Below are 112,249 nucleotides of genomic sequence, written 5' to 3'. Positions count from 1 at the left end.
CCTCCAGAAAGCGTCGCGCATGCATCTCGCTCGGCATCCGCTTCCAGATGTCTGGGATCGACTTCAGTTCGGTGATCATCAGGGCTCTCCGCTCGTTCCGCCAACCGAACGATGTTGGCCCGGCGCGTGTTCGGCGAAGAAGAAACTTGAAAAACCGCGCAAAATGAGGCGATATGGCGGAAAAGTTAAGTCAGGTCAGAGTCTTGCGCTAAGGGTTGCTTTTTCTCGTGGATAAGCGGGAAGCGCTCACATATGGCCTACGAATCCCTGCGTTCATGTCTTGTCCCGGCTTTTTGGAACCGGGACAAGACATGCATCTCCGGAATTCCACTCAAATTTCAAACTTTCTTCTTCGTCTCCAAGAACAACGGCCAATATTCATTTCAGCGACAGGAGAATTGCTTCTCGAGCCGGGACAAGAACCAATGAGAGGGTAGTCAACGAATTATTGCGGACAGGCTTGAAGCTGCCACGACCGGCAGACGCGCAACCAAGAGGATCATCATGCTGCGCCCATTCATTCCCACGACTCTGTCCGCCGACCCCCAACTCGCCGCCGTTCGCGCTCATTTCAAGGAGCATGGAGCCGCACTTCAAAATGCCGCCACGCTGGTCAACGGCGATGCCGGTGCCGCAAGCGTTTTGCGCCTTATGTCCGAGTTGCGCGCAGCATCACACCTCAATCGTCCAATGCGGCGGAGGCTTGTCGCGTTGCACCGGCTTTTGTCCCTCGACACTGTGGTTGAAGAGTTCGAACCAGACCTGTCGTCTTGGGTTCTTCTCGACCCCGCGAGTCCCGAGGTCGAGCAAATCTGTTTGCTAACGGATGGTCTCTTCGATCTGCTGACCCTTATCAACGAGTTGGACAACCAGCGAGACAGCGGGTCAGTTACCCTTACAGCACAAAACGTGGCCTGAGGTGGTTCGCCGATCCAGCCTGCGTGGTTGGGTCGGCCAATTCTTTCTCACAGCGAGAAAAGAGGATATCGAAATGAAATACCTTACTAATCTGCCGACAAACGAGATTTGGGTTGAAACGTTGCTCGAGCTCGGCCATCTGTATGATGCCGTCCAACGCAATGACGCAGGACTGTCTGCGACGAGTCTGATTAGCCTGTCACGCGCGCTTGTTTCCCTGGGCGAGGAGGGTCCACTTTCAGCAACCGCTACTGAGGACTTCGATTGTATTCAAGAGGTTCTCGACGACGTAATCACTCAAGAGACCCTTGGCTTCCGGAACGTCTTTGACGGAATATTCGATCCTGAACTCGGTGATATCGGTGAAATCAGACAGATCCCGATTCTGTCGGACAAAGGTAGTCTGGCCGACTTGCTTATGCGGGATGTGAAGAAGATCATGGCAATGCGAGACCTATTGAAAGCCCGTATCGAGACCGACCGCCAGATCTCTGGATTAAAAGCAGCCTGATCGCTTAGCGGAAACCGACAAATCGTGCCAAACGCAATAGAATACGTTGGAAGTCCGGAGCCTCCTTCAAATCGGAAGGTGTAACATCAGTCCCGCTATGACAGTTGGGCCGCAGGATTCCCTGCGGCCTTTTTGTTTGATCAAGTTGCTAACATCTGCGGTCAGGTCTCAGTAAACGATCCATGTTTCTGAAGATTCTCGACAGTCCCAAGATCTTCAACTGCGACTTCCGTGACAACTTGGCTTGGCTCAGCAAAAGATCAGGCAGGGCATCAAGCGCATCAACCAGATGCTCAAGCGGCAACGCAATCAGTTGCCCGTTAACCAAAATGGCCATCGTTAGCGTGTAAAATGGCCGTTTTCAGCCGAAAATGGCCAGAATTAGCTTGTTATCACACTCACCTCTTCGCCCTCCTCGGTCAGCCGCACTTGGAATGGCCGCAACTCGCGCAGGTCATGCAGCCTTCGACCATCCGCATCTCGTATTGCCCGCAGGAGGGGCATGCTTTGCCGCGTGGGGTGTCAAAGCCCACCACATTGGCCTGCGGGTCGGTTTTCAGTCCCATCCCCTCACCCTCGATGAAACCGATCGAGATCATGTGACGCTCGATCACACCGCCGATGGCCGCAAGGATCGACGGGATGTATTTCCCCCCCATCCAGGCCCCGCCGCGCGGATCGAAGACGGCTTTCAACTCTTCGACCACAAAGGACACATCCCCGCCACGCCGGAACACCGCCGAAATCATCCGCGTCAACGCCACGGTCCAGGCGAAATGCTCCATATTTTTCGAGTTTATGAACACCTCAAAGGGGCGACGATGCCCATTGATGATGATGTCGTTCACGGTCAGGTAAATCGCATGCTCGCTGTCGGGCCATTTCAGCTTGTAGGTATTGCCCTCCAGAGCCTGCGGACGGTCCAGCGGTTCCGACATGTAGATCACATCCGCACCCTGATCGGCTTCGGGTGTCTTTTCGGTCGTCTCGGACACGCTGAGGACGGACCCCGTGACATCATTGGGGCGGTAGGTGGTGCAGCCCTTGCAGCCCGATTCATAGGCCGCCAAGTAAACCTCCTTGAAATCATCAAAGCTGATGTCTTCGGGGCAGTTGATTGTTTTCGAGATCGAACTGTCCACCCATTTCTGTGCTGCCGCCTGCATGCGCACGTGATCCAGCGGGGCCAGGGTCTGGGCGTTGACAAAGTAGTCCGGCAAGGGCGCATCACCGAACGTCTCGCGCCACATCTGCACGGCGTAATCGACGACCTCTTCCTCGGTCCGGCTGCCATCCTTTTGCAGAACCTTGCGCTTATAGGCATAGGCGAAGACCGGTTCGATCCCGGATGACACATTGCCCGCATAGAGGCTGATCGTGCCCGTGGGCGCGATCGAGGTCAGAAGCGCGTTGCGGATGCCGTGTGTGCGGATCGCCTCGCGCACGTCATCGTCCATCATCTGCATGTTGCCGGAGGCCAGATACCTGTCGGCATCAAACAGCGGGAAAGCACCCTTTTCCTTGGCCAAGTCCACCGAAGCCAGATAGGCGGCGCGGGCGATCGCGTGCAGCCATTCCTCGGTCTGACGCGCCGCCTCCTCGGACCCATAGCGCAGCCCCACCATCAACAGGGCATCGGCAAGACCCGTGACACCCAGACCGATGCGGCGCTTGGCCTGCGCCTCCTGCGCTTGGGCATCCAGCGGGAACCGGCTGGCATCCACCACATTGTCCATCATCCGCACGGCCACGGCGACCAGATCGGTCAACGCCTTGGGGTCCAACCGGGCCTTTTTCCCAAAGGGATCCGCCACCAGCCGCGCCATGTTGATCGAGCCCAGCAGGCAGGCACCATAGGGCGGCAAGGGTTGCTCGCCGCAGGGGTTGGTGGCCGCAATGGTCTCCACGTAGTTCAGGTTATTGGCCGCGTTGATCCGGTCGATGAAGATCACGCCGGGTTCTGCGAAATCATAGGTGCTTTTCATGATCTTGTTCCACAGATCGCGCGCCTGGACCGTGTGATAGACCTTTCCGTCGAATTGCAGATCCCAAGCCGCGTCTGCCTTGACCGCTTCCATGAAAGGATCGGTGATCAGCACCGACAGGTTGAACATGCGCAACCGCGCCGCATCCGATTTGGCGGTGATGAAGGCCTCGATATCGGGATGATCGCAGCGCATGGTGGCCATCATCGCCCCGCGGCGCGAGCCTGCAGACATGATCGTGCGGCACATCGCATCCCAGACATCCATAAAGGACAACGGGCCCGACGCATCCGCCGCCACGCCCAGAACATCCGCCCCGCGCGGCCGGATGGTCGAGAAATCATAGCCGATCCCGCCCCCTTGCTGCATGGTGAGGGCCGCTTCCTTCAACATGTCGAAGATACCTGCCATGCTGTCGGGGATCGTGCCCATCACGAAGCAATTGAACAGCGTCACCCGCCGCCCGGTGCCCGCCCCTGCGGTGATGCGGCCGGCGGGCAGGTATTTGAAATCCTCCAAAGCCGCGTAAAACTCGTCCTCCCACAGGGCGCTGTCCTGTTCGACCTGCGCCAGCGATCGCGCGATGCGGCGCCAGGTATCCTCGACCGAGCGGTCGATGGGCGTGCCATCCGCCTGCTTGAACCGGTACTTCATGTCCCAGATCTGTTCGGAAATGGGGGCTGCAAAACGGGTCATGGCGGCGTCCTCGGATCATCGGAATGGGGTATTGCAGGGCGGTCGCGCCGAAGGCGTTGCGTCCCGTGACAGGACGTCGAGAATAGGCCGGGGGTGGGTCCGGGTCAACGGCAGAGAGAACGGAATGAGGCCAACCGATCCCCTTGATCTCGGGGTCAGTCCCGCTATGCTCCACAACCACTGGGGAAAACACATGCCGGAACCGTTACATCTGATCAAGCTGTCTGTCGGCACCGAAGGGGTCGAGGATCTGGCCGAATGGCAGGCCTCTGCACGGGCTAAGGGGCCGGATGGCCTGCCCCGTCACATCACCCGCATGTGGCCCAAGCGCGAGGCGGAAATCCTTGACGGCGGCTCGATCTATTGGGTCATCAAGGGTGTTCTGCAATGCCGCCAGCGCATCTTGCGGCTGGATGAGGTGACAGGCGGCGACGGCATCCGCCGCTGCGCCATCGTGCTGGACCCTGAACTGGTCCGCACGACACAGGCCCTGAAGAAACCGTTTCAGGGATGGCGCTATCTGGCGGCCAAGGATGCCCCTGCCGATCTGGCCAAGGGTCGCGCCCATGAGGATGCGCTGCCCAGCAGCCTGAGCGCGGCATTGGCCGATCTGGGTGTGCTTTAGATCAGCGCCGCAGCCCGGCTTGAACATCCCGGCATAAACCTCTGAAATCCAGCTTGAATGCATCCGGTTGCGGACGCATGCTGCACTCATCCTTTTCAGGACAGGTGCCATGCTTCGCCCCCAATTGTTGACCAGTCTTTCCGCCTACTCCTCCGCAACCTTCCGCGCCGATCTTTTCGCAGGCATCACCGTTGCGATGGTCGCCCTGCCGCTGTCGCTGGCCATCGCCATCGCCTCGGGAGCAACCCCGGCGCAGGGGCTCATCACGGCGATTATCGCGGGCTTCATCATCTCGGCGCTTGGTGGCAGCACGGTGCAGATCGGCGGGCCCACGGGCGCGTTCATCGTGGTCGTGGCAGGCGTGATCACGCAACATGGCTATGACGGGCTGCTGCTGGCCACGGCCATGGCGGGGGTGATCCTTCTGGTGGCAGGATGGCTGCGGGCAGGCAGTCTGATCGCCCATGTGCCCGAAGCCGTGGTGAATGGCTTTACCATCGGAATCGCGGTGCTGATCGCGTCAAGCCAGCTCAAGGATCTGATGGGGCTGTCGCTGCTGAACGAGCCTGCGGAACTGCTTCACAAGATCCCCGCACTATGGGCGGCCCGCGAGACCTTCAGCATGGCAGCCTTTGGCGTCGGGGTTGCGACGATGGTCCTGATCATCGTCTTTCGCCGTGCGGCGCCCCGCCTTCCTGGCCTCATCGTGGCGCTGGCGCTGACCTCGGGGGCGGCTGTGCTGCTGTCGCTGCCGGTCGAGACGATCGAGGCACGTTTCGGAGCTTTGCCCAACACGCTGCCCATGCCCAGCCTGCCCGAGATCACAGTGGCCCGGATGATCGAGGTGCTGCCCTCGGCGCTGGTGATCGCATTTCTGGCGGGCATCGAATCGCTGCTCTCGGCCGTGGTGGCCGACCGCATGACAGGGGCGCGGCACAAGCCCAATGCCGAAGTCGTAGCCCAGGGCGCGGCCAACCTCGCCTCGGCGGCTTTCGGGGGCTTGCCGGCAACAGGAGCCATCGCCCGCACGGCCACCAATGTGCGCGCGGGTGGGCAGACACCGGTGGCAGGCATGATCCATGCCGTCGCCATTCTGGCCATGATGATGCTGGCGGCGGGACCGACAGGCATGCTGGCTATGCCCGCCATGGCGGGGCTGCTGATCCTGACCGCTTGGAACATGGCCGAGCCGCATAAATGGGGCGCGTGGATGCGCGAGCGCCCATCCGACAGGTTGCTCTTGCTGCTGACGATGGCCTTGACCGTGCTGGTTGATCTGACCGTCGCCATCGGCGTGGGTGTCGCGCTGGGTCTGGCCCTCAAGCTGCGCGAGGGGCGGGTGAAGCCCGATTCCTTCGATCCGCGTCAGGACTGAAGCCGCTCAGTCCACCCCGATCATCTGGCATAGCTGTTGAAGCGTGGCACGGTCTGCCTCGGTCATGTCGGCGGCGCGGCTACGGAAAAGCGTCGCCTGCGAGCGCAGGATCATGCCGTCCTGCAAAAGCTTGAGGTGATTGGCCCGCAGCGTCTCGCCCGTCGAGGTGATGTCGGCCACAGCTTCGGCGGTTTCGAATTTGACGGTGCCCTCGGTCGCGCCCTGGCTGTCTACGAGCGCATAATCCGCGACCCCCGCATGACGCAGGAAATCGCGCACCAGACGGTGGTATTTCGTGGCGATCCGCATCCGGAACCCGTGGCGCGCGCGGAAAGCGGCGGCGGCGGCGTCCAGATCGTCCAATGTGTCCACATCAACCCAAGCCGCAGGGACGGCGATGATCAGATCGGCATGACCAAAACCCAGTTCGGCCAGTTCCTGCACCTGCTGATCCCATTGGCCTAGCTTTTCACGCACCAGATCGGTGCCAGTGACGCCCAGATGGATGCGTCCTGCCGCCAGTTCGCGCGGGATTTCACCGGCGGACAGTAGCACCAGTTCGACATTGTCGATCCCGTCCACAGCGCCGGCATATTCGCGCTCGGATGCACTGCGCGACAGGGTGATCCCGCGGGCGGCGAACCATTCGAAGGTTTTTTCCATCAGCCGCCCCTTGGACGGCACCCCCAGCTTGATCGTCATGGTGCGGCCCTCAAATCCAGCAGCAGACCGGGACGGATCACGCCGCCCACGGCAGGGATCTCTGCCCCCTGCCCCAGCACGCGCGTCAGCGCGTCATAACGCCCGCCGGTGGCCACGGGCGGCAGGTCGCTGCGCCCTTCTGCGTAGAAGCCAAAGACAAAGCCGTCGTAATATTCCATAGACGTGCGGCCATAGCTGGCTTCGAATTCCAGCGTGTCGATGTCGATGCCACGCGCGGACAAAGCCTCTACACGGGCAGCCAGCCGCTCCACCGCGGGGGCGATAGCCTGCAGATCGACCGAGATGTCCCGCAGGTGGTCCAGCGCGAAGGGCAGTGTTTCGCGCACGCTCAGGATCGCATCCAGCAACGCCACGGCATTTTCGCTGATCGGCGGGGCGGCGGCATCGTCACGCAACCGCTCGATCCGCGCCGCGATTTCGGCCCGGTCCCTCAGACCGATCAAGGGCGCGCAATCGGCCAAAGGATCAGCCGATGCCAGCAGCGCGGCCCTCGTCTCGGGGACGGGGGTGCGGCCCGCATAACGATCCAGAAGCGCGCGGAAACGGCGCGGCCGCCAGATGTGGCGGCGCAGCGCAGCCTTGCGCGCGGGCGTCGTCTCCAACCCGTCCACAGCCGCCGTCAGAATACCGATATCGCCCATGGCGGCGCGCAGCGGCAGATCGCCAAGGGCTTCACGGATCAGGGCAAAAACTTCGGCATCCGCCGCCGCCGGGTCGGTGCGGTCGAAGACCTCATATCCTGTCTGGAAATACTCGTTGGCGCGATCAGGGAAATCCTCCTGCCGCCGGAACACCTCTCCGGCATAGGTATAGCGCGCGGGTTCCGCCCCGTGCGCCATGTGCATCTGCACCACGGGCACGGTGAAATCGGGGCGCAACATCTGTTCGCCGCGCACGGCGTCGGATGTGACATAGGCGCGGGCGCGAATATCCTCGCCGTAAAGGTCCAGCAGCGTGTCGGCGGGTTGCAGCACGGGCGGGTCCACGACCTGCGCGCCCGCGGCTTCAAACAGCGCGCGCAAACGTGTGGCTTCGTCCCGTATGGCGGTGCGCGCTGCGGTGCGGTCGGCTGGGCTTTGTGGCATCACCCCTGCCCTTGCAGAATCTCAAGAACCTTCGAGACCATCTGGTCACGCGGCACCTCGTATTGGCTGGGGCGACTTTGCCATTCCTCCAGCGTCGCATTGGCGGCGATCTGGGCACCAAGGATCAGATCCTTGATCTGCACCACACCCCGCGCCTTTTCATCGCCACCCTCGATGATGGCCACGGGGGATGCGCGTTTGTCCGCATATTTCAACTGGTTGCCGAACTGCTTGGGGTTGCCCAGATAAACCTCGGCCCTGATACCCGCGCGGCGCAATTCGCCAGCCATAGCCTGATAATCCGCCATCCGGTCGCGGTCCATCACGGTCACGACCACAGGCCCCTGTTCGCTGGCCTGCATCCGGCCCTTTTCGCGCAGGGCGGCCAGCAGACGGTCCACACCAATCGAGACACCCGTGGCCGGCACTTCCTGCCCGGTGAAGCGCTTGACCAGATCGTCGTAGCGCCCGCCCCCGGCGACCGAGCCGAATTGCCGCTTGCGGCCCTTTTCGTCGAAAATCTCGAATGTTAGTTCGGCCTCGAACACGGGTCCGGTGTAATAGCCCAAGCCACGCACAACAGATGGGTCGATCACGATGCGGTCGGGGCCATAGCCTTGCGCCGCGACCAGATCCGCCATCTGTTCCAGTTCGGAAACACCTTCCACACCGATGGCAGAGCCGCCCACGGCGGCACGCAGGTTGGACAGGGTTTCGGACACCGTGTCAGCCTTTGACGTCAGGAAGGCAATGACAGGATCCGCCTGCGCGGCCTCCAGCCCCACCCCGTCGATAAACGCGCCCGAGGCATCCAGCCGGCCTTTGGTGAGCAACTCGCGCACACCCGCCTCGCCCACCTTGTCAAACTTGTCGATGGTGCGCAGCACGGCCTCGCGCGCGTCACCCTCGGGCAGACCCATGACCTCCAGAATACCGTTCAGAACCTTGCGGTTGTTGATCCGCACTATGTAATCGCCGCGGGGGATGCCCACCTCCTCCAGCGTGTCGGCCAGCATGGCGCAAATCTCGGCATCCGCCGCCACGCTTGCCGCGCCCACCGTATCTGCATCACATTGATAGAACTGGCGGAACCGACCCGGCCCCGGCTTTTCATTGCGCCAGACAGGCCCCATCGCATAGCGGCGATAAGGCAGCGGCAGATCGTTGCGGTGCTGGGCATAGACGCGGGCCAAGGGTGCTGTCAGGTCATAGCGCAGCGCCAGCCAATCGCCGGGTTTCGCATTCTCGCCCTCATGCTCGGGCGCTTCCTGCCATGCGAAAACACCCGCATTCGGGCGGTCCACATCGGGCAGGAACTTGCCCAGCGCCTCGACAGTTTCGACGGCCGAGGACTCAAGCGCGTCAAAGCCGTAGCGATGATAGACCCCGGCGATGGTCGCCAGCATCGCGCTGCGCATCGTGACATCTGCACCGAAATAGTCGCGGAACCCTTTCGGGGTTTCGGCACGCGGGCGCGGGGTCTTCTTGTCCTTGGCCATGGCTGGCTCCCTCAGTCTTGATCGGGGCGGTCGTCGGCGGGTGGTCTCTTGTCCGGCTTGCCTCTAGCGGATGCGGGGCAAGGGGGCAAGCGGGGCGCGCCCGATCAGGCCGCGCGACGGGCGCGGGCGGCGCAATGCGAGTGTGGGGAACAATGAAAGGGAAGGGTCAGAGATCGTCGAAACGGCCGGCGCGTCCATGGCCATGAGAGAAGCGCGTGGCACCCGCCCGGCCCTCTGCGGCGAACATCGCCGATGAGGCCCATTCGCGGCGCAAGGCATCCGCCAGTTCGCTGGGCTGTATCCGCGCAGACAGGAAATCGGCGCGCATACAGCCCTGCGGAAAACGGGTCAGGCTTTCGGCAAGTTCCAACGCTGCGGCCAGCGCCTGCCCCCGCGGCACGACGCGGTCGGCAAGGCCGATCTGATAAGCCTCCTCGGCATCCACGGGTCGGCCCGTCAGGATCAGGTCATTGGCGCGGCCCTGCCCCACGACACGCGGCAACCGGAAGGTGCCCCCGTCGATCAGGGGCACGCCCCAGCGGCGGCAATAGATTCCCATCACGGCGCCCAGCGCCATCACGCGCATGTCGCACCATGCGGCCAACTCCATTCCACCCGCGACCGCCGGGCCTTCAATGGCGGCAATGATGGGTTTGGACAGCATCAGACGCGATGGCCCCATCGGTCCGGGAATGGGTTGGGCCACCGGGTCAGTCCAGTCATCGGGGATATTGACCGCCTCGATCCAGCTGGCCGCAGACCCATCGGCGGCGGTTTTCAGATCGAATCCTGCGCAAAAGGCCCCGTCCGCCCCGGTCAGGATCATCACGTCGATACCTGCATCCTCTTCAAGGACAAGAAACGCGTCGAACAAAGCCTGCGCCGTCTCAGGGTTTACCGCATTGCGCGCCTGTGGCCGGTCGATCGTGACCACCGCCACCCGGTCCTGCCTGTCGATCCTGACTGTCATGCCCTGTCCTTCCCTGTGATCTGCCTGCATGCTATCAACACCACCGCAAAAGGAGGCGTCATGCAACATCTGGAAGAGAAACTGGCCCATCTGATCCGCACGGTGGATGACCTCTCGGATGTGGTGGCAGCCCAGCAGACCGAGATTGACCGCCTGACCCGGCGAGTCGAGATGTTGATGCAGCGCGAGGCCGAGCGCGAAAGCACCGCGGGCGACAGCGTTGTACTGACAGACCAGCGCCCGCCGCATTGGTAATGCAGTTCAGACTTCCTGCACTTCCATCACACCGGGCAAGGAGCGGATCGCCCCTTTGATCTGCGGGTTCATCGGGAATTCCTGCCCGGTGTCAATCTCGGTCTCGCCGGGCAGGCCGGGGTCCATGAGGCAGAGCATCACAGGACCGCGTGGCAGGTTGCGTTGCGCCTCACCGGCCTGCGCCAGAACCGAGGCGACGGTAGCGATCGCGCTGGCATCCTCGATGAAGATCCTCAGGCCCGTGGCCCCCGCTTCCGCCACCACACCGTCCATCGCGACCACAGACCGACCGACGGGGTCAAACTGCCCTTCGTTGAAACGCGCCTCCAGAGTCATCACCACCTGATGGGTCTGATCAAAGACGCGCCGCGCGGCGTCGAAATCATCACAGAACATCGCGATTCCCGAAACCTGCGACGTGGGGTCCGAGATGTTCATGCGGAAGAACCGCGTGCCGCGCCCTGATTTGCGCTCCTGCAGGGCCGAGACCAGCACGCCCACCTTGCCGATGGCCCCACCCGCCTGTTCCGCCCGGGCCTGCAATTCGGCCAGGGTCATCACGTTGCGCCGCTTCAGGGCGGGCAGGTAATCGTCCAGCGGATGGCCGGACAGGTAGAACCCGATCGCCTTGTGCTCTTCGTCCAGCCGCTCCAGCGCTTGCCAGTCGGACACCGGCATTAGGCGGGGCTCGGGCAGGTCCTCACCCGCATCGCCGAAAAGCGAAACCTGATTGGAGGCTTTCTGCTCGTGGATCGCAGCAGAATAGCCGACCAGCGCATCCAGCGCCTCGAAGACGCGGCGGCGGTTGGTGTCCAGCATGTCAAAGGCACCTGCGCGGGCCAGCATCTCCAGCGGTCGCTTGCCCACCCGTTTCAGATCCACCCGTCGGGCGAAATCAAACAGCGTGACAAAGGGCTTCTCGCGCCCCGCCTCGTCGCGACGCGCGGCGGTGATCATCCGCATCGCATCCATGCCCACGTTCTTCAGCGCGCCCAGCGCATAGACCAGTTTGCCCTCGCGCACCGTGAACCCGGCATCTGAACGGTTGACACAAGGGGGTACGATCTCGATCCCCATGCCCCGCCGGACTTCCTCGGCATAGGTCGACAGCTTGTCGGTCAGATGGCTGTCGCAGTTCATCACCCCGGCCATGAATTCAACCGGATGGTTCGCCTTTAGCCATGCTGTTTGATAGCTGACCACGGCATAGGCGGCGGCGTGCGATTTGTTGAAGCCGTAATTGGCGAATTTCTCCAGAAGGTCGAAGACCTCGGAGGCTTTCTTCTTGTCCACCCCATTGGCCATGGCGCCCTTTTCGAACTTGGGGCGTTCCTTGGCCATCTCCTCGGCGATCTTCTTGCCCATGGCGCGGCGCAACAGGTCGGCGCCACCAAGGCTGTAGCCTGCCATCTCCTGCGCGATCTGCATCACCTGTTCCTGATAGACGATGATGCCCTGGGTTTCCTCAAGGATATGGTCGATCAACGGATGGATCGACGCGCGCTCTTTCAGCCCGTTCTTGACCTCGCAATAGGTGGGAATGTTCTCCATCGGGCCCGGACGATAAAGGGCGACCAGCGCCACGATATCCTCGATGCAGGTGGGCTTCATGCGGCGCAGCGCGTCCATCATGCCGCTGGATTCCACCTGAAACACGGCTACGGTCTTGGCGCTGGCATAGAGTTTATAGGTCGCTTCATCATCCAGAGGGATGGCCCCGATATCATCCACGGCCCCTTCTGGCGGATCGTAAAGCTGCACCCCGTCGGCGCGGATATGCAGATGCCGCCCCTGCCCCTTGATCAGATCGACCGCATTCTGGATCACCGTCAGGGTCTTGAGTCCCAGAAAGTCGAACTTCACCAGACCCGCCTGTTCCACCCATTTCATGTTGAATTGGGTCGCCGGCATATCCGAACGCGGGTCCTGATAGAGCGGCACAAGGCGGTCCAGCGGACGGTCGCCAATCACCACACCGGCAGCGTGGGTTGACGCGTTGCGCAGCAGGCCTTCGACCTGCTGGCCGTAGTCGAGAAGGCGCTTCACGACTTCTTCCGATCGCGCCGCCTCGCGCAGACGTTCTTCCTGCGCCAGCGCCTGCTCGATGCTGACAGGCTTGACGCCCTCGACCGGGATCAGCTTGGACAGCCGGTCCACCTGCCCATAGGGCATCTGCAACACCCGACCGATATCGCGCACCGCCGCCTTGGACAGCAGCGCACCGAAGGTGATGATCTGCCCCACCTTGTCGCGGCCATAGCGGTCCTGCACATAGCGGATCACCTCCTCGCGGCGATCCATGCAGAAGTCGATGTCGAAGTCGGGCATCGAGACACGTTCGGGATTCAGGAACCGCTCGAACAGCAGGGAGTAGCGCAAGGGGTCAAGATCGGTGATCGTCAGGGCATAAGCCACCAGAGAGCCCGCCCCCGACCCGCGCCCCGGTCCCACGGGAATGTCGTGATCCTTGGCCCATTTGATAAAATCGGCCACGATCAGGAAATAACCGGGAAAGCCCATGCCCTCGATGATGCCCAGTTCGAAATCGAGGCGTTTTTCATAGTCCTCGACCGTGGCGGCATGGGGGATCACGGCAAGACGCGCGGCCAGACCTTCTTTTGCCTGACGGCGCAATTCCTGCACCTCGTCATCGGCGAATTTGGGCAGGATCGGATCGCGCTTATAGGCGCGAAATGCGCATCGCCGGGCAATTTCAACCGTATTTTCAATCGCCTCAGGCAAATCGGCGAAAAGCGTCGCCATTTCCTGCGGCGATTTGAAATAGTGCTGCGCCGTCAGGCGACGGCGGGGACCCTGCTGATCGACATAGGCCCCCTCGGCAATGCAGATCAGCGCATCATGCGCCTCGTACATGTCGGATTTGGGGAAATACACATCATTGGTTGCCACCAGCGGCAGGTCCATCGCATAGGCCATCTCGACAAAACCGCGCTCGGACAGGCGCTCTGCCTCTGGCAAGCCGCCACCTTCGGGGTGGCGCTGCAGTTCCACATAAAGCCGATCAGGATAGATCGCGGCCAGACGGCGCATCAGATCCTCGGCCGCCGGGCGCTGACCCGCGCGCAACAGCCGCCCCACCGGGCCATCAGGGCCACCGGACAGGCAGATCAGACCAGCGCTGAATTCGGACAACTCCTCCATCGTGACCTGCGGCAACTGTCCCGCCTTGTCCAGATAGAGGCAACTGTTCAGCCGCATCAGGTTTTCATACCCGGTCTCGTTCTGCGCCAGAAGCACGACCCCGGCCGGATCACGCGGCCGCTCTCCCGGTTGGGTAGGCAGATAGGCAAGCGACACCTGACATCCCATGATGGGCTGCACGCCCGCACCGTTTGCGCCGACCGAAAATTCCAGTGCGGCGAACATGTTGTTGGTGTCTGTCACAGCGACGGCAGGCATCCCCGCCGCCGCGCAAAGGCCCGGCAGTTTCTTCAGCCGCACCGCGCCTTCCAGCAGGGAATATTCGGTGTGAACGCGGAGATGGATGAATCGGGGGGAACTGCTCATGAGGCCAAAGCTACCCCAAGCCCTGCCCCTCTGGAAGCGCAGAAAATCCGCGCCTCTTGCCCTTGGGTCATGCCCCGCGCCGAAGCTTTCGCTTGCCAAGTGACCGAATCCACGCTTTTCTGGAGGGAACCAACAGGGGCCCGCGCTGCTCTACGCCGCATCGAGACAGCGCATCCACGGGCAAACAACGGGTAAGGCGGCAGGCTTTTTCAACATGGATATCTCCTTTCGTCTGAACGGGGAACACGTGGTGCTGACCGATGTCGCACCCACGGCCACCACTCTGGATTGGCTGCGCGATACGCGTGGCCTGACCGCGACCAAGGAAGGATGCAACGAGGGCGACTGCGGGGCCTGCACGGTGATGGTCACCGACCCGGATGGCACGACACAGGCGCTCAACGCCTGCATCCTGTTTTTGCCGCAACTTGACGGCCGCGCCCTGCGCACGGTTGAGGGAATCACCGGCCCTGACAACGCCCTGCATCCTGTGCAGCAGGCGATGGTGGACCATCACGGCAGCCAGTGCGGGTTCTGCACACCTGGATTCGTGGCGTCCATGGCCGTGGCGCATCTGAATGGCGCGACGGATCACGACACCGCGCTTGCGGGCAATCTGTGCCGCTGCACCGGCTATGCCCCCATCATCCGCGCAGCCAAGGCGGCCGAAAGCGCGCCCGTTCCCGAATGGATGAATGCGGATCGGCGCTTCTTTCTGGCAGAGGTATCTGCAGCGGGATCCTCAAACCAAGGGTTCGACGTGGGGGGCGGCAATCCCCCCGCAGCCCTGCAGCCAAGAACATTGGACGAACTGGCCACCGCCTATGCCGACAACCCCGACGCCACGCTTGTGGCAGGTGCCACCGATGTGGGGCTGTGGGTGACCAAGCAGATGCGCGAGCTGGGGCAGATGATCTTTCTCAATCGATGCGACGACCTCAAGCAGATCGCGCAAGAGGCGGACGGGTTGACCATCGGTGCAGGAGTCACCATTGCGCGGCTGATCCCGCTGATGGAGGAAATGCACCCTTCCTTTGCCGCGATGCTGCGGCGCTATGGCTCGGCGCAGGTTCGCGCGGCGGCGACCATCGGCGGCAATATCGCCAATGGCTCGCCCATCGGGGATGGCCCACCCGCGCTCATCGCGTTGGGGGCGACTCTCCATCTGCGACAGGGTAAGGACAGGCGGTCCATGCCCCTTGAGGACTTCTTCCTCGATTACGGCAAGCAAGACCGACGCCGCGGCGAATTCGTCGAAAGCATCACCCTTCCACGCCAACCCGACCGCCTGCGTTGCTACAAACTCAGCAAGCGCTTCGATCAGGATATCTCGGCCCTCTGCGGCTGCTTCAACATCACCCTGGCGGATGGCCGCGTGACCGCTGCCCGTATCGCCTACGGCGGGATGGCCGGAACGCCCAAGCGGGCCGCGCATGTCGAGGCGGCACTTCTCGGTCACCCATGGACCGATGCCACTGTCGCGAAAGCGATGCAGGCTTTCTCGCAGGATTACACTCCGCTGTCGGACATGCGCGCCTCGGCCGCCTACCGGCTGCAAACAGCGGCAAACATGCTGCGCCGCTATTTTCTTGAGGACACGGGTCAATCGACATCGATCATGGAGGTGCAGCCATGAGTGTCGCCAAACCGCTGCCTCATGACGCGGCCCGCCTGCATGTGACGGGGCAGGCTCGCTATGTGGACGATATCCCCGTTCCCGCCGATACGCTGCATCTGGCCTTCGGTTTGTCCAGCATTGCGCGGGGCCGGATCACGGGGATGAATCTTGCAGATGTGCGCGCCGCCCCCGGCGTGGTCATGGTGCTGACGGCGGAAGACCTGCCTTTCGCCAATGACGTCTCGCCCTCGGCCCATGACGAGCCGCTTCTGGCCACAGGTCAGGTGCATTATCTGGGTCAGCCTGTCTTTGCGGTGGTGGCCGACAGCCATCTGGCCGCGCGGCAGGCGGCACGACTGGGCCGGATCGACTATGCCGAGGAAGATCCGATCCTCACCATTGATAAGGCCATGGCCGCGAACAGCCGCTTCGAGGATGGACCGCGCATCTATACCAAGGGCGATGCCGCGTCCGCGATCGCCGCAGCACCCCATCGCGTCGAAGGGCGTTTCGAAATCGGCGGTCAGGAACATTTCTATCTGGAAGGACAAGCCGCATTGGCCATGCCGCAGGAGGGCGGGGATATGGTCGTGCACAGCTCCACCCAGCACCCGACCGAGATCCAGCACAAGGTGGCCGAGGCCTTGGGCGTGCCGATGCATGCCGTCCGGGTCGAAGTGCGCCGCATGGGCGGCGGCTTCGGTGGCAAGGAAAGTCAGGGCAACGCGCTGGCTGTCGCCTGTGCCGTAGCCGCGTCGCTGACCGGACGGCCCTGCAAGATGCGCTATGACCGCGACGATGACATGGTCATCACCGGCAAGCGGCATGATTTCCGCATCGACTATGTGGCAGGGTTCGATGACACTGGCCGCATCACTGGCGTGGAGTTTGTGCACTATGCCCGTTGCGGCTGGGCGCAGGACCTGTCCTTGCCGGTGGCGGATCGTGCCATGCTGCATGCGGACAATGCCTATCTGCTTGAAAATGCGCGGATCGAAAGTCACCGGCTGAAGACCAACACCCAAAGCGCCACGGCCTTTCGCGGCTTTGGCGGCCCTCAGGGCATGGTCGGGATCGAACGGGTGATGGATCACATCGCCCATCATCTGGGTCGCGACCCTCTGGCGGTGCGGCGGGTGAATTACTATGCCGAGGCCACGCCTGCGGCGGGCGGCGCAGGGGGGCTGTCTGCCCCCCGGTTCACCTTCGCTGAACACCCCCCCGAGGATATTTCCGGCAAGAGGAAACAGACCACGCCCTACGGGATGGAGGTCGATGATTTCATCCTGCACGCCCTGACCGGCCGTCTGGCCGAAACGGCAGAATATGACCAGCGGCGGCAGGCCGTGGCGGACTGGAATGCCGCGAACCCGGTGCTCAAACGCGGGCTGGCGCTGACTCCGGTGAAATTCGGGATCTCCTTCACGCTGACGCATCTCAATCAGGCGGGGGCATTGGTACATGTTTATCAGGACGGATCGGTACATCTGAACCATGGCGGCACCGAAATGGGACAGGGCCTGTTCCAGAAGGTGGCGCAGGTGGCCGCGGCGCGGTTCGGACTGGATGTGGGGGCGGTGAAAATCACCGCGACCGATACGGGCAAGGTGCCCAACACCTCGGCCACCGCGGCATCATCCGGGTCGGACCTGAACGGCATGGCGGTGAAGGCCGCCTGTGACACGATCCGCGACCGGATGGCCGCGCATCTGGCGGGGTTGCATCAGGTGGATGCTGGAGCGGTCCGGTTCGAAGGCGGGCGGGTCATCGTGGCCGAGGCCAGCTACAGCTTTGCCGAAGCCGCACAGATGGCCTATGCCGCGCGGGTCAGCCTGTCATCGACCGGGTTCTATGCCACGCCCAAGGTGCAATGGGACCGCATCAAGGGCCATGGGCGACCATTCTTCTACTTCGCCTATGGTGCGGCGCTGACCGAGGTGGTGATCGACACCCTGACCGGCGAGAACCGCATCCTGCGCGCGGACCTTTTGCACGACGCGGGTAACAGCCTGAACCCCGCTCTGGATATCGGCCAGATCGAGGGCGGCTATGTGCAGGGTGCAGGCTGGCTGACGATGGAGGAACTGGTCTGGGATGACAAAGGTCGGCTGCGCACCCATGCGCCCTCGACCTACAAGATCCCGGCTGTGTCGGATCGGCCGGCCATTTTCAACGTGGCGCTCTGGGACGGCGCGAACCGCGAGGACACGATCTATCGGTCCAAGGCGGTGGGCGAGCCCCCCCTTATGCTAGGTATTTCGGCGTTGATGGCGATCTCGGACGCGGTGGCGGCCTGCGGGCCGGGCTATCCCGCGCTGGACGCTCCGGCCACGCCCGAGCGTATCCTGGCCGCAGTGCAGAGCGTGCGCGATGGGCTTTGATCTGGACACCCTGCGCGCAGCCGTCGCGCAACATGGCCGTGTCGTGCGGGTGGTAATCGCCGACGTGCGCGGATCATCCCCGCGCGAGGTTGGTGCAGCCATGTTGGTCTGGCCAAACGGCCAGTCCGGCACGATCGGAGGGGGCGCGCTGGAGTATCAGGCCGCCCAGGCGGCGCGAGCGATGGTGGCGGGCGGTCCGGCCATGCGGCTGTCGCGCCATGCGCTTGGACCCGATCTGGGACAATGCTGTGGGGGTTCGGTGCAGCTTCTGGCCGAAGTGCACGACGCCGCATCCGTCGCAGATCTTGAAGGTTTGGAGGTGATCGCCCGCCCCGTGCTGGCCGAGGCCCGGATGCCATTGGCAGTGCAACGGATTCGGACACAGGCGCGTGGACAGGGGCGGTGCCCCGCGCCGCAACTGGTCGAAGGCTGGATGGTGGAACCCGTGACGCGGGCGTCCATCCCTCTGTGGATCTGGGGGGCGGGCCATGTGGGGCGCGCGCTGGTCGATGTCATGGCACCCCTGCCCGATCTGGCGATCACATGGATCGACACAGGCCCGGCCCGGTTCCCCGCGCATGTGCCCGACAGCGTGACGGTACTTCCCGCCACAGATCCCGCACGTGTGGTGCGCCATGCGCCGCATGACGCGCATCACCTGATCCTGACCTATTCCCATGCGCTGGACCTTGCCCTGTGCCACGGGTTGCTGGGCCATGGCTTTGCCAGCGTCGGGTTGATCGGATCAGCGACGAAGTGGGCGCGGTTCAAGTCACGCTTGGCAGCTTTGGACCATGCGCCCGCCCAAATCGCGCGCATCTGCTGTCCCATCGGGCTACCGGCACTGGGCAAGCACCCACAGGCAATTGCCATCGGCGTCGCCTCCGGCTTATTGAGCGATATCATGGTCAGATCCGCACAGAAGGAACGCAGCGCATGACGGCACCGGTTCTGAGTATTCACGGTCTGACAAAGGCCTACCCCGGTGTGGTGGCGAATTCCGACGTGTCCTTCGACGTGAGGCAAGGCGAGGTTCACGCCCTCTTGGGCGAGAATGGCGCTGGCAAGTCGACGCTGGTCAAGATGATCTACGGTCTGGTCAAACCCGACCACGGCAGCATGACCTTTCAGGGCACTCCCTATGCGCCAGCAGAACCGCGCGCGGCGCGCGCTGCCGGTGTCGCCATGGTGTTTCAGCATTTCTCGCTGTTCGACGCGCTGAACGTGGCGGAAAACGTGGCGCTTGGAATGGAGGACCCGCCGCGTCTGGCCGATCTGGCCGGACGTATCCGCGAGGTGTCGGAAACCTATGGCCTGCCGCTGGACCCGTTCCGCACCGTGGGGGATCTGTCAGCCGGTGAACGCCAGCGGGTCGAGATCATCCGCTGCCTGTTGCAGGACCCGCGCCTGCTGATCATGGACGAACCGACATCGGTGCTGACCCCGCAGGAGGTCGAGATCCTGTTCCAGACCCTGCGCAAGCTGACGGCCGAAGGGGTGGCGATCCTCTATATCAGTCACAAGCTGGAGGAGATCCGCGCTCTGTGCGATACCGCCACGATCCTGCGGCTGGGCAAGAAGGTCGCGACATGCACCCCTGCCGACACGACCGCGCGGCAACTGGCCGAGATGATGGTGGGCACGGTGCTGCACACACCGGAACGCAGCGGACGGGCCCTTGGCGATGTGGCACTGGAGCTGAGCGAATTGTCCGTACGCTCGCCCTCGGCTTTTGGCTGTTCGCTGACGGGGGTCAGTCTGGCCGTCCGGCAGGGCGAAGTGCTGGGTCTGGGCGGTGTCGCGGGTAATGGGCAGGACGAACTTCTGGGGGCGCTGTCGGGTGAATTGCGATCCGCCCCCGATATGGTGCGGATGCACGGCACCCCCGTTGGCGCGCTGGGGCCGATGGAGCGACGGCGGATCGGTTTGCTCTGCGCGCCCGAGGAGCGATTGGGCCATGCGGCGGCCCCTGATATGAGCCTGACCGAAAACGCCATGCTGACAGGGTCGCTGCGCGAGGGGCTGGAGCGGCGCGGTTTTCTGGACTGGACTAAGGCGAAGGGTTTCGCCGAGGCGATCATCGCGCGCTTCGATGTGCGCACACCGGGGCCAGGCAATGCTGCGCGGTCCTTGTCGGGTGGCAACCTGCAGAAATTCGTGATCGGCCGCGAAGTGATGCAGCGCCCCGAAGTGCTGGTCGTGAACCAACCGACTTGGGGTGTCGATGCGTCCGCCGCCGCCGCAATCCGACAGGCGCTGCTGGATCTTGCGGCAGGGGGCACGGCGGTGGTTGTGATCAGTCAGGATCTGGACGAATTGATGGAGATTTCGGACAGGTTCGGTGCACTGAACGAGGGGCGGTTGTCGCGCATCAGGCCCACATCCGAACTGAATATCGAAGAGATCGGACTGATGATGGGTGGAGCCCATGACATGGAGGTGGCGCATGTCTGAGGCGTTGACGTTCGAGTATTTTTGGCAAGATGAAACGGGGGCCGCGCCATGCTGAAGCTGGAAAAACGGCCACAGCCGTCGAAAGCCTGGGTCTGGCTGGCCCCTGTCGTGGCTGTGATCGCCACGATGATCGCGGGCGGGGCGCTCTTCGCGCTTCTGGGCAAGGACCCTTTGGTGGCGATCCGTACGATTTTCTGGGACCCGCTGTTTTCGGAATTCGCGTTCTTCTACCGTCCGCAGCTTCTGGTGAAGGGCGCGCCACTGATCCTGATCGCCATTGGTCTGAGCCTTGGATTCAGGGCAGGCATCTGGAACATCGGGGCCGAAGGACAATATATCGTCGGCGCACTGACCGGTGCGGGCGTGGGCCTGATGTTCTATCCGATGGAAGGCTGGTTCATCTTTCCGTTGATGGTGATGGCCGGGGCCTTGGGCGGCTGGGCCTGGGCGACGATCCCCGCGGTGTTGAAGGTCAAGTTCGGCACGAACGAAATCCTTGTCTCGCTCATGCTGGTTTATGTGGCCGAGCAATTGTTGGCCTCGATGTCATTGGGACTGATGAAGAACCCCGAAGGGTTCGGATTTCCCGGCTCGCGCAACCTGCAACAGTATCCCAGCGCCCATAACGCTGAACTGATCGCTGGATCGGGGATGCATTGGGGCGTGGTCGCGGCGCTGATCGCGGTGATCTTCGCCTATGTGATGTTGACGCGGCATATTCTGGGCTTCCATATCCGCCTGACCGGCGAGGCGCCGCGCGCGGCGCGTTTCGCGGGCGTCAATCCCGCCCGGCTCGTGCTGATCTGTCTGGGTCTGGCCGGCGCGCTGGCGGGACTTGCCGGCATGTTCGAGGTCTCGGGTCCCGCGGGGCGCGTCAGCATCGACTTCAACGTAGGCTATGGTTTCACCGCAATCATCGTGGCCTTCCTCGGGCGCCTGCATCCGCTTGGCATTGCCTTGGCGGGGCTGCTGATGGCGCTGACCTATATTGGCGGCGAGATTGCACAATCGCGGCTGGGCCTGCCCGCGGCGGCGATCCAGATGTTCCAGGGAATGCTTCTGTTCTTCCTTCTGGCTGTCGATGTGATGACAAATTACCGGCTGCGGCTGACATGGCGTGAGGTGGCATGATGGATCTGTCGTCAATCAATCCGATCCTTCTGCTGGCCTCGCTGATGGTCGCGGCAACACCACTCTTGCTGGCGGCGGTCGGAGAACTGGTCGTGGAAAAGGCAGGCGTTCTGAACCTTGGTGTCGAAGGGATGATGATCACCGGTGCCATCTGCGGCTTTGCCATTGCGGTCAACACCGGCAATCCGCTGTTGGGTGTTCTGGCGGCAGCGGCGGGCGGGGCGGTGCTGTCGCTGCTTTTCGCGCTGCTCACGCAGGTGGCACTGGCCAATCAGGTGGCTTCGGGCCTTGGACTGACCCTGTTCGGGCTTGGTCTGTCCTCGCTCATCGGGCAGGGCTATCAGGGCATCCGGCCACCGTCCTTTCCGCGACTGAACATCCCCGGCCTGTCGGACATGCCCGTTCTGGGGCGGATCCTGTTCTCGCATGACCTGATGGTCTATCTGGGCCTGATCATCGTCACGGCAGTCTGGTTCATGTTGAAATACACGCGCGCGGGACTGATCCTGCGGGCGGTCGGCGAGAACCACGAGGCGGCCCATGCGCTGGGTTACAAGGTCGTGCGCATCCGCATCATGGCAATCCTGTTCGGCGGGGCCTGCGCGGGCATGGGCGGAGCCTATATCAGCCTGATCCGCGTGCCCCAATGGACCGAGGGGATGACCGCCGGAATCGGCTGGATTGCCCTGGCGCTGGTGGTCTTTGCCAGTTGGAAACCGTGGCGCGTGCTACTGGGTGCCTATCTTTTCGGCGGGGTTACCGTAATACAGCTGAATCTACAGGCGGCAGGCGTTGCGATTCCCGTCGAGTATCTGGCAATGTCGCCCTATCTGATCACCATCCTCGTGCTGGTCATCATGTCGGCCGACAAAAGCAGCGCGCCTGCCTCGTTGGGCCGTGTTTTCCATGCCTCGCGATGAGGCCAATACCGCGTTCGTCACTAACAGGGGGATACCCGTATGAAACTATCGAAACTCTTGACCACCGCAGCCCTTGCGCTGGGTCTGGCCACCGGTGCCATGGCGCAGGACAAGCTGAAAGTGGGCTTTGTCTATGTCGGCCCCGTCGGTGACGGCGGCTGGACCTATGAGCATGACAAGGGCCGTCAGGCTGTCGAAGCCGAATTCGGCGACAAGGTCGAAACCGTCTTCGTCGAATCCGTGCCCGAAGGCCCGGACGCAGAGCGCGTGATGACCCAGATGGCGCTGGATGGTGCCAAACTGATCTTCACGACATCCTTCGGCTTCATGGACCCGACGATCAACGTCGCGGCCAAGTTTCCCGATGTGAAGTTCGAGCATGCGACCGGTTACAAGCGCGCGGACAACGTGTCCACCTATTCGGCACGCTTCTATGAGGGCCGCGCTATTCAGGGCCATATCGCTGGCAAGATGACGGAATCCAACATCGTGGGCTATATCGGCTCCTACCCGATCCCCGAAGTGATCCGCGGCATCAACTCGGCCTTCATTCATGCACGCAAGGTGAACCCGGACGTGCAGTTCAAGATCGTCTGGGCCTATACCTGGTTCGATCCCGCGAAAGAGGCTGACGCGGCCAAGGTCCTGATCGAACAGGGTGCCGACGTGATCCTGCAGCACACCGATTCCACCGCACCGCTGGCCGCTGCCGCAGAAGCCGGCAACATCATCGGCTTCGGTCAGGCGTCCGACATGAGCGAATACGCAGATGGTCCGCGCGTGTCGTCGATCATCGACAACTGGGCACCCTACTACATCGCCCGCGTCAAGGCGGTGATGGACGGGACCTGGACCTCGACCGACACATGGGACGGCATCGGGCCGGGCATGGTCGGCATTGGCGAGATCACCGACAAGGTCCCCGCCGATGTAAAGGCCGAAGCGCTGGCGCTGAAGGATGCGATTGCCAAGGGCGATTATCACCCCTTCACCGGTCCGCTGAACAAGCAGAATGGCTCGGTCTGGCTGGCTGACGGCGAAGTGGCTGACGATGGCACACTGCTGGGCATGGACTTCTATGTCGAAGGCATCGAAGGCACGATCCCGAACTGATCGGTCCGATCTGAACGAAATGAAAAACCCCGCCTTCGGGCGGGGTTTTTTTCATGTCGGTTGCCGCCATGGCAGCCTTGTGTGGCGCAGCGCTCAGATCTGCTGTTTCGCCGTTTCGGACCTGTCCTCGACCGCAGCGGACCGCTCCGGCGCACCTGGGTCCTTATGACCTGCCGCAGCGCGGATCGCCTCCAGATCGGCGGGAAGAAGAGAGGCCGCTTCGGCGCGCGCCAAGGCATCACGAGACATGGAGGCGGCGGGCTCGTCAAACACATCGGGTGCGATGGCACGCAGCGAAGCAAGCGTTTTCTGCAAGCGGATCTGCACCTCGACCAGACCGGCCCCGTCGCGGGCCAGCGGCCGGAACGCATCCTCCATGGCGTCCTGTACCGTCAGGGGCGGGATGAACACCCGGTCAAAACGCACCTCCGGCTCGGATCTGTCCTTCCAAAGGGACAATATCCGCACAAACCGGCCCAGGATGTCGATCGCCGTGCCGGGATCATTCACAGCAGGCGACAGCGCGCGCGACGCGATCTCGGACAGGACGATCAGCCCGAAACGCGGGTCTTCCTCGAAGGTGCGGCGGGTCCCGATGGCGATGGCATCGACCAGTGTATCGACATGATTGTCCTCAACATGCTGACGGCCTATCCACAGGATCGGTTCCCCCGATGCGACGAACCGGCCCGGCAGACTGTTCAGATAGACGACCGCGTCCAGCTCCGTCGCACATTCCTGCAACGACTCCATGTCGATATGCTGCACATAGCCGGACGTGCGGTTATGGACTGCAAAAAGAGGCGCGGGCGGTGTCTCACCCAGTTTTCGTCCCCCCAGATAAGGATCGCTCAGGCGCAGGGTCCAGGCCTCGGTCGCGGCCGTCTCGACCCGGTTCAACGTGTCGCCCATGCGCCCGAAGCTCATCAGGTGGTCGATCCAGCGGATCAGCGCCAACACCACAAGCCCAATGACCGTCACCGTAAACACGAACAACACAACCCGACCGGATTCATTGTAAAGTTCCGCATTGAGCGCCACCAACCCCACCAACCCGAACAGGAAAGCCCCCAGAAATGTGGCCAGCACGTTCTGCGTCGTGCGGTCTTCCTGCAGCAGGACGGCGGCGCGGGGCGTGGCCGTGCTGGCAGCGGCGGCGAAGGCCGACACGGCGATCGACAGCGAGAATGTCGTGACCGCCAGCATCGAGGTCGTCAGCACCTCCAACAGTTGCTCGACAGCATCGGCCCCGGCCTTGAGGGTCTCATTCCCTTCCAGCAAAGGAGAAAGCAGCCGCGCCAAGCCGATAGACAGCATCGCCAGAAGGGCGAAACCGGCCACGCGAACCCAGACTTTCTTGAGCACCTCACGCAGGTACCATGCATATTTCGAGATCATCCGCTTCCTGCCCTGCCGTTCCGCGTGCTGTCAGGCCCGGAAATGGGCCCACCAGGACAGGTCACGATAGACCGGCAGGGCCGGGGTGTCGATCAGTTGCGGGTCATGCACAGGTCAGCTCGCGTCGCTCGCACTGTCGCGCAGGGCCACGCGACTGGCCAGTGCCGCCAGCCCGCTGGCCAGCAGGAAATAGACCGCAATGCCATAGCCCTGCGTTGGAAAATCTAGCCCCAGATCAATGACGGTGCCAGTCACGCCGGGACCGATCGCCGTGCCCAGCACCATGACCGCCCCCATCATCGCCCTGATGGCACCCAGATGACGAGTGCCGAATACCTCGGCCCAGAAGGTCGCCATCATCGTCATGTGCATCCCCTGTCCGGCCCCGATCAGCATCATCGCCAGCGCACCCGCCGGCACCGATCCGGCCAGCGCGACAACCATGTAGCCTGCCGCCAGCGGCAGAAGATATACCGCCCCCAGCCGCAGACTGCCGAACCGGTCCACCAGCCATCCCGCTGTCAGCATCGCTCCGACACTGGCCGCAGTATAGAGCGGGAACAGCGCCACAAGGCTGACATGCGCCCAACCCTTGGCCTCTGCCAGATGCACCTGATGGAAGAAATAGGCGGTGTTCCACGCAGCAGGCCCCATCAGGGCAGGCACCATCAGCCAGAAGACCGGATGCCGCAGCACCTCGGCCCGCGTCCACATCCGTCCCTTCAATCCGGCGCTGCCATCAGTTGCCAGAAAGGATTGCGGCGTCCGCTCTTGCGACAGAAGCAGCCAGAGCACCGGCGTCAGCGCCGCCATGATCACCGCCGCGCCGATCCAGAGCATGCGCCAGTCGAACACGCCCAGCAGCGCCACAAAGGTGATCGGCAACATCGCCTCGCCCAGCGCGACGCCAAGGCCCGCGATGGACACCGCGCGCCCCCGCGTCGCCACGAACCAGCGCGCCATGGCCACCATCGCGCTATGGCTCATCAATCCCTGCCCGAACAGCCGCAGCAGAAAGATCGTGATCGCCAGCATCCAGACCTCGGTGATCAGGCTCATCAGGAGAGCTGCACAGATCAGTCCGATCAGCACAACCAGCCCGATATGGCGCACCCGGAAACGGTCCGTCAGCACACCGGCATAGACCATGACCGCCGCCGAGGCCGTGGTGGCCAAGGCATAAAGCCCACCCCAAGCCCCATGCGACAGGCCGAAAGCCTCGCGGATCTCGCCCGCGAAAACCGAAATGAAAAAGGTCTGTCCGAAACTCGATGTGAATGTCAGCAGAAGCCCGGCGGCAAGCCACGGGGCATTGAAACGCAGGAAATCCGACAAACGATCCGGGCGCGGCGTGTCAGCCAGCACGATTGAAACAACCCGTGCCGATCTGTCCCGGCGCATTGCAGCGGGACGGGGTGAAAGCTTGTGTCAAATGGCGGCTGATCCGGGGCGTCATGCGCGCATCGCATCAGAACCGTGACCGCCTTGCAAGGGCTGATCATTCGCATACTCAAGGATTCTGAAGGATGAGTCCACGCGGGTCACAGGTGCACTCATTGCGGGTGCGCCCGCCGGGCAATCCACCACGTCGCCCGACCGCGCCGAGGGTGAACCAAATGCCGACTCATCGCCGTCACAGACGATTCGCGAGGCAGATCATCACATGTGGGCCATTGGCACCGGGCGGCACCTTGCCCGTTATGATTATAAAACACGCTGTTTTCTTGCGTGATCTTACAAATCTGACGGCGATTTGCATTTTTTCTTGCCACGGCGCTGACTTTACCGATGATGAACCCATTCCAAATTGGTTCGCAAAGGTCCCAGATGCCCGACCGAGATCGCGACAACTCTTCCCTAGCGCTGGAACGTCTGCGCCAGATGCTGCGCGACATTCCCGCGACAGGGGACAGCCGTCTGCCCACGGAACGCCAATTGGCAGAAAGCCTTGGCATCAGCCGGCGTTCGGTGCGCCGCGCACTTGAAGTGCTCGAGGCCGAGGGGTTGGTCTGGCGGCGGCAAGGCGCAGGCACTTTTGCAGGCCCCCGCCCCGACACGCTCACCGAACACGAGGGGCTCGAGGCGAACTTCTCGGAGGTGATGGAGGTCCGTCTGCGCCTTGAGCCGCAATTGGCCCAACTGGCGGCCCTGCGCGCCTCTCCTGGTGCCATAGCCCGGATGCGCGATCTTATCGTGCGGCTTGAGGACAGCGATGATGCCGACGGGCGCGAGTTGTGGGATTCCGCCCTGCACCGCGAAATCGCGCGGGCGGCGGGCAATCGTTTCTTCCTGATGATCTTCGATTCCATGGACCGCGCCCGTCATGACGAAGCTTGGCGCGCGCTGCGCGAACGTGCCCGCAATCGCGCCAATCTGGCCCAGACCATGCGCCAGCACCGCGACATCGTGGATGCCATCGCCGCCCATGATCCGGTCCGAGCCGGGGCCGCGATGCGAACGCATCTGATGTCTGTGCATGACGGTATCCTGCGTCTGACATCCTTGGAGGCGCTGGAAGATGCATCCTGATCCCGTCCTTGAGGTCACGGATCTGTCGATCCGCTTCCGCGGTCAACCCATCGACCTGATCGACGGCGTAGGCTTCGCCATCGAAAGGGGCAAAACGCTCTGTCTGGTCGGCGAATCCGGTTGCGGGAAATCGGTAACCTCGCTCGCGATCATGGGACTTCTGCCCAAGCGCGCGGCCACGGTCACGCGCGGTGCCGTCCGCTTCAACGGGCGCGATCTGCTGGGACTGGACGACGCGGCGATCGAAGACCTGCGTGGCAATCGCATGGCGATGATCTTTCAGGAACCGATGACCAGCCTGAACCCCGCTTTCACTGTGGGCCATCAAGTGGCCGAGGCGGTGCGCCGCCACAAGAACTGCACCGAGGCCGAGGCACGGGAGCGCGCGCTCGAAATGTTCCGCAAGGTGCGGATGCCAGCCGCAGAGAAGCGGCTGGATGATTATCCGCACCAGATGTCGGGCGGGATGCGCCAGCGGGTGATGATCGCCATGGCACTGGCCAATGACCCGGCGCTGCTGATCGCGGACGAGCCGACCACGGCGCTGGATGTGACCATTCAGGCGCAGATCCTTGACCTGATGCGCGAGTTGCAGGAGGACACAGGGGCCGCCCTGCTGATGATTACCCATGATCTTGGTGTCGTGGCCGAAATCGCCGACGACGTGGCGGTCATGTATGCGGGACGCGTGGTGGAAAGCGGCCCCGTGGGCCAGATCTTTGCGGAACCGCAGCATCCCTACACGCTGGGGCTGATGGGCTCGATGCCCGCCATTGCCGGACGGCAAGGACGGCTGATGACAATACCCGGCGCCGTGCCCGCACCCGAAGCGATGCCCGCAGGGTGCCGTTTTGCCACACGCTGCCCCTTTGTGATCGAGGCGTGCCAGACCACCCGCCCCGATCTGATCCCGGATGGGCGCGGGCAATCCGTGGCCTGTCTGCGGGCTCCTCTGGAATCCATGGTGGCCGCGGAATGACCGATATCATCCTTGAAACCCGCGACCTGCACCGCCGCTTTACCCAAGGTGGTGGGCTGTTCGCCAAGACCACAACGATCCATGCCGTCAACGGTGTCTCGCTTCAGGTCCGGCGCGGGGAAACCTTTGCCATTGTGGGTGAATCCGGTTGTGGGAAATCCACCCTCGCCCGGCTGTTGCTGCGCCTGATAGATCCCAGTGAGGGGCAGGTGATCTATGAGGGGCAGGACCTGACCGATTTGAGCGGCGGACAGATGCGTGCGCTCAGATCGGACCTGCAATTCATCTTTCAGGACCCGTTCTCATCGCTGAACCCGCGCATGAGCGTCGAGGCGATCATCGCGGAACCGCTAAGGGTGCATACCGCCCTCTCGGCGTCAGAGCGACGCGCCAAGGTCGCGGATCTGATGAAACGGGTCGGGCTTCGCCCCGAGATGGCGGACCGCTATCCACACGAGTTTTCCGGCGGACAGCGCCAGCGGATCTGCATCGCCCGCGCGCTGGCCTCCGGGCCGAAACTTCTGATCGGGGATGAGCCGGTGTCGGCGCTGGATGTGTCGGTGCAGGCGCAGATCGTGAACCTGCTGGAGGATCTGAAACAGGAATTCGGCCTTACGCTGCTGGTCATCGCCCATGATCTGGCCGTGATCCGCCACATGAGCGACCGTATCGCCGTGATGTATCTGGGCGAAGTGGTCGAACTGGCCGATACCGAGACCCTTTTCACGGCGCCGCGCCATCCCTATACGCAGGCGCTTTTGTCGGCAATCCCGGTGCCAGTCCCCGGTGCCGCGCGTGCCCGCAGCACGCTGGGTGGTGATATTCCCTCGCCCGCCAACCCGCCATCGGGGTGCAAATTCCACACACGCTGCCCGCATGCCACCGACCTGTGCCGCAGCACCCGCCCCGTCTTGCAGGGCGAGGGGCACCAGATCGCCTGCCATCACCACGCCAGCTTGCCCAGCCCGGCCCTGCCCATCACCAGTGCCAGTTCCCGCAGCCCATCCGCCGAGGCGCGCTTCGCGCTGTATCGCGCGGCCACCCAGACCAGAACCACCAACAAGGAGACCACCCCATGACGATTAGAAAGCTGATGACCGCGCTTTTGGCGTCGGTCGCGATGACCACGACGGCCTTTGCCGCCGATCTGCGTATCGGTCTGCAAGAGGACCCGGATGCACTGGACACCGATCAGGCGCGCACCTTCGTAGGCCGGATCGTGTTCGAATCCCTCTGCGACAAGCTTGTGAACATCACGCCCGAGCTGGAATTCGTGCCCGAACTGGCGACAAGCTGGAGCTGGTCCGAGGATGCCAAGACACTAACCATGCAACTACGCGAGGATGCCACGTTCCACGACGGCACCCCCTTCAACGCCGAAGCCGTTGTGGCCAACATCACCCGCTCGCAGACCCTCGCCGAAAGCCGCCGCAAGTCCGAGCTGTCTTCGGTGGAAACCGTCACCGCGACCGGCCCGTTCGAGGTGCAGTTCACTCTCAAGAACCCCGACGCCACGTTGATCGCGCAGTTGTCCGACCGCGCGGGCATGATGCTCTCGCCCACGGCCGCCGCCGAAAAGGGGCTTGAACTGGCCAATGAACCGGTCTGCTCTGGCCCTTACAAATTCGTGGAACGCATCCAGCAGGACCGCATCGTGCTGGAGAAATTCGCCGAACATTACGACGCGGACAGCTACAGCTTTGATCGCGTGATCTTCCTGCCGATCCCGGACACCACCGTGCGTCTTGCGAACCTGCGTTCAGGCGATCTGGACATGCTGGAGCGTCTGGCGCCCTCCGACGTGGCGGGTGTGCAGGCCGATGGCAACCTGACCTTCGCCTCCGCGATCAGTCAGGGTTATCAGGGCATCACCGTGAACGTGAACAACGGCGCGCGCTCTGAAACGCCCTTCGGTCAGGATGCCCGCGTGCGCCGCGCGCTGTCGCTGGCCATTGATCGCGAAGTGATCAATCAGGTCGTGTTCGAGGGCACCTATGCCGCCGGCAACCAGCCCTTCCCGCCGAACTCGCCCTTCTATGACCAGACCAACCCGGTCGAGGCGCGTGATGTGGATGCCGCCAAAGCCCTTCTGGCCGAGGCCGGGGTCGAGCGTATTGCCGTCGAAATTCAGGCCGCCAACAACCCGGTCCAGTTGCAGCTGATGCAGGTGATTCAGGCGATGGCAGCGGAAGCAGGGTTCGACATCTCGATCAAGGCGACCGAATTCGCGACCATGCTGCAGGAACAGACCGCCGGCAATTATGACGCGACACAGGTGGGTTGGTCGGGCCGCACGGACCCCGATGGAAATATCCACGCCTTCATGACCTGCGAAGGTGGCCTGAACGACAGCAAGTTCTGCTCGCCCGAGGTGGATACCCTTCTGAACGAGGCCCGCAGCGCCATCGACCCTGCTGTGCGCAAGGAAAAGTATGACGCGGCCAATGCGATCCTGCGGGAAGAACTGCCGATCATCTATCTTTATCACCAGACATGGCTCTGGGCGATGTCGAACAAGGTCAAGGGCTTCACCGCCTATCCCGACGGCATGATCCGCCTGTCCGGCGTGACGATGGAATGACCCGGCAAACGCGCAGCCTGCACAAGCGGGCCGCGTGACGGACAAGGTGCGGGGCCGCGTGGCCCTGCACATCCTCTGGACCCAACGGGCTGACCCATGCTGCTGTTCATCCTTCGCCGCATCCTCATCGCGATCCCGACACTGATCCTTGTGTCGATGTTCGTCTTTGCGCTGCAAAAACTGCTGCCGGGCGATCCCATCCTCGTGATGGCAGGCGAAGACCGTGACCCCGAGGTGATCGCGCTGCTGCGCGAGAAATATCACATGAACGAGCCCATCGTGGTGCAATACCTCTATTGGGCGGGGGACGTGCTGCGCGGGGATCTGGGGATCTCGCTGCGCACCAACGAGCCTGTTCTGGATCTGATCGCCTCCAAACTGCCGGTGACGATCCAACTGGCATTGATGTCGATGGTTTTCGCCTTCCTGATCGGGATACCCGCGGGCATCCTGTCAGCGGTGCGCAAGGGGACCTGGGTCGATTGGCTGGCCAATCTTGTGGCGCTGTCTGGCCTGTCGATCCCGAATTTCTGGCTGGGGATCATGCTGATCCTGCTGGTGTCGGTCAATCTGGGCTGGCTGCCCGCCTCGGGCTATGAAAGCCCCTGGGTCGATCCGTGGAAATCGCTGACCACGATGATCATGCCCGCCTTCGTGCTGGGCACCGCGCTGGCGGCCACATTGATGCGGCACACACGGTCCGCCATGCTGGGCGTGTTGCAGGCCGATTACGTCCGCACCGCGCGCGCCAAAGGACTGCGGGGCCGCGTCGTGATCCTGAAACACGCCTTCCGCAACGCCGTGCTGCCGGTCGTGACCCTGTCCGCGCTGCTGTTCGGAGAGCTTCTGGCAGGCGCGGTGCTGACCGAACAGATCTTCACCATCCCCGGTTTCGGCAAGCTGATCGTGGATGCCGTTTTCAACCGTGACTATGCTGTGGTGCAGGGCGTGGTCCTGTGCACGGCTGTGGGCTTCATCTTCATGAACCTCGTGGCGGATGTGCTTTACGTCATCCTGAACCCCAGACTGAGGACCGCACAATGACGGCCGTGGCTGACACTCCCGCCCGCCCCGTAAACCGGACATGGCGCAAGCTGCGCGCCAACAAAAGCGCGCTGATCGGTGCCGCCGTGGTGACCGTTTTCGTGGCTCTCGCCCTGCTGGCACCGGTGCTGCCGATTGCCGATCCCAATGCCACCGACTGGGGCGCGATCCGCAAGGCGCCCTCGGCCGCTGCATGGATGGGCACGGACGAGATTGGCCGCGATGTGCTGGCCCGGATGATCTGGGGCGCGCAGGCCTCGCTTCTGGCGGGTGTCGTGTCTGTGCTGATCGCGGTCGCCATCGGCGTGCCCTTCGGCCTGATCTCGGGCTATTTCGGCGGCTGGACCGACAGCATCATCAGCCGAATCACCGACGCGCTGCTGGCGATGCCTTTCCTGATCATGGCGATTGCGCTGGCGGCCTTTCTGGGGCCATCGCTGACGAATGCGATGATCGCCATCGGCCTGTCAGCCGTGCCGATCTTCATCCGCCTGACACGTGGTCAGGTTCTGGCCGTCAAGACCGAGGATTACGTCGAAGGGGCCCGCGCCATCGGTCTGGGGCATATCCCGATCATGACGCGCTACATCCTGCCCAATGTCTTTCCACCCATTCTGGTGCAGGCCACGCTGACCATCGCCACCGCGATCATCGCCGAGGCGTCGCTGTCCTTCCTCGGTCTGGGACAGCAACCGCCCGCGCCAAGCTGGGGCTCGATGTTGAACACCGCCAAGAACTTCTTGTCCCAGGCACCCTGGATGGCGATCTGGCCGGGGGCCGGAATCTTTCTGGTGGTGATGGGCTTCAACCTGATGGGCGACGGGCTGCGCGATGCGCTGGACCCGCGCGAACATTGACGTAATCGGAGGAATTACATGTCTGGTTTTACCACCCGCCCCGAGATTTTGGGCCGGTTCGGGGTTGTCACCTCGACCCATTGGATCGCTTCGGCCGTGGGAATGAAGATTCTTGAGCAGGGCGGGAATGCCTTTGACGCCGCTGTGGCCACGGGTCTGGCGCTGCAAGTGTTGGAGCCGCATCTGAACGGACCCGGCGGCGACATGCCCGCGATCCTCTATTCCAAGGCCCGCGGCAAGGTCGAGGTGATCTGCGCCCAAGCCCCCACACCTGCGGGCGCGACGATTGATCATTACCGGTCCGAAGGTTTGGAGGTGATCCCCGGTGACGGGTTGCTCGCCACTGTCATTCCCGGCGCATGGGACGGCTGGATGCTGATGCTGCGCGACTATGGCCGCTTGTCCCTGCGTGATGTGCTGGAGCCCGCGATCTTCTACGCTGAAAAAGGCCATCCCGTGCTACCGCGCGTGGCCGCCACCATCGCGGGACTGGGCGATTTCTTTGCCAAGGAATGGCCGACGTCCCACGCCACATGGCTGCCCGGCGGGTCCGCCCCCGCCCCTTGGGCCAATGTCACGAACCCGGCGCTGGCCGCCACATGGTCGCGTATTCTGGCCGAGGCGGAAAGCAAACAGGGCCGCGAGGCACAGATTGATGCGGCCCGTGACGCCTTCTATCGCGGGTTCGTGGCCGAAGGGATTGCAAACTACCTTGCCAAGGCCGAGGTCATGGATGCCTCGGGCACCCGTCACAGGGCGGTGCTGACCGCCGACGATCTGGCGGGCTATGCCGCCCATGTGGAAGAACCGCTCACCTATGACTACCACGGCTGGACGGTCGCCAAATGCGGGCCATGGACGCAAGGGCCCGTGTTCCTGCAAACGCTCGCCCTCCTGAAAGGCTTCGACCTTTCTGCCATGGACCCGATGGGGGCCGATTTCATTCATCATGTGGTCGAAGCCAAGAAACTGGCCTATGCGGATCGCGAGGTCTATTACGGCGATCCCGACTTCGCCAAGGTGCCCCTGGATGTGCTGTTATCCGACGATTACAACGCCGCCCGCGCCAAGCTGATCGGCGCGAAAGCCAACCTTGATCTGCGCCCCGGTACAGTGCCGGGCTATGAGGATCAGCTGAACCGCACGATGGAATTGCTGGGTCGCCTCAGCCGCACGGATCAGGCGGTCTATGAGCCGACGATGGCACATCTGTCGGAAAAGAAGGGCGATACCGTCCATATCGACGTGATCGACGCGGAAGGCAACATGGTTGCCATCACTCCGTCTGGTGGCTGGCTGCAATCCTCGCCCACGATCCCCGGTCTGGGATTCTGCCTGAACAGCCGGGCACAGATGTTCTGGCTGGAGCCGGGCCTGCCCACCTCCTTGGAGCCGGGCAAACGGCCACGCACCACGCTCACGCCCTCGCTGGCGCTCAAAGATGGGGTCCCGCAACTGGTATTCGGCACACCGGGCGGCGATCAGCAGGATCAGTGGCAACTGGCCTTCTTCCTGCGCTATGTCCATCACCCGATGAACCTGCAGGAAGCCATTGACGCGCCGTTGTTCCATTCCACACATTTCCCCTCCAGCTTCTTCCCCCGCTCGCGCGAGCCGGGGATGATCATGGCCGAAACCAGTTTCGGCGCGCATGTGCTGGACGATCTGCGTGCGCGCGGCCACCGCATCACCGAGGCCGAGCCTTGGACCGTGGGCCGCATGACCGCCGCACGGCGCGATCCGGACGGGCTGCTGCGTGCGGCAGCCACGCCGCGCCTGATGCAAGCCTATGCCGTGGGGCGCTGAGCCATGACTTGGTCCATCGTCGCACGAGACCCCGCTACCGGCCATCTGGGCATTGCCGTGGCCAGCCGCTTTTTCGCCGTGGGCTGCGCCGTTCCCTTCATCAAGGCGGGTGTCGGCGCCGTCGCCACGCAGGCTTTCGTCAACCCGACCTATGGCAGCAACGGCCTGCGCCTGCTTGAGGCGGGCGCGCCACCTGACGCCATCATCCCGATCCTGACGGGCCGCGATGATGGCCACCCGAACCGGCAGTTCCACCTGATCGACGCCAGCGGGCAAAACGCCGCCTTCACCGGGGCCAACTGCGTGGATTGGTGCGGGCATCTGCTGGCTGAAGGCGTGTCGGTCGCAGGCAACATGCTGGAAGGCCCCGCCGTGATTGCCGACACTCTGGCCGCCTATCAGTCCGCGATGGACAAACCCTTGGCCGAACGCCTTCTGATCGCCATGCAAGCGGGCGAGGATGCAGGCGGCGACAAACGGGGCAAGCAATCCGCCTGCCTGATCATCCACCGCGATCAGGATTACCCGTGGCTCGACATCCGCGCCGACGATCACGGTGACCCGCTCGCGGAATTGCGCCGCCTTTATGCCGTGGCGCAGGAACGCTATCTCCATGTGGCCGAAACCATGCCGACGCGCGAAAATCCCCACGGCATGACCGACCGGAGCGAAATTGACGCCACCATCGCCCGGCTTGAGGCAGAGCGCATCGCGGCGGGCCGCCCCACCGCCTCGCATATGGTAAACAAGGCCTAGGTCACGCCTCTGTCTCCCGCGCTGGCCCGTGGCGCGGGCCAGCGGCACGTCGCCGGGTATGCGGTCCGACGCCCCGCCACGTGTCGGCAGCAGCAAGACGCCGTTCGATCGGAAATGCCCTTTAAGCCGCCTGCCATGTCCGATACTGCGGGGATGTGCCGTGCCTTGCCGCGTTGCCCGCCCCTTTCCCCAGACACAGGCAGAACCATCATGCGCATGCAAATCGACGTCATCATGGATTATCAGCTTCCGCAGGCCGAACCTGTCCTGCTGACCCTGGCCGCCGCCCAGACCAAAGGGCAGAAGATCGAGGAGAGTCTGCTGGAAGTCGAAGGTGCCCGCCTGCACTGGGTCGAAGCCGAAGGCATGGTGGGCCAGCGGGTCTGGGCCTTCCTGACGGGCGACCGGTTCAAACTGCACTATCGCGCGCGAGTGGCCGTAACGCGCCCTGATGTGGCCTTGCACGCGCTGCCGGCGACACATTTCCACGATCTGCCCGGCCCTGTGCTGCGCTATCTTCGCCCGTCACGCTTCTGTCAGTCCGACCTCTTCACCGATTTCGTGGCCGAGGCCTTCGGCCATCTGACGGGCGGTGCAAAGATCGCCGCGATGCGAGACTGGATCGCAGCCAAAATCGCCTATGTCTCCGGCAGTTCCAACCCCGCGACCACCGCCACCGACACGTTCGGCGCGCGCGAGGGGGTGTGCCGCGACTACGCGCATCTGATGTGCTCATTGGCCCGCGCCGCGAATATCCCGGCGCGCTATACCTCGGTCTACGGGGCCGAAGTCGATCCGCCGGATTTCCACGCCGTCGCACAGGTCTGGCTGGATGGGGGATGGCATCTGGTCGACGCAACCGGCATGGGAACACCCGCGCGACTGGCGGTGATCGCATCGGGCCGCGATGCCGTTGACGTGGCTTTCATGGAAAACGAAAGCGGCGCACAGCCGATCAATCAGGTCATACAGGTCTCGGATTGTGACTGAAGTCACTGTAAGCTGATCGTCGGCCCTCAGACCAGCCGCGCCTCCCAGGCACCTGACGCGACAGCATCGCGCACCAGATCAAGGATCAAACCGCGCACCGTTTCCAGCGCGATGGTCGGCGGGCGGTCGGCCAGATCGCACAGATGCAGCGTCCGTGTCAGTACCGGGTCCATGATGGGCCGCCAATGCAGCGCGCCCGATTCCAGATGCTCGCGCATGAACAGCTTGGTCCCGATGGCGCAACCCAGACCCGCCGTCAGCGACCCTGCAATCGCCTGCACCGAATTCATATGCAGCCGCGCGCGCGCCTCCAGCTTGCGCAGCAATTGCGCATCCTCCAGCAGGGCGCGCGCCGACACGCCCTGTCGCAGCAGGATGATCGGCAAGCCCATCAGCTCAGCCACGGGAATGGGTGCGTCCGTATCGCCGATGATGTCGCGCCGCCCGACCAGCACCATCGTCTCCTCCAACAAAGGCCGTGTCCGCAGGTTCGGGGTCTGTGGCGGATTGTAGACCAGCGCCAGATCCACATCGGTGGCATTGAGATGCATCAGTGTGGTGCCCGACAGGCTTTCGGTCAGGGTCAGTTTCAGATCGGGATAATCCGTCAAGACACGTCGCGCCAGTTCAACCCCGATGGCCTTGACCGCCGAATAGGCCAGACCCACCGCAATCTCGCCCGAAATCGTGTCACGGATCGAGGACAGGTCGCGCGATGCCGTCTCCATCGCCTTCAGAATCGCGCGGGCATGGGTGTTCAAGCGCTCCCCCGCCGCTGTGGGTTGCAAGCCGCGCGGCTTGCGCTCGAACAGGGCGGTGCCCAGTTCCGCCTCAAGGTTGGCAAGGTGATAGCTGAGGGCCGAGACCGCCACACGCTCGGTTTCTGCGGCCCCCGACAGGCTGCCACGATCATAGATTGCCGCGAAGTATCGCAATTGGCGCGAGTCCATTCGTTCTAATTCCTATAAGCTTATCTTCAAAACTTTATGATTTTCAGGAAGCTCTCACAAGCCTAACCTGTCCCAAAGGGAGGACAGCATGGATAACGCTTTTGCGCCACTTGCCGGTGTGCGGGTGATCGAGATGAGCCATATGATCATGGGTCCATCCTGCGGGATGTTCCTTGGTTTTCTGGGCGCTGAAGTGATCAAGGTCGAACCCCCCGAAGGCGACAAGACCCGCGCCCTGACCGGGATGGGCCGTCCGTTCTTTCCGCTGTTCAATCGTGGCAAGAAATCCGTGCGGCTTGACCTCAAGACTGACGCAGGACGTGCTGCGCTGGACCGTTTGCTGGCCACCGCCGATGTCTTTGTCGAAAACTTCCGCGATCAGGCGCTAGCCCGCATGGGGGCCGATCCCGCCGACCTGCGCGCGCGCTTTCCCCGCCTGATCCTTGCCAGCCATAAAGGGTTCCTCTCCGGCCCCTATGAGAACCGCACCGCGCTGGACGAGGTGGTCCAGATGATGACGGGTCTGGCTTACATGACGGGCCCGACAGGCCGCCCCTTGCGGGTGGGATCATCGGCCAATGACATCATGGGCGGGCTGTTCGGAGCACTTTCCGTCGTGGCCGCATTGCGCGAACGCGATCAGACCGGCGCGGGCCGGTCCATCCGTATCGGGTTGTTCGAGAACTGCTTGCTACTGGTGGCACAGCACATGGTCCAGTTCGAGCTGGAAGGCCGCAGCCCCCCACCCATGCCGGAACGCGATTTCAGCTGGCCGGTCTATGACATCTTCGACACGTCCGACGGCGAGCAGGTCTTTGTCGGGGCCGTGTCCGAAAACCAATGGGTGACGCTATGTACATGGCTGGGGCTGGAGGGGCTTCTGGCCGATCCGGGTCTGCAAAAGCGGATGGATCAGATCAACGCCCGCAACCGCACGATTCCGGTCTTCGCGGCGGCCCTGCGCCGCTATGACCGGGCCACGCTGGTGGCGGAACTGGAACGGCTGGGCCTGCCCTTCTCGCCGATCTCGAAACCGGCAGATATGTATGATGATCCCCATGTGATGCGCGACGGCGGCATGGCCACGTCGCATCTGTGGACAGGTGAGGCGTTCCGCGCCCCCGCCCTGCCCTTCGAGGTGGACGGCACCATGCTGACCGGCGGCGGCGATGTCGACGCCATCGGCGCGCACAGCGCCGAAGTGCTGGGCGCCTTGGGGATGAGCGAGGCGGACATCGCCGATGCCATGGGGATCGCCGCATGACACGCCCGGACCGCATGGCTGCCTATCCCGCCGACCGCGTCACCTTGCGCGAAGTGGGCCTGCGCGACGGGTTGCAGATGGTCAAGTCCTGGCCCTCGACCGCCGCCAAGATCGACTGGTTGACCCGCGAACATGGCGCTGGCGTGCGTCATTTCGAACTGGGCTCTTTCCTGCCCGCCGCGCGCTTTCCGCAATTCGCGGACCTGCCCGCGCTGATCGACGCCGCAGGCACCCTGCCCGGTCTGCATGCCGCTGTCCTGACTCTCAACGAACGCGCGATGGACGCAGCCTTCGCCAGCAGCATCTCCGAGGTGGTCTGCGTTGTCTCCGCGACCGAGGCGCACAGCCTTGCCAATATCCGCCGCAGCCGCACGGACTCGGTCGCCCTCGTGCGCCGCGCAGCGGACATGCGCGACGCGCAGGCCCCCGGTGTGCTGGTCAATGCCGGAATCGCCATGGCGCTGGGATGTTCCATTACCGGGGCCGTGGACCCGTCCGAGGTGCTGCGTCTGGCCGAATCCTGCCTTGACGCGGGTGCCGATATCGTGGGCATCGCCGATACCGTGGGCTATGCCGGCCCGCGCGAGGTGGCGACGCTCTGCGATGGCATGACCCGGCTCTGCGGCGAGAAACCCTTCATCGTGCATCTGCACGACACCCGCGGCACCGGCATCGCCAACGCCGCCGCCGCCCTTGATCACGGTGCGCGCGTTCTGGACGGCGCACTGGCCGGTCTGGGCGGCTGCCCCTTTGCCCCCGGCGCCACCGGCAATGTGGTGTTCGAGGATCTGGTCTATCTCAGCGAGCGTATGGGTTTCACCACGGGTATCGACATTGCCGCATTGACCGGGATCCGGCGGATTCTGGAAACCGAAATTCCGGACGAGACGCTCTATGGCGCGCTTGCCCGGTCTGGCCCCCCGTCCAATCTGGACTGGCGGGCGCACTGATCTTTTTTGGGAGGAGAAGACATGAACAAGACACTCATCACAGCCCTGCTGGCCACGACGGCCAGCGTCACCGCCGCACAGGCGCAAACCGTCATGCGGTGCAGCCACCAACTGCCCCCGGCGCATCATATCGCCGTGGTGGTCGATCAATGGGCCGCCGAAGTGGAAAGCCAGTCCGGCGGGTCCATCGACGTGCAGGTCTTCGGGGCGGACAGCCTTGTGAAGGCCAATGACAACATCCTCGCCGTCGCCAAGGGCGAGATCGAGTGCGCCTTTTCGCTGAACTTCCAGTGGGGCAAGACGCTGCCGATCATGAACGTCACCGTCGGCCCCTACACCATGTCCTCGATCGAGGCGTGGAAGAAGTGGCCCACATCGGAAGCGGCGGCCTATCTGGAGGACAAATTGCTGGAAAAAGGCGTGCGCAACGTCGCCTGGATGTTCCAGACCAACTCGTCGGTCTTCACCTCCAAGGGCAAGTTCCTGCAAACCCCTGCGGATTTCGGAGGCATCAAGATGCGTGGTCTGGGGCCAGCCTTTGACCGCGGGCTTGAGGCAATGGGCGCCACCACCGTCTCGATGCCCGGCTCCGAAGTCTATCAGGCGCTGGCCACCGGCGTGATCGACGCGGCCGTGACCGATGTGGCTGCCGCATGGTCGCGCAAATACTATGAAGTGCAGGACCATTTCGTCGTGGTCCCGGTGCTGGCCGCCTATCTGCATGGCTATGTCACACCGTCCTTCTATGACGGTCTTGATGACGCCCAGAAGGAAGCGCTGAAGGTTGCCGGCGAGAAAGCTGCCGGATGGGCGCTTGAAGCCTCGATCGAGGCTTCTGCTTCTGCCCCGGATCAGCTCCGCTCGGCAGGTGTGCAGGTGCATGTCGCCACGGACGAGGAGAACGCCGCCTTCAAGGCCGTGATGCAGCCTGCCTTCGCCGAGGGTTTCGAGGCCGAAACCGGGGCCGAAGGCAAGGAATTGCTGGACCTGATCGCAAAGATCCAGTGACCGATGGCGCATGACACGAAAGATACGGCGGCACCGCAAGGTGCCGTCGGCTGGTTGGCGGCCCTGATCGGTCGCGGATTTGGCATATTCGCGGCGCTGGCCATTCTGGCGGTGCTGGTGCTGACCGCGATCAACGTCACGGGCCGCTATCTGTTCACTGCCCCCCTGCGCGGTGCCGAAGAAATGACAGGCTTTCTGGTCGTCGCCATGGTGATGCTGGGCGCAGCCGAAGCCTATCGGCGCGGCGATCACATCCGCATCGACCTGTTGACCGAACGGCTGGGACCGACAGGCGCGCGCTGGGTGGATGTTCTGTCGCATGTGGCCGTCGGGGCCTTTGCCGCGAACCTGTTGCGGACCGGCCTGCATACGGTCGAATTCTCGCACAGCTTCGGGGCCTATTCGCCCGGTTATCTGCAAATCCCGATGTGGATTCCGCAATCTGCGCTGGTCATCGGCGGGGCGCTTCTGCTGGCGATGGCCGTGCTCAAACTGATCGAGAGCCTTCTCGCCTTTGTCCGCAAGGAGGACCGCCCATGACAACCCTGCTGATTTTCGGCGCGCTGATCATTCTGCTTCTGACGGGCATGCCGATCTTTGCCGCCCTTGGCCTGACCTCCCTCGCCGTGCTGTGGGTCATGGAGGGAAAGATCGACGCGATGGCCGATACGGTCTTTGCCAGCCTCAACAATCCACTGCTGGCCGCAATCCCGATGTTCGCTTTCATGGCCCATGTGATGATCCGCGCGCGGGTCGTGGATGACCTTTTTGACTTCGCGAACAAGCTGGTCGGCCATGTCAAAGGCGGTCTTGGCTTTGCCACCATTCTGTCCTGCACGGTCTTTGCGTCGATCTCGGGTTCTTCCGTGGCCACCGCGCTGACCATCGGATCAACCGCCATCCCGCAGATGCAGAAATATGGCTACCGGCCCCGCGATACTTACGGGATCATCGCGGCAGGCGGCACTCTGGGAATTCTCATCCCGCCCTCCGGACCGATGATCCTCTATGCCATCGTATCCGACGCCTCGATCGGCGCGCTGTTTCTGGCAGGTCTGATCCCCGGCCTGATCATCGCTGCGATCTTCGCGGTCTTCAGCTGGGTGCAGGCCAACGCGCATGGCGAAACACAGAAACAGGATTGGGTCGGCGGCGCGGACGTCCTGCGCGCCCTGCGTAGATCCATCTGGGCGGTGCTGATGCCCCCTGTTGTCATGGGCGGCATCTATCTGGGCATCTTCACCGCGACCGAGGCTGCGGCCATCGGTGCCGTCTATGCCGTGGCCGTCGCCCTTCTGGCCTATCGCAACCTCAGCGCCCGCGACCTCTGGGAATGTCTGTGGGAGACGATGCGCACCACCGCGATGCTTTTCATGATCATCGCCGCCGCCGCCATCTTCGGCCATGCGATCACCCTGATCCGCCTGCCTGCCCAGATCGTCGAGGCGGTCACCGCGCTCGGACTCGGTCAGACAGCCTTCATCCTGCTCGTGATGCTGGCGGTTTTCGTGCTGGGCATGTTTCTGGAAACCATCGCGATCATCCTGATCACCACCCCCATTGTCCTGCCCTCGCTGATCGCGTTGGAGATCAACCCGATCTGGTATGGCGTGATGCTGATGATCAATCTGGAACTGGCGCTGATCACACCGCCTGTGGGGATGAATCTCTTTGTCCTTAAGGGGATCACCGGCGCGCCGCTGGCGCAGATCATGCGGGGGGCCGCGCCTTATGTGGTGTTGCTGATGGTCGGGCTTTTCCTGATCTGGGCCTTTCCGGCGCTGTCGCTGTGGCTGCCGACGCTGGCCGGCTTCGGGCGGTTCTGACGCACGCGGCAGGGCCGCTGCGTCAGATGCGCCACGCGACACAGGAACCATCCTCTTGCAAATGAAACAGATATATTGAATGTGTTCCACAAGGGTCCCTATCAGCCTGAGCGGCTGAGGGTGTCATCCCTGTGTGAAGGACGTATCAATGACAGCGCTTGCATTGCTGGCAAGGGTTCTCAAGGTGTCGGCGAGGGTGTTGGCAGCGGTCACGCTGCTTGCCGCTATGGAAGGACAGGTCTTCGCCTATGGTGTCTTCCTTCTGCGCCATAAGGTCGAAGCCATCACCCAGACACAGGTCAGCGCCCCGACACCAGAGTCTGTTCTGGCAGCCCTGCATCAACCCGATGAAAGCAACCTGACCTTTCTGGCCGTCGGTGACATCGCACGCTGCGCCCGGACCGACCTGCCGGGCCGGTTGCTGCCTGCAACCAGCGACCAGTTGGGTTGGCATCGGCCGATGGTGGCCGATCATGCCGATCCCACGGCCAGCGCCTCACTGGCAAGACAATGGCCCGACGCCCCGATCCTGGCCGTGGGCGATCTGGTCTATGCTCGCGGCACGCCCGGCGAATTCGCGGATTGCTATGAGAGGGCTTGGGGCGATTTGCGCGCGCGTATCCTGCCAGCGCCGGGTAACCACGAATATGGCACTCCGGGTGCCTTTGGCTACTTCGACTATTGGGGCGCGCAGGCAGGTCCGGACCAGCGGGGCTATTACGCGCTGCGCTGGCGCAACTGGCTGATCCTGTCGCTCAACAGCGAGGTGGACGCATCAGCAGGTTCACCCCAGGAGGCGTGGTTGACGCAGGAACTGGCCAAGGCGCCGGGGGCCTGCATCATGGCCTTCTTCCACAAACCGGCCCATTCTCTGCAAGGCCCGCGCCGCGACCAACACAATGCGGAACGGCTTTTCGCTCAGGTGCAACGGGCCGGAGCCAGCTTTGTCATCAATGGACATAACCACTTCTACGAACGCACGCGCCCACTGGACAGCAGCGGGGCCGTGGTCGCCGCAGGTGGAACGATCGGCTTCACGGTCGGGACAGGCGGAATCGAAGGCCCCGCGACACATGCGGCCGCCCTGCCCGCCCAGACAGCCGCAGCCATATTCGGCAGCATAGGTCTGCTTCGGGTGCAATTGTCGGACAGCGGTTTCGCATGGTGGTTCCATCAGGCCCAAGACAGGGCCGTGATGGATCACGGCACAGCCCCCTGCGGAGCGCAGTATACGGCCCTGTAACCAAGCGCGGCCCGGTCGGCTGGCCCCGAACCCTTCATATCAATATTTTTGAATATACAACCTCAAGTTGATTGAATCGCGGCCCGTTTCGTGTCCAAGATTATGGACGGATCGGAAACGCGCTGTCTCGATCTGGAGTGGGAAGATGAGAACTTTTACTGTCGTGAAAGTGATTGCCTTGACGAGTGCGCTTGGTGTGACCGCCGCACAGGCCCAAGACACAGACATCGGCGCAGATCTCTACACCGATTACTGTGCCGCCTGCCACGGCGCATCTGGCAAAGGGGATGGCGACATGGCCAATGTCATGACGATCCCATCGCCCAACCTGACCCTGCTGGCAAAGGACAATGACGGCGCCTTTCCGATGCTTCAGGTGATCCATGTGATTGACGGGCGCACAGGCGTCCGCGCGCATGGCGGCGTGATGCCGGTATTTGGAAAGGTCTTCCAGACACAGGCCGACAAGGATACCGGCGGCTATGGGGCGGTGCTGGAAAGTCGCGGGCGCGTGCTGTCGCTTGCGATGTATCTGGAATCCATTCAGGAATAAGCCTGCGGCAGCCCGCAGAAATCAACCTTGCCCGGCAAAGACAGCCGGGCAAGGCATGTGCGGAATGGCTCCGCTTACCAGCTGTTATAGCCTAGGAATTTGCCCGACATTTCGACCTTGACGCGGTCGCCCTTGGGGTTGGCCACACGGGTGATCTTCATGTCGAAGTCGATGGCGGACATGATGCCGTCACCGAATTCTTCCTGAATCAGCGCCTTCATCGTGGGACCGTAGACGCCCACGATTTCATACAGGCGATAGATGCAGGGATCGGTCGGCACAGCCTGTTCCCAGATCTTCGTCGGATATTCCTCCAGCACCGAGACTGCCTCGGCGGGCAGGTCCAGCAGGGCCACCAGCGCCTCGGCCTTGGCTTTCGGCATGGCGTTCAGACCCATGCAGGCGGAGTGGGTCCAGACCGGGGACATGCCGATGCCCGCTGCAATCTCTTCCCATTTCATCCCGGTCTTCTTCTTGGCGATCAGGATGAGCGTGGTCACGTCTTCCTTGGTCATCAATGCGGGCATGTCCAGATTGTCCTTCATGTCGTCCTCCAGTTATTCAAAGTAATGGTGTCAGGTGTTCACAGCCCGCAGACGCGGCTCGGGTGTTGGGTCTTCGGCGGTGCCGGTCAGGTCGATCCGCACGGTCTCGGGCCGCTGCGCCGCCCCGTCAGAGGCTTGCCCGGCAAGATCCTTGGACCGCTTGCCAAGGAACTGCACCAGATGATTGCGGATCGCGTAATAGTTGGGATGCTCGACAATGGCCGTCCTGTTGCGCGGACGGGGGATCGTGATGTCGACCGATTCCGCGACACGGGCAAAGGGGCCGTTGGTCATCAGCAGGATGCGGTCCGCCAGCAGGATTGCCTCATCTATGTCATGGGTGATCATGAACACCGTCTGACCGGAATCGCCCCAAATCTTGAGCAATTCATCCTGAATCGTGCCCCGCGTCAGCGCATCCAGCGCGCCGAAGGGTTCATCCAGCAGCAGCAGCTTGGGATGATTGGCAAAGGCGCGCGCGATGGACACACGCTGCCGCATGCCGCCCGACAACTGGCTGGGTTTGCGGTGGATCACATCACCCTCCAGCCCGACCATCGCCAGATATTGCCGCGAATGGTCCAACACCTTGGCTTTGGACCAGTCCGGGTGCCGCGCGGCCACACCGAAGCTGACGTTTTTCAGCGTGCTGAGCCATGGCAGAAGCGAGTAGTTCTGAAACACCACGCCACGGTCAAGGCTGGGGCCCGACACCTCGCGCCCGTCCATTGTCACGACACCACTTGTCGGCTCGGCTAGCCCAGCAAGAATGTTCATGATCGTGGATTTGCCACAGCCGGAATGGCCAAGGATGCAGACGAACTCGCCCTTTTCCACCCCGAAGGTGGCATTCTCGAACACGGTCATCATGCCGCCCTGCCCGTCCGGGTATTGCTGGGTCAGGTTCTCGATCGACAGAAACGGTTTACTCATCGGGGACACTCCTTATTCCATATAGGCCACGGCGCGCTGGAGCGAGGCGAAGGCCGCGTCCAGCATCATGCCGACAATGCCAATCATCAGGATCGAGAAGATGACCGAGGTGAGATCGAGGTTGTTCCACTCGTTCCAGACGTAGTAGCCAATGCCGGTTCCACCCACGAGCATCTCGGCCGCGACAATGACCAGCCACGCGATCCCGATCGAGATGCGCATCCCCGTCACGATGGTCGGGGCCGCCGCAGGCAGGATCACGGTGAAGGCGGTCTTGAAATGCCCCAACTCATGCGTGCGGGCCACATTGACCCAATCCTGCCGGACACCCGCCACGCCAAAGGCCGTGTTGATCAGCATGGGCCAGATCGAACAGATGAAGATCACGAAGATCGCGCTCGCCTCGCTGTCCTGAATGATGAACAGGGCCAGCGGCATCCACGCCAGTGGCGAGATCGGGCGCAACACCTGAATGAACGGGTTCAGCGCCTTGTAGGCCACCGGCGACATGCCGATCAGAAAACCCAGCGGAATGGCGATCAGCGCGGCCATCGCATAGCCCGTCAGAACGCGGTAGATCGAATAGCCGATCTGGATGCCGATCCCCTTGTCATTGGGGCCCGCGTCATAGAAGGGGTTCGACAACTCCTCCCACGCCTTGACGAAAACCTGACTGGGCGGCGGCACACCGGCCTTGGCCGCGCCGCCTCCGGTCAGACGCTCGTATTCGGTCAACTCGCCCACTGCCTGCTGCGCGGGGATCGCAGCCTCCCAGATCAGAAGGCCGACGACAAGGATGACCACCGACAGCAGCAACGCGCGTTGGTTCAGCGACAGGATCGGCACGATCAGCCCCTCCCGATGGCGAAGCTTTTGACATAGGCTTCGGGCTGCGCGGGATCGAAGGTCTTGCCCATGATGACATGGGACTTGTAGGTCACGTCCGGTGCCGCGTAGCCCAGATCGTTCATCACCTTCTTGGCGTCAGCCGCCAAATAGACCTGCTCGGCCACGGCTTTGTAGTCGATCTCATTCTCGATATAGCCCCAGCGTTTCATCTGGGTCAGGATCCAGACTCCCATCGAGTGCCATGGGAAGGGATCGAAATCGATCCGGTCAGGCACGGTCTTCACCTCGCCCAGACCGTCGGCATAGACACCGGTCAGCACCTGCTCGATCACTTCGACCGGTTGGTTGAGATAGTTGGTCGGCGCGATGGCCGCCGAAATCTCTTTGCGGTTTTCGGGATTGGACGCGTATTGCGTCGCATCCACGATGGATTTCAGCAACGCGCCATAGGTGTTGGGCAGTTGCTCGGCAAAGGACAGCGGTGCTGCAAAGGCACAGCAGGGATGACCTTCCCAGATCTCCTTGGTCAGCATATGGATGAAACCGATTCCTTCCCAGACCGCGCGCTGGTTGAACGGATCGGGCGACAGATAGCCGTCAAGATTCCCGGCACGCAGGTTGGCCACCATCTCGGGCGGCGGCACGACGCGGATCTGGATGTCCTTGTCGGGGTCCAGACCGAACTCCGCCACGTAATAGCGCAGCAGGAAGTTATGCATCGAATACTCAAACGGCACGCCGAAGGTCATGCCCTTCCACATCGTGGGATCGCGTTTATCCAGATGCTGGTTCGACAGGACGATGGCCTGCCCGTTGATGTTCTCGACCGCGGGCATGATATAGGGCTGCGCCACGGACCCCGCTCCCAGCGTCATGGCCAACGGCATGGGCGTCAGCATGTGGCTGGCGTCATATTCCCCCGAAAGCGACTTGTCCCGCGCCACGGCCCAGCCTGCGGTCTTGATCACGCTGGCGTTCAGGCCATAGCGTTCATAAAAGCCCATCGGCTGCGCCATGATGATCGGCGTGGCGCAAGTGATCGGGACGAAACCGATGTTGAGATCGGTCTTTTCCGGCGTGCCGAGGTTGTCGAGGATCGCGGCCTTGGCCTTGTCGATCGGAAACACCGAAGCCAGCGCCGCCGCGACCGTGCCGCCCCCCAGCATGCCCATGAAAGACCGCCGTCCGATATCGCTATGCCCGAAGACCGAGCGCACGATGGCGCTTTCCACGGCCCGCTCCATCATCGCTTCCGAGGACATCACCTCGGTCGCGTGGTGGTGGTGTCCTGCCTTGCAGGTGTCGCACCCGCAAGCCGCGCCATGGCGCAGGTCGGAATTTTCGGAAAAGGGATTGCCCAGGCTTTTCATCGTCATGTCATGTCCTCTCGCACAGATCTTGTTGCACCCATCATCTGACGGGACGGGATCATGGCGAAAGGGGCGTGCCTAAAATTTAAGCAACACTTTTTATATCATTAAATCATATATTTAACCTCTGCACCAACCATCCCCGCTTGACGATATTTCGTAATTTACGAAATGTCGTATTGCCATGCCGCGATGCAGCGGTTTCTTCTGATCCCATGCTGGACTTGCCCACACGCTCCGATTCCCTGCTCAATGCGCTGGCCGAAGCCGCGCTCCTCATCGACCTTGTCGAAGACAGGATCAGGGCCGCGAACAGCCGTGCACGCCGTCTGCTGGACCTGCCCGACGCCGACGGCACAGCCTTCTCACCCCTTGTGGGGGCAACGCTGCCGCAATTCATCGTCTTCGTGGATGAAATCGCCCATCGCAGCGAGGCGTGGAGCCGCGACATCACCCTTGCCACCGCCAAATCCGCCCCCCTGCGCTGCGAGATCAGGGGCAGGCTGGTCGAGGACTCGCCCTCACTTCTTCTGCTGACCGTTCTCGATCTGGATGAAATGGACCGCCATGACCGCATCACCGAAGCGGCGGAACTTCACCGCTCCGGCCTGCTGGAATGGCGGCGCGCGCAGGGCTTCTTCTCCGAACTGGAACGCCAGAACCAGTTGATCCTGAACGCGGCGGGGGAAGGCATCTACGGCGTCAATGCCGACGGCAAAACCACCTTCCTGAACCGCGCCGCGCAGGAAATGCTGGGCTGGACCGCAGAAGACCTCTTGGGTCATGACATCCATTCGGTGATCCACCATCACCACCTGAATGGCGAAACCTACCATTCGCATGATTGCCCGATCTACCAATCCTTCCGCTTCGAACAGGTCGCCCGGATCGAGGATGAGGTGTTCTGGCGCAAGGATGGCAAACCGATCCGTGTCGAATATGTCTCGACCCCGATCTATGACCAGAAAGTGCTGGCCGGGGCCGTGGTGATCTTCCGCGACATCACCGAGCGCAAGGAAAACGAACGCAAACTGCGCGAGGCGATGGAGGAAGTGGCCGCCCTGCGCGACCGGCTGGAGCAGGAGAACGCCTATCTGCAAGAGGCGATCACCTCGGAACGTGCGCATCACGACATCATCGGGCGATCCCCGGCGATCCGGCAACTTCTGACCAAGATCGGGCTCGTCGCCCCCACGGATGCCACCGTCCTCATCACGGGCGAGGCGGGCACAGGCAAGGCACTGGTCGCCACGGCCATTCACAGCGACAGTCCGCGCCGCCGCCGTCCGCTGATCCATTTCAAATGTGGCGCCGTCACCGCCGACGCGACCGAGGCGGAACTTTTCGGTCAGATGCGCGGCGCCTTTCCGGGCGCCCTGCGCGACAAGCCCGGCAAGCTGGAACTGGCGCATGGCGGCACGCTGTTTCTGGACGATGTCTCGGAGCTGCCGCTGGAACAACAGGGCCGCCTGCTGCATGCCCTGCAAGCGGGCGAGGTCACGCGCCTTGGCGACACACGCACCCGCCAGATCGACATCCGCGTCATCGCCGCCACAACCAAGAACCTTGAACACGAGGTCGCCGCAGGCCGCATGCGCGAGGATCTCTGGCTGTTCCTGAATGTCTTTCCGGTCACCTGCACCCCCCTGCGCGACCGACGCGACGATATCCCCGAACTGGCGGCGCATCTTCTGGACATCGCCTGCAAACGAATGAACCGTCCACGCACGGTGATCACCGAACGGATGATGGAAAGGCTTTGTGCCTATCCCTGGCCCGGCAATGTCCGCGAGCTGAAGAACGTCATCGAACGCGCCGCGATCCTGTCCACGGGCGGCAAGCTGATGGTGGAACTGGGCACCGACACGCCCGTGCGCGGATCGTCGGCCCAAACGATCCGGACCGAAGCCGAAATCCAGCAGGCGATCCGCGACAATATCGTGGCCTGCCTGCGCGAGACGAACGGCAAGGTCTCCGGCCCCGACGGCGCTGCCGCATTGCTGGGCGTGCAGCCGACGACGCTTTATTCCCGTATCCGCAAATTCAGGATCAGCGCGCGCGAGATTGGCTGAACACCCAAACGCGCTGCGGGCAAATCGTCGTCAAGTCGGCCAAATGACCGGCAATCATTCACTCTCTGAATGGAATGACAATTTTTTCTTCGATAAACTTAGCCTTTTTCAGCAGTTTCTTCCAAAAACAGATGTCTGATACATCACAATTGCCAGAACATTCGCGGGCACAAGCGATAAACATCGCCACATCCGTTTGTCCCATCTGAAAGGGGTCTGGCATGAAGGTCGTGGTTCTGGGTTCCGGCGTCATCGGCGTCACTTCCGCGTGGTATCTGGCGCAGGCAGGGCATGAGGTGACGGTGATCGACCGTCAGCCTGCAGCAGCACTGGAAACCTCCTTCGCCAACGCGGGCGAGATTAGCCCCGGCTATTCCTCGCCATGGGCCGCGCCCGGTATTCCGCTCAAGGCGCTGAAATGGATGTTCATGGAACATGCGCCGTTGATCATCCAGCCCAAGATGGACATGGCCAAGCTGCGCTGGATGGCGCAGATGCTGGGCAATTGCACCACCGCCGCTTATGCGGTGAACAAGGCGCGCATGGTGCGACTGGCCGAATACTCCCGCGATTGCCTGACCGATCTGCGCGCCGAGACGGGCTTGCATTTCGATGAACGCCAGCAAGGCACGCTGCAACTGTTCCGCACGCAGAAACAGATGGACGCCGCTGCCAAGGATATCGAAGTGCTGCGCGCCGGTGGCGTCGCCTTTGAATTGCTGGACCGTGCCGGATGCCTGGCCGCGGAACCCGGCCTGCGCGGATCGGCCGACCGGTTCGTCGGAGGTTTGCGCCTGCCGGGGGACGAGACCGGCGATTGCTTCAAATTTACCCAAGGGCTGGCCGCACGCGCGGCTGCGATAGGCGTGACCTTCTGCCATGGGATATCCATCGACCGGCTGAACATGACAGGTGGAAGGATCGCATCCGTGACCACCTCGATGGGGGATGTGACCGCAAATTCCTTCGTGCTGGCCCTCGGCAGCTATTCCCCCGCCTTGGTGGCACCCTTGGGGATGCGCCTGCCTGTCTATCCGGTGAAGGGTTATTCCATCACCCTGCCCATCATCGACGAAGCCCGCGCGCCCCTGTCGACCGTCATGGACGAGACACACAAGATCGCCATCACCCGACTGGGCGACCGCATCCGCGTGGGCGGCATGGCGGAACTGGCCGGGTTTGACCTGTCCCTGTCCGAGAAACGCAAACGCACCCTCCTCCACTCTGTCGAGGACCTGTTCGGCGGCGCGGGAGACACCCGCCAGACCAGCTTCTGGACTGGCCTGCGCCCGATGACCCCCGATGGCACGCCGGTCGTGGGACGAACCCCCGTGGCCAACCTTTTCATGAATACCGGCCACGGCACGCTGGGCTGGACGATGGCCGCAGGATCGGGCCGCGTGCTGGCGGATATCGTGTCAGGGCGCGCGACACAGATCGACAGCAGCGATCTGGGCTTTGACCGTTATCAGGGCCGCGGGATCGGCCTGAAGCCGACCCGCCAGATGCGCCCGGCCTTGGGCTGACACAGCCGCCGCAGACATAAACAGCAGGCATCACGGACAATGCCTGCCGTTTCCCCATGTCTGTCTCGAAAAAGGAAACTGATCCGGAGTCATTCTCGCCCCGTAATGATCAATCATTGCGTCACTTTATCGCAATGCTCACACAACCGGGAGATTAGAATGAGCACTTTCACGACCAACATGATCACGGGGATCAGCCGCCGCACCCTGTTCAAGACCGGCGCCGCCGCCGCATTTGCCGCGACCCTTGTGGCCTGCGCGCCCACCATGTCCGAGCCCGATGTCGTCGACATTCTGGCCAGCAATGACCAGTTCAGCACCCTCGTCGCCGCCGTGGGGGCCGCCGGTCTGGCCGAGACGCTGAAGGGCGACGGCCCCTTCACAATCTTCGCCCCGACCAATGCCGCTTTCGCCGCGCTGCCCGCAGGCACGGTGGAAAGCCTGCTGCTGCCGGAAAACAAGGACACGCTCGTGTCGATCCTGACCTATCACGTCGTCCCCGGCGCTGTGACCTCGGATCAATTGGCCGGACAGCGCCTTGATGTGGAAACCGTTCAGGGCCAGACCCTGCACATCAACGCCACCAACGGTGTGCGCGTGAACCGTGCCAACGTCACGCAAGCCGACATCATCGGCTCGAACGGCGTGATCCACCGCATCGACAGCGTGCTGCTGCCCAAATAAGCCCGATCCGGCTGCACACCGGACCAAAGGGGCAGGCAGGGTCTGCCCCTTTTCTTCATGCGTCACCCTCCTGCCGGGGATCTGGCAAGACCACAGGGATGCGCCGCGGTCTTCGCGCATGCGAAAAAGGCGCGTGCCATTGGCCACGCGCCTTATTCTGCTCCCCCAAACGTCAGCAGCCTGAAATCAGGCTTTCTGACGGCGGTTGCGCTCCCACATGAAAGCGACGATCGCCAGAACGGCGGCCATCGCCAGCAGGCCGGTCGATGCGTCGATTTCGGGAACGCTGGCCACGTTGCCGGACACCGGAGCGTCGCTGCCGGGAATGGTCGAACCAGAGGTCGACAGATTGGACGACCCTTGGCCGCCATGGCTGCCATACTCACCCGGACGACCCGAACGGCCACCCATGGCGAAAACGGTTGCGGTCGACATTGCAAATGCAGTTGCGGATGCCAGTGCCGTTGATGCAAGCTTGAATACGGTCACGTTACGGTTCCTCATTGAAAATTTTCCACCAAATGGCACAAGGCCACTCACGACGAAACAGATCACTCGGAACACAAATCCTAGTAATATACCTTAGAGAGTTTTCCCAAGCTGCGCCAATGAAAAAACACCGAATTGCCATATTTAATAGGCTGGTTTTGGAAACAATGACACAAGTCTCGCCCAAAATATGATCAATCTGTGGCTAAAACTTTGCCTGCCACCACAATGGGTGCCTTCTGTTCTATCTTGGGTTGTCCACCACCGAATCCCCATCGCGTGATGATCTCACCCTATTCGCTGACGCCCCGGCCCATCCCTCGAAACAACTGAATGTCAGCCCGCGCCGCGACTCCACCCTACGGGCATTGCCCCCGCAAAACCCATGCAAACCCTCGCATACGGCCGGGCAAAGGGCGGATAATGTCCGAACTTGGTTGACGTCCCCCCCTCCAGAGTGTTTTTTTCGCCCACCATCTGCGCAAAGAACGCACTCACAACCGGGAGAGAGAGAACACCATGAAACAACTGCTCATTGCAGCCGCGGCAGCACTGGCCATCGCGCCCATGGCGCAGGCCCAGGAACTGTCCATCGCCACTGGCGGTACGGGCGGCGTCTACTATCCCTATGGCGGCGGTCTGGCCGAAGTCATCAACAATCACGTCGAAGGCTACTCGGCCAGCGTCGAAGTCACCGGCGCCTCGGTAGAGAACATGGCCCTCATCCAGCGCGGCGACAGCGATATCGCGCTGGCCCTGGCGGACACTGTCTATCAGGCTTTCACCGGCACCGGCGCGTTTGACGGCAAGCAGATTGCCGAAGCGCGTGCGCTGGCCTCGATCTATCCGAACGCGGTGCAACTGGTCACGCTGGCTGACAGCGGGATCACCAGCCTTGAGGACCTGCGCGGCAAGCGTGTGTCCGTTGGCGCACCCGGGTCGGGCACCGAACTCAGCGCCCAGATCATTCTGGCCGCCAATGGCATCACCTACGATGATTTCGAGCCGCAGCGCCTGAACTTCAACGAAACCGCCGATGCGATCCGTGACGGTGACATCGTCGCAGGGTTCTGGAGCGTGGGCCCGCCCACCTCCTCGATCATGAACCTTGCCGCAACCCGCGAGATCCGCATCGTCGGTTTGACCGATGACCAGATCGCCAAGGCACGCGAGGCAGAACCGACCTTCGCCCCCTATACGCTGCGTGCCGAGATGTATGACGGGATGGCCGAGGCGGTGACGACCATCTCGACTCCGAACGTTCTGGTGGTGCATGCCGATATGGACGAAGAACTGGCCTACAACATCACCAAGGCGATGTTCGAGAACGTGGCAGAACTGATCGCGATCCATCCCGCGGCCAATGACACGACCATCGAATTCACCGTGGACTCCACACCGATCCCCTTCCACCCCGGCGCCCTGCGCTATCTGGAAGAAGTCGGCGCGGCCGTTCAGGATCACCAGCGTCCGTGATCCCTATTTGGAAAGGGCGGTCCTTGCGGGCCGCCCTTTTTGCCTGCCTGGCGCTGGCCGGTTCGCCCCTCTGGGCACAAAGCAAGCTTGTTGTGGAAACCCCGGCAGGGCTGACGATCGGCGTGTTGGACTTCGCCCCCGGGCAAGAGATCTGCCTGACCTGGGCGCATTCCGTCACTGGTGGCCGGGTGGCCGATTGCTTCGAGAACAGGTCTGGAACCATGGTGCTGTCGCGGTCCTATCTGCATGATTTCGCAGCCGGTCTGGGCGAAATTGCCGGGCGTGGAACCCTCAGGACCGCCGCGACAGGCGGCTACTGGATCGACGGGATCAACGAACCGATCCCCGACAACACGCTGCGCCTCAGGGTGGGCGCGCCGCGCGTGGGACATGTTCTGACCGATGGCACCCGGCGACTGAATCTCAGCGCGCGGGCCGCAGGGGCCAGCGTGCGTCTACGGCTCAGGCCTGAGTCTCCCTGACAGGGGCCGCACGGCCCCTATTCATCTTATTCTTCACCCCGACAGGATGATAGCATCATGACCGACAGGACCCAGCAGACCGCCATTCCCGAGGCCGTGCAGCCCGCCAGCCTGTCGGACCGCATCCAGCCGCGCCCGATCCTGTGGGTCATCACGCTGGTCGCCATCGCGATGTCCCTGTTCCAGATGTATACTGCCGGGATTGAGCCGATGGGCCTGTTCTATCAGCGTTCGGCGCATCTGGGTTTCATCCTGTTCCTGGCGTTTCTGATCTTTCCCATCACGGGTTCGTCCCGTCCCCGTGGCACCATCGGCTGGATCGTGGATGCCGTCTTTCTGACGGCGGCCTTCCTCAGCGGGTTCTATATCTTCTATTTCCTTGACGACATCATCGACCGCGCGGGCTGGTGGTCGCAGACAGATATCATCATGGGGATCATCGCCACCATCGCCGTGCTCGAGGCCAGCCGCCGTGTCGTGGGTCTGGGCATGACCATCATCGGTCTGATCGCCATCGCCTATGCGCTGGCCGGCCCGCGCGGCGCGCTGCCGTGGCTGGGCGAGTGGATGCCGGGGATCCTGTCACACCGCGGGGCCAGCCTCGACCGTCTGGTGGGGCAGCTCTATCTGGGGCAGGAAGGCATCTTCGGCCTGCCGCTGGGTGTGGCCGCGACCTATGTTTTCATGTTCGTGCTGTTCGGCGCCTTTCTGGAAGTCACCGGCGCGGGCAAGTTCTTCATTGATCTGGCCTTCGCCGCCACGGGGCGCAAGCCGGGCGGCCCCGCCAAGGCCGCCGTCATCGCCTCGGCGGGAATGGGCTCCATATCCGGCTCGGCCATCGCGAATGTGGTGACGACGGGGGCGTTCACCATCCCGCTGATGAAGAAGCTGGGCTATAAGCCCAAGGAAGCGGGCGGGATAGAGGCCGCTGCCTCGACCGGCGGGCAGATCACCCCGCCGCTGATGGGGGCCGGTGCGTTCCTGATGTCCGAGTATACGAACGTGCCCTATATCGACATCGTCATGGTCTCGATCTTTCCGGCCATCCTCTATCTGGGCACGGTCTATCTGTTCGTGCACCTGGTGGCGATGAAGGCAGGCATGAAGGGCATGTCCGCATCCGAATTGCCCGTGGTGCGCCATGTGCTGGCTGCGGGCTGGCAGTTCATCGTGCCGCTCGTGGTGCTGATCTATCTGCTGGTCAACAATATCTCGCCTACACGCGTGGGGTTCTGGGCGATCATCTCGGTCATAGCGGTCACGGCGTTGCGGGCGGGCTTTACCCTGATCGTGCTGGACCCGAAGAACGGCCATCCCCTGACCCTCGACCGGCTGCGGGACGCGATCATCGGCGGGTTGCGCCTGATGGGACAGGCGCTGGAGCTGGGCGCGCGGAATGCGGTGGCGGTGAGCGTGGCCTGCGCTGTGGCGGGCATCATCGTGGGTGTCGTCGGATTGACCGGGCTGGGGCTCAAGTTCTCGTCCATGATGATCTCGCTCTCGGGCGGGAACCTTGCGCTGGCGCTGATCTTCGTGCTGCTGGCAAGCCTGATCCTTGGCATGGGTCTGCCTGTAACCGCCGCCTATATCGTGCTGATCGTCCTTGTGGGGCCTGCGCTGAACCAGGATTTCGGCATTCCGCTGCTGATCGCGCATCTGGTGGTCTTCTGGTATTCGCAGGACAGCAACGTGACGCCGCCCATTGCGCTGGCCGGGTTTGCGGGGGCGGCGATTGCCGGGTCGAAACCGATGGAGACCAGCATGCAGGCGTGGAAATACGCCAAGGGCCTTTATCTGATCCCCGCCTTCATGGTCTACAACCCCGAGATCATCATGGGTGGCGAGACCTGGTATGTCATCTGGACCGGTGTGATCGTGGTGATCGGTCTGGTCGGGTTTGCGGCTGCGATCGAGGGATATCTTTTCACATGGATGGACAAGATCTCGCGTCTGTTGATCGTGCCGGGGGTCATCATGATCTTCAATCCCGATGAGATCATCGAAGCCTCGGGGGCGGCCTTGGTCTTTGGCCTGATGGTCTGGAACTGGATCAAGAGCCGCAGGGCCGACGCTGCGACGGCCTGAGATGGCTTGCCCGCCGCCCCCTTGGTTGTCCGGGCCGAGGGAGGGCGATGAGGTGTGTCCCACCGTGGGACATTTTTCGGTCCGTTTGTTTTCAAAAGGTTAGGCGACGGCGTTAGGGAAATCTTAACATATGTCCGGCCTGTGGCCGTAAGACAGGGAGAAGTGGGACAGCCAGAAGAGGGAGAAAGTGGGATGACGGATATTGCCACAAATCCGCCCTCAAATCACCAATCCACGCTTTTAACAGTCCATTGTCGCTGATGTTGCGACAGTGTCCAGAATGACCGTTTCCAGATGTGCGTGAATGACGTTTTCGAGTGCCCTTCGGTCAGCTTGGCGCAATCTGGAAGGGGGCCTTGGGTCATGCGTCACATCAGAAGAACGGGGCTGTCATTGGCGGCGGTCACATTGCTGGCAGGCTGCGGTGGCGGCGGCGGTGGCATCGCATCGGGTGCGGCGGCGGCTCTCAATTTCATAACCGAGACTATCTCGGGCGGGAATTTCAGCGCAAACGCGCTGTCGGCGAGCTTTGTCACCAGTTTCGCCAATTACGAGGATGAGGCGCGACGCCTGCGAGAGTCGGCCAAGTACGACATACAGGAAACCTTGTGGTACGTCGAAAGGGATGGGATCGCAGGACGTGACCCCAGAACGGAACCGCAATATTACAGCTATTCGCTGGCCTCTGCCCGAATCGATTATGCGCATGCCGCAAACCTGTTCGGGACGGGCCAGACCATCGCCGTGCTGGATGACGGGTTTCTGACCACCCACGAAAGTATCGCTGGCCGCACCTCCGGTGCCGGGGGCACTCCCCAAAACCACGGCACCGCCGTTGCATCGGTTCTGGCCGGCGATTCCACGACCATGATCGGTGTGGCGCCCGGCGCAAACCTTGTGCTGGGGACATATGAATCCTCTGCAAGCCGGACGGCTGCAACGAATCTCGCCCGCACCTCGGGTGCGGTGGTGCAGAACAACTCTTGGGGTTTCGATGGCCGGATCGCCAGCGCCGCCACGTTTCGCAACCTTTTCGAAATCGGCAGCGAGGCCAGTTATCTGGACGCCTTGCGCGACTATACAAGAAACGGCGTCGTCGTCTTTTCCGCGCAGAACCAGCGCGACTCGAGCAGTGCTGGCATCATGGAAGCCTTGCCGCTGTTCGCGCCCGAACTGGAGGCAGGCTGGCTGGCCGTGGTCAGCGGCGTGCCGACCTTCAACGACGATCGCATCCTGAGCGTGCAGCGCGTGTCGGCCCCCTGCTTGCAGGCCGCGCGCTGGTGTCTGGCCGCAGACGGGACATGGCTTGCGGCCAATGCGACCGGCACGGATCGTTACAGTCTGTTCGTGGGCACGTCTTTCGCCGCGCCTGTCGTATCGGGCGCGATTGCGCTGCTGGCACAGGCCTTTCCGAACCTTACGCCGCATGACCTGCGGGCACGGCTGATCGCCACGGCGGATAACCGCTTTGACGGGTTCGTTGCCTCTGGCCGGCTGGAAGTGATCCCCGGATCGGGTTTCTTCCATGACTACAGCACCGAATGGGGCCATGGGTTTCTGGATGTGCGCGCAGCCCTGTTGCCCATCGGCACGCCGGTCGCGCGGATGGCGGATGGATCAACGCATAGCGTGGCGCAGCCGCTGATCATCGGCGGTGGTGCCTCGGGCGATGCGGTGGCCCGCAGCCTGTCGGGGGTGCCTGTGCTTGTGACAGACCTGCTGGGCGGTGACTTCACCATGCCCGGTCAGGCACTGGCAACGCCCGCCCCTGCGGCACCGGTGTCGGAACGCTTGTGGCCTGCGATGTTCGGGACGGCCTCGCGCTCGGGCCTGATGCGCGAATATGGCGGCGGGGAAATGACCCTGCGGCAGGGACCGGTCGAACTGTCCCTGATGGGGCCTGATAGCGGCGGTGGCCGTGCGGCCATGGCCGGGGCCGAACCTGCGATGGCCGCTGCCATCGGGCAGTCGCTGGCCGCGGCGGGGGGAGAGCTGTTCATCGGTCTGAACATCGCCCGTGACGACGGCACGCTGATGCCGGGGATCGGGGGGGCCGCCAGCACCCTTGCCGCGCTGGAGGTGGCCTTTACGCGCGAGGTCGGACAGGGCGGGTTCATCGAACTGGGCGGCACTTTCGGCGTGTCACCGGGGGGATCGGGTGCCGCGATGTCGGATCGTTCGGATGTGCGCTTCAACGCGTTCAGGATCGAAGCGGGTCAGACCGGCCTGCTGCGGACCGGCGACCGCCTGAGCCTTGGCCTGTCGATGCCTGTGGCGATCACCTCGGGCGGGGCCGATATCGCGTTGCCCGTCTCGCGTGGGGCGGGCGGCATCATGCATCGCACTGTCGGGATTGATTACGCCCCCGAGGATCGCGAGATCGACCTGTCGATCACCTATGGCATGCCGTTCGGTCAGGGTGGCGAGGTCTTTGTGGGCGCGATCCATGCGTTCAACCACGGCCATGTGTCGGGCGCGCAGGATACGGCCGCCATTCTGGGCTTCCGCATGGCGTTCTGAGACGTGCCGCAGCGGCCGGGCGGCAGGGCCGCCCGGTGCGGCGCCTACTCGGCCTCGTCCATTTTCGAAGCGTTGAGTTGCATGTATTTTTCGGCGCCCATCTTGTCGAAGAGGTCAAGCTGGGTTTCCAGAAAGTCGATGTGACCTTCCTCGTCCGCCAGCAGTTCCTCGAAGAGTTTCATGGTCACGTAGTCGCCCGCCGTGGCGCAATATTCGCGTGCCTCGCGATAGAGGGCGCGGGCCTCCTGTTCGGCGGCCATGTCGCATTCCAGCGTCTCGCGCGGGGTCTGGCCGATGCGCAGCGGATCCAGCTTTTGCAGGTTGGGATGGCCTTCGAGAAAGATCACGCGGGCGATCAGCTTGTCGGCGTGATGCATCTCCTCGATGCTTTCCTCGCGGCTTTTCTTGGCCATGTGGCCCAGACCCCAGTCTTCCTGCAGGCGGTAATGCAGCCAATACTGGCTGACGGCGGTCAGTTCCGATCTGATTGCGCGGTTCAGGTAGTCAATGACTTTTGCGTCACCCTTCATCAGTCTTATCCTGTGTTGGTCCGCTCTTGCGACCGGCGTCGCAGCGTGCGGAGGTGCATGGGAACTTCAAGGTTATCATTCTGACGCATGGTGGAAAGGAAAAGCGGCATGCATCCGCCACAATCCGCCGCCTTGCCGAGCGCGTGATAGATCTTGCCGGGGGTGATCAGGGCGTCGGCATCGGCGGCGCGCATCCAGTCGATGGCGGCGTTGATGTCGTGGTCGGTGATGGACTGGCAGTGGCAGATGATCATGGCGCGGCTCTGGCGGGGGTGGCTGTCATTTGGTCAGGATGAGCTTGCCCGCGCGGGTGATGCGCAGGGTGTAGATCTGTCCGTCCAGCTCGATCCGGGCCTGTGTGCCCCCTTCGGTCAGGGTGCGGGCGGAGTGGCTGGGCAGAGGTTCTGGGCGCGGCGCGGGGGTGCCGGTCTGGTGGCGCAACGCGATCATGGCCGGATCTCCCGGCTGGTCCGGGCCTCGATCCGGTCGAGCCAGAATTCGACGTTGCAGGCGTCGGGGAGCGCGAAGTCGTGCAACAGATCAAGCGCGGCGGCGCGGGCCGGACAGGGCGAGGGCACCGGCGCGGCAAGCCTGTCGGTGATGGAATGGGGTCTGTTCTGGGGCGACATGGCGGAAGTCCTTTCATCTTTCGATTCGGGCTTCCCCTCGGGAATGACGGGGGTGGCTGGAACGCCTCCTATTTCTGACAAAAAAACTCGGACAGGTCAATCCGAGTTTTTCTGTCAGGTATAGATCCGCCTCGGGCGGGTTCAGGCGGCGGCCCCGATGGTCAGGCTGATCGGGTCCAGACCGTCGATTCCGCCGGTGATGACGTCGCCGGGCAGGACCGCGCCCACACCCGCAGGCGTGCCGGTCATGATCAGGTCGCCCGGTTGCAGGTGATAGAAGCCCGACAGGTGGCTGATGATTTCGGGCACGGACCAGATCAGTTCGGTCAGGGTGGCGTCCTGCCGGACCTCGCCATTCACCGCGAGATGGATGCGCTGGCTGGCGATGGCGCCGAATTCGGCGGCCTTGGTCAGGGGGGCGAAGACGGCCGAATTCTCGACATCCTTGCCCAGATCCCAGGGCCGCTGATGCGCGCGTTCGGACAGTTGCAGGTCGCGGCGGGTCATATCCAGCGCGCAGCCATAGGCATAGACGCGCGACATCGCATCCGCGACGGCCACCTTGAACGCAGGGGCGCCGATGGCCACGGCCAGTTCCATCTCGTGATGGTAATTGCCCGTGCCGGGCGGATAGGGGGCGGTGGCGCCGGTGAGGATGGCCGAGGCCGGGGATTTGGTGAAATAGAAGGGCTTTTCGCGGTCCACCTCGATTCCCATTTCGGCTGCATGGGCGGCGTAGTTGCGTCCCACGCAGAAAATCCGGCGGATCGGATAGGTGCCGGCCTCACCCTTGACGGGGATGGAGGGGATGGGGGGAATGTCGAACAGATGGCTCATCGGCTGCGCTCCTCGTCTGGCCCAGCTTTTCGTGCATTGGGCGGTCATGGATGCGGATCAGGAAACTGGCTTCCTCCGCGATGTGATCTATAGGGGCAAAGGGCGGGGCAGAAAACGTGTCCTTTGCCATCCGCGCACAGTTTGTCCGGCAGCCGGAGACTGATCGCCGTATTTCAGGTGGCATGCTAACTGTTAGTATGCTTGTCAAATGAACCTGCCCCAAGATAGCCTGACGCTGGCCAAGGCAAGGATGCGCGGGGATGCTGGAACTTCATGACATGGCCGGACATCTGATCCGGCGTCTGCACCAGATCTCGGTCTCGGTCTTTACCGAGCGGATGAAACAGGCCGGGATCGACCTGACGCCTGTGCAATTCGCGACCCTGTCGGCGCTGGAGGCGCATCCCGATGTGGATCAGGCCACGCTGGCCGGTGTGATCGCCTATGACCGGGTGACGATCGGCGGGGTCGTGGACCGGCTGGAGGGCAAGGGCCTGCTGAACCGCAGCGTCAGCCGTCATGACCGCCGCGCCCGCATCCTGCGCCTGACGGAAGCAGGCACCGCCCTGCTGGCGCGTGTGCGCCCCTTGGTGCGTGATTTTCAGGGCGACATCCTTGTCGGTCTTGACGACGCGGAACGCGCGCACCTGATGACATTGCTGCGCAAGACGACTGAAGCGGGCAACGACCAGAGCCGTGCACCGCTTCAGCCGCCCAAGGCTGGTTAGGTGGTCAGCCCGGCAACCACAGGACGATGGGCGGGAACAGGATCATCAGCGCCACCAGCAGTAGCGAGCAGAAGATGAAGGGCAGTGCGGACATGTATATGTCGCGCATCGTCGTGTCTGGCGGGGCCACGCCTTTCATCACGAAGAGAAGCAATCCGAAGGGTGGCGTGGTGAAGCTGATTTCCAGCGCCAGCAGCATGATCAGGCCGAACCAGATCGGATCGAAACCAAGGGTGGCGGCCAGCGGAAAAAAGATCGGCACAGTCAGCAGCATCATGCTGATCTGTTCCATGAACATGCCCAAGAGCAGCAGCACCCCGAACATCACCAGCAGCATGGCGATGGGTTCCAGATCGAAGCCGGTGGCCCATTTGATCAAGCCGCTGGATGCGCCCGAGAAGGCGAGAAGCTGGCTGAAGGTGGCCGAGCCGAACACGATGAGATAGGCCATAAGCGTGACGCGCAGCGCGCCGACGATGGATTTGCGCATCGCCTCCCATGTCAGGCAGCGGAAGATCAGCGCGAGGATCAGCACGCCCAGCGCGCCGAAGGCTGCGGCCTCGGACGGGGTGACGATGCCGCCGACCATCATCGCGACGATCACGACCATGACACCGACCATCGGCACCACATCGGTGACAAACAAGGTGAGTTTCTGGCCGAGGGTCATTGGTTCGACATCATAGGCGGGGGCGGCGTCGGGGTCGATCTTCGTCTGGATGAAGATCGTGGCCAGATAGAAGGTGGCCAGGATCAGGCCGGGAATGATGCCCGCAATCAGGAGTTTTCCCACGTCGATCCGCGCCAGTGTGGCCAGCAGCACCGCCAGCGCCGAGGGCGGGATGATGATCGCCAGACCACCCGTGCCGAGGATCGGACCGATGGACATGTGTTTCTTGTAACCGCGCCGGTTCATTTCCGGCACCATGAGCGAGCCCATCAGCGCGGTCGATCCCATGGAGGACCCCGATAGCGTGGAAAACGCCGTGCCACCCAGAACGGTGACATAGGACAGACGCCCCGGCAGCCGCCCCAGCAGCTTGTCGATGGCGTTGAACATGCGTCCGCCAAGGCCGGTGTGGAAGAAGATCTCGCCCATCAGCAGGAAGAGCGGGATGGGCACCAAAGCGAAGCTGGTGAGTGAGCCGAGGCCGTTGTTCAACAGTGCGGAGATGCCACGTTCCCCGCCCATAAACACCCAGGCGCCAAGGATATTGGCGGCCAGAAAGGCCAGGGCGACGGGCATGCCGATGGCCATCAGCGCGAGGATCGCCCCCAGAAGGAGCGCCAGTGATTCATACCATTCCATTATTCGTGTATCCCCGCTTCACCGGAATGCATCAGTTCCTCGCCAAAGACGAAGCGCGAGAATTCGATCGCCATCATGCCGAAACAGATCGGGAACGAGATGGTGAGTATCCAGCGCGGAAAGTAATAGGCGCGCACGTCATAGTCGTTGCGCGCGATATTGGTCATCAGCAACTCGGCGCCCTTCCAGGCCAGGATCAGGCTGACAAGCACGCAGAGCAGGGCGACGCCGCGACTGACAAGCCTGCGGACCGGCGCCGGCAGGGCGGCTGTGACCAGTTCGATATGCACATGGCCCTTTTCGCGCACCAGCCAGGGCGCGCCCAGCATGGTGATGTAGAGCATCGCGTATTCGGTCGAGGTGAAAAGCCAGGCCCAGGGCTGCATGCCGCCATTGCGCAAGGCCACAGACAGGATGACAGCGATCATCACCCAGACCAACATGGCCCCCGCCAGAAAGGCCATACCGTAGAGAAGCAGGGAATAAAGTCGGATCAACTGCTGCATGTCTGCCTCGGACAATGGGGACGGGGCGAGGGTTGCGCCTGCCCGGATCAGAGTGGCGCGGCCCGACGGGCGGACCGCGCCTTTTCGGACTTACTTGTCCAGTTCGGGGTTGTAGAACAGGCCGATCAGCGTGTCATACTGGCCGTCACCCATCGGATGCTCGGCCATCAGGCCCTTCATGCGGGCCCAGGTCTTTTCGCGGGCTGCGGCCAGATAGTTGGCGCGGGCTTCGCCCTGGAGTTCGACCACTTTCATGCCACCGGCTTCCAGTGCGGCGAAATCTTCGTCCCGCTTGACGCGCAGCGCTTCGACCGAGGCTTTCTCGTGTTCGATGGCGGTGTCCTGAAGGATCTTCTTGGCCTCGTCGGACAGGCTGTTCCACTTTTCGAGGTTCACGATGACGCCGAGATCGGTCGAGAAGAAGTTCGGCTCGACCCGGTAGTTCAGGAATTCGTTCCACTTGAGGTCGATCAGGCCGATCTGGGTCCAGCCGGTCGCATCCACCACGCCACGCTCAAGCCCGGCATAGACTTCGGTTGTGGGCAGGTCGATCACCTGTGCGCCGAGGTATTCGGTGAAGAAGGCGTTGTAGACGGCGTTGCCGCGCAGTTTGATGCCCGAGATGTCGAGATTGCCGTTGGCATCGAGCTTGGGCTCGTCCTTCATCCACAGGTTATAGCTGACGCCACTGTCGAACCAGCCGAGGTATTTGACGCCCATCTTGGCCTGATGGATTTCGTCGATCAGGGCGATGCCGCCGTTTTCGCGTGCTTCAATCGCGGTCAGGTTGGAGGCGACCAGCGCGTCCTTTTCGGGCAGAGCGCCGCCATAGAAGCTGCCGGGGGTGTAGACCATGTCCACGATCCCGTCGCGCACGGCGTCGGCCTGCTGGAACATGCCGATGGCTTCGGGGCCGCCGCGGACTTCGATCTGGACGACGCCTTCGCCTGCGGCATTCACCTTGTCGACGAATTGCAGGAAGGACTGGGTGTAGATCAGCGTGCTGGGGAAGGCGTGCACGGCGGTCAGGGTTTCCTGTGCCGAGGCGGCCGCGCCGATCATGGTGGAACCGGCGATCAGGCCGCCGACGAAGGTCATTTTCATCGTTCTCTCTCCTTTTACCGGGGGTCTTGCCCCCGCCCTGTTGAAGATGTCCCTTGAGGGAACATCCGATTGATGTCGCGCGCCCACGCGGGCGCGCGGGTCTTTCAAGTCATCCCGTCAGCATGGCATAGGGGGCGGCTTTGGCCCGTGCCGCACGGAACGCCGCAATCGCGGGGCCGTGGCTGGCGGTCATGTCGATATCGTCCCAGCCGTTGATCAGCTTCAGCCGCCAGATCGGGTCCAGATCGAAGGGGATCACCTCGTTTCCGATACGGATCACGCCATCCGTCAGATCGACCGTCATCTCTTCGTCCTTGTCGCCAAGCCGGGCGATCAGCGCTTCGATCCGGTCTTCGGGCAGGCGCGCGGGCAGAAGGCCGTTGTTCACCGCGTTCGAGGCGAAGATATCCCCGAAACTGGGGGCGAGAACGGCCTTGATCCCGAAATCCACCAGCGCATAGACCGCCGCTTCGCGCGAGGAGCCGGAGCCGAAGTTGCGGCGGGTCACGAGGATGCGCGCCTGCGCGTGGCGGTTCAGGGGCATCTCGGGGCGTGGCGTGCCACCCGCATCAAACCGCAGGTCGTGCAGCAGATAGGGGCCGTAGCCATCCTTGCGCGGCACCGACATGAAGCGGGCGGGGATCAGTTGATCGGTGTCGATATTGTCCTGCGGCAGCGCCACGGCGGGACCCTGGATGATGCTGAACCCGGCCATGTCAGACCCGCCCTGCCAGAAGGGGGCGCACATCGGTGATCGTGCCTGTCACGGCGGCTGCGGCGACCATCGCGGGGCTCATCAGATGGGTGCGTGCGCCGCGGCCCTGACGGCCCTTGAAATTGCGGTTGGTCGAGGAAGCGCAGCGGTTGCCCGGTGCCACCAGATCGCCGTTCATGCCCACGCACATGGAGCAGCCGGAGGCGACCCATTCCAGACCGGCCTCGGTGAAGATGCGGTCCAAGCCTTCCTGTTCCGCCTGCGCCTTGACCAAGGCAGAACCGGGAGAGACCAGACCGGGCACCTTTGCGCGGCGCCCCGACAGCACGGCTGCGGCGAGGCGCAGGTCTTCGATCCGGCCATTGGTGCAGGAGCCGATAAAGACCTGATCAATGGGCGTGCCGTCGATCTTCTGGCCGGGGGTCAGGCCCATATAGTCCATCGCGGCACGGGCCTGATCGGCGCGCGCACCTTGCAGTTGCGCCGGATCGGGCAGGTTTGCGGTGATGGGCAGCGCCTCTTCCGGGCTGGTGCCCCATGTCACGGTGGGGGCGATGGTGGCGCCGTCCAGCGAGACTTCGCGGTCGAAGGTGGCACCATCGTCGGTGGCGAGGGTGCGCCAGTCTTGCACGGCACGGTCCCACTCGGCGCCATGCGGCGCGAAGGGACGGCCCTTGATATAGGCGAAGGTCACATCATCCGGGGCGACCATGCCGCAGCGCGCGCCGCCCTCGATGGACAAGTTGCACAGAGTCATCCGCCCTTCCATGGTCAAGCCTTCGACCACGGGGCCTGCATATTCGATGGCATGGCCGCGCGCGCCGTCCGCGCCGAGCTGGGCAATCCATGAGAGCGCCAGATCTTTGGCGGTGACGGATGGGCCGAGCTGGCCTGTCACGGTGATCCGCATCGTTCTGGGGCGTTTCTGCCAGATCGTCTGGGTGGCCAGCACATGCGCCACCTCGGTCGCGCCGATGCCGAAGGCGAGCGCGCCGAACGCTCCGTGAGTGGAGGTGTGGCTATCGCCGCAATTGATCAGCAGGCCCGGCAGGGTCAGCCCCTGCTCCGGCCCCATCACATGCACGATCCCCTGACGCGGATCGCGCATCCCGAAGCAGCGGATGCCGTGGCGGTTGGTGTTTTCCTCCAGCGTGCGGATCATGCGGGCGATGTCGGGATCACCGATCCGGTCGCGGTCACGCGTCGGCGCGTAATGATCGACCACGCCGATGGTGAGGGCGGGTTCGGCCACGGGCAGGCCACGCTCGGCCAGTTTGGCGAAGGCGTGGTGCGATCCTTCATGCACCAGATGGCGGTCCACCCACAGCAGGGATGCGCCATCCTCGCGCAGCAGAACCTGATGCGCGTCCCAGAGTTTGGCGAAAAGGGTGCGGGGGGTGCTGGTCATTCCGCCGCCTCCCGCGCCGCAGGGTCGCCGATGACGGGTTCCCAGTGGCGATCACCGCCCTGCCCCACGCGGGTCAGGGTCATTTCCAGCCGGAAGGCATCGGCACGGTAGAGGGCGGAGAGATATTCGACGCCCTGCCCGTTCACATCGCGCACGACGCGGCGCAGCGACAGAAGGGCCGATCCGACAGACACGCCCAGCGCCTCGGCCACATCGGGCGAGGCGAGGGTTGCGGTGACGGATTGATGCGCGGCATCGACCTGCACGCCGGAGCGTTCCAGCAAGCGGAAGAGCGGCGTCGTGGCAAGGTCGGCTTCGGTATAATTGGCGGCGATGGCTTCGGGCACATAGGTGGTCAGGTGCGAGAAGGGGCGGCCGTCGACCAGACGGACGCGGACGGCTGTCTGCACCCTTGCGCCATCGGGCAGGGCCATGGCGGTGGCCACGGCATCCGGTGCGGGACCGTATGAAAAGGACAAAAGCCGCGCGGTCGTGGCCTGCCCCATGGCGACAAGCTGCGGGATCAACGTGGTGAAATCGGCGGCCAGCGGGGCTGCGGCCCCATCGGGGGCGCGGACCACACTGCCGCTGCCGACCCGTTTTTCGATCAGACCGTCGGCGGCCAGCGACTCCAGCGCGCGGCGGATGGTGACGCGCGAGACGCCGTGCACTTCGGCCAGACGCTGCTCTCCCGGAAGGCTGGCGCCGGGGGCGAGGGTTCCATTGGAAATGTCATCGCGCAGCAGCAGATAGACCCTGCGCGCCTTGCCACCTTCCGGAAGACCTGTTCTGCCCTGCGTGTCCAAACCATCCCCCAAAATCACCGCCCAAAGGGGCCGGATTCGCCTTCAACCGTATCAACGGTTTTTTGAAAAGCAAGTAATCCGTCACTTTGCGGCGCAAATATTTGCGCTTTGCAGATACCGTTATCTGTATTACCAAAGATACAGATTTCCAAGGGAGGGACGCCATGCCGATCATCGAGGCTCATGTTCTGGAAGGCTATGACGATGGGGCGAAAACCCGTCTGGGCAAGGCTCTGACCGATGCGGTGCAGATGGTCGTGCCGGCTGTCCCGGATGCGATCACCGTGATTCTGCATGAGATGCCAAAGGCTCATTACATGCGCGGTGGAGCGCATCGCAGCGGCGCCCCTGCCCTGCCCGATCCTTGTGCAGTGGTGCGCGATTATCTGGCGGCGATGGAAGCGCGGGATCTGGAGCGGGCGCGTGGGATGCTGGGGGATGGGTTCGTGATGAACTTTCCCGGTGCGTCTGGTTTGCGCACGCTGGAAGAGCTGATCGCATGGTCGAAGCCCCGGTATCGGTTCGTAAAAAAGAACTATGACGGGTTCGAGGCCTTGCAGGGCGCGGGCCATGCGGTCGTTTACGCGCGCGGCACGCTGTATGGCGAGTGGCCGGATGGGGCGGCGTTTGACGGTATCCGGTTCATCGACCGGTTCGAGGTCACTGGCGGACAGATCACGCGGCAGGACGTGTGGAACGACATCGCAGACGTGAAAGCAGCAGGGACAGCATGACACAGAGCGCAGATATCGACCCGATCACACTGGCCGTTCTGGCGGGCCGGATGGAGCAGATCGCTGACGAGATGGACGCGACGCTGTTCCGCGCGGCCTTCAACCCGATCATCGCCGAGGCGCATGATGCCTCGCACGGGCTTTATCATGCGGTGACGGGTGATACGCTGGTGCAGGGGAAATCGGGGCTGCCGATTTTCGTGGGTGTCATGTCGTTCGCCGTGAAGGCCGTCATCGACAAGGCGGCCGAGCATGGCGAGATCCGGGACGGGGATATCTATATTTTCAACGACGCGCATCTGGGCGGCACGCATCTGTCGGATATGCGGCTGGTGCGGCCCTATTTCCGGGATGGGCAGTTGTTCTGCTATCTGGCGTCGGTCGGGCATTGGCATGATGTGGGCGGTGCTGTGCCGGGCAACTACAACCCCGCCGCTACGGACGCGTTTCAGGAGGCCTTTGTGCTGCCGCCCGTGCGCTTGGCGCGTGGGGGTGAGGTAAATACGGATATCATCGACATCCTGATGCGGAACACGCGGTTGCCTCAGTCTGCGATGGGCGATCTGAACGGACAGTTGGGCGCGCTGGATCTGGGCGTGCGGCGGATGGATGAGCTTTTGGATGAATACGGGGCCGATACGGTGCGCGCGGCTCTGGATGCCTTGGGCCACCGGGCCGAGGCGTTGATGCGGGCCGAGTTGACCGCCCTGCCCGATGGGCGCTGGGAGGCGGTGGATTATCTGGACAATGACGGGATCACCGATGTGGCCCTGCCGATCAAGGTGGCCTTGGAGATCAAGGGCGACCGGATGGTTCTGGATTTCGCAGGAACCGCGCCGCGTTGTGCGGGTCCGGTGAATATCGCGCTGCCGACGGCAGTGGCCACGGCCTATGTGGCGATCAAGCATATCTTTCCGGCGCTGCCGGCCAATGCCGGTGTGATGCGCCCCATCGAGGTGCGTATCCCGGAGGGGTCGCTGCTGGCCGCCGAATTCCCCGCGCCCGTGGGTGGCTATACCGAGACGATCCTGCGGATGATCGACGTGATCTTTGCGGCGGCGGGTCAGGCGGCGCCCGACCGCGTGGTGGCGAATGCTTACGGCACGATCAATGCGCTGTCGATTGCGGGCAAGCGCAAGAATGGCCAGCCCTGGGTGATGTTCAGTTTCTACGGCGGCGGGCATGGCGGATCGCCGGAAAGCGACGGCTTGAACCATGGCAACGCGCCGATCTCGACCGCGACGATCCCGCCGATGGAGATCCTTGAGGCGGCCTATCCGGTGATGTTCCGGCAATGGGCGCTGCGGCCTGACAGTGCGGGCGCGGGCGCGCATCGCGGCGGCTTGGGTGCCGTCTATGAGATCGAGGTGCTGGAGGAAAACGGGGCCGAGGCGTTCCTGTTCGGAGAGCGCGGGCGCTTTGCTCCCAAAGGGGCCGCAGGTGGCGGCGAGGCGGCGATGAACGTGTTTTCCTATGAGCAGGCGGACGGGTGGCATCATCCGCCCCTGGCGTCGAAAATGCGGGGGATCAAGCTGACGCAGGGACAGGCCGTGCGGCTGGAGACTCCGGGTGGCGGTGGCTATGGCGCTGCTGCGGCGCGTGATCCCAAGGCCGTGGCGCGGGATGTGGCGCTGGGGCTGATTTCAGAGACCGAGGCGGATAAAACATACGGAACCGCATGGAAAGGGGCGCAGGCATGAGCATGCAAAAGACCGCAGGCCGCATGATCGGCGTCGATGTCGGCGGCACCTTCACGGATGTGTTCGTGCTGGACGAGGCGGCGGGAACCGCCACGGTGGCCAAGGTGCCGACCACGCGGCCTGATCAGTCGGGCGGGTTTCTGGACGGAATCGGGCGGCAGGTGTCGGACCTGTCCACGGTGGCGGTGGTGGTGCATGGCACGACCGCCGGGACCAATGCCTTGTTGGAGCGCAAGGGTGCCAAGATCGGCGTGATTACCACGGCCGGCCTGCGCGACGTGCTGGAAATGCGGCGGCGCGACCGGCCCCGGACTTGGGGGCTGCGCGGGGATTTCACGCCTGTGGTGCCGCGCGACCTGCGCCTTGAGGTGCCGGAGCGGACCTTGGCGGATGGGTCGATCCGCACGCCTGTCGATCTGGACGCGGTGCGCGATGCGGCGCGGCATTTGCTGGATCAGGGCTGTGCGGCGGTGGCGGTGATGTTCGCCAATGCCTATGCGAACCCTGCCAATGAGGCGGCGGCGGTCGCGGCCATTCGGGAGATGTGGCCGAATCCGCATGTCTCTGCCTCCTCGGAAATTCTGCCCGAGATCCGCGAGTTCGAGCGGTTTTCGACCACGGCGCTGAATGCCTATTTGCAACCCGAGGTGTCGGGTTATCTGGACCGTCTGGAAACCGCGCTGAAACAGGGCGGTTTCGGCGGCGAATTCATGATCGTGCAATCCAATGGCGGGGTGATGGCGGTGGATACCGCCTGCCGCCTGCCTGTGCGCACGGCCCTGTCGGGGCCTGCGGCGGGGGTGATTGCGGCGGCCTATATCGCGCAGACGGCGGGGTTTCCCGATGTGATCACCGGCGATATGGGCGGCACCAGTTTTGACGTGTCCTTGATTGCAGGGGGCAAGTCGATGCTGTCGCCGCAGACATCCATTGATTTCGGGATGGTCGTGCGGTCGCCGATGATCGAGATCACGACGATTGGCGCGGGCGGCGGGTCGATTGCATGGGTCGATAAAGGCGGTTTGCTGATGATCGGGCCGGAGAGTGCGGGATCGAACCCCGGCCCCGTGGCATATGGTCTGGGCAATACGCGGCCCACGGTGACGGATGCGAATGTGGTGCTGGGCCGGATTGATCCGGACAACCCCATCGGGGGCAAGCTGACGCGTCTGGATGTGGAGGCGGCGTCTCGGGCGATTGATGAGCATGTGGGCAAGCCTTTGGGTCTGTCCACGCTGGCGGCGGCGGAAGCGATCCTGCGCGTCGCCAACAGCCGGATGGCGGGGGCGATCCGCTTGGTGAGTATCGAGCGGGGCTTTGATCCCAAGCGCTTTGCCTTCATGCCCTTTGGCGGGGGTGGGGCGCTGCATTCCGGGGCGATGCTGGCGGATGTCGGGCTGGCGCGGGCGATTGTGCCGCGCTATCCGGGTGTGACCTCGGCCATGGGTTGCGTGATCGCCGATATGCGGCAGGATTTCGTGCAGACGATCAATGCGATGGTGGACGGGCTGGATGAGGGCGGTCTGGCCGCGTTCATGCAGGCGCATATGGATCAGGGTCTGGCCATGCTGGACGCGGCGCAGACCCGGTTCGAGGCGCGCGAGACCACGTTCGAGCTGGACATGGCCTATGTCGGGCAGACGCATACGGTGGCCGTGCCCTTGCCGGTGACGATTGCGGATGGTCGCGTCGTGCCGCCGACGCGGGCTGAGATCGCCGAGGCGTTCGATGCGGCCTACAAGGCCACCTATGGGCGCTTGTTGCCCAAGGGGGCGCGGCGGGTGATGAACCTGCGCTCTGCCGTCACGGGGCGGCGGCCGAAGTTCGATCTGGCGACACTTGCCCCGCGCGGAACCGGGACGGCCGCGGCGGCACGCAAAGGATCGCGGCGCGTCCATTTCGGCGATGCGTGGCATGAGACCGCGATCTATAACCGGCTGGATCTGCCGGTCGGTGCCGTGATCCACGGCCCTGCCATTCTGGAACAGCCTGATACGACGGTGTTGATCGAACCCGGATTGACCGGCACGGTCGATGCCTATGGCAACACGATCATCACCCGGCAGGAGGTTTGATCCATGGGCGCTTTGACCACGATTGATCCCAAGCGCACGGCGCTTCTGACCATTGATTTGCAGAATGACTTTCTGCATCCCGAGGGGGCTTACGGCCGTGCGGGGCAAGGGGCGGATGCGATTGCGGCGCTGCCTGACCGGGTGGCCCCGGTGCGTGATGCGCTTCGCGCCAAGGGGGGCACTTATGTGTCCGCGCAGTTCACGCTGGTGCCCGGACCGGGTGGGGTGCCGCTGATTGCGCCGCATCTGAAGCAGTTGCGCCCGTTCCTGACGACGGGGGATTTCGCACCCGGCAGTTTCGGTCATACGCTGGTGGATCGTCTTGCGCCCGCGGATTATGTGGTCGAGAAGGTCGCCTATTCCGCGTTCTACCAGACGCGGCTGGAATATATCCTGCGGGCCTTGGGGATTGATACGCTGATCGTGGGTGGGATCGTCACCAATGGGGGCGTGGCCAGCACGTTGCGGGACGCGCATCTTCGGAATATCGAGACGATCATGCTGTCGGATGGTTGTGCGGCGTTCCGGCAGGATGTGCATGAGGCGACGCTTCTGTCGCTGGGCACCGTCACCCATGTGATGAGTTGCGCCGAGACGATCGCTTTGCTGGAGGGCGCGGTATGAGCTTGCGTGCACGCCTGACTGCATCCGAGATTGTGATCGCGCCCGGTGTTTATGATGGGCTGACCGCCACGCTGGCCGAACAGGCGGGGTTCGAGGCCTTGTATCTGTCCGGGGCGGCTGTCGCCTATACGCGGCTTGGGCGGCCTGACATCGGGCTGACTTCGGTGTCGGAAATGGCGGATACGATGGCGCTGATCCGGGATCGCACCGCCCTGCCCGTGATCATCGACGCGGATACGGGGTTCGGCAATGCGCTGAATGCGCAGCGCACGATGCGGCTGTATGAGCGCGCGGGGGCCTCGGCCTTGCAGGTGGAGGATCAGACCTATCCCAAGCGCTGCGGGCATCTGGCGGATAAATCGCTGATTTCGGCTGCGGAAATGGCGGGCAAGATTGCGGCGATGGCGGATGCGCGGGCCAGTGACGCCACGCTGATCATCGCGCGCACGGATGCGATTGCGGTGGAAGGCTTTGATGCCGCCATGGAGCGGGCCGAGGCCTATGTGGCGGCCGGGGCGGATGTGCTGTTCATCGAGGCGCCGCGGACGGGGGACGAGTTGGCGCAGGTGGCGCGCACGTTTCGGGGCCGCGTGCCGCTGTTGGCGAATATGGTGGAAGGCGGGCATACGCCCATTACCTCGGCCACGGACTTGCAGGCGCTTGGCTTTGATATCGTGATCTTTCCGGGCGGGATCGTGCGGGCCTTGGCGCGGACGGCGCAGGATTACTATGCCAGTTTGCGGGCCCATGGGTCGAACACGCCGTTCGCGGATCGGATGTTCGATTTCGACGGGCTGAACGCGCGGATCGGCACGGCGGAAATGCTGGCCATGGGGCAACGGTTCGACGGGCAGGACAAGGGGTAAGCCATGACGATTGCCGCCACGCCCGCCGATGGTTTCGATCTTGAGGTGCAGACGCTGATCATCGGCGCGGGGGCCTGCGGGATGGTCGCGGCGCTGGCCGCGCAGGAGGCGGGGCAAGAGGTGCTGGTGATCGAGGCTGACCCCCTGCCGCGCGGGTCCACCGCACTGTCGGCGGGGCTGATCCCGGCGGCGGGGACGCGGTTTCAGGCGGCGGCAGGCATTGCTGACGATGCGGCGATCTTTGCCGCCGATATCCAGCGCAAGGCGCATGACGAGAATGACCCCGATCTGGTCGCGGCCTTGGCTGCTGGCTCGGGTCCGGCGATTGACTGGCTGGCGGAGCGGTTCGGTCTGCCGTTCTCGGTCGTGACCGATTTCGACTATCCCGGCCATGCGCGGCGGCGGATGCATGGCCTGCCCTCGCGGTCAGGGGCGGAACTGGTGGACCGGTTGCGCCAGACCTGCGAGGCGGAAGGCATCGACATCATCTGCGAGCGGCGCGCGACGGTGCTGCATCATGAGGCTGGCCGCATCACTGGTGTGACCGTCGCCTTGCCCGATGGCAGCACGGAATCCATCGGCTGTGAACGGCTGATCCTGGCCTGCAACGGATACGGCGGGAATCGCGCCATGGTGGCGGAGCATATGCCTGCGATCAGCGAGGCGCTCTGGTTCGGCCATGATGGCAACCGGGGCGAGGCTGTGCTGTGGGGACAGGCGCTTGGGGCGCGGACGCGGCATCTGGGGGCCTATCAGGGGCACGGCAATGTGGCGCATCCGCATGGTATCCTGATCACTTGGGCGGTCATCACCGAGGGCGGCGTGCAGGTGAACCTTGACGGGCGGCGGTTCTGGAACGAGGCGCAGGGCTATTCCGAGGCGGCGCGGGCCGTGATGGGACAGCCACAGGGGCAAGCCTGGGCGATTTTCGATGCGCGCATCGCCGGGATTGCGCGGCAATTCGCAGATTTTCAGGCGGCGGAGGCGCAGGGGGCGGTCAAGACAGCCGGGACGGTGGCGGAATTGGCTGCGGTGACGGGGCTGCCTGAAAGCGCCTTGGCCGAGACTCTGGCCGCGATCCCGCAGGGCGGCACGGATGCTTTCGGACGCAGCTTTCACACGCCACCGCTGACGCCGCCCTATGCCGCCGTGCGCGTCACCGGCGCGTTGTTCCATACGCAGGGCGGGCTGGATGTGACCGGCACCGGACGCGTGCGCCACAGGGACGGCACGCTGTTTGCGAACCTGCACGCCGCAGGGGGTGCGGCCTGCGGAGTGTCCGGCACGGCAGATAGCGGGTATCTGTCGGGCAACGGGTTGCTGAGCGCGGTCGTTCTGGGGCGCGCGGCGGGGATGGACTGGCCCGTCTGAGCCGCCCCTTGCGCCTGCGGCGGCGGGGCGGCACTCTTGGATCGGCACGGTTCGGGAGGGGACGATGGCACCGCAGAAAAACATCCTGTTCATCATGTTCGACCAGTTGCGCTGGGATTACCTGAGCTGCGCCGGGCATCCGCATCTGAAGACCCCGCATATCGACCGGCTGGCCGCGCAGGGTGTGCGATTTACCCGCGCCTATGTGCAAAGCCCGATCTGCGGGGCCAGCCGGATGAGCACCTATACCGGGCGCTACACCTCGAGCCACGGGGCGCAATGGAACGGCTTTCCCCTGCGTGTGGGCGAGCAGACACTGGGCGATCACCTGCGCCGCCTTGGCATGGGATGCTGGCTGATCGGCAAGACCCATATGCGCGCCGACCGCGAGGGGATGGCCCGGCTGGGGCTGGAACCCGACAGCATGATCGGCGCGCGGCAGGCGGAATGCGGCTTTGACGTGTGGGTGCGGGATGATGGTCTGTGGGCCGAGGGGCCGGACGGGTTCTATGACGAAAGCCGCAGCCCCTATAACGCGTTTCTCAAGGCGCAGGGCTATGAGGATGACAACCCCTGGAACGCCCATGCCAATGCCGGGATCGCGGACGGGATGATGGCCAGCGGCTGGTTCATGGCCAATGCCGACAAACCCGCCAATATCGCGGAGGACCACAGCGAAACCCCATGGCTGACGACCGAGGCGATGCGCTTCATCGCGCAGGCGGAGGGGCCGTGGTGTGCCCATGTCAGCTATATCAAGCCACATTGGCCCTATATCGTGCCGGCCCCCTATCACGCCATGTTCGGGCGCAACCATGTGCCCGCCCCGATGCGCCATCCCGCCGAGCGCGACGATCCCCATCCCGTCTATGCGGCCTTCATGGACACGGTGATCGGGCGCGGCTTTTCCCGTGACGAGGTGCGCGAGAAGGCCATCCCCGCCTATATGGGCCTGATCAAGCAATGCGACGATCAGATGGGGCGGCTGTTCGCCTTTCTGGAAGAGACGGGCCGGATGCAGGACACGATGATCGTGATCACCTCGGATCATGGCGATTATCTGGGCGATCACTGGCTGGGCGAGAAGGACATGTTCCACGACTGTTCGGTCAAGGTGCCGCTGATCGTTTACGATCCGTCCCCTGCGGCGGATGCGACGCGGGGCACGACCTGCGATGCGCTGGTCGAGGCGATTGACCTGACCGCGACCTTCATCGACTTTGCCGGGGGCGAGGTGCCGGGACATATCGTCGAAGGGCGGTCCTTGATGCCGTTCCTGCACGGGCAGGCGCCGGAAGTGTGGCGCGATTTCGCGATCTCCGAATATGACTATTCGGTGCGGCCCTTCGCCCGGACGCTGGTCCGCGACAGCCGCGATGCGCGGCTTTTCATGGTCACGGACCATCGCTGGAAGTTCATCCATGCCGAGGGCGGCTTTCGCCCGATGCTGTTCGACATGGCCCAGGACCCCGAGGAATTCTTCGATCTGGGCGACAGCGCGGATCATGCCGAGATCATCGCGCTGATGTATGATCGTCTGGGCCGGTGGGGGCGGCGGATGTCGCAGCGGGTCACGCGGTCCGAGGCGGATATCGCCGCGATGTCCGGCAAGTCGCAGCGCAAGGGCGTGCTTCTGGGGCTTTATGACCGGTCCGAAGTGTCCGAAGAGGTCGCCGCGCGCTATGCGCCGCGCCCGGTCAAGGATCATCGACAGGACAGGTGAGTGCCGAAAAACAAGGCAGTTGGACCTGCGCCTGCCGTGCAGTGCCGCAACGCAGCGCGACATATCGCCTGCCCTGCCCTGTCCGGTGTTGCGGGAATCACGGTGCGCGCGTAGGCCCCGCCTATGGACAAACGTGCCCGCCTGACACGATCCGACTGGCTTATGGCCGGACTCGCGGCTCTGGCCGAGGCGGGACCCGTCGCCCTGAAGGCCGAACCGATGGCGCGGCGGCTGGGCACGACCAAGGGCTCGTTCTACTGGCATTTCGCAGATGTGCCTGATTTCCACCTCCAGATGCTGGAACTGTGGGCCGGGGGCGCGGTGGAGCATATCCCCGCGGCGCTGGCCGATCAGCCGACAGCCGTGGCCAAGCTGCGCCGCCTTGGCCAGATCGTGGCAGGGAGCCAGCATCCGGTTCTGGGCGACGTGCCGGTGGAACCCGCCATCCGTGCCTGGGCGCGCGAGGATGCGCGGGTTGCGGAGACGCTGGCCGCGGTGGACAGGGCGCGGATCGCCTTCATCCAGGGCTTGCTGACCGAGGTCGAGATCACAAATCCCGAAATGGCGCGGATCATCTATGCGGCCCATGTGGGCATGCAGGACCTGACCGCGCGGGACGGGATCGACAATGCCAGCCCGATGGGATCGCTGGTCGATCTGGTGCTGGCGCTGCGCTGATCCGGTCAGCTCGCCGCAATCCGCCGTGCGAAGCCATCCACGAAACGCTGTCTCGCCTCGGGCAGGGGTTTGTTGCCCAGTGCGGGGGCCAGATGTTCGCGCAGGAAATGGCCCGTGGTGCGAAAGCCTTCGGCGATATCCGCATCCGGCGCCGGGCCATGGCCCATCAGGCAGGGTGGTAGCGGCAACAGGCGGTCGGCCCAGTCGCCCGCGCCCGCCCGCGACACCGCGCGGCCTGATCGCGGCGAAACATAGCTCAGGTCATTGGCTCCATGCCCCAGAACGGCGCAGGTGCTGAGGTCCAGACCGAAGCCTGTCTCTTCCAGCAGGGCCAGTTCCCATTGCAGATAGGCCAGAGGCCAGAGGTCCTGATCGCCCAGCAGGTCCAGCAGCGCCTCGCTGCGGGCATAGAGCGCGGGATGGGCCTCGCGTTCGGGCAGGGCGAACAACAGCAGAGCGGTCACGGCGTTCAGCCCCGACAGCGCCTGCCGGTCCGACAGCGCCGCCGCGCGGGAGCGCATGGGTTCGACCGTATAGCTGCCGATATGATCCTCCAGCCGGGCGCGCCATGTCACGTCAAGCTGTGCGCCGGGTTGCAGGATGGGGGCGATCTTGCGGCTGGCGCCGCCGCGCACCACACCGGCGTGGCGACCATGATCCAGCGTGAACACCTCGATGATGGCCGCGGATTCACCGTGCCGTCTGCTGCTCAGCAATATCCCCTGATCGCGCCAATCCATGCGGTGACTATAGACCCTGCGGTCAGTCCGACAATCCCGGTTGATCCAGCAGGTGGCGGCCCTGCCGGTCCTCGACCTCGATCACCCAGATGTCGCGGTCGCGGTCGCGCTGGCGGCGCAGGGCGGCGTCCACCTCGGCCTCCTCGCCCTCGGCGAGCACGACCCATGCGCGGTTCCCGGTCATCAGGTCGAAGGAGCGTTGGAACACGCGCGCCTGCCCGTCCAGCGTGTTCAGCTTTACCAGCACCGCGCCGCCCGTGTCATCGCCATGGGCCACGACAAAGGCGGGGATATCGGCAAGCCTGAGCCGCGCCAGATAGGCCGCGACCCAGAAACCGGCGGTCAGCCTGTCGGACATGGCACGCGCCCCTGCTTCATCTTGCCAAAAATACTCATTGCGCGAGGGCGGCGTCAGGCATTGCCGTCTTTGAAGTCGAGACCCATTTCGGAATAGCGTTCCGCCTCGTCCAGCCAGTTTTCGCGCACTTTCACTTGCAGGAAGAGATGGACCTTGCGGCCCAGAAATTCCTCCATCTCGGCGCGGGCGGCCTGGCCGATGGCCTTGATCGTCTCACCCTTGTTGCCCAGCACGATGCCCTTGTGGCCGTCGCGGATCACATAGATGATCTGGTCGATCTTGGCCGAACCGTCCTTGCGCTCTTCCCAGTTTTCCGTCTCGACGGTCAGCTGATAGGGCAGTTCCTGATGCAGGCGCAGGGTCAGCTTTTCGCGGGTCATTTCGGCGGCGATCATGCGCATGGGCAGATCGGCGATCTGGTCCTCGGGGTAGAGCCATGGGCCTTCGGGCAGTTCTTTCGCCAGCCATTCGCGCAACGCCTGCACGCCGTGGCCTTTTTCGGCGGAGATCATGAAGGTTTCCACGAAGGGGAAACGGTCGTTGAGGTCTTTCGTCAGGCCCAGCAGCACCTCGGATTGCACGCGGTCGATCTTGTTGATGGCCAGCGCCACGGGGCGGCTTTTGCCGATGCCTTCCAGCCCGGCGAGAATCTTCTGCACGCCATCGGTGACGCCGCGATGCGCCTCGACCAGCAGGACGACGATATCGGCATCGGCCGCACCGCCCCAGGCCGCCGCGACCATCGCGCGGTCAAGCCTGCGTTTGGGCGCGAAAAGGCCGGGCGTATCCACAAAGACGATCTGGGCGTCGCCTTCCATCGCCACACCGCGGATGCGGGCACGGGTGGTCTGCACCTTGTGGGTGACGATCGAGACCTTGGCCCCCACCATCCGGTTGAGAAGCGTCGACTTCCCTGCGTTCGGCTCGCCGATGAGGGCCACAAAACCTGCGCGTGTCATGCGCTCTCCAATCTGTCCAGCAGGGCCTTGGCCGCTGCCTGTTCCGCCTGCCGCTTGGAGCCGGCGGTGGCGGCTTCCGCCTCGCCATTCTCAAGCTGGGCCGACATTGTGAATACCGGGGCATGATCCGGCCCGGACCGTTTCAGTTCAACATATCTGGGGGGCGGCAGACCGCGGGCCTGTGCCCATTCCTGCAGGGCGGTCTTGGCATCGCGGGCATCTTCCTCGACCGCGGCGATCCGCTTGCCCCAAAGCCGCAGGATCATGGACCGCGCCGCCTCGAAACCGGCATCCAGATAGACGGCGGCGATCAGGGCCTCCATCGCATCGCCCAAGAGCGCCAGTTTGCGGCGCCCGCCCGAGATCATCTCGGAGCGACCCAGTTTCAGCGCGTCGCCAAGGTCGATCTGGCGCGCCACATCGGCGCAGGCTTCCTTGCGGACCAAGGCGTTATAGCGCGGGGCGAGTTGGCCTTCGGTCGCGGTGGGATCGTCGGACAGCAAGGCTTCGGCCATCACGAGGCCCAGCACGCGATCGCCCAGAAACTCAAGCCGCTGGTTGTCGTCCCGCGTGGCCGATGACATCGAGGAATGTGTGACCGCGCGCAGCAGAAGTTCGGGCCGCTGGAATGTATGCCCTATCCGGCCTTCGAGTGCCTTGAGATCCGCCGAGAGCCTCACTCGATCCCCTTGAAGTAGCGGTCGCTGCGCCATGTCCAGAAGGCCAGCATGGATGTGCCTGCGGAAGAGAACATGATCCGGTCGGCGCGGCCGATCAGGTTCTCGTAGGGCACGAAGCCGACGCCGCCCGCCTGCTGCGGCACGCGGCTGTCGGTGGAATTGTCGCGGTTGTCACCCATGAAGAAATAGTGCCCGGCGGGCACGGTATAGAGCGGCGTATCATCCGAGCTTTGACGCCCGATGTTCAGCACGGTGTGGCTGCGGCCTTCGGGCAGGGTTTCGATCTGGCGCGATTTGAGGCATGCCCCGCCTTCGCCCACGGGGCCGTTCTCGCAGCGCGGGCGCAGGCGTTGGGGGCCCTGGGCGGTCATGACTTCTTCGAATATGCCGTCGTCCTGCAGTTGCACGGGCTGGCCGTTGATGTGCAGGACGCTGTCGATCACCTGCACGGTTTCCCCCGGCAGGCCGACAAGGCGCTTGATGTAATCCTGACCGTTCACCGGATGGCGGAAGACGACCACGTCGCCGCGTTCCGGCTCTCCGCCCAGAAGGCGGGTGTTGTCGCCCCCCACAAAGCCGCAGATATCCTTGGCGTCGATGTTCAGCCCCACCACCGGCACGCGGATCGTGGGGCAGGAGGCGAAGGAATAGCCATAGGTCATCTTGTTGACGAAAAGGAAATCCCCGATCAGCAGCGTCTCTTTCATGGAGCCGGAGGGAATCCAGAACGGCTGGAAGAAAAGCGTGCGGAAGATGCCCGCGATCAGCAGGGCATAGACGATGGTCTTGATCGTCTCGATGATGGAATTGCCTTTTTTGGCGTCCGTGGCCATAGGGTCGTGCTCCTGCTCGGGCGGGTCAGCGCTACATGATGGGCGGGGGGGCGCGAGTCAAGCCAAGCCGGGCGCAATGGGCCGCGGCGACACCCCGGTTTTGCCTGCTTAAGGGACTTTCTCGGCGATCGGTCGCGCCTCGATCACCACGAAGGCCTGCGCCCAGGGGTGATCGTCGGTCAGGGTGACGTGGATGATGGCCTCGTGCCCCGGCGGGGTCATCGCGGCGAGGCGTTCTGCGGCCCAGCCCGTCACCTGCATCTGCGGCTGACCGCTGCGCAGGTTGGTCACGGCCATATCGCGCCAGCTGATGCCCATGCGCAGGCCGGTCCCCAGCGCCTTGGAGCAGGCCTCCTTGGCGGCCCAGCGTTTGGCATAGGTGCCGGCCACGTCCTTGCGGCGTTCGGCCTTGGCCTGTTCGGTGGGGGTAAACACGCGGTTGCGGAAACGGTCGCCAAAGCGGTCCAGCGTCGCGGCGATACGGTCGATATTCGCAAGGTCGGTGCCGATGCCAAGGATCATCGCTTGTTCCCTTGTTAGCCGGTGGCGCTGAACAGCGGGAAGCTGACGCCCAGCGCCCATGCCAACGCCAGACCCAGCCCAAGACCGGCGGCGGCCGCGCCGCTGCGTTGTGCCACCCAGCGGCCCATGAGGCCATAGATCACATAAAATAGCAGGATCACAGGCGCGATGAGGACCAGAAAGAACAGTTCCGACGGGTCCAGGGCCACGGCGAGTCCGAGCGAGGCCAGAACGCCCAGACGCGCGAGGATGCGCCTGCCCCATGTGCCGCGCCCTGCCCCGCTGATCAGGGCATCTGCCAGCATGAAGGGCACCGCGCCCAAGGCGAGGGCCGCGATGATCCAGCCACGCTCGGCCGTGGGCCAGTAATTCGCGCCGTAGCGGTCAAGGGCCAGACCGAACACCGCCAGCCCCCAGAGGATCAGGGCGATTGTCGCCAGCGGTGCGACCGGACCGGCGCGCAGGCCGAAGCGCCAGAGCAGCGCCAGTTGCAGCGCGCCGTAGATCATGAGGTGCACCGCCAGATGATCGGCGACCAGCACGGGCAATGTCTTGACGCCCAGCAGCACCGCCACGACCGGGGCCGCGACCATGGGCACCAGCAGCGCCAGCATGAACTGGCGTCCGGTGATCGGGGGCAAGGGCGCGGCTGTTGCTGGCAAGAGGCGCGACAGAGGCCAGGCCAGCGTCACGATGGCGGCCAGCAGGGCGGCCAGCCATGCGCCCGTGGCGGGCGGGGTTATCGTGCTGGAGCGGCCATAGGAGGTATCCAGCCAGTCCAGCGCGGCCGCCTGCCCCGTCTGGCTGAAGAGGACACCCACATGTTCCACGCCCGGTGCGACGATGACGGCGCGGCGGATGGTGTCTTGCGTGACGGTGTCGCCTTCTTGCGCGTCAGGGGCAACCATGTGCAGGGCCTTCAGGGCGAAGGCGCGCAAGGGCGGTTCACCCTGCCCCGAGATCAGCAGCATGTCGGCGGGGAAATCGGCTGTCACCGCCTGAGAAAAGGCGGAAATGGCGATGATCGGGCCAATGCCGGGATCTGCTTCGGCGGCGCGGATGATGATGTCGGTGGCCATGGAATGGCCCAGAAGCGCGACGGGGCCGGTCCAGCCTTCCGCCTGCCGCGCGGCGGCGACGACGTCCCGCGTCTGTTCGACCAGACGCATCGTGGTGCCTTCGATCACGGTGACATCGCCCGTCATCGGCTGCGGGTTGCGGCCATGCCCGTGGAAATCGAAGGACCAGACGCGGTAGCCCGCCTGCGCCAAGGGCAGGGCATAACCTTGCATCATCTGGCGCGATCCGGCGAAGCCATGGGCGACGATGACCAGCGGGCCGTCTGCTTCGGCAAAGGCGGCGCGGGTGACGGGAGTTTCCGCGATGTTCTGGGTTTGCAGGATCAGGCCGCTGCGCGCGGATTCGAGTTGCCAGACCGACAGCAGCGCGACAATCAGGCCCAGCAGCACGGTGCCCCGCCGCCAGAGGGCCATGCGCCGACGGCGGGCCGGATCCCCCTTGCGCCGTCGCGCCACGGGATCAGCCCTGCACTGGGGCGCGGGCCGCATCCATCAGGCGGCGCATTTCGTGGATGGCGGGGGCCAGACCGCGAAAGATCGACTCGCCGATGATGAAATGGCCGATGTTCAGCTCCATCACCTCGGGGAAAGCGGCGACGGGTTGCACGGTCTCATAGTTCAGGCCGTGGCCTGCGTGGACTTCAAGCCCCAGAGAATGGGCATAGGCCGACATCTCGCGCAGGCGTTCCAGTTCGGCGTCACGGGCGTCCTTATGGCCTTCGGCATGGGCGTCGCAATAGGCGCCGGTGTGCAATTCGATCACCTCGGCCCCGATGCGGTGGGCGGCTTCGATCTGGCGGGCATCGGCGGCGATGAAGATCGACACGCGGCAGCCTGCTTCGCGCAGAGGGGCGATATAACCGGCGAGGCGGTTTTCCTCGCGCGCGACTTCGAGCCCGCCTTCGGTCGTGCGTTCCTCGCGCTTTTCGGGGACGATACAGACCGCATGGGGTTTGTGGCGCAGGGCGATCCGTTGCATTTCCTCGGTCGCGGCCATCTCGAAGTTCAAAGGCACGCTGAGGACCTGCATCAGCCCTTCAATGTCTGCGTCCGAGATGTGGCGGCGGTCTTCGCGCAGATGGGCGGTGATGCCGTCGGCGCCCGCCTCCTCGGCCAGTTTGGCGGCGCGCAGGGGATCGGGATAGGCTCCGCCGCGCGCGTTGCGCACGGTGGCCACATGGTCGATGTTCACGCCAAGACGCAGCTTTCCAAGGGGTTTCATCGGCCTATTCCTTTCGGGTCAGTCAGTTTTGTGACGGGCATCGGCGCTGCGTTTGGCTTTGGCCTTGAGCGCGGCCAGCTTGGCCTTGATCGCCCCGCTGCGGCGTTTCTGATAGGCGCGGATCAGGGGCACGCTGAGAAAATAGCAGATGGTTGCACAGATCAGACCCGGAATGATGCCGCCGATCAGATAGGGGAAGAACACCTCGTTGTAGAAGATGGTGAGGTTGTGCCAGTCGGCGGTGCGGTCGGTGAACATCGCCAGAAAGTTGTTCTTGAGCGCGTCGCCCGCATCCATGAACTTGCCGCCCAGCGAGCGGGCGATGTGATCATCCGAACGGGGCGGTTCGCCCAACAGGAAATAGCCCATCCGCATCGAGACCACGCCGATGGGCACATAGGTCAGCGGGTTGCCGAAGAAGGTGGCCAGCAGCGAGGCCAGCACATTGCCGCGCATGACGAAGGCGATGGCGGCGGCGGTGATGAAATGCAGCCCGTAAAAGGGCGTGAATGTGGTGAAAACCCCGGCGAAGATGCCGCGGGCGATCTTTTCCGGCGTGTCGGGCAGGCGGTGCAAGCGGTGGCGGACATATTGCGCGGCCCGCGTCCAACCGCCGCGCGGCCAGAAGAACTCGGCCACGATCTTCCAGAGCGGGCGCTTATCCCTGCGCTTGAATACCAAGGTCCGACCCTTCCCTTACCCGTTCAGAGCGCTGGCACGGGACGGGTCCCGGAACCGCTCAACCGCGGCGACATCGCTTTCCGCTTCCAGCGCGGACATCACGGAATGCAGATGTTCCGCGTCCCGCAATTCGACATCAATCAGCAGACGATAAAAATCTGGTTTGCGATCCACGAATTGCAAGTCCGAGATATTGGCCTTCTGCTCGCCGATCAAGGTGCAGACGCGCCCCAAAACGCCCGAGTCATTGCCGATGGTCAGGTTCAGCGTGGCTGTATGGATGGGCGGGTGCTTGCCCGAATGCCAATGCAGGTCCAGCCAGCGGTCGGGCTGATCCTCGTAGGCGGTCAGCGCCTCGCAGTCGATGGCATGCACGACAACACCCTTGCCACGGAAGGTGATGCCCACGATCCGTTCGCCGGGAAGCGGCTGACAGCAGCGGGCACGGTCGAAGTTCTGTTCTGGCGACAGGCCGATCACGGCGCGTTTGGTGTCGATCTCGTCGGTCTGATCCGGGGTCAGATCGGGATAGACCGAGCGGACCACCTCGCGCGCGCTGAGTTCGGCGCTGCCCAGACGGGCCAGCACCTCGTCGCGGCCATCAAGGCGCAGGTGGCGGGCGGCGGTGTCCAGCACCTTGTCGGTGGCTTTCTTGCCCAGATGTTCAAAGGCAGAGCGCGCCAGTTCATGGCCCAGTTTGATGAAGCGGCCCCGGTCCACCTCGCGCAGGGCGCGGCGGATGGCGGCCTTGGCCTTGCCGGTGGTGGCGATCTCAAGCCATGTGGCCTGCGGGATCTGGCCCTGGGCGGTGATGATCTCGACCGACTGGCCGTTCTTGATCCGCGTCCAGAGCGGCACGCGCATGCCGTCGATCTTGGCGCCCACGCAGGCGTTGCCGATGCGGGTGTGGATCGCATAGGCGAAGTCGATGGGTGTGGCACCCCGCGGCAGTTTCACCACATCGCCCTTGGGCGTGAAGCAGAAGACCTGATCGGAATACATCTCGAGCTTGACCGCTTCGAGGAATTCGTCGTGATCCTCCTCGGCGTCGAACTGTTCGGACAGGCCCGCGATCCATTTGGCGGGATCGACGGCGAAGGGGTTCTGGGTGCGCACGCCGTCGCGATAGGACCAATGCGCGGCCACGCCGGTTTCGGCCACATCATGCATCTGGCGGGTGCGGATCTGCACCTCGACCCGTTTGCCGTCACGGCCTGACACCGTGGTGTGGATCGAGCGGTAGCCGTTGGATTTCGGCTGGCTGATATAGTCCTTGAAGCGGCCCGGCACGGCGCGCCAGCGTTGATGGATCACGCCCAGCGCGCGGTAGCAGTCTTCTTCGGAAGCGGTGATGACGCGGAAACCGTAGATGTCCGAGAGGCGGGAAAATCCCATCTCTTTTTCCTGCATCTTGCGCCAGATCGAATAGGGTTTCTTGGCGCGTCCGAAAACCTGCGCCTCGACCCCGGCCTTTTCGAATTCGCTGCGCATGTCGCCGGTGATGCGGTGGATCACATCGCCGGTTTCCTTTTGCAGCGTGATGAAGCGGCGCATGATCGAGGCGCGGCCTTCGGGGTTCAGGACCTTGAAGGCCAGATCCTCAAGTTCCTCGCGCATCCATTGCATGCCCATGCGGCCTGCCAGCGGGGCGAAGATGTCCATCGTCTCGCGCGCTTTCTTGGCCTGCTTTTCGGGGCGCATCGCCTTGATCGTGCGCATGTTGTGCAGACGGTCGGCCAGCTTGACCAGAATGACCCGCAGATCCTTGGACATGGCCATGAAAAGCTTGCGGAAATTCTCGGCCTGCTGGGTTTCGCTGGAGGACAGTTGCAGGTTCGTCAGCTTGGTCACGCCATCGACGAGATCCGCGATTTCGGTGCCGAAGCGTGACGCCACTTCGGCATAGGACGCCTTGGTATCCTCGATCGTGTCATGCAGCAGGGCTGTGACGATGGTCGCGTCATCCAGCCGTTGTTCGGTCAGGATGGCGGCCACGGCCACGGGATGGGTGAAATAGGGTTCGCCCGACTGGCGAAACTGGCCCTCATGCAGCGCGCGGCCATAGTCATAGGCCGCGCGGATCAGCGCCTCGTTCGTCTTGGGATTGTAGTTGCGGACCAGTGCGATCAGGTCTTCAACCGCGATCATTTAGTCCGCATCCTTTCTGCGCGCGGGCCTCAGCCCTGGCCCTGGGCTTCCATCAGGGCGCGCAGCAGTTTCTCTTCGGACATGTCGTCATCCATCGGCTTGTCCGCCGGCTCGCCACCGCCCATCAGGAGGGCCATCGAATCATCTTCGGGCTCGTCAACCTCGATCTGGTGCTGGTTCGATTCGATCAGGCGTTCGCGCAGTTCCGCGGCGGATTGCGTCTCTTCGGCGATTTCCCGCAGGGCGACGACGGGGTTCTTGTCCTTGTCACGATCCACGGTAATCTGCGCGCCAGCGGTGATTTCACGGGCGCGATGCGCCGCAAGCATCACCAGTTCGAACCGGTTCGGAACCTTGTCTACGCAGTCTTCAACGGTTACGCGGGCCATGAGAGCACTCCAATCAGCGGATGTCGTGTCGATACATGCTGTGATGCATCAGAAACCCGCTATTTAGGCTGGATCGGAGGCGGATACAAGCCGCTATTCCTGTGGCCGGACCTCGGCCCGTGCGGCGGCAGGCAAGGCCGCGCACATCTGTGCCACGCTTTGCCCGGTCAGCGGATGCACCCAGTCCGGCGCGATGTCGGCGAGGGGAATCAGCACGAAGGCGCGGTCCTGCAGGCGCGGATGGGGCAGGATCAGCCGATCCGGCACCGCCTCGACCTGCCGGTCGGGCGGCAGGCTGCGCCACAGGGCCTGCGTCGCGGCATCGGGACGCACAAGATCACCGGCAGCCAGCAGATCCAGATCCAGCGTCCGCATCCCCCAGCGCTGCGTGCGTTTTCGCCCGTGACGCGCCTCGATCCGGTGCAGCAGCGCAAGCATTTGCGACGGGTCCAGATCGCTTGCCAGTCGGGCGGCGGCATTCACGTAATCAGGTCCGGCCCCAGCGGGGAAACAGGGCGTATCGAAGAAACGGCTGACCGCCAGCAGGGTCACCCCCGCGGCCTCAAGATCAGACAGGGCCGCAGCCAGTGTGTGCGCCGGTGTTCCCTGATCGGATGGCAGATTGCCGCCCAGAGCGATAAGGTAATGATGATTGGGCATGATCTCGCAACTATCCTTCGATAGTCCCATATGCACTTGCGACTTATGGGACAACGGCCTAATTTCCGCTTTGCCTGTCGCATATTTTACACCCACGGACCATTCTTTATACGCGTACCCACCCACTCACACTCACGGACCCCGCGACACGGCGTCTACTCGGAAGGACCATTTATGTTTTACAAAGACGAACGGCTGGCGCTGTTCATCGATGGATCAAACCTATACGCCGCCGCACGGTCGCTTGGGTTCGATATCGACTACAAACTACTCCGGCAGGAATTCATGCGTCGCGGCAAACTCGTGCGGGCCTTTTATTACACCGCATTGCTTGAAAACGACGAATACTCGCCGATACGCCCCCTCGTGGACTGGTTGCATTACAACGGCTACACGATGGTTACCAAGCCAGCCAAGGAATATACGGACAGCCAGGGCCGTCGCAAGGTCAAGGGCAACATGGACATCGAACTGACCGTCGATGCGATGGAGCTGGCACCGCGCGTGGATCACATTGTCCTGTTTTCGGGCGATGGCGATTTCCGCCCTCTGATCGAAAGCCTGCAACGCCAGGGCGTGCGGGTCTCGGTCGTCTCGACGATCCGCAGCCAGCCGCCGATGATCGCGGACGAGTTGCGCCGGCAAGCCGACAATTTCATCGAACTGGATGAGCTTAAGGACGTGATCGGACGCCCGCCCCGCGATGTTCCCGCCCCCCGCGAGGGGATGGGCGATCAGGCGGGCTGAGGTCAGGTCAAAAGCTGTGAGCCATGCACATTGAAGAGGCGCCTGACGGGCGCCTCTTTCGTTGTGGGAAGGCGGGTTTCTGGGGTGCCGTCCCCAAGCGCGGTGCGCGCCCTAGTCCAGCGCGGCGTCGCGGTTGATGCGGTCGTGAATCTCGATCACGCGGGATGGCCATGTGCTTTTGATATAGGCCAGCACGGCGGCGATCTCTGTGTCGGACAAGATTCCGTCATAGCCGCCCATCCGGCTGCGGTAGCCATTTCCGACGATGGCCTCGATCCCGTATTTGGTGATGTCGAACAGTTGCTGGTCCGGGTGATGCCAGGTATGGCCGCTGGGATCATGGGGAGGCGCGGGCAGATAGCCGTCGGCATCGCGGCTTTGCCAATCCGGCTGACCCTGCAACCTGTCGCCGTGGCAGGCGGCGCAGTGATCGGCATAGACCGCCTGCCCTTGCGCCACAGCCTCCGGGTATTGCCATGGCAGAAAGCCTGCCGCGTCTTCGGCCCAGGCCGGGGTGGTTGCTGCCGCCATGATCGCCACTAACAGTCTGCTGCGCATCTTGATCCTTTGACTTTTGTCCGGTGACAGCATCCGCCACAGGGTCGCCCCTCGCAAGTCACAGCCCCGTGACGCGGCCACGCCCTTCTGGGGGCTGGACCCGAGGCGCATCAGGCTTTACCTCTGGCAGCAACAGGAGACCGCGATGACGAAACCGCCCCTTACCCTTTATCTGGCCGCCCCGCGCGGGTTCTGCGCCGGTGTGGACCGTGCCATCAAGATCGTCGAGATGGCGCTGGAAAAATGGGGCGCGCCCGTCTTTGTGCGGCACGAGATCGTGCATAACAAGTTCGTGGTCGATGGGTTGCGCGCCAAGGGGGCGGTTTTCGTCGAGGAGTTGGACGACGTGCCTGGTGATCGTCCGGTGATCTTTTCCGCGCATGGCGTGCCGAAATCGGTGCCTGCGGCGGCGCAGGCGCGCGAGATGATCTATGTGGACGCGACCTGCCCCCTTGTCAGCAAGGTGCATATCGAGGCGGAGCGGCATCACGAGAACGGGTTGCAGATCGTGATGATCGGCCATGCGGGGCATCCCGAGACCGTCGGGACCATGGGGCAGTTGCCCGCGGGCGAGGTCTTGCTGGTCGAGGTGCCCGAGGACGTGGCGAGGTTGCGGGTGCGCGATCCGGGCAAGCTGGCCTTTGTGACGCAGACCACGCTGTCGGTGGATGATACCGCCGCAGTGGTCGAGGCGTTGAAGGCGCGGTTTCCGGGGATCGTCGGGCCGCACAAGGAAGACATCTGCTATGCCACCACCAACCGGCAGGAGGCCGTCAAGGCGATGGCCCCCAGATGCGACGCCATGCTGGTGGTGGGGGCGCCCAATTCGTCGAACTCGAAACGTCTGGTCGAGGTGGGGGCAAGGGCGGGTTGCGCCTATGCGCAACTGGTGCAGCGGGCGAGCGATATCGACTGGCGGGCGCTGGAGGGGATTTCCAGCATCGGCATCACGGCGGGGGCATCTGCACCCGATGTGCTAATCACCGAGGTGGTGGACGCGTTCCGCGACCGCTTTGACGTGACGGTGGAACAGGTCGTCACCGCCGAGGAGAATGTGGAATTCAAGGTGCCGCGCGTGTTGCGGCAACCGGCCTGAGGCGGGTGATGCAAGGGGTGCCCCGTTCCGCGCTGCTGCTGGGTCTGGCGGGGTTGATCCCCTTTGTCTGGGGGGCGCTGACCGTGCTGTCGGAGCCGTTGAACGCATGGAGCGCGCAGACTTTTGGCGGGCGGTTCACCGGGCCGTATATCGGCCTGTTCTATGGCGCTGTGATCCTGTCCTTCATGTCCGGCGTGCTTTGGGGTTTTGCCACCAAGGCCAGCGGGGCGGTGGCGGCCTCGGGCTATGTCATGTCGGTGATCCCGGCGCTATGGGCGTTTTTCATGACGGGGGGCGGGCCGGTCAGTGCCGCGATCAGCCTGATGGCGGGTTTCATGGGGCTGCTGGCGCTGGACTGGATGTTCTGGAAACAGGGCTTGGCCCCGGCATGGTGGATGCATCTGCGGGTTTTGCTGACCGCGATCGTCGTGATCTGTCTGGCAGTCGTGGCCTTCGCCTGACATAGAGGGACCACTGATTTACGCGGAGCGGCGCCATGGCCCAGATGACCCTTTATTCGATGCCCTCATCCGGCAACAGCTACAAGGTGCGGTTGCTGCTGGCCCTGCTGGGGCGGGATTATGTGCATGTGGCCTGTGAGGCGGGATCGCCCGCGCTGGCTGAAGCCAAGGCCGAGGGTAAAGCCCCGCTGGGCAAGCTGCCCGTGCTGCATCTGGCGGATGGGCGGGTACTGAACGAATCCGATGCGATTCTGTGGTATCTGGGCGCGGGCACGGATTGGGTGCCATGCAATCCCTATGATCAGGCGCGGATGCTGTCCTGGATGTTCTTTGAGCAGAACCGCCACGAGCCGGTCATTGCGGTGCGGGCCGCGCTGCTGTGCTATCCTGAGCGTGCACATCTGGCCACGCCCGAGCGTCTGTCCGCCTTGCTGGAAGAAGGCCATGCGCTGCTGGCGCTGATGGAGGATGGCTTGCAGGGGGGCGCGTGGTTTTGCGGGGACAGGCCGACCATCGCGGATATCGCCCTTTACGGCTATACCTGCACGGCGGGCACCCGCGGCGGCTTCGACATGGCGCGGTTTCCGGGCTTGCAGGCGTGGTGCGCGCGCATGGCCGCCCTGCCCGGCTATGTCACCTTGGAGCATCAGCCATGACCCGGCTTTATGCCTATACGGACGGGGCCTGTTCGGGCAATCCCGGCCCCGGCGGCTGGGGCGCGCTGATGCGGGCCATCCGCGATGGCAAGATCATCAAGGAGCGCGAGTTGAACGGCGGCGAGGCCGACACGACCAACAACCGGATGGAGTTGCTGGCCGCGATCAACGCGCTGGAGGCGTTGGAACGGCCCAGCGAGATCACGATCGTCACCGACAGCGCCTATGTGAAGAACGGCGTGACCGCGTGGATCCATGGCTGGAAAAAGAACGGCTGGCGCACGGCGGACAAGAAACCCGTCAAGAATGTCGAACTGTGGCAGCGGCTGGATGTGGCGCAGGCGCGGCACAAGGTGACGTGGGAATGGGTCAAGGGCCATGCCGGGCACCCCGAGAACGAGCGCGCGGACGAATTGGCGCGCGCCGGGATGGCCCCTTTCAAGGTCAACGGGAAGGCGGGACGATGACCTTGCTGGTGCTGCTGGACTATGCCTCGGTTCTGGTTTTCGCGCTGACCGGGGCGCTGGTCGCGTCGCGCGCGCAGTTGGATATCGTGGGGTTTTTCTTCATCGCCTGCCTTACGGCGGTCGGCGGCGGCACCTTGCGCGATGTGCTGCTGAACCGCGAGTTCGTGTTCTGGGTGGCCGAGCCCACCTATATCGCCATAGCCTGCACGGCGGCGCTGGTGGTGTTTTTCACCGCCCATCTTCTGGAAAGCCGCTACCGCGCGCTGATCTGGCTGGACAGTCTGGCGCTGGCGGTGGCCGTGCCTGCGGGCGTGGGTGTGGCCATGGGGCTGGGGCAGCCTGCGGCCATCGTGCTTATCATGGGGATGGTGACGGGCTGTCTGGGCGGGCTGATGCGCGATGTCGTCTGCAACGAGGTGCCCTTGGTGTTGAAACAGGGGGAGCTTTACGCCTCGGCGGCCTTTGCGGGGGCGGGGGCGGCGTTGATCGCGCGCGAGGCGGGGGCGGATACGCTGACGGCACTGGCGGCTTGCGCTGTGCTGACATGGGTGCTGCGTGCCGGATCGCTGGCCTTTGGCTGGCGGTTGCCGGTTTACAAAAGCCGCCCGCCCAAGGTCTGACCCTCGGATAACGCGGGCCTGACGCCGATGTTATCGGGGGGAGATTGCGGCGCGACCTGCCCTTTCCCATCTGCGGGATGTTCTGGTGCTTCACGTTGAAAGGACATCCCATGCGCCATCTGTTTCTGACTGCCGCGATTGCCCTTGTTGCCCTGCCTGCCCATGCACAGAAAGACACCACGCCCATTGCTTTGGCAGAGCGGGGCAGCATGGTGACGGTGCAGGGCATCGTTGCCCGTATTCTGGACGAGGACACGTTCCGCCTGTCCGATGACAGCGGGGATATCCGGGTCTATGTCGGGCCGACCTACGTGCCGGCCGATGTCGGCGAAGCGGTCACGGTGCATGGCTTCGTGGATGACGACCTTGGCCCGCGCGAGATCTATGCCCGCAGCCTGACCCGTGCCGATGGCGAGGTCGTGACCTTCGATCACCGTTACTGAAAGCTTGGCCCGGCGCGCCTGTCAGCGCCGGGCATCCTCGAGGATCAGGTCCGAGGCGCGCTCGCCCACCATGATGGCGGGCGCGTTCGTGTTGCCGGTCGGGATTGTCGGAAAGACCGAGGCATCCGCGACCCGCAGCCCGTCGATCCCGTGCACGCGCAACCGCGCATCCACCACCGCCTGCATGGGATCGTTGCCCATCCGGCAGGTGCCGCATTGGTGAAACACGGTCCATGCCTTTTCGCGGATCACATCGGCCAGATCATCGTCGCTGTCCACCGTCCAGCCGGGGGTGATCTCATCCTCGATCACGGCAGCCATGGCGGGGGTGCGGGCGATCTTGCGGATCAGGCGGAAGCCTTCCAGCATGACGGCGCGGTCATAGTCGGTCGCGAGATAATTCGTGTGCATCTCGGGTGCGGCAAAGGGATCGGGCGAGCGGATTTGCAGCCAGCCGGTGCTGGTCGGCTTGCAGGGGTTGAAGCCCAGCAGGAAGCCCGGAAAGGGATCGGGGTTCATCAGGGGCCGGGTGCCGACCGGCGCGCGGGTATAGCTGACGGGTGAGAAGTAGAGCTGGATATCGGGACGCGTGGCCCCCTCCATCACGCGCACGAATCCGCCGCCCTGATTGAGGCTGAGCGCGAGCGGCCCTTTGCGGGTGAGGACGTAGCGCAGCCCTGCCCAGAGCTTGCCCATCAGCGGGGCGAGTTCCTGATTGAGGCTTGGGACCCGCGCGCGATAGAGGGCATCCGCGCCCAGATGGTCCGACAGGTTGCGCCCGACATGAGGGGCCTCGTGCAGCACGGGGATGCCATGTTGTTGCAGCACGCCCCCCGGCCCGATGCCGGACAGTTGCAGAAGCTGGGGCGAGTTGATGGCGCCGCCGGAGAGGATCACTTCGGCCCGCGCCCTGGCGGTCAGGGTGCGGCCCTTGTGGACATATTCCACGCCCACGGCGCGGCGGCCTTCGAACAGAACGCGTGTCACATGGGCGCGGGTTTCCACCTTGAGATTCGCGCGCTTCATCGCCGGGCGAAGGTAAGCCCGCGCGGCCGAGGCGCGCAGGCCGCCCTTGGTGGTGATCTGGTAGAGCGCCGCCCCTTCCATATCCGCGCCGTTATAGTCGGGGTTGGTGGGAAAGCCTGCCTGCTCTGCCGCCGTCAGATAGGTGCGGGTCAGGGGATGCACGTCATTTGCCACGTCATAGACGGGCAAGGGGCCGCCTGCGCCGCGAAAATCATTCGCGCCGTGGACCCAATCCTCCATCCGGCGGAACACCGGGGCCACGTCATCCCAGCCCCAGCCGGGCGCGACCGCGCCCCATTCGGCGTAATCTGCGGGGTGCCCGCGCACATAGACCATCGCATTGATCGAGCTGGACCCGCCCAGCACCTTGCCACGCGGCCAGTAGGAGCGGTTGCCGTTGCGGTTGGGATCGGGTTCGGTGGTGTATTTCCAGTTCACGCGCTGGTCGTAATAGACCTTGCCATAGCCGATGGGGACCTGCACCCAGAAGGTCAGGTCCGATCCGCCGGCCTCGAGCACCAGAACGCGGGTCTTGCCATCCGCGCTGAGGCGGTTGGCCAGAACCGATCCCGCCGATCCGGCCCCCACGATCACATAGTCGAATTCCTGCACGTCCTGCCCCTGCCCGCTGCGGGACTTTTCGCCCTGCCGGGGATGACATTAGCAATCGCGGACGCCATGAAAACGGCCAAAAACGACAGCCACGCGGCGATCTTGCACCATCTTCGCGGCTTTGCGCCAATGGCCAAGGGACCGACATGCGGCGGACGGCGTCCACAACAGCCGCCGCGCCCTGCGGATCGCCGCCTATCGGAGGACAAGTTCCAAGGCCATGATGGCAAAAACGCGCCCAGCATCGTAGCTTGCGCGATCAACGTGCTGAAACGGAAGGCCCCAGAATGAACCGCAATCTTCTCTATCTCGTGATCGGCCTGCTGGCTGCGGGGGTGATCGTCATCGGCTATCTCTATTATCAGGAAAGCCAGAGCGGCGTCGAAATCCGGATCGGTGATCAGGGTATCTCGATCGACGGGGATTGATCCCCGTCCGGCCGCGCAATGACGCTGCGACCATAAGATGCGTGAGGCGCGGTGCCCATGGGCGACAGGCCCGCGTCAGCCGGTCTGCCACCCGGTCAGGAAACTGGTGAGGTTCGCCCCCAGTTCGGGTTGCAGATAACCGCCCTCCTGCACGATCAGGGCGGGCAGGCCCATCCGCGCAATCGCTGCGGCGATGCGGGCGAAACCCGGTGTGGTGACGGCAAAGCCCTTGAACGGGTCATTCTCATGCGCGTCCAGCCCCAAGGCCACCACGATCACATCCGCGCCGAAATCCGCGATCCGCTCCAGCCCCATATCAAGCGCCGCCAGAAACGCCGCATCATCCGTGCCGCGCGGCAAGGGCAGGTTCAGGTTGTAGCCCAGCCCCGCACCCGCGCCGCGTTCATCGGCATGGCCCCAGAAAAACGGATAGAACCGTGCCGGATCGGCATGGACCGACACGGTCAGCACGTCGCGGCGGTGATAGAAGATGCCCTGCGTGCCGTTGCCGTGGTGCACGTCCACATCCAGAATGGCCGGCCGCCTGCCAGCGCGCAAGAACGCCTCGGCCGCGATGGCGGAGTTGTTGAGAAAGCAGAAGCCTCCGGCCAGATCGCCGAAGGCGTGATGCCCCGGCGGGCGTGACAGCGCATAGGCGACCTCGGCCCCGCCCAGCACCGCATCCGCCCCGCTGAGTGCGGTCTGCGCCGACCAATAGGCGGCGTCCCATGTGCCCGCTGCGATGGGACAGGCGGTATCGGCCTGATGATAGCCCGCCTGCCCAACTGCCGACAAAGGATAGGACGCGCCGCGCCGGTCGGGATGGATGTTCGGGATCACCTCGTCGCTGGCCCCTTCGATCCGCGCCCAGCGCGCATGGATCGTGCGCAGGAAATGCAGGTATTCCGGCGAATGGATGGCGGCCAGCGGTCCCATCCCGTGATCGGATGGCGCGGCGAAGCTGCATCCGGCGTTGAGGGCCGCCGCATGCAGCACCTCGATCCGTTTGGGCTGTTCGGGGTTGGGCGACATCGCGCCATTGGCCATGAACATTCTGGGATCATGCGCCCATTGGCGATCATCGAAAAAGGCTTTCATCGTGGTGGTTTCCTTCATTCTTCAGGCAGGGGGCGGATCAGAACGCCACCTTGTCGGGCCCTTTGAGGCCCAGCATCGCGCGCGCCTCGTCCGGGGTGGCAAGGGTATGGCCCAGATCCTCCAGCATCCCGCGCAGTTTGGTCACCTGTTCGGCGTTCGACCGGGCCAGCACGCCTTTGGAGAGATAGAGGTTGTCTTCCAACCCCACGCGGACATGGCCACCCAGTGCGGCTGACACCAGCGCCATCGGCATCTGCTGCCGCCCCGCTGCAAGGGTCGAAAACAGGTAGTCCGTGCCGAACAGCCGGTCGGCGGTGGTTTTCAGATGCACCAGATGATCGGGTTCCGCCGCGACGCCGCCCAGAACGCCCATCACGAACTGGATGAAGAGCGGGCCCTGCACCAGCCCCCGGTCGCGGAAATGCGCCAGCATGTAGAGGTGCCCCAGATCGTAGCATTCGAATTCGAACCGCGCGCCGCGCTCGGCCCCCATCAGGCGCAAGACGCCTTCGATATCGCGGGGGGTGTTCTTGAAGACCAGATCGTCGCTGTCGCGCAGGAAGGGTTCTTCCCAATCGTGCTGCCAGTCGGTGCGCTTGCCCAGCATCGGGTAAAGCGCGAAGTTCATCGTGCCCATGTTGAGGCTGCACATCTCGGGCTCGGCGGCCATTGGGCCCGCGATGCGCTCATGCAGCGGCATCACGGCGCTGCCGCCTGTGGAGAGGTTGATCACGGCATTGCAGCCCGCCTTGATGCGCGGCAGGAAGGCCATAAAATTCTCGGGCCGGGCCGAGGGGCGGCCAGTCAGAGGGTCGCGCGCATGCAGGTGCAGGATCGCGGCCCCTGCCTCAGCCGCGCCGATGGACTGTTCCGCGATCTGGTCCGGCGTGACGGGCAGATGCGGCGACATGGACGGCGTGTGGATCGACCCGGTGATGGCGCAAGAGAGGATGATCTTGGCCATGGGTCAGACCCGTTCCGTCATGGCCCGCAGCGCCAGCGGGGCGAAGGCGGTCAGGGCGGCGGTCAGTTTCGCGATGATCTCGTCCACATGCGCCTCGGTCGCGGTCATGGGCGGGCAGACAAGGAAGTGATCGCCCGCGCGCCCGTCGCGGGTGCGGCGGGCATAGATGATCAGACCTTCGGCATAGGCCAGTTCGACCAGTTCCAGATAAGCGTTCAGAGCGGGGGGCAGAGGCTCCATCGTGGTGCGGTCCGCGACCAGTTCAAAGGCCAGCAGAAGGCCCTTGCCGCGCACATCCCCGACAAAGGGAAAGCGGTCCATCAGACCTTCCAGCCGCGATTTCAGCAGTTCGCCGATGCGGGCGGCGTTCTGGATCAAACCTTCCGTCTCGATCACCTCGAGCACGGCCAGCCCCGCGGCACAGGCAAGCGGATTGCCCGCATAGGTGAAGCCATGGGCAAAGCCGCCCTGATCCAGCACCGGGTTGACGATCCGGTCATGGGCGATCATCGCGCCCAAGGGCGCATAGCCCGCGCCGAACCCCTTGGACAGCGCGATGATGTCAGGGGCCACGCCCCAGTGATCGGCCCCCAGAAACGCGCCGGTGCGCCCGCCGCCGCACATCACCTCGTCGTGGATCAGCAGCACGCCGTGACGGGTGCAGATCTCGCGCACCGCCTGCATATATCCCGCAGGCGGCACCAGCGCGCCGGTCGAGGCACCGCCCACGGGTTCCACGATGAAGGCCAGCACGGTGTCGGGACCTTGGGCCACGATCTCGGCCTCCAGCATGGCGGCGTAATGCGCGCCGGTGGCGGGGTCGCCCGCGTTCAGCCCGTCCAGATAGGCGCGCGGGGCGGGGATCTTGGGCATCACCTGCATCATCGGGGCGAAAGGATCGGCCAGCGGGCCGTAACCCGTGATGGCCAGCGCGCCCAGTGTGCAGCCGTGATAGCTGGGGCTGCGCGAGATCACCTTCCAGCGGCTGCCCTGCCCCACGGCCAGCGCATATTGGCGCGCTATTTTCAGCGCGCTTTCCACCGCTTCGGAGCCACCCGAGACAAAGAACACCTTCTCCATCCCCTCGGGCATGAGAGAGGCGGTTTTCGCGGCCAGTCGTTCGGACGGGTCGGTTTCGAAATGCAGGCGATAGCCGAAGGTCGACTTCTCCATCTGCGCGCGCATCGCGGCCAGAACATGGGGGTGGGAATGGCCGATATTGCTGACCATCGCACCCGAAGAGCCGTCAAGGTAACGCTTGCCTTCGATGTCCCACATATAGACGTCGCGCGCCTCGGCCAGCACGGGGCGGCGGGCGCGGGTCTGGTAGAACAGATGGCTTTCGAGCCGGGCATTCAGCAGAGGTTGAGACATGTCAGGGGTCTTTCAGGTGGCGGGAAGGGCGGCGCAGTCGCGCGGCAGCAGACGCAGGGTCACGCTATCACCGGCGGCGAATGGGGCCACGTCGATCATGTTGATCGCTTGCAGCGCGTGATCGCCCACGCGCAGGAAATAGCGCGCGGCCTGCCCCTGATAGTCCACCGCCTCGACCTGAGCGGGGATCATGATGGCGGTGTCGTCGCGGCTGTCCGCAGGCATGAGTTTCAGCTTTTCGGCGCGGATCACCAGTTTGGCGGCAGAGGCATCGCCCAGCTTGGGGGCACGGGCGCGCGGGATCACGACGCGGGCGAAGCCCGGCACATCGAGGGCCAGTTCGTCACCCTGCCGGTCGGTGACACGCGCTTCAAGGATGTTCGCCGCCCCCAGAAAGCGCGCGACGAATTCGCTGGCGGGGGTGTTGTAGACCTCCTCGGGTGGGCCGACCTGTTCGACGCGGCCTTCGGACATGACGATGATCTGGTCGGACATGGCCAGCGCTTCGGATTGGTCGTGCGTGACGAAGATCGAGGTGACGCCCAGACGTTTCTGGATGTTCTTCAACTCGACCCGCATATCCTCGCGCAGGTTGGCGTCCAGTGCCGACAGCGGTTCGTCCAGCAGCAGAACATCGGGTTCCACCACAACGGCGCGGGCCAGCGCGATGCGTTGCTGTTGGCCGCCGGACAGTTCCGAAGGGTAGCGGTCGGCCAAGTGGGGCAGTTGCACCAGTTCCAGCGCCTGCATGACGCGGCGCTGGGCTTCGGCGCGATCCACGGGGCGATATTTCAGACCGAAGCCCACGTTCTGTGCCACGGTGCGATGAGGGAAGAGGGCGTAGTTCTGGAACACGATGCCAAGGTTGCGCTTGTGGATCGGGATGTCGTTGACGCGGCGGCCGTTGATGCTGATGTCACCTTCGGTCGGGTCCAAGAGCCCCGCCACCATCCGCAGGGTCGTGGTCTTGCCGCAACCCGATGGCCCCAACAAGGTGCAGAAACTGCCCTCGGGGATGTCGAGCGACATTTTCTGCACCGCCGTGAAGGTGCCGAAGCGCTTGACGATATTGCTGAGGGTGACGGCGGCCATGGGAGGTCCTTTTTCGCGTCAGGGCGGGATGTCCCACGATGGGACACCCCGAAAGTTAACAAGATCTTCAGAAACCCCGCTGCACGCGGCTGAAGGTTTCGGACCATTCCGCCTCGTTCCCGTTCCAGTAGGCGGGGTCGGCAAAGGTCAGCGCGTCCAGCGTGCCGGTCGGGTCATAGGCGGGCAATGTCGGGATCTTGGTGCCCAGATCGACCTTGGTGCCATCGAGTGCGGGCGGATAGTTCTGCCCTTCGGCCACTGCGATGGAGGTTTCGGGTGCCAGCATGAAGTTCAGCAGTTCCTCGCAGGCCTCGACCGGAGAGCCTTTGATCACGAAGAGACATTCCTGCCAGCCGAACCCGTTGGGCGGATCGTAATAGCCGATATCGTGACCCTGCTCTTGCAGCGCGGCGATGCGGCCCGACCAGCCTTCGGTCACGTAGATTTCTTCCTCGGCCAGCAGGCTCATCAATTCGGCGCCAGATCCCCAGTATTTCAGAGCCAGATCGCGGTGGCTGCGGATTGCGTCCCAGACCGCATCCATATCGGTGATGTTGTTGGGGTCCTGATCCGTTTGCAGCGCGCCATACCAGATCCGGGTGCGCCAGTCGGACCAGCCGCCGATCTTGTCCTTGTAAGCCTCGTCGATGAGGATGCTGGCGCCCTTTTCCTTCATCTCCTCGTCCGAGATGTATTTGCGGTTATAGGCCAGCCCCGTGGTGCCATAGTTATAGGGCACGGCGGACAGGTAATCGGGCGTCACACGGCGATAGGCATCGGTCAGCGCGTCCATCACCATGGCCATGTTGGGGATGTTGTCGGTGTTGAGCTCGACCGTCAGGCCGAAATTCACATAGCGGGCGTAGTCGAACACGCCCGACAGATGGGCGATGTTGAACTCTCCCTCCTGGCTGGAGCGGACCTGCGCCAGATATTCGTCCCCGCCCGAGAATGTGCCATCGACCACATTGATGCCCGTGGCGGCGGTGTAGGGATCGAAGGCATGCTTGCGGAACGCCTCGGACACCACGCCGCCCCATCCGTCAAAGCGGACCTGCTGCACGGTCTGGGCATTGGCATATCTGGCGAAGGGGGTTTGCAACCCGTACGCCGCACCCGCCGCGCCGATCAGACCCAGAAAATTGCGCCGGTCCATGTCGCCGTTGCGATAGCGTTCCAGAAGGCGTTCGTAGCGTTTGGTATTGTCCATAACGGTTTCTCCTTGGTTGGTTGAAGGCGGTTCTATCTGCCGCGTTTTGTTGAGAGGCTGCGGGCGATTGCGGCCCCCAGCAGAGGAAGGCCCACGGTGAGAAGGATCATCACCGTGCCCAGCGCGTTGATTTCCGGGCTGATCGAATTGCGCAGCATCGAGAAGATCTGCGTCGGCACCGTCTCGACCCCGCCGGGTTTCCAGAAGAGCGTGCCTGTGATGTCGTCAAAGCTGATGGTGAAGGCGAACAGCGCGCCTGCGGCGACGGCGGGCATCAGCAGAGGCAATGTGACCGAAAAGAAGGTCTGCACCGGGGAGGCACCCAGGCTGAGGGCGGCTTCCTCGACATCGCGGCGGATGCTGACAAGGCGGGCTTGCACCACGAGGATGACGAACGGCAGCGTGAAGATCACATGCCCCGCCAGCAGCAGCGCAAAACTTTTGCCGATGCCCAGCCAGTTGAGGAACAGCAGCAGCGCCACGGCAAGCACCACTTCGGGCACAAGGATCGGCGCAATCAGCGCGGTGGTGATGAGGTTCTTGCCCGGCACGTCGTAGCGCACAAGGGCAAGGCTGGCCAGAACTCCCAGCGTGGTCGAGATCACGGCGGTCATCAGGCCCAGCACCAGCGAGGTGCGGAAGGCGCGCATCACCGCGTCATTGTTCCACAGCGCCTCGAACCAGCGCAGCGACAGGCCGGTCATGGGGAAGCTGCCGAACTGGTTGGCGTTGAACGACAGCAGCACCACGACCGCCACGGGCAGGAACATGAAGGCATAGACCGCAATCGCGTAGAGACGGATCAGACCCCAGCCCATCAGCCCAGCCCCTTGGCCAGTTGCGCCATGCCCAGATAGCGGTTGTAGATCGCCACCAGCACGCCCAGCACCATCAGCAGGAGCAGCGACAGCGCCGATCCCAATGGCCAGTTGAGCTGCGTGATGATCGCCTCGAACACCAGATTGGCGAACATCGCATCGCGCGGACCGCCCAGCACCAAGGGCGTGATATAGGTCCCTGCCCCCAGCACGAAGCAGAGCAGCCCCCCTGCGGCGAGGCCGGGCAGCGACAAGGGCAACGTGACCTGAAGGAAGGATTGCCACCGCGTCGCCCCCAGCGATGTGGCGGCGTCTTCGAGATTGGTGTCGATCCCCTCAAGGCTTACATAGACGTTCAGCACCATGAAGGGCAGGAGGAAATGGACAAGGCCAAGGATCACGGCGGCCTCGTTATAGAGCATCTGGAGCGGTTCCGAGATCACGCCCAGCGCCATCAGGCCGGTGTTGACCGCGCCGGATGCGCCCAGAATGTTGATCCAGCTCATCGTGCGGATGATGTAGCTGATCCAGAAGGGCAGCATCAGCAGCAGGAGCAGGATCATCTTGTTGCCCTTGGACCGTGCGATGAAATAGGCCGCCGGATAGCCCAGAAGCGCACAGAGGACGGTGGTGATCGCGGCAATCTTTAGCGTGTTCAGCAGGATGTAGCGATAGAAGGGATCGCTCAGCGCCTTGATCCAGTTGTCCAGATGAAAGCCCGTCGTATCGGCGCCGGTGGCCGACCGCAGCCAGAAGGAATAGACGACGATGAAGAGAAGCGGCACGAACAGCAGCAAGGCCACCGCCCCGAGGGCCGGGGACAGCAGGATCCAGGGCTGACGCGCTTCGCGCCGTTCGATGCTCATGCCGGGTGCTCCGTTGGTCAGGGAAAGATTGACAGAGCGGCCCGCATTGATCCAATAGATAGTCGAGATAGTGAATATAGATTGAATCAATGAATACAGCGCCCGACAAGCTGGCCCGCGATCTGGACTGGAACCTGCTGCGCACCTTTGTGGTGGTGGCCGATGCCGGGTCGATCACCCGTGCGGCCGAGGTGCTGGGGCTGCAACAGCCCAGCGTCTCCAGCGCGCTCAAGCGGCTGGAGGGGCATCTGGGGCGGCAGTTGATCGACCGCAAGCCGGGGCGGTTCGCCCTGACCGAGGCGGGGCGGCTGCTCTATGACGAGGCAGTCGATATCAACGGCGCGATCCTGCGGATCGGGACGGCGATCCGCGAGGTGCAGGAGGAGGTGCAGGGCCATGTCACCATCGCCATTGCCAGCCACGTGGTCTGTCCCCTGCTGAATGATGCGCTGCGCGAGTTTCACGCACGCCATCCGGCGGCGACGCTGTCCATCGACGTCAGTTCCAGCCGCGAGGCGTTGGACAAGCTGTTGGCGCGGCGGGCGTCCTTTGCCGTCTGTCTGGTCAGGGACCGCAACCCCAAGCTGGAATATCGCCGCCTGTTCCGCGAGTTCTTCGGCCTGTTCTGCGGCCCCTCGCATCCGCTGTTCGGGCGCAAGGGGCTGTCGACGACCGAACTGGCGGGGCAACCGTCGGTCAGTTTCGTGACGGATCAGATGAATGACGCGCTGCGCCCGGTGACGCTGATGCGGGCGGCGGCGGGGCTGGAGGATCGCGTGGTGGGCTCGTCCTCGAATCTGGAAGAGGTGCGGCGGATGATCGTGGCGGGGCTGGGGATCGGCCCCCTGCCCCTGCATGTGGTGCGCGAGGATGTGGCGATGGGGCGGTTGTGGCGGCTGCCCCCCTATGAGGAGCCGCCCGCAATTGACGTGCATGTGGTCTGGAACCCCCGCGCGCGGGTGAACCGGGCCGAGGCGTCCTTGCTGCAAGGGTTGCTGGACAAGATCGAGCAGACGCCCGAGGCGGACCGCATCTATGCGTGAAGCCGCAAGCGCGGGGCGCGGGGCGCAAGGTCCATTCTCCGCCGATGTAATACAGGCGATGCGTCAGCCGCCCTTGACGGGGCGGCCTGCAACAGAAAGAAACGGCGCAGACCGAAGTCGCAGAATGTCCCGGTGCCAGAGGCGGGATCACGCCACCTGCATTGCGCCAGTCCCATCCGACCTTCCCCCAAGGAGAGACCCATGAAATTCCGATTTCCCATCGTCATCATCGACGAAGACTTCCGCTCTGAGAACTCCTCCGGGCTTGGCATCCGCGCCATGGCCGAGGCGATCGAGAAGGAAGGCTTCGAGGTGCTGGGTGTGACCAGCTATGGCGATCTGTCGAAATTCGCGCAGCAGCAGTCGCGCGCCAGCGCCTTTGTGCTGTCCATCGACGATGAGGAATTCAGCCCCGGCCCTGATCTTGATCCGGCCGTCGTGAACCTGCGCAACTTCATCGAGGAGGTGCGCTGGAAGAACGAGGATGTGCCGATCTACGTCTATGGCGAGACCAAGACCAGCCGCCATCTGCCCAATGACATTCTGCGCGAGTTGCACGGCTTCATCCACATGTTCGAGGATACGCCCGAATTCGTGGCGCGCCACATCATCCGTGAGGCCAAGACCTATCTGGAGGGCATCCAGCCGCCATTCTTCAAGGCGCTGCTGGATTATGCCGAGGATGGGTCATACTCGTGGCATTGCCCCGGCCATTCGGGCGGGGTGGCTTTCCTGAAAAGCCCCATCGGGCAGATGTATCACCAGTTCTATGGCGAGAACATGCTGCGCGCCGATGTCTGCAATTCGGTCGAGGAGCTGGGGCAGCTTCTGGACCATAACGGCGCCATCGGCGCGTCCGAGCGCAATGCGGCGCGGATCTTCAATGCGGATCACTGTTTCTTTGTGACCAATGGCACATCGACCTCGAACAAGATGGTCTGGCATCACACGGTCGCCCCCGGTGACGTCGTGGTGGTGGACCGCAACTGCCACAAGTCGATCCTGCACAGCATCATCATGACGGGCGCGATCCCGGTGTTCCTGAAGCCCACGCGCAACCATTGGGGCATCATCGGCCCGATCCAGCAGAGCGCCTTCGAGGTCGAGGCGATCAAGGCGCGTATCCGCGCCAATCCGCTGCTGGAAGGGGTCGATCCCGACACGGTGAAGCCGCGTATCATGACGCTGACCCAATCCACCTATGACGGGGTGCTGTATAACACCGAGACGATCAAGGGCCTTCTGGACGGCTATGTGGACAACCTGCATTTCGACGAGGCGTGGTTGCCGCATGCGTCCTTTCATCCGTTCTATGGCAATTTCCATTCGATGGGGCGCAAGCGCGCGCGGCCGAAACATTCGGTGACCTATGCCACGCAATCGCTGCACAAGCTGTTGGCGGGGATCAGTCAGGCAAGCCATGTTCTGGTGCAGGACAGTCAGGACACGCCTCTGGATCGGCACCTGTTCAATGAGGCTTACCTCATGCACACCTCGACCAGCCCGCAATACAGCATCATCGCCAGCTGCGACGTGGCGGCCGCGATGATGGAGCCGCCGGGCGGCACGGCACTGGTCGAGGAAAGCATCGTCGAGTCGCTGGATTTCCGCCGCGCCATGCGCAAGGTCGATGAGGAATATGGCGACGACGACTGGTGGTTCAAGGTCTGGGGACCGGACGACCTGACCGAGGAAGGGATCGGCAACACCAAGGATTGGGTGCTGAAGCGGACCGATGCCGATGGCGTGCAGCCCGCCGACGGCGAGGACAGCTGGCATGGCTTTGGCGACATGGCTCCCGGCTTCAACATGCTGGACCCGATCAAGGCGACGATCATCACGCCCGGCCTCAATCTGGACGGGCGGTTCGAGGAGACGGGCATCCCCGCGTCCATCGTGACCAAATATCTGGTCGAGCATGGTGTGGTCGTGGAAAAGACCGGCCTTTACAGCTTTTTCATCATGTTCACGATCGGGATCACCAAGGGCCGCTGGAACACGCTTCTGACCGCGTTGCAGCAGTTCAAGGACGATCACGCCAAGAACCAGCCGATGTGGCGCGCCATGCCCGAATTCTGTGCCAAGCATCCGCGCTATGAAAACATGGGCCTGCGCGATCTGTGCCAGCATGTGCATCGGCAATATGCCAAATATGACGTGGCGCGCCTGTCGACCGAGATCTATCTGAGCGACCTGACCCCTGCCATGAAGCCCAGCGATGCCTATGCCCATATTGCGCGGCGCACCACGCAGCGGGTACCGATCGACGCGTTGGAAGGGCGGATCACCACCAGCCTTGTGACGCCCTATCCGCCGGGTATTCCCCTGCTGATCCCCGGTGAGGTCTTCAACCGCAAGATCGTGGACTACCTCAAGTTCAACCGGGAATTCGCCCGCGAATGTCCGGGATTCGAGACCGACATCCACGGTCTGGTGCAGGAAGTGGGCGAGGATGGCACGGTCCGCTATTTCGCGGATTGCGTCGCGGAAGAGAGCTGATTTCACGCAAAACTCCGGCCCCCTGCGGGGCCGGAGCTTCCTGTCTTGCTGTCGGTCAGGCCATACCACCGCGACCCGCCGCAGACAGGCGGCGGATCGCGCGGGATGCTGATGTCAGGGACGCCGGGTGGGAGGAAATCCGGCTGGTCTGTCACGGCGCAAATGGCTTGTCCCGACAGGGGACTGCGGTGCCTTGGTCGGCCAGACACAGGGTCCGGCCTCTGGCCCGCAGCGGTGGCGTAATTACTCTTGCGCTTCCTGCGACTCTTCCGTGATCGCATCACCCGCCGAGGACAGGTCACGCCCTGCACCTTCAACGGTTTCGCAAGCTATCAACGTGCCGAAGGCCAGCAAGGCCAGAACCATTTTCGTCATCTGCATCATGTCACTCCTTGAATACGACCGCTTTGCAGCGGTTACAGATCACACAACGCATTAGGATCGTTTCGGTTCCGCAAGATCGCAGGACCGGCATGCCCGCTTCATGTTCCGGGTTCGGGCGTGTGGGGCGTGGCGAAAACGATGGACCCAGCCTTCGCGGCGCTTGTGGTGATGTGGCCGCCGAGCAGCGCACAGGCCGCGTCCGCATTGCCGGCAAGGGCGTGATCGCGCAACCGCACATGTTCGTCCGCGCTGCACCGGAGCCATTCCACCTGATCCGCACATGTTTCCGCATGGGCCATCAGACGATAGCGGCGCGTCAGGTCGTAGAGTGTCGACACCGTCTGGATCAGACGCGGCGAGGCGCAATTGCCGATCAGCGCCAGATGGAATTGGCGGTTGCGTTCGTCCCATGCAATGGCCGCGTTGGCAGGGTCTTGCGCCATCTCTGCCTCGGCCTCGCTGAGCGCATGATGCGCGGCGACGACGCTGGATCGCCAGTCCGTGCTGGTTCTGGCAATCGACCAGCGCAGGCCCAGCTGTTCCAACACGGCGCGCAGGCGGCTTATATCGTGAAGTTCGTCCAGCGATGACGCGAGAACGCGAAAACCCTTGTTGTCCTCGGCGGTCACATAGCCCTCGCCAGCCAGGTGGGCCAGGGCTTCGCGAATGGTTGGATGGGATACCTTTCTTTCGCGCTTGATCGCCTCGATGTTCAGCCGCGCACCCGGCGGGATGACGCCAAGCACGATATCGCGGCGCAGTTTCGCAGAAAGGTCACTGGTCACTGTACTGGATACCGGCGTTTGCATCGCGGCCTCTCCTGAGCAGCGTTCCGGGGTGGTGCGGAAATCAGGCTTTATAACCCCATCGGGGCGATCATAAGATGATCACGCCATTTTGTCGATCACGCCATCGGATCGCATGTCGCGTCGAGAGGGGTCTGCCTGATCGCCGCAGGCGCGATCCGGTCAGCGGTGGCGATATGCCCTGGCGACCTGTCGCGTTCCAGAAACCATCTAGCAATCCATATTTCGCATCGTAATATGATTTCATGAATGACCAACTTAAAAAGGAGAATGGTTCATGTTTACCACGTTCAAGACTGTTGCCGCGGCGGCAGTCACGTCTTTGACAGTCTCGCTGGCATTGCCCGCACACGCACAGGACCTGAGTTTCTTCACCATCGGCACCGGCGGCACAGCCGCTACCTACTATCCCGTGGGCGGAGTGATTGCGAACGCGATTTCCAACCCGCCGGGGTCGCGCGCCTGTGACGAAGGCGGCAGCTGCGGCGTGCCTGGCCTGATCGCGTCGGCCGTGTCGTCGCGCGGGTCCGTGGACAACGTCAATGCCATCGTGTCCGGTCTGCGCAACTCTGGTTTCGCGCAGTCGGACGTGGCCTATTGGGCCTATACCGGCACAGGCACCATGGAAGGCCAGCCCCCTGCGGAAAGCCTGCGGGCCATCGCCGCGCTGTTTCCCGAGCATATTCACCTTGTGGCGCTGGCCGACAGCGGCATCAACTCTGTCGCCGATCTGGCGGGCAAGCGCGTCAGCCTGGATGAACCCGGATCGGGCACCTATGTCGATGCCAACCTGATCCTGACCGCGGCTGGCCTTGGCGCGGACGACTACAAGGCCGAGGCGCTGAAACCGGACGCGGCAAGCGACGCATTGCGCAATGGCCAGATCGACGCCTTCTTCTTTGTCGGTGGTTATCCGACGGGCGCCATTGTGGAACTGGCCTCGGCCGTGGATATCAAGCTGGTCCCCATCGACGGGGAAGCCGCGGAATCATTGATCGCCGAATACGGTTTCTTTGCGCAATCCGACATTCCGGCCGATGCCTATGAAGGCGTGGGCGCCACGACAACTGTGGCGGTCGGCGCGCAGTGGATCACCTCGGCCAACGAGGACGAGGAACTGATCTATCAGATCACGAAGGCGCTTTGGAACGAAAAGACCCGCGTGCTGCTGGATGTGGGCCACGCCAAGGGCGCGTCGATCACCATTGAAACCGCGCTGGACGGCATCGGCATCCCGCTGCATCCGGGTGCAGAGCGCTATTACAAGGAAGCGGGTCTGCTCCAATAAGAACCGGCACGACAACGGCTTGCCTGAAGGACCAAGGCAAGCCGTTTCATTTTTCAGGGGAACGACAGATGACACAGACGGCACTCAGCCCGGAAGAACTTGCGGAGATCGAGCGCAAGTATGATCCCGAGACGGCGTTCCGCGCCACCGGGCGCGGGATCGGCGTGGTGATCACCGCCGGACTGGTGGCCATGTCGGTCTATCACTTCTATGCGGCGGGCTTTGGCCTGATCCAGGAATTGACCCATCGCGGTATCCATCTGGCCTTTGTGCTGGGCCTTGTCTTTCTGCTGTTCTCGTGGCGCAAGACCCTGACGACCGAGGTGGCCCCTGCGGCCTGGTATCGGTTCGAGGGTGTCGCCATCGTCGATATCGTGCTTGCGGTTCTGGGCGTGGCTGCGGCGATGTATCTGCCGTTGCTGCCCTCGGCGGATCTGGCCCAAAGGGTTGGCAACCCGTCGCCCGGCGACGTCTTCATGGGATCGGCCCTGCTTCTTCTGGTGCTTGAGGCGACACGGCGTTCGGTGGGACTGACGCTGCCGCTGATCGGCATGGCCTTCATTGTCTTTGCGATATTCGGCCCCTGGATGCCCGGCGCGTTGAAGCATGGCGGAGCGAGTTGGGCGGGGCTGATCAACCACCTCTACATGACCAACCAGGGGATCTATGGCATCGCCATCGGGGTCATGGCAAAATACGTATTTCTTTTCATCCTGTTTGGCGTGCTGGCAACACGCATCGGTCTGGGGCAGCTGTTCATTGACCTGGCCATGGTTCTTGCGGGGCGCTATGCGGGCGGCCCTGCCAAGGTCGCGATCTTTTCCAGCGCGTTCATGGGCACGATCTCGGGTTCTTCCATCGCGAATACCGTCACAACCGGCGCGCTGACGATTCCGGCGATGAAGAAGGTGGGCTACCCTGCCCGCTTCGCCGCCGCGGTCGAAGCGACGTCATCCACCGGTGGTCAGATCACTCCGCCGATTCTGGGGGCCGCCGCCTTCATCATGGTGGAATATCTTGAGATGCCGCTGCGCGACATTCTGGCGGCCGCATTGTTTCCGGCGATGCTGCACTATTTCGGCATCCTCATCATGGTCCATCTCGAGGCCAAGCGGCTGGGGCTGCGCGGCCTGCGCGCGGACGAGCTTCCCGTCGCGCGGCAGGTGTTGCGGCAGAACTGGATGTCGCTCGTGCCGCTGGTCATCCTCGTCTATTTCATCCTCAGCGGGCGGACACCGGATTTTGCTGCGGTCTATGGCATCATCGCCTGCGTGGTGATCGGGTTCCTCAATCCGATGAACCGCCTGACCCTCATGGATCTGGTGCAGGCCCTGTCGGCTGGCGCGCGCAACACATTGGCCGTTGGCGCGGCCGCAGCCACCGTCGGCATCGTCGTGGGCGTCGTCACGCTGACCGGCGTCGGCTTCCGGCTGGGCTATGTCGTCGTGCAGACCGCCACCGACCTTGGGTCCGTGATCAGCCAGATCTGGCCCTTTGCCTATTTTTCCGTGACGGAATGGACCTTGTTCGTGACCTTGCTGCTGATCGCATGCGCCTGCATCATCATGGGCGCGGGCATCCCCACGACAGCAACCTATATCATCCTCGTCGCTGTCGCCGCCCCGGCCCTGGCGCAACTGGGGGTCGAGCCGCTGGTGTCGCATTTCTTCGTCTTCTACTACGGTGTGCTGGCCGACATTACCCCGCCGGTGGCGCTTGCGGCCTATGCGGCGGCGGGGATCGCAGGCTCGAACCCCTTCCAGACCGGGAACACAGCGTTCCGGCTGGGCATCGCCAAGGCGCTGGTACCCTTCGTCTTTGTCTACTCGCCCTCACTCCTGCTGGTGGCGGAGGGCTTCACCTGGTCCGATTTCGGGATCACGCTGGCTGGGGCGATGATCGGGATCGGGCTGCTTGGGGCGGCGTTTTCCGGTTACATGCTGGCCCCGCTGCGCCGGGTCGAGCGCTGGTATCTGGGTCTTGTCTCGCTCTTGTTCGTGGCGCCGGGTCTGGCGTCGATGGCCGCCGGTGCAGTCCTGTTCGCGCCGGTTCTCTGGCTACAGCTGAGGGCGCGCAGGCAGCTGACGGCCTGACGCATCGCGGGGGGGGGGCAGACCGCCCCCTCTGGCCGCGACCGCCCGTGGAGGCATCCGCACATCGCGCCAGATCCCCCGCGATGCAAGGAAAACAACGAGATACGGGGGGTAAAGTGGCGGAGACGATGGCCGCCATAGGGCTTTTCCGGCATGTTCCGAGATGGTCCCCTAACAATCAAATTAATCAAAGATTTATCAAGCTTTTTCCGCTTTCCTTGTCCTGTGTATTCCGGCATATTCCCTATCAATCCCTGTCAAGATGGGGGATAGATAGGGGGATATTCAAATGACAACCAAAGGCATCAGGAAACCGCAAAAAGCACTGTCACCCCGCTTTGTGGAAACCGTGACCGAACCGGGCAAGCACTTTGACGGGCAAGGCTTGTTCCTGCGCGTGCAACCGAACGGCGCGAAGCAATGGGTGCAGCGTATCACCATTCGCGGCAAGCGGTGCGAACTAGGGCTTGGAAGCCCCCCCGCTGTATCATTGGCAACCGCGCGGCATATGGCACTGGAAAACCGTGGCAAGGCAATGCTGGGCGGCGACCCATTGCAGGAGCGGCGCGAAGCCCGCGCGGGCCTGACCTTTGAAGCGGCGATGGATGATTACTTGGCCGCGAAGCTGGATGAATTCAGGAACGAAAAGCACAAGAAACAATGGCGCGCGACGCTCGACACCTACGCGCGCCCGGTGCTGGGACCGAAGCTGGTTTCGGAAATCACGGTGCAGCATATCCTAAAGGTGCTGGAACCGATCTGGCAGACAAAGACCGAAACGGCATCACGCCTTCGGGGGCGCATTGAAAACGTGCTGTCATGGGCGACGGTGGCGGGGCACCGCACGGGCGACAATCCGGCGCGCTGGAAAGGCAACCTTTCCGAACTCTTGCCCAAGGCCGCAAAAGTGGCGAAGTCTGACAATCAACCCGCCTTGGCGCTGGGCGACGTGCCGCGCTGGTGGGCAGAACTGGCCCAGCGCGACGGGATGGCCGCGCGGGCGCTTGAATTCCTGACCCTGACCGCTTCCCGCTCTGGCGAGGTGCGCGGCATGACATGGGACGAAATCGACTTCGGGCCGGAAGGTGCTGCGACACTTGCGACAACTGCGACATGGACCATTCCCGCTTACCGACATGGACGACGACAATCCCGTTGCGTCCTCTCGGAAAGGAACGGACATGGCAGAACGCATCCTGCGACGCCCTGAAGTAGAAGCCCGCACCGGGCTTTCCCGCTCGACCATTTACCTTTGGATACAGCAAGGCGAATTCCCTAAGCCCGTGGCGCTGGGCGCGCGGCTGGTGGGATAGAGGTGGCTGCGGAAATCTGAACAGCCAGGATAAGTGGATTTTCCGCGCAATGGCAGCATGATGCTGCGAGCGAGGAGAAGACCATGGCAAGACGACCACGCCGGAACCACAGCCCGGCATT

107 protein-coding genes (1 of these 107 cut by a window edge) are annotated in these 112,249 nt (G+C 63.4%); 58 read left to right on the top strand and 49 right to left on the bottom strand.

The window, feature by feature from the left end; genetic code table 11:
* Nucleotides 1-79 carry the start of an IS1595 family transposase gene (locus PVW27_RS13875; protein ID WP_274558648.1) on the bottom strand. It extends 947 nt beyond the left edge of the window, so the window shows 79 of its 1,026 coding nt (coding positions 1-79); it begins with the start codon at nt 77-79; its stop codon lies beyond the left edge, outside the window.
* Between the two features lie 425 nt (nt 80-504).
* Between PVW27_RS13875 and PVW27_RS13870 the strand changes: the two genes are divergently transcribed.
* Both PVW27_RS13870 and PVW27_RS13865 read left to right on the top strand, forming a co-directional pair.
* Entirely contained in the window at nt 505-918 is a 414-nt protein-coding gene (locus PVW27_RS13870) for a hypothetical protein (RefSeq protein ID WP_274558646.1), read from the top strand.
* A 73-nt stretch (nt 919-991) separates the two neighbouring features.
* Nucleotides 992-1,429 (top strand): hypothetical protein, encoded by a 438-nt coding sequence (locus tag PVW27_RS13865; RefSeq protein WP_274558645.1) that lies wholly within the window; start codon nt 992-994, stop codon nt 1,427-1,429.
* 419 nt (nt 1,430-1,848) lie between these two features.
* On the opposite strand, the gene PVW27_RS13860 is transcribed toward PVW27_RS13865, so the two are convergent.
* The gene (locus PVW27_RS13860; protein ID WP_274558643.1) at nt 1,849-4,110 is read right to left on the bottom strand and encodes an adenosylcobalamin-dependent ribonucleoside-diphosphate reductase; all 2,262 of its coding nucleotides are present in this window, start codon (nt 4,108-4,110) and stop codon (nt 1,849-1,851) included.
* A gap of 193 nt (nt 4,111-4,303) precedes the next feature.
* Here PVW27_RS13860 and PVW27_RS13855 point away from each other — a divergent pair, with 193 nt between their 5' ends.
* Nucleotides 4,304-4,735, top strand: coding sequence for a DUF1489 family protein (locus tag PVW27_RS13855; RefSeq protein WP_274558642.1), 432 nt, complete (start codon nt 4,304-4,306; stop codon nt 4,733-4,735).
* A gap of 109 nt (nt 4,736-4,844) precedes the next feature.
* Entirely contained in the window at nt 4,845-6,110 is a 1,266-nt protein-coding gene (locus PVW27_RS13850) for a SulP family inorganic anion transporter (protein ID WP_274558640.1), read from the top strand.
* A 6-nt stretch (nt 6,111-6,116) separates the two neighbouring features.
* Here PVW27_RS13850 and hisG read toward each other — a convergent pair whose 3' ends face one another.
* The 4 genes from hisG to PVW27_RS13830 form a co-directional block, all read right to left on the bottom strand.
* The gene (gene hisG, locus PVW27_RS13845; RefSeq protein WP_274558638.1) at nt 6,117-6,812 is read right to left on the bottom strand and encodes an ATP phosphoribosyltransferase; all 696 of its coding nucleotides are present in this window, start codon (nt 6,810-6,812) and stop codon (nt 6,117-6,119) included.
* A complete protein-coding gene (locus PVW27_RS13840) occupies nt 6,809-7,918 on the bottom strand; it encodes an ATP phosphoribosyltransferase regulatory subunit (protein ID WP_274558637.1) in 1,110 nt (369 codons plus the stop codon). Before PVW27_RS13840 ends, hisG begins: the two co-directional genes overlap by 4 nt.
* Nucleotides 7,918-9,417, bottom strand: coding sequence for a histidine--tRNA ligase (gene hisS / locus PVW27_RS13835; RefSeq protein WP_274558635.1), 1,500 nt, complete (start codon nt 9,415-9,417; stop codon nt 7,918-7,920). The genes PVW27_RS13840 and hisS overlap by 1 nt, the downstream gene beginning before the upstream one ends.
* 166 nt (nt 9,418-9,583) lie before the next feature.
* On the bottom strand, nt 9,584-10,387 hold the full coding sequence (locus PVW27_RS13830; protein WP_274558634.1) for a crotonase/enoyl-CoA hydratase family protein: 804 nt from the start codon (nt 10,385-10,387) through the stop codon (nt 9,584-9,586).
* A gap of 60 nt (nt 10,388-10,447) precedes the next feature.
* Here PVW27_RS13830 and PVW27_RS13825 point away from each other — a divergent pair, with 60 nt between their 5' ends.
* Nucleotides 10,448-10,642, top strand: a complete 195-nt coding sequence (locus PVW27_RS13825) for a SlyX family protein (protein WP_274558632.1) — start codon at nt 10,448-10,450, stop codon at nt 10,640-10,642.
* 6 nt (nt 10,643-10,648) lie between these two features.
* Here the strand turns inward: PVW27_RS13825 and dnaE are convergent, their stop codons facing one another.
* Nucleotides 10,649-14,170: a DNA polymerase III subunit alpha gene (gene dnaE, locus PVW27_RS13820; protein WP_274558630.1), complete on the bottom strand. Its 3,522-nt coding sequence runs from the start codon at nt 14,168-14,170 to the stop codon at nt 10,649-10,651.
* Nucleotides 14,171-14,384: 214 nt separating this feature from the next.
* Here dnaE and xdhA point away from each other — a divergent pair, with 214 nt between their 5' ends.
* The 7 genes from xdhA to PVW27_RS13785 are packed head-to-tail and all read left to right on the top strand — an operon-like array spanning nt 14,385 to nt 23,787.
* Nucleotides 14,385-15,806, top strand: coding sequence for a xanthine dehydrogenase small subunit (xdhA, locus tag PVW27_RS13815; RefSeq protein ID WP_274558628.1), 1,422 nt, complete (start codon nt 14,385-14,387; stop codon nt 15,804-15,806).
* Complete coding sequence (gene xdhB / locus PVW27_RS13810) at nt 15,803-18,169, top strand: xanthine dehydrogenase molybdopterin binding subunit (RefSeq protein WP_274558626.1); 2,367 nt, start codon at nt 15,803-15,805, stop codon at nt 18,167-18,169. The genes xdhA and xdhB overlap by 4 nt, the downstream gene beginning before the upstream one ends.
* The gene (gene xdhC / locus PVW27_RS13805) at nt 18,159-19,109 is read left to right on the top strand and encodes a xanthine dehydrogenase accessory protein XdhC (protein ID WP_274558624.1); all 951 of its coding nucleotides are present in this window, start codon (nt 18,159-18,161) and stop codon (nt 19,107-19,109) included. The genes xdhB and xdhC overlap by 11 nt, the downstream gene beginning before the upstream one ends.
* Nucleotides 19,106-20,623: an ABC transporter ATP-binding protein gene (locus PVW27_RS13800; protein WP_274558622.1), complete on the top strand. Its 1,518-nt coding sequence runs from the start codon at nt 19,106-19,108 to the stop codon at nt 20,621-20,623. The genes xdhC and PVW27_RS13800 overlap by 4 nt, the downstream gene beginning before the upstream one ends.
* A gap of 48 nt (nt 20,624-20,671) precedes the next feature.
* Nucleotides 20,672-21,754, top strand: coding sequence for an ABC transporter permease (locus PVW27_RS13795; protein WP_274558620.1), 1,083 nt, complete (start codon nt 20,672-20,674; stop codon nt 21,752-21,754).
* Nucleotides 21,754-22,674: an ABC transporter permease gene (locus PVW27_RS13790; protein WP_274558682.1), complete on the top strand. Its 921-nt coding sequence runs from the start codon at nt 21,754-21,756 to the stop codon at nt 22,672-22,674. The genes PVW27_RS13795 and PVW27_RS13790 overlap by 1 nt, the downstream gene beginning before the upstream one ends.
* A 39-nt stretch (nt 22,675-22,713) precedes the next feature.
* Complete coding sequence (locus tag PVW27_RS13785) at nt 22,714-23,787, top strand: BMP family ABC transporter substrate-binding protein (protein WP_274558618.1); 1,074 nt, start codon at nt 22,714-22,716, stop codon at nt 23,785-23,787.
* A gap of 93 nt (nt 23,788-23,880) precedes the next feature.
* Here the strand turns inward: PVW27_RS13785 and PVW27_RS13780 are convergent, their stop codons facing one another.
* Nucleotides 23,881-25,185 (bottom strand): DUF2254 domain-containing protein, encoded by a 1,305-nt coding sequence (locus PVW27_RS13780; protein ID WP_274558616.1) that lies wholly within the window; start codon nt 25,183-25,185, stop codon nt 23,881-23,883.
* 114 nt (nt 25,186-25,299) lie between these two features.
* Nucleotides 25,300-26,550, bottom strand: coding sequence for an MFS transporter (locus PVW27_RS13775; protein ID WP_274558614.1), 1,251 nt, complete (start codon nt 26,548-26,550; stop codon nt 25,300-25,302).
* 462 nt (nt 26,551-27,012) lie between these two features.
* On the opposite strand from PVW27_RS13775, the gene PVW27_RS13770 reads away from it, so the two are divergent.
* The 9 genes from PVW27_RS13770 to PVW27_RS13730 all read left to right on the top strand — a co-directional run bounded on the left by PVW27_RS13770 (nt 27,013) and on the right by PVW27_RS13730 (nt 36,727).
* The gene (locus PVW27_RS13770; protein WP_274558613.1) at nt 27,013-27,714 is read left to right on the top strand and encodes a FadR/GntR family transcriptional regulator; all 702 of its coding nucleotides are present in this window, start codon (nt 27,013-27,015) and stop codon (nt 27,712-27,714) included.
* On the top strand, nt 27,704-28,693 hold the full coding sequence (locus tag PVW27_RS13765; protein WP_274558612.1) for an ABC transporter ATP-binding protein: 990 nt from the start codon (nt 27,704-27,706) through the stop codon (nt 28,691-28,693). Before PVW27_RS13770 ends, PVW27_RS13765 begins: the two co-directional genes overlap by 11 nt.
* A complete protein-coding gene (locus PVW27_RS13760; protein WP_274558611.1) occupies nt 28,690-29,772 on the top strand; it encodes an ABC transporter ATP-binding protein in 1,083 nt (360 codons plus the stop codon). The genes PVW27_RS13765 and PVW27_RS13760 overlap by 4 nt, the downstream gene beginning before the upstream one ends.
* Nucleotides 29,769-31,274, top strand: coding sequence for an ABC transporter substrate-binding protein (locus tag PVW27_RS13755; RefSeq protein WP_274558610.1), 1,506 nt, complete (start codon nt 29,769-29,771; stop codon nt 31,272-31,274). The genes PVW27_RS13760 and PVW27_RS13755 overlap by 4 nt, the downstream gene beginning before the upstream one ends.
* Nucleotides 31,275-31,370: 96 nt before the next feature.
* On the top strand, nt 31,371-32,318 hold the full coding sequence (locus PVW27_RS13750; RefSeq protein ID WP_274558608.1) for an ABC transporter permease: 948 nt from the start codon (nt 31,371-31,373) through the stop codon (nt 32,316-32,318).
* Nucleotides 32,315-33,175, top strand: a complete 861-nt coding sequence (locus tag PVW27_RS13745) for an ABC transporter permease (protein ID WP_274558606.1) — start codon at nt 32,315-32,317, stop codon at nt 33,173-33,175. The genes PVW27_RS13750 and PVW27_RS13745 overlap by 4 nt, the downstream gene beginning before the upstream one ends.
* Before the next feature lie 18 nt (nt 33,176-33,193).
* Entirely contained in the window at nt 33,194-34,981 is a 1,788-nt protein-coding gene (locus tag PVW27_RS13740; protein ID WP_274558604.1) for a gamma-glutamyltransferase family protein, read from the top strand.
* 3 nt (nt 34,982-34,984) lie between these two features.
* Nucleotides 34,985-35,737: a DUF1028 domain-containing protein gene (locus PVW27_RS13735; protein WP_274558602.1), complete on the top strand. Its 753-nt coding sequence runs from the start codon at nt 34,985-34,987 to the stop codon at nt 35,735-35,737.
* A gap of 210 nt (nt 35,738-35,947) precedes the next feature.
* Nucleotides 35,948-36,727, top strand: coding sequence for a transglutaminase-like domain-containing protein (locus PVW27_RS13730; protein WP_274558600.1), 780 nt, complete (start codon nt 35,948-35,950; stop codon nt 36,725-36,727).
* Nucleotides 36,728-36,753: 26 nt separating this feature from the next.
* On the opposite strand, the gene PVW27_RS13725 is transcribed toward PVW27_RS13730, so the two are convergent.
* A complete protein-coding gene (locus PVW27_RS13725) occupies nt 36,754-37,677 on the bottom strand; it encodes a LysR family transcriptional regulator (protein WP_274558598.1) in 924 nt (307 codons plus the stop codon).
* An 88-nt stretch (nt 37,678-37,765) separates the two neighbouring features.
* On the opposite strand from PVW27_RS13725, the gene PVW27_RS13720 reads away from it, so the two are divergent.
* From PVW27_RS13720 to PVW27_RS13690, 7 genes are all read left to right on the top strand, one after another.
* Entirely contained in the window at nt 37,766-38,941 is a 1,176-nt protein-coding gene (locus PVW27_RS13720) for a CaiB/BaiF CoA transferase family protein (RefSeq protein WP_274558596.1), read from the top strand.
* The gene (locus tag PVW27_RS13715; RefSeq protein WP_274558595.1) at nt 38,938-39,891 is read left to right on the top strand and encodes a hydroxymethylglutaryl-CoA lyase; all 954 of its coding nucleotides are present in this window, start codon (nt 38,938-38,940) and stop codon (nt 39,889-39,891) included. Before PVW27_RS13720 ends, PVW27_RS13715 begins: the two co-directional genes overlap by 4 nt.
* Before the next feature lie 21 nt (nt 39,892-39,912).
* Complete coding sequence (gene dctP, locus PVW27_RS13710) at nt 39,913-40,899, top strand: TRAP transporter substrate-binding protein DctP (RefSeq protein WP_274558593.1); 987 nt, start codon at nt 39,913-39,915, stop codon at nt 40,897-40,899.
* 3 nt (nt 40,900-40,902) lie between these two features.
* Nucleotides 40,903-41,439: a TRAP transporter small permease gene (locus PVW27_RS13705; RefSeq protein ID WP_274558591.1), complete on the top strand. Its 537-nt coding sequence runs from the start codon at nt 40,903-40,905 to the stop codon at nt 41,437-41,439.
* Nucleotides 41,436-42,725 (top strand): TRAP transporter large permease, encoded by a 1,290-nt coding sequence (locus tag PVW27_RS13700; RefSeq protein WP_274558589.1) that lies wholly within the window; start codon nt 41,436-41,438, stop codon nt 42,723-42,725. Before PVW27_RS13705 ends, PVW27_RS13700 begins: the two co-directional genes overlap by 4 nt.
* Nucleotides 42,726-42,873: 148 nt before the next feature.
* Nucleotides 42,874-43,968 (top strand): metallophosphoesterase family protein, encoded by a 1,095-nt coding sequence (locus PVW27_RS13695; protein ID WP_274558588.1) that lies wholly within the window; start codon nt 42,874-42,876, stop codon nt 43,966-43,968.
* A 145-nt stretch (nt 43,969-44,113) separates the two neighbouring features.
* Nucleotides 44,114-44,521, top strand: a complete 408-nt coding sequence (locus PVW27_RS13690; protein ID WP_274558586.1) for a c-type cytochrome — start codon at nt 44,114-44,116, stop codon at nt 44,519-44,521.
* 74 nt (nt 44,522-44,595) lie between these two features.
* Here the strand turns inward: PVW27_RS13690 and cynS are convergent, their stop codons facing one another.
* From cynS to PVW27_RS13670, 4 genes are read right to left on the bottom strand one after another with little or no spacing between them, the layout of a single operon-like run.
* Nucleotides 44,596-45,066, bottom strand: a complete 471-nt coding sequence (gene cynS / locus PVW27_RS13685; RefSeq protein ID WP_274558584.1) for a cyanase — start codon at nt 45,064-45,066, stop codon at nt 44,596-44,598.
* A gap of 30 nt (nt 45,067-45,096) precedes the next feature.
* A complete protein-coding gene (locus PVW27_RS13680; RefSeq protein WP_274558583.1) occupies nt 45,097-45,999 on the bottom strand; it encodes an ABC transporter ATP-binding protein in 903 nt (300 codons plus the stop codon).
* Nucleotides 46,000-46,011: 12 nt separating this feature from the next.
* Complete coding sequence (ntrB, locus tag PVW27_RS13675; protein ID WP_274558581.1) at nt 46,012-46,845, bottom strand: nitrate ABC transporter permease; 834 nt, start codon at nt 46,843-46,845, stop codon at nt 46,012-46,014.
* Nucleotides 46,846-46,847: 2 nt separating this feature from the next.
* Nucleotides 46,848-48,224, bottom strand: a complete 1,377-nt coding sequence (locus tag PVW27_RS13670) for a CmpA/NrtA family ABC transporter substrate-binding protein (protein ID WP_274558579.1) — start codon at nt 48,222-48,224, stop codon at nt 46,848-46,850.
* Nucleotides 48,225-48,433: 209 nt separating this feature from the next.
* Between PVW27_RS13670 and PVW27_RS13665 the strand changes: the two genes are divergently transcribed.
* The 3 genes from PVW27_RS13665 to PVW27_RS13655 all read left to right on the top strand — a co-directional run bounded on the left by PVW27_RS13665 (nt 48,434) and on the right by PVW27_RS13655 (nt 52,500).
* A complete protein-coding gene (locus tag PVW27_RS13665) occupies nt 48,434-50,290 on the top strand; it encodes a sigma-54 interaction domain-containing protein (protein WP_274558578.1) in 1,857 nt (618 codons plus the stop codon).
* Between the two features lie 221 nt (nt 50,291-50,511).
* A complete protein-coding gene (locus PVW27_RS13660) occupies nt 50,512-51,816 on the top strand; it encodes a D-amino acid dehydrogenase (RefSeq protein ID WP_274558576.1) in 1,305 nt (434 codons plus the stop codon).
* 159 nt (nt 51,817-51,975) lie between these two features.
* A complete protein-coding gene (locus PVW27_RS13655) occupies nt 51,976-52,500 on the top strand; it encodes a fasciclin domain-containing protein (protein WP_432762081.1) in 525 nt (174 codons plus the stop codon).
* 186 nt (nt 52,501-52,686) lie between these two features.
* On the opposite strand, the gene PVW27_RS13650 is transcribed toward PVW27_RS13655, so the two are convergent.
* A complete protein-coding gene (locus PVW27_RS13650) occupies nt 52,687-52,935 on the bottom strand; it encodes a VPEID-CTERM sorting domain-containing protein (protein WP_274558574.1) in 249 nt (82 codons plus the stop codon).
* Nucleotides 52,936-53,508: 573 nt separating this feature from the next.
* Here PVW27_RS13650 and PVW27_RS13645 point away from each other — a divergent pair.
* The 4 genes from PVW27_RS13645 (at nt 53,509) to PVW27_RS13630 (ending at nt 59,552) form a co-directional block, all read left to right on the top strand.
* Nucleotides 53,509-54,465, top strand: coding sequence for a TAXI family TRAP transporter solute-binding subunit (locus tag PVW27_RS13645; RefSeq protein ID WP_274558573.1), 957 nt, complete (start codon nt 53,509-53,511; stop codon nt 54,463-54,465).
* Nucleotides 54,466-54,488: 23 nt separating this feature from the next.
* Nucleotides 54,489-54,947, top strand: a complete 459-nt coding sequence (locus PVW27_RS13640; protein WP_274558571.1) for a DUF1850 domain-containing protein — start codon at nt 54,489-54,491, stop codon at nt 54,945-54,947.
* A 57-nt stretch (nt 54,948-55,004) separates the two neighbouring features.
* Nucleotides 55,005-57,032, top strand: coding sequence for a TRAP transporter permease (locus tag PVW27_RS13635; RefSeq protein WP_274558569.1), 2,028 nt, complete (start codon nt 55,005-55,007; stop codon nt 57,030-57,032).
* 363 nt (nt 57,033-57,395) lie between these two features.
* Complete coding sequence (locus PVW27_RS13630; RefSeq protein WP_274558568.1) at nt 57,396-59,552, top strand: S8 family peptidase; 2,157 nt, start codon at nt 57,396-57,398, stop codon at nt 59,550-59,552.
* 44 nt (nt 59,553-59,596) lie between these two features.
* Here the strand turns inward: PVW27_RS13630 and bfr are convergent, their stop codons facing one another.
* The 5 genes from bfr to PVW27_RS13605 all read right to left on the bottom strand — a co-directional run bounded on the left by bfr (nt 59,597) and on the right by PVW27_RS13605 (nt 61,548).
* The gene (gene bfr, locus PVW27_RS13625) at nt 59,597-60,082 is read right to left on the bottom strand and encodes a bacterioferritin (RefSeq protein ID WP_274558566.1); all 486 of its coding nucleotides are present in this window, start codon (nt 60,080-60,082) and stop codon (nt 59,597-59,599) included.
* A 5-nt stretch (nt 60,083-60,087) separates the two neighbouring features.
* The gene (locus PVW27_RS13620) at nt 60,088-60,336 is read right to left on the bottom strand and encodes a (2Fe-2S)-binding protein (protein ID WP_274558564.1); all 249 of its coding nucleotides are present in this window, start codon (nt 60,334-60,336) and stop codon (nt 60,088-60,090) included.
* A 25-nt stretch (nt 60,337-60,361) separates the two neighbouring features.
* Nucleotides 60,362-60,532, bottom strand: a complete 171-nt coding sequence (gene hemP / locus PVW27_RS13615) for a hemin uptake protein HemP (RefSeq protein WP_274558562.1) — start codon at nt 60,530-60,532, stop codon at nt 60,362-60,364.
* The gene (locus tag PVW27_RS13610; protein WP_274558560.1) at nt 60,529-60,711 is read right to left on the bottom strand and encodes a hypothetical protein; all 183 of its coding nucleotides are present in this window, start codon (nt 60,709-60,711) and stop codon (nt 60,529-60,531) included. The genes hemP and PVW27_RS13610 overlap by 4 nt, the downstream gene beginning before the upstream one ends.
* A gap of 141 nt (nt 60,712-60,852) precedes the next feature.
* Nucleotides 60,853-61,548: a fumarylacetoacetate hydrolase family protein gene (locus tag PVW27_RS13605; RefSeq protein ID WP_274558558.1), complete on the bottom strand. Its 696-nt coding sequence runs from the start codon at nt 61,546-61,548 to the stop codon at nt 60,853-60,855.
* A 260-nt stretch (nt 61,549-61,808) separates the two neighbouring features.
* On the opposite strand from PVW27_RS13605, the gene PVW27_RS13600 reads away from it, so the two are divergent.
* Entirely contained in the window at nt 61,809-62,276 is a 468-nt protein-coding gene (locus PVW27_RS13600) for a MarR family winged helix-turn-helix transcriptional regulator (protein ID WP_274558556.1), read from the top strand.
* A 4-nt stretch (nt 62,277-62,280) separates the two neighbouring features.
* Here the strand turns inward: PVW27_RS13600 and PVW27_RS13595 are convergent, their stop codons facing one another.
* The 6 genes from PVW27_RS13595 to PVW27_RS13570 form a co-directional block, all read right to left on the bottom strand.
* Nucleotides 62,281-63,585 carry a TRAP transporter large permease gene (locus tag PVW27_RS13595; protein ID WP_274558554.1) on the bottom strand — a complete coding sequence of 435 codons (1,305 nt, stop codon included), beginning with the start codon at nt 63,583-63,585 and terminating at the stop codon, nt 62,281-62,283.
* Complete coding sequence (locus tag PVW27_RS13590) at nt 63,585-64,091, bottom strand: TRAP transporter small permease (protein WP_274558552.1); 507 nt, start codon at nt 64,089-64,091, stop codon at nt 63,585-63,587. The genes PVW27_RS13595 and PVW27_RS13590 overlap by 1 nt, the downstream gene beginning before the upstream one ends.
* 90 nt (nt 64,092-64,181) lie before the next feature.
* A complete protein-coding gene (gene dctP, locus PVW27_RS13585) occupies nt 64,182-65,195 on the bottom strand; it encodes a TRAP transporter substrate-binding protein DctP (protein ID WP_274558550.1) in 1,014 nt (337 codons plus the stop codon).
* Nucleotides 65,196-65,304: 109 nt separating this feature from the next.
* On the bottom strand, nt 65,305-65,910 hold the full coding sequence (gene leuD / locus PVW27_RS13580) for a 3-isopropylmalate dehydratase small subunit (RefSeq protein WP_274558548.1): 606 nt from the start codon (nt 65,908-65,910) through the stop codon (nt 65,305-65,307).
* Between the two features lies 1 nt (nt 65,911).
* The gene (leuC, locus tag PVW27_RS13575; protein WP_274558546.1) at nt 65,912-67,318 is read right to left on the bottom strand and encodes a 3-isopropylmalate dehydratase large subunit; all 1,407 of its coding nucleotides are present in this window, start codon (nt 67,316-67,318) and stop codon (nt 65,912-65,914) included.
* On the bottom strand, nt 67,315-68,124 hold the full coding sequence (locus PVW27_RS13570) for a GntR family transcriptional regulator (protein ID WP_274558544.1): 810 nt from the start codon (nt 68,122-68,124) through the stop codon (nt 67,315-67,317). Before PVW27_RS13570 ends, leuC begins: the two co-directional genes overlap by 4 nt.
* A 164-nt stretch (nt 68,125-68,288) precedes the next feature.
* On the opposite strand from PVW27_RS13570, the gene PVW27_RS13565 reads away from it, so the two are divergent.
* The 8 genes from PVW27_RS13565 to PVW27_RS13530 all read left to right on the top strand — a co-directional run bounded on the left by PVW27_RS13565 (nt 68,289) and on the right by PVW27_RS13530 (nt 77,895).
* Nucleotides 68,289-68,858 (top strand): tautomerase family protein, encoded by a 570-nt coding sequence (locus PVW27_RS13565; protein WP_274558542.1) that lies wholly within the window; start codon nt 68,289-68,291, stop codon nt 68,856-68,858.
* Nucleotides 68,855-70,558, top strand: a complete 1,704-nt coding sequence (locus tag PVW27_RS13560) for a hydantoinase B/oxoprolinase family protein (RefSeq protein ID WP_274558541.1) — start codon at nt 68,855-68,857, stop codon at nt 70,556-70,558. Before PVW27_RS13565 ends, PVW27_RS13560 begins: the two co-directional genes overlap by 4 nt.
* A complete protein-coding gene (locus tag PVW27_RS13555; protein WP_274558539.1) occupies nt 70,555-72,633 on the top strand; it encodes a hydantoinase/oxoprolinase family protein in 2,079 nt (692 codons plus the stop codon). The genes PVW27_RS13560 and PVW27_RS13555 overlap by 4 nt, the downstream gene beginning before the upstream one ends.
* A 3-nt stretch (nt 72,634-72,636) precedes the next feature.
* Nucleotides 72,637-73,257, top strand: a complete 621-nt coding sequence (locus PVW27_RS13550) for a cysteine hydrolase family protein (protein ID WP_274558537.1) — start codon at nt 72,637-72,639, stop codon at nt 73,255-73,257.
* Entirely contained in the window at nt 73,254-74,123 is an 870-nt protein-coding gene (locus tag PVW27_RS13545; RefSeq protein WP_274558536.1) for an isocitrate lyase/PEP mutase family protein, read from the top strand. Before PVW27_RS13550 ends, PVW27_RS13545 begins: the two co-directional genes overlap by 4 nt.
* A gap of 3 nt (nt 74,124-74,126) precedes the next feature.
* Nucleotides 74,127-75,494 carry an FAD-dependent oxidoreductase gene (locus PVW27_RS13540; RefSeq protein ID WP_274558535.1) on the top strand — a complete coding sequence of 456 codons (1,368 nt, stop codon included), beginning with the start codon at nt 74,127-74,129 and terminating at the stop codon, nt 75,492-75,494.
* Between the two features lie 64 nt (nt 75,495-75,558).
* Nucleotides 75,559-77,217 (top strand): sulfatase-like hydrolase/transferase, encoded by a 1,659-nt coding sequence (locus tag PVW27_RS13535; RefSeq protein ID WP_274558533.1) that lies wholly within the window; start codon nt 75,559-75,561, stop codon nt 77,215-77,217.
* A gap of 123 nt (nt 77,218-77,340) precedes the next feature.
* Nucleotides 77,341-77,895, top strand: coding sequence for a TetR/AcrR family transcriptional regulator (locus PVW27_RS13530; protein WP_274558532.1), 555 nt, complete (start codon nt 77,341-77,343; stop codon nt 77,893-77,895).
* Between the two features lie 5 nt (nt 77,896-77,900).
* Here PVW27_RS13530 and recO read toward each other — a convergent pair whose 3' ends face one another.
* From recO to folK, 12 genes are all read right to left on the bottom strand, one after another.
* Entirely contained in the window at nt 77,901-78,635 is a 735-nt protein-coding gene (recO, locus tag PVW27_RS13525) for a DNA repair protein RecO (RefSeq protein WP_274558530.1), read from the bottom strand.
* A 22-nt stretch (nt 78,636-78,657) separates the two neighbouring features.
* Nucleotides 78,658-78,993 (bottom strand): DUF1491 family protein, encoded by a 336-nt coding sequence (locus PVW27_RS13520; protein WP_274558528.1) that lies wholly within the window; start codon nt 78,991-78,993, stop codon nt 78,658-78,660.
* Between the two features lie 53 nt (nt 78,994-79,046).
* Complete coding sequence (gene era, locus PVW27_RS13515; protein WP_274558526.1) at nt 79,047-79,952, bottom strand: GTPase Era; 906 nt, start codon at nt 79,950-79,952, stop codon at nt 79,047-79,049.
* Complete coding sequence (gene rnc, locus PVW27_RS13510; protein WP_274558524.1) at nt 79,949-80,632, bottom strand: ribonuclease III; 684 nt, start codon at nt 80,630-80,632, stop codon at nt 79,949-79,951. Before rnc ends, era begins: the two co-directional genes overlap by 4 nt.
* Nucleotides 80,629-81,465 carry a signal peptidase I gene (lepB, locus tag PVW27_RS13505; protein ID WP_274558522.1) on the bottom strand — a complete coding sequence of 279 codons (837 nt, stop codon included), beginning with the start codon at nt 81,463-81,465 and terminating at the stop codon, nt 80,629-80,631. The genes rnc and lepB overlap by 4 nt, the downstream gene beginning before the upstream one ends.
* 108 nt (nt 81,466-81,573) lie before the next feature.
* The gene (gene acpS, locus PVW27_RS13500; protein WP_274558520.1) at nt 81,574-81,987 is read right to left on the bottom strand and encodes a holo-ACP synthase; all 414 of its coding nucleotides are present in this window, start codon (nt 81,985-81,987) and stop codon (nt 81,574-81,576) included.
* Between the two features lie 14 nt (nt 81,988-82,001).
* Nucleotides 82,002-83,522 carry an alpha/beta hydrolase gene (locus PVW27_RS13495; RefSeq protein WP_274558518.1) on the bottom strand — a complete coding sequence of 507 codons (1,521 nt, stop codon included), beginning with the start codon at nt 83,520-83,522 and terminating at the stop codon, nt 82,002-82,004.
* Nucleotides 83,523-83,526: 4 nt separating this feature from the next.
* On the bottom strand, nt 83,527-84,288 hold the full coding sequence (locus PVW27_RS13490) for a pyridoxine 5'-phosphate synthase (RefSeq protein ID WP_274558516.1): 762 nt from the start codon (nt 84,286-84,288) through the stop codon (nt 83,527-83,529).
* A gap of 18 nt (nt 84,289-84,306) precedes the next feature.
* On the bottom strand, nt 84,307-84,969 hold the full coding sequence (locus PVW27_RS13485) for a DUF2062 domain-containing protein (RefSeq protein ID WP_274558514.1): 663 nt from the start codon (nt 84,967-84,969) through the stop codon (nt 84,307-84,309).
* A gap of 15 nt (nt 84,970-84,984) precedes the next feature.
* A complete protein-coding gene (locus PVW27_RS13480) occupies nt 84,985-87,117 on the bottom strand; it encodes a RelA/SpoT family protein (protein ID WP_274558512.1) in 2,133 nt (710 codons plus the stop codon).
* A gap of 29 nt (nt 87,118-87,146) precedes the next feature.
* The gene (gene rpoZ / locus PVW27_RS13475) at nt 87,147-87,506 is read right to left on the bottom strand and encodes a DNA-directed RNA polymerase subunit omega (RefSeq protein ID WP_274558510.1); all 360 of its coding nucleotides are present in this window, start codon (nt 87,504-87,506) and stop codon (nt 87,147-87,149) included.
* 93 nt (nt 87,507-87,599) lie between these two features.
* Nucleotides 87,600-88,166 carry a 2-amino-4-hydroxy-6-hydroxymethyldihydropteridine diphosphokinase gene (gene folK / locus PVW27_RS13470; protein WP_274558508.1) on the bottom strand — a complete coding sequence of 189 codons (567 nt, stop codon included), beginning with the start codon at nt 88,164-88,166 and terminating at the stop codon, nt 87,600-87,602.
* A 174-nt stretch (nt 88,167-88,340) separates the two neighbouring features.
* Here folK and PVW27_RS13465 point away from each other — a divergent pair, with 174 nt between their 5' ends.
* Nucleotides 88,341-88,913, top strand: a complete 573-nt coding sequence (locus PVW27_RS13465; protein ID WP_274558506.1) for a LabA-like NYN domain-containing protein — start codon at nt 88,341-88,343, stop codon at nt 88,911-88,913.
* 111 nt (nt 88,914-89,024) lie between these two features.
* On the opposite strand, the gene PVW27_RS13460 is transcribed toward PVW27_RS13465, so the two are convergent.
* A complete protein-coding gene (locus PVW27_RS13460) occupies nt 89,025-89,471 on the bottom strand; it encodes a c-type cytochrome (RefSeq protein ID WP_274558504.1) in 447 nt (148 codons plus the stop codon).
* 145 nt (nt 89,472-89,616) lie between these two features.
* On the opposite strand from PVW27_RS13460, the gene ispH reads away from it, so the two are divergent.
* The 6 genes from ispH (at nt 89,617) to PVW27_RS13430 (ending at nt 93,214) form a co-directional block, all read left to right on the top strand.
* Nucleotides 89,617-90,567 carry a 4-hydroxy-3-methylbut-2-enyl diphosphate reductase gene (ispH, locus tag PVW27_RS13455; protein WP_274558502.1) on the top strand — a complete coding sequence of 317 codons (951 nt, stop codon included), beginning with the start codon at nt 89,617-89,619 and terminating at the stop codon, nt 90,565-90,567.
* A gap of 8 nt (nt 90,568-90,575) precedes the next feature.
* Nucleotides 90,576-91,028: a DUF3429 domain-containing protein gene (locus PVW27_RS13450; protein ID WP_274558501.1), complete on the top strand. Its 453-nt coding sequence runs from the start codon at nt 90,576-90,578 to the stop codon at nt 91,026-91,028.
* Between the two features lie 35 nt (nt 91,029-91,063).
* Nucleotides 91,064-91,684, top strand: a complete 621-nt coding sequence (locus tag PVW27_RS13445; protein WP_274558500.1) for a glutathione S-transferase family protein — start codon at nt 91,064-91,066, stop codon at nt 91,682-91,684.
* Nucleotides 91,681-92,151 (top strand): ribonuclease HI, encoded by a 471-nt coding sequence (rnhA, locus tag PVW27_RS13440; RefSeq protein WP_274558499.1) that lies wholly within the window; start codon nt 91,681-91,683, stop codon nt 92,149-92,151. Before PVW27_RS13445 ends, rnhA begins: the two co-directional genes overlap by 4 nt.
* A complete protein-coding gene (locus PVW27_RS13435) occupies nt 92,148-92,771 on the top strand; it encodes a trimeric intracellular cation channel family protein (RefSeq protein WP_274558497.1) in 624 nt (207 codons plus the stop codon). The genes rnhA and PVW27_RS13435 overlap by 4 nt, the downstream gene beginning before the upstream one ends.
* 110 nt (nt 92,772-92,881) lie before the next feature.
* Nucleotides 92,882-93,214, top strand: coding sequence for a hypothetical protein (locus PVW27_RS13430; protein ID WP_274558496.1), 333 nt, complete (start codon nt 92,882-92,884; stop codon nt 93,212-93,214).
* Between the two features lie 21 nt (nt 93,215-93,235).
* On the opposite strand, the gene PVW27_RS13425 is transcribed toward PVW27_RS13430, so the two are convergent.
* A complete protein-coding gene (locus PVW27_RS13425) occupies nt 93,236-94,852 on the bottom strand; it encodes a GMC family oxidoreductase (RefSeq protein ID WP_274558495.1) in 1,617 nt (538 codons plus the stop codon).
* A gap of 287 nt (nt 94,853-95,139) precedes the next feature.
* On the opposite strand from PVW27_RS13425, the gene PVW27_RS13420 reads away from it, so the two are divergent.
* Nucleotides 95,140-95,280: a hypothetical protein gene (locus PVW27_RS13420; RefSeq protein ID WP_274558494.1), complete on the top strand. Its 141-nt coding sequence runs from the start codon at nt 95,140-95,142 to the stop codon at nt 95,278-95,280.
* Between the two features lie 75 nt (nt 95,281-95,355).
* Here PVW27_RS13420 and PVW27_RS13415 read toward each other — a convergent pair whose 3' ends face one another.
* The 7 genes from PVW27_RS13415 to PVW27_RS13385 all read right to left on the bottom strand — a co-directional run bounded on the left by PVW27_RS13415 (nt 95,356) and on the right by PVW27_RS13385 (nt 102,702).
* Nucleotides 95,356-96,378 (bottom strand): histone deacetylase family protein, encoded by a 1,023-nt coding sequence (locus PVW27_RS13415; protein ID WP_274558493.1) that lies wholly within the window; start codon nt 96,376-96,378, stop codon nt 95,356-95,358.
* Between the two features lie 37 nt (nt 96,379-96,415).
* Nucleotides 96,416-97,342, bottom strand: a complete 927-nt coding sequence (locus PVW27_RS13410; RefSeq protein WP_274558492.1) for a 3-keto-5-aminohexanoate cleavage protein — start codon at nt 97,340-97,342, stop codon at nt 96,416-96,418.
* A 3-nt stretch (nt 97,343-97,345) separates the two neighbouring features.
* Nucleotides 97,346-98,716 (bottom strand): aminotransferase family protein, encoded by a 1,371-nt coding sequence (locus PVW27_RS13405; RefSeq protein ID WP_274558490.1) that lies wholly within the window; start codon nt 98,714-98,716, stop codon nt 97,346-97,348.
* Nucleotides 98,717-98,728: 12 nt separating this feature from the next.
* A complete protein-coding gene (locus PVW27_RS13400; protein WP_274558488.1) occupies nt 98,729-99,808 on the bottom strand; it encodes an ABC transporter ATP-binding protein in 1,080 nt (359 codons plus the stop codon).
* 67 nt (nt 99,809-99,875) lie between these two features.
* Nucleotides 99,876-101,018 (bottom strand): ABC transporter substrate-binding protein, encoded by a 1,143-nt coding sequence (locus PVW27_RS13395; protein WP_274558487.1) that lies wholly within the window; start codon nt 101,016-101,018, stop codon nt 99,876-99,878.
* A 32-nt stretch (nt 101,019-101,050) separates the two neighbouring features.
* Nucleotides 101,051-101,836 carry an ABC transporter permease gene (locus PVW27_RS13390; RefSeq protein WP_274558485.1) on the bottom strand — a complete coding sequence of 262 codons (786 nt, stop codon included), beginning with the start codon at nt 101,834-101,836 and terminating at the stop codon, nt 101,051-101,053.
* A complete protein-coding gene (locus PVW27_RS13385; RefSeq protein ID WP_274558483.1) occupies nt 101,836-102,702 on the bottom strand; it encodes an ABC transporter permease in 867 nt (288 codons plus the stop codon). The genes PVW27_RS13390 and PVW27_RS13385 overlap by 1 nt, the downstream gene beginning before the upstream one ends.
* 89 nt (nt 102,703-102,791) lie before the next feature.
* Here PVW27_RS13385 and PVW27_RS13380 point away from each other — a divergent pair, with 89 nt between their 5' ends.
* Both PVW27_RS13380 and PVW27_RS13375 read left to right on the top strand, forming a co-directional pair.
* Entirely contained in the window at nt 102,792-103,745 is a 954-nt protein-coding gene (locus PVW27_RS13380) for a LysR family transcriptional regulator (protein ID WP_274558481.1), read from the top strand.
* Nucleotides 103,746-103,946: 201 nt separating this feature from the next.
* Nucleotides 103,947-106,244: an arginine/lysine/ornithine decarboxylase gene (locus tag PVW27_RS13375; RefSeq protein WP_274558479.1), complete on the top strand. Its 2,298-nt coding sequence runs from the start codon at nt 103,947-103,949 to the stop codon at nt 106,242-106,244.
* Nucleotides 106,245-106,487: 243 nt separating this feature from the next.
* Here the strand turns inward: PVW27_RS13375 and PVW27_RS13370 are convergent, their stop codons facing one another.
* Together PVW27_RS13370 and PVW27_RS13365 are read right to left on the bottom strand one after the other, a co-directional pair.
* Nucleotides 106,488-106,628, bottom strand: coding sequence for an entericidin A/B family lipoprotein (locus PVW27_RS13370; protein WP_432762082.1), 141 nt, complete (start codon nt 106,626-106,628; stop codon nt 106,488-106,490).
* Nucleotides 106,629-106,726: 98 nt separating this feature from the next.
* Entirely contained in the window at nt 106,727-107,437 is a 711-nt protein-coding gene (locus PVW27_RS13365; protein WP_274558475.1) for a GntR family transcriptional regulator, read from the bottom strand.
* A 274-nt stretch (nt 107,438-107,711) separates the two neighbouring features.
* Between PVW27_RS13365 and PVW27_RS13360 the strand changes: the two genes are divergently transcribed.
* The 4 genes from PVW27_RS13360 (at nt 107,712) to PVW27_RS13345 (ending at nt 112,128) form a co-directional block, all read left to right on the top strand.
* Nucleotides 107,712-108,722, top strand: coding sequence for a TAXI family TRAP transporter solute-binding subunit (locus PVW27_RS13360; protein ID WP_274558474.1), 1,011 nt, complete (start codon nt 107,712-107,714; stop codon nt 108,720-108,722).
* 68 nt (nt 108,723-108,790) lie between these two features.
* The gene (locus PVW27_RS13355) at nt 108,791-110,815 is read left to right on the top strand and encodes a TRAP transporter permease (RefSeq protein ID WP_274558473.1); all 2,025 of its coding nucleotides are present in this window, start codon (nt 108,791-108,793) and stop codon (nt 110,813-110,815) included.
* A gap of 289 nt (nt 110,816-111,104) precedes the next feature.
* Nucleotides 111,105-112,025, top strand: a complete 921-nt coding sequence (locus tag PVW27_RS13350; protein WP_274558470.1) for a tyrosine-type recombinase/integrase — start codon at nt 111,105-111,107, stop codon at nt 112,023-112,025.
* The gene (locus PVW27_RS13345) at nt 111,952-112,128 is read left to right on the top strand and encodes a helix-turn-helix transcriptional regulator (protein WP_443217137.1); all 177 of its coding nucleotides are present in this window, start codon (nt 111,952-111,954) and stop codon (nt 112,126-112,128) included. Before PVW27_RS13350 ends, PVW27_RS13345 begins: the two co-directional genes overlap by 74 nt.
* Nucleotides 112,129-112,249: the final 121 nt, after the last annotated feature.

The organism is Seohaeicola sp. 4SK31 (assembly GCF_028802875.1).
Taxonomy (GTDB): domain Bacteria; phylum Pseudomonadota; class Alphaproteobacteria; order Rhodobacterales; family Rhodobacteraceae; genus Seohaeicola.
The sequence above is the reverse complement of the archived record's forward strand: the minus strand, read 5'-3'. Positions and strand labels throughout refer to the sequence as shown.

What these genes read in the sequence shown, in the direction of transcription:
- dctP (WP_274558550.1), bottom strand. Translation starts at nt 65,195, where the DNA reads ATGAAAATGACCTTCGTCGGCGGCCTGATCGCCGGTTCCACCATGATC.
- PVW27_RS13545 (WP_274558536.1), top strand. Translation starts at nt 73,254, where the DNA reads ATGAGCTTGCGTGCACGCCTGACTGCATCCGAGATTGTGATCGCGCCC.
- PVW27_RS13760 (WP_274558611.1), top strand. Translation starts at nt 28,690, where the DNA reads ATGACCGATATCATCCTTGAAACCCGCGACCTGCACCGCCGCTTTACC.
- leuD (WP_274558548.1), bottom strand. Translation starts at nt 65,910, where the DNA reads ATGGCCGGGTTCAGCATCATCCAGGGTCCCGCCGTGGCGCTGCCGCAG.
- PVW27_RS13715 (WP_274558595.1), top strand. Translation starts at nt 38,938, where the DNA reads ATGACACGCCCGGACCGCATGGCTGCCTATCCCGCCGACCGCGTCACC.
- PVW27_RS13840 (WP_274558637.1), bottom strand. Translation starts at nt 7,918, where the DNA reads ATGCCACAAAGCCCAGCCGACCGCACCGCAGCGCGCACCGCCATACGG.
- PVW27_RS13395 (WP_274558487.1), bottom strand. Translation starts at nt 101,018, where the DNA reads ATGGACAATACCAAACGCTACGAACGCCTTCTGGAACGCTATCGCAAC.
- PVW27_RS13415 (WP_274558493.1), bottom strand. Translation starts at nt 96,378, where the DNA reads ATGAAAGCCTTTTTCGATGATCGCCAATGGGCGCATGATCCCAGAATG.
- PVW27_RS13400 (WP_274558488.1), bottom strand. Translation starts at nt 99,808, where the DNA reads ATGGCCGCCGTCACCCTCAGCAATATCGTCAAGCGCTTCGGCACCTTC.
- PVW27_RS13680 (WP_274558583.1), bottom strand. Translation starts at nt 45,999, where the DNA reads ATGAGTAAACCGTTTCTGTCGATCGAGAACCTGACCCAGCAATACCCG.
- PVW27_RS13730 (WP_274558600.1), top strand. Translation starts at nt 35,948, where the DNA reads ATGCGCATGCAAATCGACGTCATCATGGATTATCAGCTTCCGCAGGCC.
- PVW27_RS13735 (WP_274558602.1), top strand. Translation starts at nt 34,985, where the DNA reads ATGACTTGGTCCATCGTCGCACGAGACCCCGCTACCGGCCATCTGGGC.
- PVW27_RS13385 (WP_274558483.1), bottom strand. Translation starts at nt 102,702, where the DNA reads ATGAGCATCGAACGGCGCGAAGCGCGTCAGCCCTGGATCCTGCTGTCC.
- PVW27_RS13390 (WP_274558485.1), bottom strand. Translation starts at nt 101,836, where the DNA reads ATGGGCTGGGGTCTGATCCGTCTCTACGCGATTGCGGTCTATGCCTTC.
- PVW27_RS13860 (WP_274558643.1), bottom strand. Translation starts at nt 4,110, where the DNA reads ATGACCCGTTTTGCAGCCCCCATTTCCGAACAGATCTGGGACATGAAG.
- PVW27_RS13670 (WP_274558579.1), bottom strand. Translation starts at nt 48,224, where the DNA reads ATGACGATGAAAAGCCTGGGCAATCCCTTTTCCGAAAATTCCGACCTG.
- PVW27_RS13830 (WP_274558634.1), bottom strand. Translation starts at nt 10,387, where the DNA reads ATGACAGTCAGGATCGACAGGCAGGACCGGGTGGCGGTGGTCACGATC.
- PVW27_RS13380 (WP_274558481.1), top strand. Translation starts at nt 102,792, where the DNA reads ATGAATACAGCGCCCGACAAGCTGGCCCGCGATCTGGACTGGAACCTG.
- PVW27_RS13865 (WP_274558645.1), top strand. Translation starts at nt 992, where the DNA reads ATGAAATACCTTACTAATCTGCCGACAAACGAGATTTGGGTTGAAACG.
- dnaE (WP_274558630.1), bottom strand. Translation starts at nt 14,170, where the DNA reads ATGAGCAGTTCCCCCCGATTCATCCATCTCCGCGTTCACACCGAATAT.
- PVW27_RS13705 (WP_274558591.1), top strand. Translation starts at nt 40,903, where the DNA reads ATGGCGCATGACACGAAAGATACGGCGGCACCGCAAGGTGCCGTCGGC.
- hisS (WP_274558635.1), bottom strand. Translation starts at nt 9,417, where the DNA reads ATGGCCAAGGACAAGAAGACCCCGCGCCCGCGTGCCGAAACCCCGAAA.
- PVW27_RS13660 (WP_274558576.1), top strand. Translation starts at nt 50,512, where the DNA reads ATGAAGGTCGTGGTTCTGGGTTCCGGCGTCATCGGCGTCACTTCCGCG.
- PVW27_RS13555 (WP_274558539.1), top strand. Translation starts at nt 70,555, where the DNA reads ATGAGCATGCAAAAGACCGCAGGCCGCATGATCGGCGTCGATGTCGGC.
- PVW27_RS13655 (WP_432762081.1), top strand. Translation starts at nt 51,976, where the DNA reads ATGAGCACTTTCACGACCAACATGATCACGGGGATCAGCCGCCGCACC.
- PVW27_RS13375 (WP_274558479.1), top strand. Translation starts at nt 103,947, where the DNA reads ATGAAATTCCGATTTCCCATCGTCATCATCGACGAAGACTTCCGCTCT.
- cynS (WP_274558584.1), bottom strand. Translation starts at nt 45,066, where the DNA reads ATGAAGGACAATCTGGACATGCCCGCATTGATGACCAAGGAAGACGTG.
- PVW27_RS13550 (WP_274558537.1), top strand. Translation starts at nt 72,637, where the DNA reads ATGGGCGCTTTGACCACGATTGATCCCAAGCGCACGGCGCTTCTGACC.
- PVW27_RS13695 (WP_274558588.1), top strand. Translation starts at nt 42,874, where the DNA reads ATGACAGCGCTTGCATTGCTGGCAAGGGTTCTCAAGGTGTCGGCGAGG.
- PVW27_RS13745 (WP_274558606.1), top strand. Translation starts at nt 32,315, where the DNA reads ATGACGGCCGTGGCTGACACTCCCGCCCGCCCCGTAAACCGGACATGG.
- PVW27_RS13700 (WP_274558589.1), top strand. Translation starts at nt 41,436, where the DNA reads ATGACAACCCTGCTGATTTTCGGCGCGCTGATCATTCTGCTTCTGACG.
- lepB (WP_274558522.1), bottom strand. Translation starts at nt 81,465, where the DNA reads ATGGCCACGGACGCCAAAAAAGGCAATTCCATCATCGAGACGATCAAG.
- PVW27_RS13740 (WP_274558604.1), top strand. Translation starts at nt 33,194, where the DNA reads ATGTCTGGTTTTACCACCCGCCCCGAGATTTTGGGCCGGTTCGGGGTT.
- PVW27_RS13750 (WP_274558608.1), top strand. Translation starts at nt 31,371, where the DNA reads ATGCTGCTGTTCATCCTTCGCCGCATCCTCATCGCGATCCCGACACTG.
- xdhA (WP_274558628.1), top strand. Translation starts at nt 14,385, where the DNA reads ATGGATATCTCCTTTCGTCTGAACGGGGAACACGTGGTGCTGACCGAT.
- PVW27_RS13600 (WP_274558556.1), top strand. Translation starts at nt 61,809, where the DNA reads ATGCTGGAACTTCATGACATGGCCGGACATCTGATCCGGCGTCTGCAC.
- rpoZ (WP_274558510.1), bottom strand. Translation starts at nt 87,506, where the DNA reads ATGGCCCGCGTAACCGTTGAAGACTGCGTAGACAAGGTTCCGAACCGG.
- PVW27_RS13855 (WP_274558642.1), top strand. Translation starts at nt 4,304, where the DNA reads ATGCCGGAACCGTTACATCTGATCAAGCTGTCTGTCGGCACCGAAGGG.
- PVW27_RS13620 (WP_274558564.1), bottom strand. Translation starts at nt 60,336, where the DNA reads ATGATCATCTGCCACTGCCAGTCCATCACCGACCACGACATCAACGCC.
- PVW27_RS13420 (WP_274558494.1), top strand. Translation starts at nt 95,140, where the DNA reads ATGAACCGCAATCTTCTCTATCTCGTGATCGGCCTGCTGGCTGCGGGG.
- PVW27_RS13850 (WP_274558640.1), top strand. Translation starts at nt 4,845, where the DNA reads ATGCTTCGCCCCCAATTGTTGACCAGTCTTTCCGCCTACTCCTCCGCA.
- dctP (WP_274558593.1), top strand. Translation starts at nt 39,913, where the DNA reads ATGAACAAGACACTCATCACAGCCCTGCTGGCCACGACGGCCAGCGTC.
- PVW27_RS13370 (WP_432762082.1), bottom strand. Translation starts at nt 106,628, where the DNA reads ATGATGCAGATGACGAAAATGGTTCTGGCCTTGCTGGCCTTCGGCACG.
- xdhB (WP_274558626.1), top strand. Translation starts at nt 15,803, where the DNA reads ATGAGTGTCGCCAAACCGCTGCCTCATGACGCGGCCCGCCTGCATGTG.
- acpS (WP_274558520.1), bottom strand. Translation starts at nt 81,987, where the DNA reads ATGATCCTTGGCATCGGCACCGACCTTGCGAATATCGACCGTATCGCC.
- PVW27_RS13800 (WP_274558622.1), top strand. Translation starts at nt 19,106, where the DNA reads ATGACGGCACCGGTTCTGAGTATTCACGGTCTGACAAAGGCCTACCCC.
- PVW27_RS13870 (WP_274558646.1), top strand. Translation starts at nt 505, where the DNA reads ATGCTGCGCCCATTCATTCCCACGACTCTGTCCGCCGACCCCCAACTC.
- PVW27_RS13790 (WP_274558682.1), top strand. Translation starts at nt 21,754, where the DNA reads ATGGATCTGTCGTCAATCAATCCGATCCTTCTGCTGGCCTCGCTGATG.
- PVW27_RS13645 (WP_274558573.1), top strand. Translation starts at nt 53,509, where the DNA reads ATGAAACAACTGCTCATTGCAGCCGCGGCAGCACTGGCCATCGCGCCC.
- hisG (WP_274558638.1), bottom strand. Translation starts at nt 6,812, where the DNA reads ATGACGATCAAGCTGGGGGTGCCGTCCAAGGGGCGGCTGATGGAAAAA.
- PVW27_RS13490 (WP_274558516.1), bottom strand. Translation starts at nt 84,288, where the DNA reads ATGAAACCCCTTGGAAAGCTGCGTCTTGGCGTGAACATCGACCATGTG.
- PVW27_RS13465 (WP_274558506.1), top strand. Translation starts at nt 88,341, where the DNA reads ATGTTTTACAAAGACGAACGGCTGGCGCTGTTCATCGATGGATCAAAC.
- PVW27_RS13610 (WP_274558560.1), bottom strand. Translation starts at nt 60,711, where the DNA reads ATGTCGCCCCAGAACAGACCCCATTCCATCACCGACAGGCTTGCCGCG.
- hemP (WP_274558562.1), bottom strand. Translation starts at nt 60,532, where the DNA reads ATGATCGCGTTGCGCCACCAGACCGGCACCCCCGCGCCGCGCCCAGAA.
- PVW27_RS13720 (WP_274558596.1), top strand. Translation starts at nt 37,766, where the DNA reads ATGGATAACGCTTTTGCGCCACTTGCCGGTGTGCGGGTGATCGAGATG.
- PVW27_RS13605 (WP_274558558.1), bottom strand. Translation starts at nt 61,548, where the DNA reads ATGAGCCATCTGTTCGACATTCCCCCCATCCCCTCCATCCCCGTCAAG.
- PVW27_RS13535 (WP_274558533.1), top strand. Translation starts at nt 75,559, where the DNA reads ATGGCACCGCAGAAAAACATCCTGTTCATCATGTTCGACCAGTTGCGC.
- PVW27_RS13540 (WP_274558535.1), top strand. Translation starts at nt 74,127, where the DNA reads ATGACGATTGCCGCCACGCCCGCCGATGGTTTCGATCTTGAGGTGCAG.
- PVW27_RS13350 (WP_274558470.1), top strand. Translation starts at nt 111,105, where the DNA reads ATGACAACCAAAGGCATCAGGAAACCGCAAAAAGCACTGTCACCCCGC.
- PVW27_RS13530 (WP_274558532.1), top strand. Translation starts at nt 77,341, where the DNA reads ATGGACAAACGTGCCCGCCTGACACGATCCGACTGGCTTATGGCCGGA.
- PVW27_RS13590 (WP_274558552.1), bottom strand. Translation starts at nt 64,091, where the DNA reads ATGCAGCAGTTGATCCGACTTTATTCCCTGCTTCTCTACGGTATGGCC.
- xdhC (WP_274558624.1), top strand. Translation starts at nt 18,159, where the DNA reads ATGGGCTTTGATCTGGACACCCTGCGCGCAGCCGTCGCGCAACATGGC.
- leuC (WP_274558546.1), bottom strand. Translation starts at nt 67,318, where the DNA reads ATGACCAGCACCCCCCGCACCCTTTTCGCCAAACTCTGGGACGCGCAT.
- PVW27_RS13560 (WP_274558541.1), top strand. Translation starts at nt 68,855, where the DNA reads ATGACACAGAGCGCAGATATCGACCCGATCACACTGGCCGTTCTGGCG.
- recO (WP_274558530.1), bottom strand. Translation starts at nt 78,635, where the DNA reads ATGGATTGGCGCGATCAGGGGATATTGCTGAGCAGCAGACGGCACGGT.
- PVW27_RS13595 (WP_274558554.1), bottom strand. Translation starts at nt 63,585, where the DNA reads ATGGAATGGTATGAATCACTGGCGCTCCTTCTGGGGGCGATCCTCGCG.
- PVW27_RS13650 (WP_274558574.1), bottom strand. Translation starts at nt 52,935, where the DNA reads ATGTCGACCGCAACCGTTTTCGCCATGGGTGGCCGTTCGGGTCGTCCG.
- PVW27_RS13430 (WP_274558496.1), top strand. Translation starts at nt 92,882, where the DNA reads ATGCGCCATCTGTTTCTGACTGCCGCGATTGCCCTTGTTGCCCTGCCT.
- PVW27_RS13355 (WP_274558473.1), top strand. Translation starts at nt 108,791, where the DNA reads ATGACACAGACGGCACTCAGCCCGGAAGAACTTGCGGAGATCGAGCGC.
- PVW27_RS13765 (WP_274558612.1), top strand. Translation starts at nt 27,704, where the DNA reads ATGCATCCTGATCCCGTCCTTGAGGTCACGGATCTGTCGATCCGCTTC.
- PVW27_RS13755 (WP_274558610.1), top strand. Translation starts at nt 29,769, where the DNA reads ATGACGATTAGAAAGCTGATGACCGCGCTTTTGGCGTCGGTCGCGATG.
- PVW27_RS13770 (WP_274558613.1), top strand. Translation starts at nt 27,013, where the DNA reads ATGCCCGACCGAGATCGCGACAACTCTTCCCTAGCGCTGGAACGTCTG.
- PVW27_RS13665 (WP_274558578.1), top strand. Translation starts at nt 48,434, where the DNA reads ATGCTGGACTTGCCCACACGCTCCGATTCCCTGCTCAATGCGCTGGCC.
- rnhA (WP_274558499.1), top strand. Translation starts at nt 91,681, where the DNA reads ATGACCCGGCTTTATGCCTATACGGACGGGGCCTGTTCGGGCAATCCC.
- PVW27_RS13635 (WP_274558569.1), top strand. Translation starts at nt 55,005, where the DNA reads ATGACCGACAGGACCCAGCAGACCGCCATTCCCGAGGCCGTGCAGCCC.
- PVW27_RS13520 (WP_274558528.1), bottom strand. Translation starts at nt 78,993, where the DNA reads ATGTCCGACAGGCTGACCGCCGGTTTCTGGGTCGCGGCCTATCTGGCG.
- PVW27_RS13480 (WP_274558512.1), bottom strand. Translation starts at nt 87,117, where the DNA reads ATGATCGCGGTTGAAGACCTGATCGCACTGGTCCGCAACTACAATCCC.
- PVW27_RS13565 (WP_274558542.1), top strand. Translation starts at nt 68,289, where the DNA reads ATGCCGATCATCGAGGCTCATGTTCTGGAAGGCTATGACGATGGGGCG.
- PVW27_RS13725 (WP_274558598.1), bottom strand. Translation starts at nt 37,677, where the DNA reads ATGGACTCGCGCCAATTGCGATACTTCGCGGCAATCTATGATCGTGGC.
- PVW27_RS13795 (WP_274558620.1), top strand. Translation starts at nt 20,672, where the DNA reads ATGCTGAAGCTGGAAAAACGGCCACAGCCGTCGAAAGCCTGGGTCTGG.
- PVW27_RS13825 (WP_274558632.1), top strand. Translation starts at nt 10,448, where the DNA reads ATGCAACATCTGGAAGAGAAACTGGCCCATCTGATCCGCACGGTGGAT.
- PVW27_RS13780 (WP_274558616.1), bottom strand. Translation starts at nt 25,185, where the DNA reads ATGATCTCGAAATATGCATGGTACCTGCGTGAGGTGCTCAAGAAAGTC.
- PVW27_RS13450 (WP_274558501.1), top strand. Translation starts at nt 90,576, where the DNA reads ATGCAAGGGGTGCCCCGTTCCGCGCTGCTGCTGGGTCTGGCGGGGTTG.
- PVW27_RS13445 (WP_274558500.1), top strand. Translation starts at nt 91,064, where the DNA reads ATGGCCCAGATGACCCTTTATTCGATGCCCTCATCCGGCAACAGCTAC.
- folK (WP_274558508.1), bottom strand. Translation starts at nt 88,166, where the DNA reads ATGCCCAATCATCATTACCTTATCGCTCTGGGCGGCAATCTGCCATCC.
- ispH (WP_274558502.1), top strand. Translation starts at nt 89,617, where the DNA reads ATGACGAAACCGCCCCTTACCCTTTATCTGGCCGCCCCGCGCGGGTTC.
- PVW27_RS13365 (WP_274558475.1), bottom strand. Translation starts at nt 107,437, where the DNA reads ATGCAAACGCCGGTATCCAGTACAGTGACCAGTGACCTTTCTGCGAAA.
- PVW27_RS13690 (WP_274558586.1), top strand. Translation starts at nt 44,114, where the DNA reads ATGAGAACTTTTACTGTCGTGAAAGTGATTGCCTTGACGAGTGCGCTT.
- PVW27_RS13460 (WP_274558504.1), bottom strand. Translation starts at nt 89,471, where the DNA reads ATGCGCAGCAGACTGTTAGTGGCGATCATGGCGGCAGCAACCACCCCG.
- PVW27_RS13785 (WP_274558618.1), top strand. Translation starts at nt 22,714, where the DNA reads ATGAAACTATCGAAACTCTTGACCACCGCAGCCCTTGCGCTGGGTCTG.
- PVW27_RS13405 (WP_274558490.1), bottom strand. Translation starts at nt 98,716, where the DNA reads ATGTCTCAACCTCTGCTGAATGCCCGGCTCGAAAGCCATCTGTTCTAC.
- PVW27_RS13345 (WP_443217137.1), top strand. Translation starts at nt 111,952, where the DNA reads ATGGACGACGACAATCCCGTTGCGTCCTCTCGGAAAGGAACGGACATG.
- PVW27_RS13435 (WP_274558497.1), top strand. Translation starts at nt 92,148, where the DNA reads ATGACCTTGCTGGTGCTGCTGGACTATGCCTCGGTTCTGGTTTTCGCG.
- era (WP_274558526.1), bottom strand. Translation starts at nt 79,952, where the DNA reads ATGACACGCGCAGGTTTTGTGGCCCTCATCGGCGAGCCGAACGCAGGG.
- PVW27_RS13630 (WP_274558568.1), top strand. Translation starts at nt 57,396, where the DNA reads ATGCGTCACATCAGAAGAACGGGGCTGTCATTGGCGGCGGTCACATTG.
- PVW27_RS13410 (WP_274558492.1), bottom strand. Translation starts at nt 97,342, where the DNA reads ATGGCCAAGATCATCCTCTCTTGCGCCATCACCGGGTCGATCCACACG.
- PVW27_RS13360 (WP_274558474.1), top strand. Translation starts at nt 107,712, where the DNA reads ATGTTTACCACGTTCAAGACTGTTGCCGCGGCGGCAGTCACGTCTTTG.
- bfr (WP_274558566.1), bottom strand. Translation starts at nt 60,082, where the DNA reads ATGAAGGGTGACGCAAAAGTCATTGACTACCTGAACCGCGCAATCAGA.